Annotated in this window: 102 protein-coding genes, 9 tRNA genes, 4 pseudogenes and 1 riboswitch (1 of these 116 cut by a window edge); of the genes and pseudogenes, 32 read left to right on the forward strand and 83 right to left on the reverse strand. The window is 71.0% G+C overall.

The window, feature by feature from the left end:
- On the forward strand, positions 1–824 hold an 824-nt coding region (locus tag CLM62_RS06325), incomplete at its 5' end, for an NPCBM/NEW2 domain-containing protein (RefSeq protein WP_257003693.1).
- A gap of 12 nt (positions 825–836) precedes the next feature.
- Here the strand turns inward: CLM62_RS06325 and CLM62_RS06330 are convergent.
- Positions 837–4,178, reverse strand: coding sequence for a BTAD domain-containing putative transcriptional regulator (locus CLM62_RS06330; RefSeq protein ID WP_095748865.1), 3,342 nt, complete (start codon positions 4,176–4,178; stop codon positions 837–839).
- Positions 4,179–4,318: 140 nt separating this feature from the next.
- Positions 4,319–6,418: an asparagine synthase-related protein gene (locus CLM62_RS06335; RefSeq protein ID WP_095748866.1), complete on the reverse strand. Its 2,100-nt coding sequence runs from the start codon at positions 6,416–6,418 to the stop codon at positions 4,319–4,321.
- 749 nt (positions 6,419–7,167) lie between these two features.
- Between CLM62_RS06335 and CLM62_RS06340 the strand changes: the two genes are divergently transcribed.
- The 4 genes from CLM62_RS06340 to CLM62_RS06355 all read left to right on the forward strand — a co-directional run bounded on the left by CLM62_RS06340 (position 7,168) and on the right by CLM62_RS06355 (position 12,412).
- On the forward strand, positions 7,168–8,592 hold the full coding sequence (locus CLM62_RS06340) for an MFS transporter (RefSeq protein ID WP_095748867.1): 1,425 nt from the start codon (positions 7,168–7,170) through the stop codon (positions 8,590–8,592).
- A gap of 175 nt (positions 8,593–8,767) precedes the next feature.
- Entirely contained in the window at positions 8,768–9,979 is a 1,212-nt protein-coding gene (gene lhgO, locus CLM62_RS06345; RefSeq protein ID WP_095749029.1) for an L-2-hydroxyglutarate oxidase, read from the forward strand.
- A gap of 179 nt (positions 9,980–10,158) precedes the next feature.
- Positions 10,159–11,007 carry a tRNA (guanosine(46)-N7)-methyltransferase TrmB gene (trmB, locus tag CLM62_RS06350; RefSeq protein WP_095748868.1) on the forward strand — a complete coding sequence of 283 codons (849 nt, stop codon included), beginning with the start codon at positions 10,159–10,161 and terminating at the stop codon, positions 11,005–11,007.
- A 49-nt stretch (positions 11,008–11,056) separates the two neighbouring features.
- Entirely contained in the window at positions 11,057–12,412 is a 1,356-nt protein-coding gene (locus CLM62_RS06355) for a PrsW family intramembrane metalloprotease (RefSeq protein WP_095748869.1), read from the forward strand.
- A gap of 303 nt (positions 12,413–12,715) precedes the next feature.
- Here CLM62_RS06355 and CLM62_RS06360 read toward each other — a convergent pair whose 3' ends face one another.
- From CLM62_RS06360 to CLM62_RS06375, 4 genes are all read right to left on the reverse strand, one after another.
- Positions 12,716–13,660, reverse strand: coding sequence for an aldo/keto reductase (locus tag CLM62_RS06360; protein WP_095749030.1), 945 nt, complete (start codon positions 13,658–13,660; stop codon positions 12,716–12,718).
- Positions 13,661–13,740: 80 nt separating this feature from the next.
- On the reverse strand, positions 13,741–14,769 hold the full coding sequence (locus CLM62_RS06365) for a M23 family metallopeptidase (RefSeq protein WP_095748870.1): 1,029 nt from the start codon (positions 14,767–14,769) through the stop codon (positions 13,741–13,743).
- A gap of 12 nt (positions 14,770–14,781) precedes the next feature.
- Positions 14,782–14,939, reverse strand: a riboswitch (cyclic di-AMP (ydaO/yuaA leader).
- A gap of 305 nt (positions 14,940–15,244) precedes the next feature.
- Positions 15,245–15,318 (reverse strand) — tRNA-Met (locus tag CLM62_RS06370).
- 97 nt (positions 15,319–15,415) lie between these two features.
- Positions 15,416–16,543 (reverse strand): dihydrofolate reductase family protein, encoded by a 1,128-nt coding sequence (locus CLM62_RS06375; RefSeq protein ID WP_095748871.1) that lies wholly within the window; start codon positions 16,541–16,543, stop codon positions 15,416–15,418.
- Positions 16,544–16,624: 81 nt separating this feature from the next.
- Here CLM62_RS06375 and CLM62_RS06380 point away from each other — a divergent pair, with 81 nt between their 5' ends.
- Complete coding sequence (locus CLM62_RS06380) at positions 16,625–17,143, forward strand: MarR family winged helix-turn-helix transcriptional regulator (RefSeq protein ID WP_095748872.1); 519 nt, start codon at positions 16,625–16,627, stop codon at positions 17,141–17,143.
- 115 nt (positions 17,144–17,258) lie between these two features.
- Positions 17,259–17,900: a GTP cyclohydrolase II gene (gene ribA / locus CLM62_RS06385; RefSeq protein ID WP_095748873.1), complete on the forward strand. Its 642-nt coding sequence runs from the start codon at positions 17,259–17,261 to the stop codon at positions 17,898–17,900.
- Between the two features lie 16 nt (positions 17,901–17,916).
- Here ribA and CLM62_RS06390 read toward each other — a convergent pair whose 3' ends face one another.
- The gene (locus tag CLM62_RS06390; protein WP_373559115.1) at positions 17,917–18,165 is read right to left on the reverse strand and encodes a response regulator transcription factor; all 249 of its coding nucleotides are present in this window, start codon (positions 18,163–18,165) and stop codon (positions 17,917–17,919) included.
- A complete protein-coding gene (locus CLM62_RS06395; RefSeq protein ID WP_095748874.1) occupies positions 18,162–18,800 on the reverse strand; it encodes a sensor domain-containing protein in 639 nt (212 codons plus the stop codon). The genes CLM62_RS06390 and CLM62_RS06395 overlap by 4 nt, the downstream gene beginning before the upstream one ends.
- Before the next feature lie 183 nt (positions 18,801–18,983).
- On the opposite strand from CLM62_RS06395, the pseudogene CLM62_RS06400 reads away from it, so the two are divergent.
- A pseudogene (locus tag CLM62_RS06400) lies at positions 18,984–20,083 on the forward strand (sugar ABC transporter substrate-binding protein).
- A gap of 191 nt (positions 20,084–20,274) precedes the next feature.
- Here the strand turns inward: CLM62_RS06400 and CLM62_RS06405 are convergent.
- The 4 genes from CLM62_RS06405 to CLM62_RS06420 form a co-directional block, all read right to left on the reverse strand.
- Positions 20,275–20,538 carry a type II toxin-antitoxin system RelE/ParE family toxin gene (locus CLM62_RS06405; protein WP_095748875.1) on the reverse strand — a complete coding sequence of 88 codons (264 nt, stop codon included), beginning with the start codon at positions 20,536–20,538 and terminating at the stop codon, positions 20,275–20,277.
- Between the two features lie 7 nt (positions 20,539–20,545).
- Positions 20,546–20,812, reverse strand: a complete 267-nt coding sequence (locus tag CLM62_RS06410) for a type II toxin-antitoxin system Phd/YefM family antitoxin (protein WP_095748876.1) — start codon at positions 20,810–20,812, stop codon at positions 20,546–20,548.
- Between the two features lie 153 nt (positions 20,813–20,965).
- Entirely contained in the window at positions 20,966–21,673 is a 708-nt protein-coding gene (locus CLM62_RS06415) for a leucine-rich repeat domain-containing protein (RefSeq protein ID WP_373559116.1), read from the reverse strand.
- A gap of 139 nt (positions 21,674–21,812) precedes the next feature.
- Entirely contained in the window at positions 21,813–22,763 is a 951-nt protein-coding gene (locus tag CLM62_RS06420) for a LysR substrate-binding domain-containing protein (protein ID WP_179381970.1), read from the reverse strand.
- A 141-nt stretch (positions 22,764–22,904) separates the two neighbouring features.
- Here CLM62_RS06420 and CLM62_RS06425 point away from each other — a divergent pair, with 141 nt between their 5' ends.
- Both CLM62_RS06425 and CLM62_RS06430 read left to right on the forward strand, forming a co-directional pair.
- Positions 22,905–23,876 (forward strand): FAD-dependent oxidoreductase, encoded by a 972-nt coding sequence (locus tag CLM62_RS06425; protein WP_095748878.1) that lies wholly within the window; start codon positions 22,905–22,907, stop codon positions 23,874–23,876.
- Positions 23,876–24,871, forward strand: a complete 996-nt coding sequence (locus CLM62_RS06430; RefSeq protein WP_095748879.1) for a DUF2207 domain-containing protein — start codon at positions 23,876–23,878, stop codon at positions 24,869–24,871. Before CLM62_RS06425 ends, CLM62_RS06430 begins: the two co-directional genes overlap by 1 nt.
- A 140-nt stretch (positions 24,872–25,011) precedes the next feature.
- Here the strand turns inward: CLM62_RS06430 and CLM62_RS06435 are convergent, their stop codons facing one another.
- On the reverse strand, positions 25,012–27,978 hold the full coding sequence (locus CLM62_RS06435) for an AfsR/SARP family transcriptional regulator (protein ID WP_095748880.1): 2,967 nt from the start codon (positions 27,976–27,978) through the stop codon (positions 25,012–25,014).
- A gap of 800 nt (positions 27,979–28,778) precedes the next feature.
- The gene (locus tag CLM62_RS06445; RefSeq protein WP_143658951.1) at positions 28,779–29,258 is read right to left on the reverse strand and encodes a helix-turn-helix transcriptional regulator; all 480 of its coding nucleotides are present in this window, start codon (positions 29,256–29,258) and stop codon (positions 28,779–28,781) included.
- 161 nt (positions 29,259–29,419) lie between these two features.
- Here CLM62_RS06445 and CLM62_RS06450 point away from each other — a divergent pair.
- Positions 29,420–29,758 (forward strand): annotated as a pseudogene (locus CLM62_RS06450) (STAS domain-containing protein); the annotation flags it as partial.
- 273 nt (positions 29,759–30,031) lie between these two features.
- Here the strand turns inward: CLM62_RS06450 and tgmC are convergent.
- The 11 genes from tgmC to CLM62_RS51125 all read right to left on the reverse strand — a co-directional run bounded on the left by tgmC (position 30,032) and on the right by CLM62_RS51125 (position 36,447).
- Positions 30,032–31,054 carry an ATP-grasp peptide maturase system methyltransferase gene (tgmC, locus tag CLM62_RS06455; RefSeq protein ID WP_257003694.1) on the reverse strand — a complete coding sequence of 341 codons (1,023 nt, stop codon included), beginning with the start codon at positions 31,052–31,054 and terminating at the stop codon, positions 30,032–30,034.
- A 96-nt stretch (positions 31,055–31,150) separates the two neighbouring features.
- Positions 31,151–32,098, reverse strand: coding sequence for an ATP-grasp ribosomal peptide maturase (gene tgmB / locus CLM62_RS06460; protein WP_095748884.1), 948 nt, complete (start codon positions 32,096–32,098; stop codon positions 31,151–31,153).
- Positions 32,095–32,391: a putative ATP-grasp-modified RiPP gene (gene tgmA, locus CLM62_RS06465; RefSeq protein WP_095748885.1), complete on the reverse strand. Its 297-nt coding sequence runs from the start codon at positions 32,389–32,391 to the stop codon at positions 32,095–32,097. Before tgmA ends, tgmB begins: the two co-directional genes overlap by 4 nt.
- Positions 32,392–32,618: 227 nt before the next feature.
- Positions 32,619–32,861 carry a hypothetical protein gene (locus tag CLM62_RS06470; RefSeq protein ID WP_143658953.1) on the reverse strand — a complete coding sequence of 81 codons (243 nt, stop codon included), beginning with the start codon at positions 32,859–32,861 and terminating at the stop codon, positions 32,619–32,621.
- The gene (locus tag CLM62_RS06475; RefSeq protein ID WP_095748887.1) at positions 32,854–33,249 is read right to left on the reverse strand and encodes a DUF6302 family protein; all 396 of its coding nucleotides are present in this window, start codon (positions 33,247–33,249) and stop codon (positions 32,854–32,856) included. The genes CLM62_RS06470 and CLM62_RS06475 overlap by 8 nt, the downstream gene beginning before the upstream one ends.
- A 110-nt stretch (positions 33,250–33,359) precedes the next feature.
- Complete coding sequence (locus CLM62_RS06480) at positions 33,360–33,710, reverse strand: hypothetical protein (protein ID WP_095748888.1); 351 nt, start codon at positions 33,708–33,710, stop codon at positions 33,360–33,362.
- 208 nt (positions 33,711–33,918) lie between these two features.
- Positions 33,919–34,461: a hypothetical protein gene (locus tag CLM62_RS06485; protein WP_095748889.1), complete on the reverse strand. Its 543-nt coding sequence runs from the start codon at positions 34,459–34,461 to the stop codon at positions 33,919–33,921.
- On the reverse strand, positions 34,448–34,612 hold the full coding sequence (locus CLM62_RS49810) for a hypothetical protein (protein WP_179381971.1): 165 nt from the start codon (positions 34,610–34,612) through the stop codon (positions 34,448–34,450). Before CLM62_RS49810 ends, CLM62_RS06485 begins: the two co-directional genes overlap by 14 nt.
- Positions 34,594–34,962 (reverse strand): hypothetical protein, encoded by a 369-nt coding sequence (locus CLM62_RS06490; protein WP_095748890.1) that lies wholly within the window; start codon positions 34,960–34,962, stop codon positions 34,594–34,596. Before CLM62_RS06490 ends, CLM62_RS49810 begins: the two co-directional genes overlap by 19 nt.
- The gene (locus CLM62_RS06495; RefSeq protein WP_095748891.1) at positions 34,962–35,570 is read right to left on the reverse strand and encodes a hypothetical protein; all 609 of its coding nucleotides are present in this window, start codon (positions 35,568–35,570) and stop codon (positions 34,962–34,964) included. The genes CLM62_RS06490 and CLM62_RS06495 overlap by 1 nt, the downstream gene beginning before the upstream one ends.
- A 124-nt stretch (positions 35,571–35,694) precedes the next feature.
- Positions 35,695–36,447, reverse strand: coding sequence for a hypothetical protein (locus tag CLM62_RS51125; RefSeq protein ID WP_257003706.1), 753 nt, complete (start codon positions 36,445–36,447; stop codon positions 35,695–35,697).
- 178 nt (positions 36,448–36,625) lie between these two features.
- Here CLM62_RS51125 and CLM62_RS52640 point away from each other — a divergent pair, with 178 nt between their 5' ends.
- On the forward strand, positions 36,626–36,859 hold the full coding sequence (locus CLM62_RS52640; protein WP_306457891.1) for a hypothetical protein: 234 nt from the start codon (positions 36,626–36,628) through the stop codon (positions 36,857–36,859).
- Here CLM62_RS52640 and CLM62_RS52645 read toward each other — a convergent pair.
- The 3 genes and pseudogenes from CLM62_RS52645 to CLM62_RS06510 form a co-directional block, all read right to left on the reverse strand.
- Positions 36,803–36,937: pseudogene (locus CLM62_RS52645) on the reverse strand (helix-turn-helix transcriptional regulator); the annotation flags it as partial. The gene CLM62_RS52640 and the pseudogene CLM62_RS52645 sit on opposite strands and share 57 nt — an antisense overlap.
- Positions 36,938–37,144: 207 nt before the next feature.
- On the reverse strand, positions 37,145–37,468 hold the full coding sequence (gene cutA / locus CLM62_RS06505; RefSeq protein WP_179381972.1) for a divalent-cation tolerance protein CutA: 324 nt from the start codon (positions 37,466–37,468) through the stop codon (positions 37,145–37,147).
- Between the two features lie 62 nt (positions 37,469–37,530).
- Positions 37,531–37,779 carry a hypothetical protein gene (locus tag CLM62_RS06510; protein ID WP_095748892.1) on the reverse strand — a complete coding sequence of 83 codons (249 nt, stop codon included), beginning with the start codon at positions 37,777–37,779 and terminating at the stop codon, positions 37,531–37,533.
- A 377-nt stretch (positions 37,780–38,156) separates the two neighbouring features.
- On the opposite strand from CLM62_RS06510, the gene CLM62_RS06515 reads away from it, so the two are divergent.
- Positions 38,157–39,089 carry a hypothetical protein gene (locus CLM62_RS06515; protein ID WP_095748893.1) on the forward strand — a complete coding sequence of 311 codons (933 nt, stop codon included), beginning with the start codon at positions 38,157–38,159 and terminating at the stop codon, positions 39,087–39,089.
- 231 nt (positions 39,090–39,320) lie between these two features.
- Here the strand turns inward: CLM62_RS06515 and CLM62_RS06520 are convergent.
- The 6 genes from CLM62_RS06520 to CLM62_RS06545 form a co-directional block, all read right to left on the reverse strand.
- Positions 39,321–39,393 (reverse strand) — tRNA-Lys (locus CLM62_RS06520).
- Positions 39,394–39,535: 142 nt separating this feature from the next.
- Positions 39,536–41,107, reverse strand: a complete 1,572-nt coding sequence (locus tag CLM62_RS06525; protein ID WP_257003695.1) for an amino acid permease — start codon at positions 41,105–41,107, stop codon at positions 39,536–39,538.
- A gap of 48 nt (positions 41,108–41,155) precedes the next feature.
- Entirely contained in the window at positions 41,156–44,239 is a 3,084-nt protein-coding gene (locus CLM62_RS06530) for an FG-GAP-like repeat-containing protein (RefSeq protein WP_095748894.1), read from the reverse strand.
- Between the two features lie 209 nt (positions 44,240–44,448).
- Positions 44,449–46,635 carry a DEAD/DEAH box helicase gene (locus CLM62_RS06535; RefSeq protein ID WP_179381973.1) on the reverse strand — a complete coding sequence of 729 codons (2,187 nt, stop codon included), beginning with the start codon at positions 46,633–46,635 and terminating at the stop codon, positions 44,449–44,451.
- 220 nt (positions 46,636–46,855) lie between these two features.
- Entirely contained in the window at positions 46,856–47,383 is a 528-nt protein-coding gene (locus CLM62_RS06540; protein WP_095748896.1) for a hypothetical protein, read from the reverse strand.
- 88 nt (positions 47,384–47,471) lie between these two features.
- A complete protein-coding gene (locus CLM62_RS06545) occupies positions 47,472–47,822 on the reverse strand; it encodes a metallopeptidase family protein (RefSeq protein WP_179381974.1) in 351 nt (116 codons plus the stop codon).
- Positions 47,823–47,907: 85 nt separating this feature from the next.
- Here CLM62_RS06545 and CLM62_RS06550 point away from each other — a divergent pair, with 85 nt between their 5' ends.
- Both CLM62_RS06550 and CLM62_RS06555 read left to right on the forward strand, forming a co-directional pair.
- A complete protein-coding gene (locus CLM62_RS06550; RefSeq protein WP_179381975.1) occupies positions 47,908–49,572 on the forward strand; it encodes a metallophosphoesterase in 1,665 nt (554 codons plus the stop codon).
- Positions 49,573–49,652: 80 nt separating this feature from the next.
- Positions 49,653–49,725: transfer RNA gene (locus CLM62_RS06555), tRNA-Glu, on the forward strand.
- A gap of 4 nt (positions 49,726–49,729) precedes the next feature.
- On the opposite strand, the gene CLM62_RS06560 is transcribed toward CLM62_RS06555, so the two are convergent.
- The 17 genes and pseudogenes from CLM62_RS06560 to CLM62_RS06635 form a co-directional block, all read right to left on the reverse strand.
- Positions 49,730–51,247, reverse strand: coding sequence for an oligopeptide:H+ symporter (locus tag CLM62_RS06560; RefSeq protein WP_179381976.1), 1,518 nt, complete (start codon positions 51,245–51,247; stop codon positions 49,730–49,732).
- Positions 51,244–52,062, reverse strand: a complete 819-nt coding sequence (locus CLM62_RS06565; RefSeq protein ID WP_095748898.1) for an SAM-dependent methyltransferase — start codon at positions 52,060–52,062, stop codon at positions 51,244–51,246. Before CLM62_RS06565 ends, CLM62_RS06560 begins: the two co-directional genes overlap by 4 nt.
- A gap of 58 nt (positions 52,063–52,120) precedes the next feature.
- Complete coding sequence (locus CLM62_RS06570; protein ID WP_095748899.1) at positions 52,121–53,368, reverse strand: cytochrome P450; 1,248 nt, start codon at positions 53,366–53,368, stop codon at positions 52,121–52,123.
- 2 nt (positions 53,369–53,370) lie between these two features.
- Entirely contained in the window at positions 53,371–53,703 is a 333-nt protein-coding gene (locus CLM62_RS06575; protein ID WP_107483763.1) for an antibiotic biosynthesis monooxygenase family protein, read from the reverse strand.
- Positions 53,704–53,864: 161 nt separating this feature from the next.
- Positions 53,865–54,218, reverse strand: coding sequence for an antibiotic biosynthesis monooxygenase (locus CLM62_RS06580; protein WP_095748900.1), 354 nt, complete (start codon positions 54,216–54,218; stop codon positions 53,865–53,867).
- A 1-nt stretch (position 54,219) separates the two neighbouring features.
- Positions 54,220–54,969, reverse strand: a complete 750-nt coding sequence (locus CLM62_RS06585) for an SDR family NAD(P)-dependent oxidoreductase (RefSeq protein WP_095748901.1) — start codon at positions 54,967–54,969, stop codon at positions 54,220–54,222.
- A 29-nt stretch (positions 54,970–54,998) separates the two neighbouring features.
- Positions 54,999–55,766 carry an SDR family oxidoreductase gene (locus CLM62_RS06590; RefSeq protein ID WP_257003704.1) on the reverse strand — a complete coding sequence of 256 codons (768 nt, stop codon included), beginning with the start codon at positions 55,764–55,766 and terminating at the stop codon, positions 54,999–55,001.
- Positions 55,746–56,195: pseudogene (locus tag CLM62_RS51135) on the reverse strand (SRPBCC family protein); the annotation flags it as partial. The gene CLM62_RS06590 and the pseudogene CLM62_RS51135, both read right to left, overlap by 21 nt.
- Positions 56,195–56,458 (reverse strand): acyl carrier protein, encoded by a 264-nt coding sequence (locus CLM62_RS06595; protein ID WP_095748903.1) that lies wholly within the window; start codon positions 56,456–56,458, stop codon positions 56,195–56,197. The gene CLM62_RS06595 and the pseudogene CLM62_RS51135, both read right to left, overlap by 1 nt.
- 114 nt (positions 56,459–56,572) lie before the next feature.
- Positions 56,573–57,841 carry a ketosynthase chain-length factor gene (locus CLM62_RS06600; protein ID WP_095748904.1) on the reverse strand — a complete coding sequence of 423 codons (1,269 nt, stop codon included), beginning with the start codon at positions 57,839–57,841 and terminating at the stop codon, positions 56,573–56,575.
- Complete coding sequence (locus tag CLM62_RS06605; protein ID WP_095748905.1) at positions 57,838–59,148, reverse strand: beta-ketoacyl synthase; 1,311 nt, start codon at positions 59,146–59,148, stop codon at positions 57,838–57,840. The genes CLM62_RS06600 and CLM62_RS06605 overlap by 4 nt, the downstream gene beginning before the upstream one ends.
- Entirely contained in the window at positions 59,145–59,576 is a 432-nt protein-coding gene (locus tag CLM62_RS06610) for a cupin domain-containing protein (RefSeq protein WP_095748906.1), read from the reverse strand. The genes CLM62_RS06605 and CLM62_RS06610 overlap by 4 nt, the downstream gene beginning before the upstream one ends.
- A complete protein-coding gene (locus tag CLM62_RS06615; RefSeq protein ID WP_095748907.1) occupies positions 59,573–59,944 on the reverse strand; it encodes a TcmI family type II polyketide cyclase in 372 nt (123 codons plus the stop codon). Before CLM62_RS06615 ends, CLM62_RS06610 begins: the two co-directional genes overlap by 4 nt.
- A gap of 626 nt (positions 59,945–60,570) precedes the next feature.
- Positions 60,571–62,490 carry a BTAD domain-containing putative transcriptional regulator gene (locus tag CLM62_RS06620; RefSeq protein WP_143658956.1) on the reverse strand — a complete coding sequence of 640 codons (1,920 nt, stop codon included), beginning with the start codon at positions 62,488–62,490 and terminating at the stop codon, positions 60,571–60,573.
- A 378-nt stretch (positions 62,491–62,868) separates the two neighbouring features.
- Complete coding sequence (gene asnB, locus CLM62_RS06625) at positions 62,869–64,743, reverse strand: asparagine synthase (glutamine-hydrolyzing) (RefSeq protein WP_095748909.1); 1,875 nt, start codon at positions 64,741–64,743, stop codon at positions 62,869–62,871.
- The gene (locus tag CLM62_RS06630) at positions 64,740–65,273 is read right to left on the reverse strand and encodes a hypothetical protein (protein ID WP_095748910.1); all 534 of its coding nucleotides are present in this window, start codon (positions 65,271–65,273) and stop codon (positions 64,740–64,742) included. Before CLM62_RS06630 ends, asnB begins: the two co-directional genes overlap by 4 nt.
- Positions 65,270–65,719 carry a DUF1772 domain-containing protein gene (locus CLM62_RS06635; protein WP_095748911.1) on the reverse strand — a complete coding sequence of 150 codons (450 nt, stop codon included), beginning with the start codon at positions 65,717–65,719 and terminating at the stop codon, positions 65,270–65,272. Before CLM62_RS06635 ends, CLM62_RS06630 begins: the two co-directional genes overlap by 4 nt.
- A gap of 211 nt (positions 65,720–65,930) precedes the next feature.
- Here CLM62_RS06635 and CLM62_RS06640 point away from each other — a divergent pair, with 211 nt between their 5' ends.
- A complete protein-coding gene (locus CLM62_RS06640; RefSeq protein ID WP_095748912.1) occupies positions 65,931–67,514 on the forward strand; it encodes an FAD-dependent monooxygenase in 1,584 nt (527 codons plus the stop codon).
- 212 nt (positions 67,515–67,726) lie between these two features.
- Here the strand turns inward: CLM62_RS06640 and CLM62_RS06645 are convergent, their stop codons facing one another.
- From CLM62_RS06645 to CLM62_RS06675, 7 genes are all read right to left on the reverse strand, one after another.
- Positions 67,727–69,334: an FAD-dependent oxidoreductase gene (locus CLM62_RS06645; protein WP_095748913.1), complete on the reverse strand. Its 1,608-nt coding sequence runs from the start codon at positions 69,332–69,334 to the stop codon at positions 67,727–67,729.
- The gene (locus CLM62_RS06650) at positions 69,331–70,374 is read right to left on the reverse strand and encodes a methyltransferase (RefSeq protein ID WP_095748914.1); all 1,044 of its coding nucleotides are present in this window, start codon (positions 70,372–70,374) and stop codon (positions 69,331–69,333) included. Before CLM62_RS06650 ends, CLM62_RS06645 begins: the two co-directional genes overlap by 4 nt.
- Before the next feature lie 217 nt (positions 70,375–70,591).
- Positions 70,592–72,157, reverse strand: coding sequence for an MDR family MFS transporter (locus tag CLM62_RS06655; protein WP_095748915.1), 1,566 nt, complete (start codon positions 72,155–72,157; stop codon positions 70,592–70,594).
- Positions 72,158–72,383: 226 nt separating this feature from the next.
- Positions 72,384–73,361 (reverse strand): zinc-binding dehydrogenase, encoded by a 978-nt coding sequence (locus tag CLM62_RS06660; protein ID WP_095748916.1) that lies wholly within the window; start codon positions 73,359–73,361, stop codon positions 72,384–72,386.
- Between the two features lie 165 nt (positions 73,362–73,526).
- Complete coding sequence (locus CLM62_RS06665; protein WP_095748917.1) at positions 73,527–74,504, reverse strand: zinc-binding dehydrogenase; 978 nt, start codon at positions 74,502–74,504, stop codon at positions 73,527–73,529.
- A 64-nt stretch (positions 74,505–74,568) separates the two neighbouring features.
- On the reverse strand, positions 74,569–75,570 hold the full coding sequence (locus CLM62_RS06670; RefSeq protein WP_143658958.1) for a methyltransferase: 1,002 nt from the start codon (positions 75,568–75,570) through the stop codon (positions 74,569–74,571).
- Positions 75,571–75,664: 94 nt separating this feature from the next.
- Entirely contained in the window at positions 75,665–77,209 is a 1,545-nt protein-coding gene (locus CLM62_RS06675; protein ID WP_095748919.1) for an FAD-dependent monooxygenase, read from the reverse strand.
- Positions 77,210–77,335: 126 nt separating this feature from the next.
- Between CLM62_RS06675 and CLM62_RS06680 the strand changes: the two genes are divergently transcribed.
- Positions 77,336–77,824, forward strand: coding sequence for a MarR family winged helix-turn-helix transcriptional regulator (locus CLM62_RS06680; RefSeq protein ID WP_095748920.1), 489 nt, complete (start codon positions 77,336–77,338; stop codon positions 77,822–77,824).
- Positions 77,825–78,232: 408 nt separating this feature from the next.
- Here the strand turns inward: CLM62_RS06680 and CLM62_RS06685 are convergent, their stop codons facing one another.
- From CLM62_RS06685 to CLM62_RS06720, 10 genes are all read right to left on the reverse strand, one after another.
- Positions 78,233–79,864: an FAD-dependent oxidoreductase gene (locus CLM62_RS06685; protein WP_095748921.1), complete on the reverse strand. Its 1,632-nt coding sequence runs from the start codon at positions 79,862–79,864 to the stop codon at positions 78,233–78,235.
- 58 nt (positions 79,865–79,922) lie between these two features.
- Positions 79,923–80,762, reverse strand: a complete 840-nt coding sequence (locus CLM62_RS06690; protein WP_095748922.1) for an ester cyclase family protein — start codon at positions 80,760–80,762, stop codon at positions 79,923–79,925.
- Between the two features lie 80 nt (positions 80,763–80,842).
- Positions 80,843–81,808, reverse strand: coding sequence for a GNAT family N-acetyltransferase (locus CLM62_RS06695; protein WP_095748923.1), 966 nt, complete (start codon positions 81,806–81,808; stop codon positions 80,843–80,845).
- Between the two features lie 88 nt (positions 81,809–81,896).
- On the reverse strand, positions 81,897–82,091 hold the full coding sequence (locus CLM62_RS06700; protein WP_095748924.1) for a ferredoxin: 195 nt from the start codon (positions 82,089–82,091) through the stop codon (positions 81,897–81,899).
- 64 nt (positions 82,092–82,155) lie between these two features.
- Entirely contained in the window at positions 82,156–82,347 is a 192-nt protein-coding gene (locus tag CLM62_RS06705; protein WP_095748925.1) for a hypothetical protein, read from the reverse strand.
- A 116-nt stretch (positions 82,348–82,463) separates the two neighbouring features.
- Entirely contained in the window at positions 82,464–83,237 is a 774-nt protein-coding gene (locus CLM62_RS06710; RefSeq protein ID WP_095748926.1) for an SDR family NAD(P)-dependent oxidoreductase, read from the reverse strand.
- Positions 83,234–84,685: an FAD-dependent oxidoreductase gene (locus CLM62_RS06715; protein ID WP_179381978.1), complete on the reverse strand. Its 1,452-nt coding sequence runs from the start codon at positions 84,683–84,685 to the stop codon at positions 83,234–83,236. The genes CLM62_RS06710 and CLM62_RS06715 overlap by 4 nt, the downstream gene beginning before the upstream one ends.
- The gene (locus CLM62_RS49820) at positions 84,685–85,053 is read right to left on the reverse strand and encodes a hypothetical protein (protein WP_179381979.1); all 369 of its coding nucleotides are present in this window, start codon (positions 85,051–85,053) and stop codon (positions 84,685–84,687) included. The genes CLM62_RS06715 and CLM62_RS49820 overlap by 1 nt, the downstream gene beginning before the upstream one ends.
- Entirely contained in the window at positions 85,053–85,358 is a 306-nt protein-coding gene (locus tag CLM62_RS49825; protein WP_179381980.1) for a hypothetical protein, read from the reverse strand. The genes CLM62_RS49820 and CLM62_RS49825 overlap by 1 nt, the downstream gene beginning before the upstream one ends.
- Before the next feature lie 67 nt (positions 85,359–85,425).
- Positions 85,426–85,977, reverse strand: coding sequence for a class I SAM-dependent methyltransferase (locus CLM62_RS06720; RefSeq protein ID WP_095748928.1), 552 nt, complete (start codon positions 85,975–85,977; stop codon positions 85,426–85,428).
- Between the two features lie 316 nt (positions 85,978–86,293).
- On the opposite strand from CLM62_RS06720, the gene CLM62_RS06725 reads away from it, so the two are divergent.
- From CLM62_RS06725 to CLM62_RS51140, 5 genes are all read left to right on the forward strand, one after another.
- A tRNA-Asp gene (locus CLM62_RS06725) sits at positions 86,294–86,371 on the forward strand.
- Between the two features lie 21 nt (positions 86,372–86,392).
- Positions 86,393–86,466 (forward strand) — tRNA-Phe (locus CLM62_RS06730).
- Positions 86,467–86,648: 182 nt separating this feature from the next.
- Entirely contained in the window at positions 86,649–90,626 is a 3,978-nt protein-coding gene (gene hrpA / locus CLM62_RS06735; protein ID WP_095748929.1) for an ATP-dependent RNA helicase HrpA, read from the forward strand.
- Positions 90,627–90,720: 94 nt separating this feature from the next.
- A tRNA-Asp gene (locus CLM62_RS06740) sits at positions 90,721–90,795 on the forward strand.
- A gap of 297 nt (positions 90,796–91,092) precedes the next feature.
- Positions 91,093–91,296 (forward strand): DUF6274 family protein, encoded by a 204-nt coding sequence (locus CLM62_RS51140; RefSeq protein ID WP_095748930.1) that lies wholly within the window; start codon positions 91,093–91,095, stop codon positions 91,294–91,296.
- Between the two features lie 413 nt (positions 91,297–91,709).
- On the opposite strand, the gene bldC is transcribed toward CLM62_RS51140, so the two are convergent.
- Positions 91,710–91,916, reverse strand: coding sequence for a developmental transcriptional regulator BldC (gene bldC, locus CLM62_RS06750; protein ID WP_003949541.1), 207 nt, complete (start codon positions 91,914–91,916; stop codon positions 91,710–91,712).
- A 507-nt stretch (positions 91,917–92,423) separates the two neighbouring features.
- The gene (locus CLM62_RS06755; RefSeq protein WP_095748931.1) at positions 92,424–93,266 is read right to left on the reverse strand and encodes a hypothetical protein; all 843 of its coding nucleotides are present in this window, start codon (positions 93,264–93,266) and stop codon (positions 92,424–92,426) included.
- A 222-nt stretch (positions 93,267–93,488) separates the two neighbouring features.
- Here CLM62_RS06755 and CLM62_RS06760 point away from each other — a divergent pair, with 222 nt between their 5' ends.
- Together CLM62_RS06760 and CLM62_RS06765 are read left to right on the forward strand one after the other, a co-directional pair.
- Positions 93,489–94,586 carry a Glu/Leu/Phe/Val dehydrogenase dimerization domain-containing protein gene (locus CLM62_RS06760; protein ID WP_095748932.1) on the forward strand — a complete coding sequence of 366 codons (1,098 nt, stop codon included), beginning with the start codon at positions 93,489–93,491 and terminating at the stop codon, positions 94,584–94,586.
- Between the two features lie 285 nt (positions 94,587–94,871).
- Entirely contained in the window at positions 94,872–95,120 is a 249-nt protein-coding gene (locus tag CLM62_RS06765) for a DUF3073 domain-containing protein (RefSeq protein WP_095748933.1), read from the forward strand.
- A gap of 68 nt (positions 95,121–95,188) precedes the next feature.
- Here the strand turns inward: CLM62_RS06765 and purM are convergent, their stop codons facing one another.
- The 9 genes from purM to purS all read right to left on the reverse strand — a co-directional run bounded on the left by purM (position 95,189) and on the right by purS (position 104,178).
- A complete protein-coding gene (purM, locus tag CLM62_RS06770) occupies positions 95,189–96,268 on the reverse strand; it encodes a phosphoribosylformylglycinamidine cyclo-ligase (protein WP_095748934.1) in 1,080 nt (359 codons plus the stop codon).
- 44 nt (positions 96,269–96,312) lie between these two features.
- Positions 96,313–97,842, reverse strand: a complete 1,530-nt coding sequence (gene purF, locus CLM62_RS06775; protein WP_095748935.1) for an amidophosphoribosyltransferase — start codon at positions 97,840–97,842, stop codon at positions 96,313–96,315.
- A 72-nt stretch (positions 97,843–97,914) separates the two neighbouring features.
- Positions 97,915–98,376 (reverse strand): META domain-containing protein, encoded by a 462-nt coding sequence (locus CLM62_RS06780; protein WP_095748936.1) that lies wholly within the window; start codon positions 98,374–98,376, stop codon positions 97,915–97,917.
- Positions 98,377–98,458: 82 nt separating this feature from the next.
- Entirely contained in the window at positions 98,459–99,256 is a 798-nt protein-coding gene (locus CLM62_RS06785; protein ID WP_095748937.1) for a maleylpyruvate isomerase family mycothiol-dependent enzyme, read from the reverse strand.
- Between the two features lie 253 nt (positions 99,257–99,509).
- Positions 99,510–100,343, reverse strand: a complete 834-nt coding sequence (locus CLM62_RS06790; protein WP_095748938.1) for a M23 family metallopeptidase — start codon at positions 100,341–100,343, stop codon at positions 99,510–99,512.
- 26 nt (positions 100,344–100,369) lie between these two features.
- Entirely contained in the window at positions 100,370–100,870 is a 501-nt protein-coding gene (locus CLM62_RS06795; RefSeq protein WP_095748939.1) for a helix-turn-helix transcriptional regulator, read from the reverse strand.
- 112 nt (positions 100,871–100,982) lie between these two features.
- Complete coding sequence (purL, locus tag CLM62_RS06800; RefSeq protein ID WP_095748940.1) at positions 100,983–103,241, reverse strand: phosphoribosylformylglycinamidine synthase subunit PurL; 2,259 nt, start codon at positions 103,239–103,241, stop codon at positions 100,983–100,985.
- Positions 103,238–103,918 (reverse strand): phosphoribosylformylglycinamidine synthase subunit PurQ, encoded by a 681-nt coding sequence (purQ, locus tag CLM62_RS06805; RefSeq protein ID WP_095748941.1) that lies wholly within the window; start codon positions 103,916–103,918, stop codon positions 103,238–103,240. The genes purL and purQ overlap by 4 nt, the downstream gene beginning before the upstream one ends.
- The gene (gene purS, locus CLM62_RS06810) at positions 103,915–104,178 is read right to left on the reverse strand and encodes a phosphoribosylformylglycinamidine synthase subunit PurS (RefSeq protein ID WP_095748942.1); all 264 of its coding nucleotides are present in this window, start codon (positions 104,176–104,178) and stop codon (positions 103,915–103,917) included. Before purS ends, purQ begins: the two co-directional genes overlap by 4 nt.
- 351 nt (positions 104,179–104,529) lie before the next feature.
- Here purS and CLM62_RS06815 point away from each other — a divergent pair, with 351 nt between their 5' ends.
- The 8 genes from CLM62_RS06815 to CLM62_RS06850 all read left to right on the forward strand — a co-directional run bounded on the left by CLM62_RS06815 (position 104,530) and on the right by CLM62_RS06850 (position 109,088).
- On the forward strand, positions 104,530–104,847 hold the full coding sequence (locus CLM62_RS06815; protein ID WP_095748943.1) for an Lsr2 family protein: 318 nt from the start codon (positions 104,530–104,532) through the stop codon (positions 104,845–104,847).
- Between the two features lie 123 nt (positions 104,848–104,970).
- Positions 104,971–105,042: transfer RNA gene (locus CLM62_RS06820), tRNA-Gly, on the forward strand.
- A gap of 81 nt (positions 105,043–105,123) precedes the next feature.
- Positions 105,124–105,196: transfer RNA gene (locus CLM62_RS06825), tRNA-Gly, on the forward strand.
- 139 nt (positions 105,197–105,335) lie between these two features.
- Entirely contained in the window at positions 105,336–106,307 is a 972-nt protein-coding gene (locus CLM62_RS06830; RefSeq protein ID WP_095748944.1) for an ABC transporter ATP-binding protein, read from the forward strand.
- On the forward strand, positions 106,304–107,080 hold the full coding sequence (locus tag CLM62_RS06835) for an ABC transporter permease (protein WP_095748945.1): 777 nt from the start codon (positions 106,304–106,306) through the stop codon (positions 107,078–107,080). Before CLM62_RS06830 ends, CLM62_RS06835 begins: the two co-directional genes overlap by 4 nt.
- A gap of 29 nt (positions 107,081–107,109) precedes the next feature.
- Positions 107,110–108,381 carry a sensor histidine kinase gene (locus tag CLM62_RS06840; protein WP_095749037.1) on the forward strand — a complete coding sequence of 424 codons (1,272 nt, stop codon included), beginning with the start codon at positions 107,110–107,112 and terminating at the stop codon, positions 108,379–108,381.
- Positions 108,378–108,992, forward strand: a complete 615-nt coding sequence (locus tag CLM62_RS06845; RefSeq protein ID WP_095748946.1) for a response regulator transcription factor — start codon at positions 108,378–108,380, stop codon at positions 108,990–108,992. Before CLM62_RS06840 ends, CLM62_RS06845 begins: the two co-directional genes overlap by 4 nt.
- Positions 108,993–109,015: 23 nt before the next feature.
- Positions 109,016–109,088: transfer RNA gene (locus tag CLM62_RS06850), tRNA-Gly, on the forward strand.
- Between the two features lie 68 nt (positions 109,089–109,156).
- On the opposite strand, the gene CLM62_RS06855 is transcribed toward CLM62_RS06850, so the two are convergent.
- The 4 genes from CLM62_RS06855 to purD all read right to left on the reverse strand — a co-directional run.
- Positions 109,157–110,059 carry a phosphoribosylaminoimidazolesuccinocarboxamide synthase gene (locus tag CLM62_RS06855; protein WP_095748947.1) on the reverse strand — a complete coding sequence of 301 codons (903 nt, stop codon included), beginning with the start codon at positions 110,057–110,059 and terminating at the stop codon, positions 109,157–109,159.
- 138 nt (positions 110,060–110,197) lie between these two features.
- Complete coding sequence (locus tag CLM62_RS06860) at positions 110,198–111,700, reverse strand: N,N-dimethylformamidase beta subunit family domain-containing protein (RefSeq protein WP_095748948.1); 1,503 nt, start codon at positions 111,698–111,700, stop codon at positions 110,198–110,200.
- A 209-nt stretch (positions 111,701–111,909) separates the two neighbouring features.
- Positions 111,910–114,036, reverse strand: coding sequence for a hypothetical protein (locus CLM62_RS06865; protein WP_095748949.1), 2,127 nt, complete (start codon positions 114,034–114,036; stop codon positions 111,910–111,912).
- A 366-nt stretch (positions 114,037–114,402) separates the two neighbouring features.
- On the reverse strand, positions 114,403–114,643 hold the end of the coding sequence (gene purD / locus CLM62_RS06870) for a phosphoribosylamine--glycine ligase (RefSeq protein WP_095748950.1). The gene runs 1,010 nt beyond the window's last position; only the last 241 of its 1,251 coding nucleotides appear in the window; its start codon lies beyond the right edge, outside the window; the stop codon is at positions 114,403–114,405.

The raw sequence follows: 114,643 nt of genomic DNA on the forward strand, positions 1-114,643 counted from the left end.
CCGAAGGGCTGGGCGCGCCGGTGAAGGCGGGTATCGCGGCCGGTGTGGTCGTCGTGGGCGTCGCGGCGGCGGTGGTGTACGCGCTGTTGAACAACGACGATCCGGTCAAGAAGCAGAACGACGCCAATCCGCCCGTGCCCTCCACGATCGTCGAGAAGTCGCCGACGTCCGCGCCGCCGAAGCCTCCGAAGTCTCCGAAGAAGGAACCCGCGCCGAAGGCGCCCGTGATCGCACTCGCGCCCAACCCGACTCCCACACCGACCCCGACCCCGACTCCTACGCCCAGGCCCACCCCTACGCCGACACCCACACCGCCCCCGACTCTCGCGCCGAGGCCGACTCCGACCCCGACGCCCACCCCCACGCCGACTCCGCCGCCCCCGCCCGCTCCGGTCGTCTATCAGTGGAGCGAGCTGTCGTACGACATCACGGGCGACGGCACCGAGCCCGAGATGCGGATCGGCGAGAGCAGCTGGGTGTGGCAGCGGTACGGCGTGTCGGTCGCCGACAAGACGTACGCGCACGGCGTGACCGTGCACGGCCACTCCTCCGTCACCGTCGACCTCAACCGCACCTGCTCCGCCTACGACGCGCTGGTCGGCGTCGACGACATGACGGCCGGGCTCGGCAAGGTCTACTTCTCCGTCTACGCCGACGGGGTCCGGCTCTGGCGGTCGGCGAGGGTCAAGGGCGGCGACGCGGCGGTGCCGGTCCATGTCAGCCTCGCCGGGCGCACGACCGTACGGCTGGTGGTCGAGCCGCACAGTCACTTCGACAACCTGGCGCTCGCGGACTGGGCCGAGTCGAGGTTCACCTGCTCCTGAGGTCCCGGGGGCTTACGGCGCCTGCCGGGCGGGGTGGGCCTGCAGGGCCTCGCCGAGTTCGCGGAGCACGTCGGCCGGGGTGAGGGGCACGCCCTTGGTGTACTCCTCCTCGTACCGCGCGGTGTCCAGTTCGGCTCGGGCGGCGGCCTCGGCACGCTCGGCCTCGGCGCGCTCGGGCATGGGGCGCGGATGGCCGCCGCGCCAGTGCTCCGCGGCGGCGAGCAGGCGGGCCGCGCGCGCGTGGTCGCCGAGGTCGGACAACAGGGCCGCCGAGCTGTCCACGAGTGCTGCCGTGATCGATTCGGCGCACCGCCGCTCCACCGCCTCGCGGACGCTGTCGACCAGCTGCGGCAGGCCCTGCTCCGGGCCCGACTCGGCGACCGTCACCCAGGCCTCGACCGCTTTCAGCCCCACTATGAACTGCGGTGGCGGAGTGCCCCGCCAGGTCTCCGCGCGCACCGCCCCGCACAGCTCCCGCGCGCGGGCGGTGTCCTTCTCGTCCAGCGCGATCTGGGCCCGCATCAGCAGGACGAAGGCCCGGCTGTCCGCCACTCCGTGGCGGTCGGCGGCAGCGCTCGCCTCGTCCAGCCCGGCCACTGCGGCCCTGCGGTCGCCGGAGCGGTAGTCGATCTCGGCCAGCCGGGCGATGAGGAAGGGCGTCTCGGCGTACGCCCCCACCTCGTAGGCGAGCCGCAGTGCCTCCTGGAACTCGCCCTTGGCCTCCTCGAAGCGGCTGCGCGCCATGCCGGCCTCTCCGGCCGCGCTGCACACCTGGGCCCGGATCCAGCGGTCGCCGGCGCGCCTGCTGAGCGTCCTGAGCTCCGCGAGGTCCTCGTCCACGCCCTCGAGGCCGCCCGGTGAGTCGACGACCATGTGCGTACGGAACATCAGAATGACGGCGACCGCCCAGTCGTCGCCGTGGGCACGGCAGTTGGCGACGGCGGCGTCCATGACCGCCCGGATGTCCTCCGAGCCGTTGATGACGTAGCTGGTCAAGGGCCAGACGATGCCCGGCATTCGGGCCGCGTCCGGGCCGCCCCTCTCGAAGTGCTTCCGCACCAGGTTGAGGTACCGACGCAGCCGGTCGTCCATCCGCCCGGCCAGCGGCTCGTGCTCTGCCGTGAGGAAGAGGTGCAGGATCCGCAGGCGCATCCGCAGGGGGTGCAGCGGATGGTGTGCCTCCTCGTGCGGGGCGGCGAGGAAGGTGTCGACGGGTTCCGGGCCGCCGCCGGTGGCATCTCGGGCGGTCGCGTCCCTGGCGGCACCCAGGCGCAGGACCTGGTCGATCCACTCCGCGCCCTCGTGATGGTAGTTGCGCAGCCACCAGAACCAGCCCATGGCGAGGGCGAGGGAGCCGGCCTCCTCCTCGTCCGCGGCCGTGACCGCGCGGTGGAGGGCCGCGCGGATGTTGTCCAGCTCGGTCTCCAGGCGGGCGATCCACGGGAGTTGCCCGGCGGAGCGCAGCAGCGGCTCGGCCTCCTCGACCAGGGCGCGCACCCACGCGCGGTGTCGGCGCTCGGCGGCGGCGCGCAGCCCGGGGGACTCGGCGGCGCGCTCGGTGGCGTACTCGTGGATGGTCTCCAGCATGCGGTACCGCATGCCGTCGCCGCCGGGGCGGTCGTACGGCGTGGCGACGATTAGGGACTTGTCGACGAGCGCCCCGAGCAGGTCCGCGGCCGGGCCGGTGCACACGGCCTCCGCCGCCTCCAGCTGCCAGCCGCCCGCGAAGACGGACACCTCGCACAGGACCGTCCGCTCCTGGTCGTCGAGCAGTTCCCAGGACCAGTCGACGACCGCGCGCAGGGTCTGCTGGCGGGGCAGGACCGTGCGGCTTCCGGAGGTGAGGAGGCGGAAGCGGTCGTCGAGGCGGTCGGCGATCTGACGGGGGGTGAGCAGCCGCAGCCGGGCCGCCGCCAGCTCGATGGCGAGCGGCAGCCCGTCGAGACGGCGGCAGATCTCGGCGACGGCCTCCTTGTCGCCGAGTACGGCGGCCGCGTCGGGGCGGACGGCGGTCGCGCGCTCGGCGAAGAGGCGCCGCGCCTGGTCGGGGAGGAGGGGCTCGACCGGGCGCACCGACTCGCCGGGGACGCCCAGGGGTTCACGGCTGGTGGCGAGGATCGTGAGCCCCGGGCAGCGGGTGAGGAGGGTTTCGGCGAGGGCGGCCGCCGCGTCGATCACATGTTCGCAGTTGTCAAGGATCAGGAGTTGGCTGCGCGGGGCGCAGTACTCGATCAGCAGGGCGACGGGGTCGTCCTGCGGGGCCGTCAGCTCGCTGGTCATGAGCACGGTCTCGCGCAGACCGAGCGCGCTGACCACCGCGCCCGGCACCGCCTCCGGCTGGTCGAGCGGCGCCAGCTCGACCAGCCACGCCTGCGGGAGCCCGGCGGCGGCTTCCTCGGCGAGGCGGGTCTTTCCGGAGCCGCCCGGTCCGGTGAGGGTGACGAGGCGGGTCCTGTGCAATTCGGAACGGATGGCGTCGAGTTCGGGTTCCCGGCCGACGAAAGTCGTCAGGCGGGGGCGGATGTTGGTGGTGCGGTCGGGGGGTGGGGGTTGCGGATCCCGGGTGGGTGGGGTTCGCGGTTCCGGGGTCGGTGGGGTTCGCGGTTCCCGGGTCGGTGGGGTTCGCGGTTCCCGGGTCGGTGGGGTGAGCAGGTCGGTGTGCAGGGCGCGGAGTTCGGGGCCCGGGTCGGTGCCGAGGCCGTCGGCGAGGGCCCGGCGGGCGCTCTCGTACGCGGCGAGGGCGTCGGCGCGGCGGGCGGTGTCGCGCAGGGCGCGGATGAGCAGGGCGTGCAGTGGTTCGTCGTACGGGTGCGCCGCGGTCAGTTCCTTCAGCTCCGGTACGACGTCCTGGGCGCGGCCGAGTCGCAGGTCCGCCTCGATCCGGGCGCGGGTCGCCTCCAGGCGCAGTGCCTCCGGGCGCGCGGCGGCGGTGCGGTCGGGGAGGTCGGCGAGTGCGGGGCCGCGCCACAGCGCGAGGGCGTCGCGGAGGTCGCGGGCGGCGGTGGGGGCGTCGCCGTTCGCCAGGGCGGTGGTGCCCTGCCGTACCAGGCGCTCGAAGCGGAAGAGGTCGACGTCGTCCGGGGCGGCGGCCAGTCGGTAGCCGCCGGGCTCGGAGGTGACGGCGTCCTTGCCGACGGTACGGCGGAGGCGGCCGACCAGGGCCTGGAGGGCGGCCGGGGCGTCCTGGGGCGGGGCGTCGGCCCAGACCTCGTCGATCAGGGTCTCGGGGGCGGTGACGCGGGCGGGGCGCAGGGCGAGGGCGGTGAGGAGGGCGCGGAGGCGGGGGCCGCCCAGGGGTATGGCGGTGCCGTGGTCGTCCTGTGCCTGGGTGACGCCGAGGATTGTGTACCGCACCGGGCTATTGTCCCCGGGGTGTCTGTGCGGGGTTTCTGGAGCCGCGGATTCTTGTGCCCGGGGTTCGTTGGGCACCCTCCGTTGGTGCGGGCCCCGCGGGGGGCTCCGCCCCCAGGGCCCCGGCCTTTGCCCCAACGGCCTCAGGCGAACGCGTTCCCGCCCCCCGAGGCAAGCGCCCCCCTCTGCGGTGTGATCCCCGCCGGTACCGCCCGCTGGCGGGCCGGTGTCCCCGTCCAGCAGGTGCCTCGGCGGGCGAGGAGGCGGCCGAGCCACAGTTCCAGGGAGATCAGGTCCGCCAGGCCGTCCAGGGGCAGGGGTTCGCCCTCTGCCGCCGCGCGGAGGGCCTTGCGGACCACCCGGGCCTCCACCAGGCCCGCCTGCGCGAGCAGCGGTGTTCCGAAGAGGTCGATCAGGGAGTCCGCCGCCACCCGTAGGCCCGTGCGGGCGGCGGCTGCCGAGGACGCGTGGGAGGGGGCGCCCCAGCCGGGCGGGAGGTCGGCGACGCCGGCGCCCTCCAGGACCGTGCGGAGGATCGCGGCCCGGGCGCCCGGCTTGACCCGCAGCGCCTCCGGCAGGGCGCGGCAGGCGCGGACGACCTGGTTGTCGAGGAACGGCGTGTGCAGGCGCTGGAAGCGGATCTCGGCGGCCTGCTCCAGCACGCGCAGGTCCGCCGCCTGCCGGGCCAGTGCCGCCCGCGCGCGGAAGTCGCCGGGGCGTTGGCCGGGGCCGACCCCGGAGCGGTGAGTGGCGCCCTGCAGGCGAACCGATACTTCAGCCAACGCCTCACCCGTGAGCCAGCGCGCCGCCGGCCCCGGTCTGGCCCAGGTGAGCGCGGCGAGGGACGCCCCCACGGCACCTCCGGGCTCCTCGAAGCGGCGCTGCATGAGGCGGTCGGAGAGGACTTCGAGGCCGGCGCGGTACGGGGTGCGGGACAGGCGGCGGGCGGCGCTGTACACGCGCGCGGGCACCAGCACCGAACCGTCCACCTTCGCGAGGGCGGCTACCGGGCGTACGAGGTGGCGGCGTTTGCGGTCCATGAGCAGGTCCGCCAGGCGGGCCGGGTGGGCGTCCAGGACCTGGCGGGCGCCGTAGCCGGTGAAGTGGTCCGCGCTGCCGGAGGCGAGCCGCGCGCGGTGGCGGGCCGCCGTCACCAGGGACGGGCCGGGCTCGTCGGTCAGTGGGCCGTCCAGGTCGGCGTACGGAAGAGTCTCCTCGCCGCCGGCGACGACCACATGGTGCAGGCGGGGGTTGGCCGCGAGTGTTCCGGCCCGTTCCACCTCGGCCTCCCTTCCGCCGACCACCAGGTCGTTGAAGGTGACCGCCAGCAGTCGCTCCCCCGCGCCCGTGCCGTGTCCCAGGACCGTGCCCGGCATGCCCGGGAGGCCTGCGGCGAGCAGGGCCAGGGTGCCGGAGGCCGGACCGCCGGAGAGGTCGGCCCCGATGCCCGGGACCGGCATCCCGCGCGCGGCACGGCGTTCGGCGGGCCCCATGCCGGGGACCGGACCGGGGTCGATGTCGGCGCCGGGGACGTGCCGAGGTGCCGACAGTCGCGCGCGTACCGCGTCGACCAGCGCGTCGCGTACCGCGTCCACCGCGCTGTCCGGGTCGGCGGAGGGTGCCGCCACCGCCAGGGAGGCGACCGGCTCGTACCCGGCGATCTCGCGGGCCCCGGTGCGCAGGATCAGCGCGTGCCCCGGCGGGATGCGCCGTACGCCGTCGTAGGGGGTGGAGTCGTGCAGCGCGGCCGGCACGTCGGGGGCGGCGAGGAGCGCGGCGAGGTGCCCGAAGTCGAGGTTGGCCTCGATGAGGTCGGCGAGGGGGAGCGCGGCCGTCGCATAGGCCGTGCCCTGCGCCCAGGGGGTGTAGAACACCGGGCGGGCGCCCGCGAGATCGCCGCAGACGGTGATCCGGCGGCCCACCTGGACGACGGCCGTGTAACTTCCCGGCCATGCCGTCAGATGCCGAAGTGCGCCCCCGCGCGCGGCGAAGAGGCCCACCCGCAGTTGTTCGTCCGTCGCCCCGCAGGTGCCGAGGACTGCGATCCGGGTCTGGGCGTCGGCCTTCACCACCCGGACTTCGTCGGGGCGCCAGTCGCCGACCGCCCACAGGGGATCGGGATCGCCCCACAGCAGTTGGGAGCCCACCGGGTGCAGGGTCTCACCGTCGTGCCCGGTGGCCCCCGCGGAGCCGATCGCGGCGGCGCCCGCGGCGGTGCTGCTCCATCCCACCAACCACCGCATCGACGCCTCCACAGGCTGTGGACAACCAGTGCACCGTTCGAACCGGTCACCATGCTGCCATGAAGGACGCGCACAGGAGGGGCGGCGGAGCCGCTCGTGCTCCCCGAAGTGCGCCCCGGCGGATACTCCCCCACCGCACCGCACCGTGTCGAACACCCGGGCGAGGCAAGGAGATCGACGGCGGACGGGAGAGTGAGCGAGAGAGAACGCCAGAGCGACTGCGACGCGAATGCGCCCCCGATACGCTCCCCAAAAACACCGAACGCGCCCTCAAGTGCCGTGGTAGAAGGGCTGAAGCCCTTGACGGGGGAGGGTCGATTTTCGGCCAAATCGGCGCAGCCGGATCGGCCTTGAGCGCGCTCCGCACACGCTCCGTACATGCTCCGCCCACCGCCCGGCGGGCGCGCAGCCCGGGAGACGTCAGTTCGCCCCCCGGGCCGGTCCGCCGCCCGCGGGGATGGAGGCGGCGGCATCCCCCAGCCCACTGGATCCAGTACAGCGGGCCGACCCACGCATGAGCCATGGAACCGCTCCCCCGATGGCCGGAGAAGAGCGCACGGGCGGGCGCACGGCCACACAGCGGGAGCACGCCGCAACTCCCCGTGTCGGAGCCGCACTTCAGTACGGACCACAATCCCGCCAACCGGAACAATGCCCCTTAACGCTTGGGATGCGGCGAACTACGCTGGGTTTACGAATGCCGCATGGTTATGCCAGCGCGGCAGCCGTCTGTGTCGAGGGGTGGCGCAATGTCCAGGGAGCAACGCGGGCCGAACGAAAAGCTCGGCGCCGTTCTCGCCCTCGCGGGAATCAGCAACGCAGGACTCGCGCGACGCGTCAACGACCTTGGCGCTCAACGCGGGTTGACACTTCGCTACGACAAGACCTCGGTGGCCCGCTGGGTCTCCAAGGGCATGGTGCCGCAGGGTGCCGCGCCGCACCTCATCGCCGCCGCGATCGGCCAGAAGCTGGGCCGCCCCGTGCCGCTCCACGAGATCGGCCTGGCGGACGCGGATCCCGCACCCGAAGTGGGCCTCGCCTTCCCCAGAGACGTCGGACAGGCGGTGAAGTCGGCGACGGAGCTGTACCGCCTCGACCTCGCCGGACGCCGGGCAGGCTCCGGCGGCATCTGGCAGTCCCTGGCCGGTTCGTTCGCAGTGAGCGCATACGCAACGCCTGCCTCGCGGTGGCTGATAACCCCGGCCGACAGCTCGGTCGCGCGCGAGGTGAACCCCGCCGAGGGCTCCGGCGCACCGCTCAAAGTCGGCCACAGTGATGTGCAGAAGCTGCGGGAGGCCGCCGAGGACGCCAGGCGCTGGGACTCCAAGTACGGAGGCGGCGACTGGCGTTCGTCCATGGTCCCCGAGTGCCTGCGGGTGGAGGCGGCACCGCTGCTGCTCGGCTCCTACTCCGATGAGGTGGGCAGGGCGTTGTTCGGTGCCTCGGCCGAGCTGACCCGCCTCGCCGGGTGGATGGCCTTCGACACCGGCCAGCAGGAGGCCGCCCAGCGGTACTACATCCAGGCGCTGCGCCTCGCACGCGCGGCGGCCGACGTCCCCCTCGGCGGGTACGTCCTGGCCTCCATGTCCTTGCAGGCGACCTACCGCGGCTTCGGCGACGAGGGCGTCGACCTCGCCCAGGCCGCCCTGGAACGCAACCGGGGCCTCGCGACCGCCCGCACCATGAGCTTCTTCCGCCTGGTCGAGGCACGCGCACACGCGCGCGCGAATGACGCCCAGGCGGCCGGCGCGGCCCTGAAGGCGGCCGAGGGCTGGCTGGAGCGGGCCCGCGACGGCGACAACGACCCGTCCTGGCTCGGCTTCTACTCCTACGACCGTTTCGCCGCGGACGCCGCGGAGTGCTACCGCGATCTGAAGGCGCCGCGTCAGGTGCGCCGGTTCACGGAGCAGGCGCTGTCGAAGCCGACGGAGGAGTTCGTACGCTCGCACGGGCTGCGGCTCGTCGTGTCGGCCGTCGCCGAGCTGGAGTCCGGCAATCTCGATGCGGCATGCGAGCAGGGGGTGCGGGCGGTGGAGGTCGCGGGGCGTATCTCTTCCGCGCGTACCACCGAGTATGTGAAGGATCTGCTTCACCGGCTGGAGCCGTACGGGGATGAGCCGCGGGTGGTGGAGTTGCGGGAGCGGGCTCGGCCGTTGCTCATGACTCCTGCGTAAGCGCTCCGCTGGGGGCGCCGGGGCCCACTCGTCTGCCGGGTCCTGTGGATTCGGGGCTGCGGGTTGCATGTGGCTTGTCGCGCAGTTCCCCGCGCCCCTTTTCGGCATGCAGTCCTCCTGCGTTTGAAGGTGCTGTCAGTGGCGCAGTGCACTATCGAGGTGGGAGGTGGTGCAGGTGGTGCGGCAGATCGTCTACGACTGTGACGTGCTCGTCGTCGGCGGTGGGATCGTCGGGCTGTCGACCGCGTATGCGATCACCCGGGCCGCGCCTGGCACTCGTGTGATCGTGCTGGAGAAGGAGCCCGGGCCGGCCCGGCATCAGACGGGGCGCAACAGTGGGGTGATCCACAGCGGGATCTACTACCGGCCCGGGTCGCTCAAGGCGCGGTATGCCGTGAAGGGTGCCGCGGAGATGATCAAGTTCTGTGCGGAGTACGACATCCCGCACGCCGTCACCGGCAAGCTGATCGTCGCGACCGAGCGGGCGGAGCTGCCGCGGCTGCACGCGCTGGTGCAGCGCGGGCGGGAGAACGGGATTCCGGTACGGGAGCTGGGCGCGGCCCAGATCGCGGAGTACGAGCCGGAGGTGCGGGGGCTCGCGGCCATACACGTCGGGACGACCGGGGTGTGCGACTTCGTGGGGGTCGCCCGGCAGCTGGGCGAGGCTTCGGGGGCGGAGATCCGGTACGGGGCTCAGGTGGTGCGGATCGACCGGCGGGCTGGGGTCGGGGTCGCCGTGCTCACCGGGGGCGGGGAGGTCGTACGCGCGCGTGTGCTCGTGAACTGTGCCGGGCTGTACTGCGACGAGGTCGCTCGGATGACCGGGGACGAGCCGGGGATGCGGATCGTGCCGTTCCGGGGGGAGTACTACTCGCTGGCGCGGCCCGAGCTGGTGCGGGGGCTGGTGTATCCGGTGCCGGATCCGGCGTTTCCGTTCCTCGGGGTGCATCTCACGCGCGGGATCGACGGGGATGTGCACATCGGGCCCAACGCGGTGCCGGCGCTGGCGCGGGAGGGGTACGGGTGGGGGACCCTGCGGGTGCGGGAGCTGGGGGCGACGCTGGCGTGGCCGGGGGCGTGGCGGATCGCTCGGCGGCACTGGCGGTATGGGGCGGGGGAGCTGCGGCGGTCGGTGTCGAAGGGGGCGTTCGTCGGGGCGGTGCGGAGGTTGTTGCCCGAGGTCGAGGAGGGGGATCTGGTGCCGGCCGCGGCGGGGGTGCGGGCGCAGGCGGTGTTGCGGGACGGGACGTTGGTGGACGACTTCCTGATTCGGGAGGGGGAGCGGGCGGTGCATGTGCTGAACGCGCCTTCGCCCGCGGCGACGGCTTCGCTGCCGATCGGGCGGGAGGTGGCTCGGCGGGCGTTGGCTGTGCTGGGCACGCTGTGAGGGGGCCTGTGGTTTTCGCCCCCGCCGCCCCTACCCGTCCCCTCACCAGGGGCTCCGCCCCTTCGACCCCGCCAGAGGGCTCCGCACCCTGGACCCCCGCCTGTGCCCACCCACCACCCGACTCGGTACCTCGAGAGGTGACCCTCCTGGGGCTCCGCCCCCGTAAAATCGACCTCACTGTGTCTGACTACCTCCACACCCCCGAAAACCCTTCCGCCCGCCACGTCCGGGCCAAGGGCGAGCCCCGGTTCCCGGACGGCCCCCAGGCCGATCCCGCCGGGTCGCACTTCGAGCGGCGGATTCGGAGTTTTCAGCCGCGGCGGAGTCGGGTGACGGCCGGGCAGGCGGACGCGTTGCAGCGGTTGTGGCCCAAGTGGGGGCTCGATATCGACGGGCAGCGCGTCATCGACCTCGGTGAGCTGTTCGGGAACGGCAATCCCGTCGTGCTCGAGATCGGGTTCGGGATGGGGGAGGCCACGGCCCGGATGGCCGCCGCCGACCCGGACACCAACATCCTCGCCGTGGACGTACACACCCCCGGGCAGGGCAATCTGCTCAATCTCGCCGAACGGGACGGGCTGTCCAACATCCGGGTGGGGAACGGCGACGCGATCATCCTGCTGCGCGAGATGCTCACCCCCGACTCCCTCGACGGCCTGCGCGTGTACTTCCCCGACCCCTGGCCGAAGAAGCGGCACCACAAGCGGCGGCTGATCCAGCCGGAGTTCCTCACGCTCGCCGCGACCCGGCTCAGGCCGGGGGCGATCGTGCACTGCGCGACCGACTGGGAGCCGTACGCGGAGCGGATGCTCGAGGTGCTCACGGCGCACCCCGACTTCGAGAACACGCAGCCCAACGGCGGTTTCGCGCCACGTCCGGCCTTCCGGCCGCTGACCCGTTTCGAGGGGCAGGGACTGGACAAGGGACATGTCGTGAACGACCTGCTCTTCCGCCGCGTACAGCACGAGGACCAGCAAGAGAGCCGGCACGGGAGCCGGCTCGAAGACCAACCCCCCACCGGCGCCTAGCCGCCTCACGCTCCTGCGGCGGCGCCTCTGCCTCGTTAGGGTCAATGCCGTGGCCACCTGTCCCCCCTACCCGACGCACCCCAGTGATCCCGCCGGCGGCGCACTGCGGCACGCGCACTGGTGGCAGAAGAAGTGGGTGCGTTACGGCGCGCTGATCACCCTCCTCACGCTGTCCGGGCTCGTCATCCTCGCCCTCGTCCGGCAACAGACCGGCACGGAGGGTTTCCTGGTCGGGCTCGGGCTCGCGGTGCTACCGGTGCCGCTGCTCATAGCCGCCTTCCGGTGGCTCGACCGGGTGGAGCCCGGCCCCTGGCGGAATCTGCTGTTCGCCTTCGCCTGGGGGGCCTGTGCGGCGGCACTGATAGCGATCGTCGCCAACAGCTTCGCCACCAGATGGATAGCGACGGCGACCGCCGACCCCTCCAGCGCGGACACCCTCGGGGCGACCGTCATAGCGCCCGTCGTCGAGGAGTGCGCCAAGGCGGCCGCCGTCCTGCTCGTCTTCCTCTTCCGGCGCCGGGACTTCACCGGCATCGTCGACGGGGTGGTGATAGCCGGGGTCACCGCCACCGGCTTCGCGTTCACCGAGAACATCCTCTACCTCGGCACCGCCTTCGGCACCGACCAGCTCACCGGCGACAGCGGGATCGCCTCCGTCACCGCGGCGACCTTCTTCGTGCGGGTCATCATGTCGCCGTTCGCGCACCCGCTCTTCACCGTCCTCACCGGCATCGGCTTCGGCATCGCCGCGCTGTCGGGCGACCGCCAGCATGTGAGGCGGATCCTGCTCCCCCTGTCCGGGCTGCTGCTCGCGATGGCCATGCACGCGATCTGGAACGGCTCGTCGACGTTCGGCGAGTACGGGTTCTTCGCCGTCTACGCGTCCTTCATGGTACCCGCGTTCGGCCTGCTGACCTGGCTGGTCATCTGGACCCGGCAGCGGGAGCTGAAGACCGTACGGGAGGAGCTGCCCGCGTACACCGTGGCGGGCTGGCTGACCCCGGCCGAGCCGTACGCGCTCGGCTCGATGCGGGCCCGGCAGCTGGCCCGCGACTACGCCCGGCACCACGGCGGGCGGTCCGCGGCGCGGGCGGTGGCGCAGTACGAGGCGTACGCCACCTCGCTGGCCTTCCTACGGCGTCGGGGGCGCCGTGGCCGCGCGGGCGCCGACTTCGTCGTACGGGAACGGGAGTTGCTGCACGAGCTGTGGCGCCGCCGGGAGGTGGCGCGTCCCGCCCTGGACCACGCGGCACGGGCGACGGCCCCGCCGGTGGCGGTGGCCGCGCCGCCGTGGCCGGTGTACGGGGTGTACGGGTATCCGGCATCTCCGGCGTCTCCGGCGTCTCCGGCGTCTCCGGCGTCTCCGGTGGTGCCATATCCGGCCTACAACCCGTACCGGACGTGATCACCGAGGGGCGCGCCGGGCACGGCACGGCCGGGCCTCGCCGTCGCGACTGAGCGCCGTCGCGCGGCGGAATGCGGCGGAATGCGGCGGCCGACGGCAGAAAGTGACCGATGGACGGCGGGCGGGAAGTGGCCGACCGAAGCTCAGAGCCTGTGTCACATCCCCGGCCGGGCGCCCGCCGCCTGGCCCGGGTGTGACACAGGCTCTCAAGCCACCGAGAAGAATCCGCCGGCCCGAGATCAGGCCGAGGCTTCCGGCAAAGTCAGGCCGAGGCCTACGGCGAGTCAGGCCGCCTACGGCAGGTCAGGCCGACGCCTCCGTCAAGCGGCCGATCTCGGTCTCCGTCAGGTTCAGATCCGCCACCCCCACCAGCGCCGGCAGCTGTTCCACCGTCCGCGCGGAGGCGATCGGGGCCGCCACCGTCGGCTGGGCGGCCAGCCACGCCAGGGCCACCGTGGCGACCGGGGCGTCGTGGGTCTGGGCGATCTCGTCGAGAGCGGTGAGGACCTTCTGGCCGCGCTCGGTCTCCAGGTGCTTGGCGGCGCCCTCGGCCCGCGCGCTGTCGACCGTCGTACCGGGGCGGTACTTGCCGGTGAGGAAGCCGGAGGCGAGCGCGTAGTACGGGACGGCGGCCAGGCCGGAGCGCTCGGCGAGGTTCTGCAGGTCGCCCTCGTAGGTGTCGCGCGAGACCAGGTTGTAGTGGGGCTGGAGGGCCACGTACCGCGCCAGGCCCTCGCGGTCGGAGAAGGCGAGGGACTCCTCCAGCCGCTCGGCGGAGATGTTGGACGCGGCGATGTGCCGCACCTTGCCCGAGCGCACCAGCTCGTCGAGCGCGCCGATGATCTCCTCGACCGGCACGTCCGGCTGGTCGAAGTGGGTGTAGTAGAGGTCGATGTAGTCGGTGTCGAGGCGGCGCAGTGAGGCGTCGGCGGCGGCCTTGATGTTGGCGGCGGACAGGCCCCGGTACTCGGGGTGCTGGCTCACCTTGGTCGCGATCACCACGTCGGCGCGATTGCCGCGTGCCTTGACCCACTTGCCGATGACGGTCTCGGACTCGCCGCCCTCGTTGCCGTCGACCCACGCCGAGTACGAGTCGGCCGTATCGACGAAGTTGCCGCCCGCGGCCGTGTACGCGTCGAGCACGGCGAAGGAGGCCGCCTCGTCGGCGGTCCAGCCGAAGACGTTGCCGCCGAGGGAGAGCGGGAAGACCTCGAGGTCCGAGCTACCGAGCTTGCGAAGGGAAGTCATGATGTAGATCAACGGCGGCAGCGAAGCGCCTCATTCCGAGGCGCCCGCAAAAACCGCGTAAATCAGCGGGGTTCAGGGTCTCAGGGGTTGAGGCCCTTGCTCCGCAGCCAGGCCATCGGGTCGATCCCGTTGTCGGCCCCGTCCGAGTGGACCTCCAGGTGGAGATGCGCGCCGGTCACGTTGCCCGTGGCGCCCACGCGGCCGATGACATCGCCCGTGTTGACCTTCTGGCCGACGCTGACGCTGATCGACGACTGGTGGGCGTACCAGATCTCCGTGCCGTCATCGAGGGTGAGCACCGTCTTGTAGCCGTACGACCCCTCGTAGCCGGCCTGGGTGATCGTGCCGCTGTGCACGGCCTTGATCAGCGTGCCCGTGGGCGCGGCGAAGTCGAGGCCGGTGTGCTGGCCGGAGGACCAGTACGCGCCGGCCTGACCGAAGGTGGAGGTGATGGTGTACGAGGAGGTCGGCAGCGTGTACTGCCTGGCCAGCTCGGCGAGGCGCTCGGCCTCGGCCTTCTGCCTGGCCTCCTCCTCCGCTTTCTTCTTCGCGGCGGCGGCCTTGGCCTCGGCCTCCTTCTCCGCCTTGGCGGCAGCTTCGGCGGCCGCCTTCTCGGCGGCGGCCGCGGCGTCTGCGGCGGCCTTGCTCTCGACCTGCTCCTGCTGCTGCTCGGCCTGCGCCAGGATCCGGGAGCGCAGCGCCTCACCGGCCCCCGCGGCGCCCTGATCGGTGTCGTCGGAGGCCACACCGACGCTGCTGAGCGCGGTCGCGGAGCCCTCGGGGGCTTCCTCGTCCGAGATCAGGGAGCTCACGCCCGGGAGGTCGGGCATGGAGATGGACACCGGCGGCTTGCCGGTCTGCGCGCTGGCCATGCCGCCCGCGCCGACGGCGGCTATGACACCGACGCCGAGGACGGTGGAGCTGCGGGCGAGTCCGCCGCGCTGCTTGGCGACACGGTGCCGGCCGCGTACGGGTCGGATGGACTCCTCGGTGGGGTTCCACTCCGTCCAGGGGCCCTCGTCGGTGCGGTAGTCGCCGTAGCCGAAGACCTCGGTGTCGCGCTGGCTCGGCTCGAACGGGGCTTCTGGGGCAGGCCGGTTGGACGCCACGTGGGGCGTGCTCCTTTCCTTCCTTCTCGCCTACCGGGTTAGCTGACGGGTTCGGAGCAGGAAGGTCTCCTACGCGCGTATACCGGCCGTGACTTCACGGTGGCATCCACGCGATTCACCCCAAGGTGGTGGTTCCCCGGTTCCCTTGCGGGATTCGGCGCGTGCGCACGGAGCCGCCTCTTGTGACGGCTGGGACGACCGCGCTGCGTTATCGAACGTTAATAGACCCGGGGGCTCGATTCCAAGCTGTTCCGCTTGATCATTAACGTTTTCGCCTGGGACTTTACGGTCCATGACCGGCGAAAAACGGGCGAGTTGGCCGCACCTCATGTGTCACACAGGTATTGACGGTGTCTCAGTTGTTATGCGGAGGGCGGTCGCCCGGTCACCACCCGTGACAACGGTGATGGACGTGCGGCACGCACGAAAAAACCGAGGGCCGGAACCCTTTCGGATTCCGGCCCTCGGCCTTCAGTAGCGGGGACAGGATTTGAACCTGCGACCTCTGGGTTATGAGCCCAGCGAGCTACCGAGCTGCTCCACCCCGCGTCGGTAATCACCAGTGTACGCCATGCGAAGGACACGAGTCGCCACGGTGGTCACGGTTGTCATCGGGTGCACCGGGTGAGGGCCTCGCAGCGAGGCCTCACCCCAGCAAATGCCGATTGGGCCCCTTGGCCCGCCCCTCGTATTCCCCCAGCACGACCACCTCCGCACCCCCGGCCGCCAGCACCCCGCTCCCGTCGGCCCCCGCCACGAACGTGTCCGGCTCCCGCCAGGCCGTGACCACCCGCCGCACCCCCGCCTCCAGGATCAGCCGAGCACACGGAACCGGCCGGGACGCCCGTCGTGCGCACGGCTCCAGGCTGCTGTACACCGTCGCGGACGCCAGTCGAGGATCACCCGGCTCGACCTTCCCCAGCGCCGCCTCCTCGGCGTGCTCGACGGAGTCGGTCTCCCGGGAGTAGCCCCGCGCCAGCTCCGTACCGTCGGCCGCCACCACCACCGCCCCCACGCTGAACGCCGTCGCCGACGGCGGGCACCGCTCCGCCAGCTCGCACGCGAGCCGCAGCCAGTGGTGATCCGCGGCCGACGCGGCCACGCCCACCCCGGGTGCCGTGGGCTCGTACCGCATCAGCACGACGTCACCGACCGCCCGCGTCTCCACCAGCCGCAGACGCCCGCCCTGGTAGGGCCCGGGCCCGAACAGGCGCGGGGCCTTCGAATCGCCCACGAACAGCGGCGCCAGCACCAGCTGGAGTTCGTCCGCGAGCCCCTGCCTCAGCAGCTGGGTGTGGATCTGTCCGCCGCCCTCGACCATCAGGCGGCGGACCCCGCGGACGTCGTGCAGGTGCGTGAGGAGCTGCCGCCAGTCGAGTTCGGCGCCCAGGGGCGCGATGTCGGCGGCCAGGCCCAGTGCCCGGGCCCGCTCCGCGCCCTTGTCCGTCGTATAGACGATCTTCTCGCCGCCCGTGTGCCAGAACTTCGCCGTCGGATCCAGGTCCCCGGAGCCGCTGACCGTGACCTTGAGCGGGTACTCCGGCTTGCCCGCGGCCACCCGGGCCGCTCGCCGCTCCGGCGAGTTGACCAGCAGCCGCGGATTGTCGGCACGGATGGTCCCCGCGCCGACCAGGATCGCGTCGACGGACGCCCGGACCGCGTCGACCCGGTCGAAGTCGGCCGGGCCGGACAGCAGGAGGCGCTCGGGGCCGGTGTCGTCCAGGTAGCCGTCGAGGGAGACGGCGGCAGAGAGGAGGACGTACGGGTGGGGCATCGGCGCGGTCCCTCTCGGAGGAGAATCAGGCGTTTCAACAGGGCTGCTTGGTTCAAGTTTGAAACAATCTACACTGGCTGCATGACGACTCGCTGGCTCACCCCCAAGGAGCAGCGCGCCTGGCGCGCGTACATCGCCGCGACGCACCTCCTGGAGGACGCGCTCGACCGGCAGCTCCAGCAGGACGCCGGCATGCCCCACCTGTACTACTCCATCCTGGCCACCCTCTCCGAGACTCCGGAACGCCGCCTGCGTATGACCGATCTCGCCGAGCGGCTGAAGATCACGCGCAGCCGGCTGACGTACGGGGTGACACGGCTGGAGAAGGACGGCCTGGTGCGGCGGGAGAGCTGCCGCTGGGACAAGCGCGGCAGCCTCGCCATTCTCACCGACGAGGGCATGACGGTCCTGGAGCAGGCGGCGCCGGGACACGTCGAGACAGTTCGCACCTCCCTCTTCGACCACCTCACCGAGGAGCAGGTGGGCCAGCTGGAGGAGATCTGCACAGGTATCACCCGGGCCCTCCAGGGAGACGACGGGGAACGCCCCGCCCCCGACGAGGTCCCTTGGCGTCGCCGCTCGTCCCCGTCCTGCCAGTGACCCTCACCGCACACCCGTTGCTTCAAATTTAAAGCATGAGGTAGGGTCCGTAGCCGTAGATCTGCTTCAAATCTGAAGCAGATGTGACCACCGGACCCTACCCGGGAGAACCCGCATGCCCGACTTCCCCGCCGCCACCCCCCGCTCCCGCGTCCGGGTACCGCTGCGCTTCCACGACGGCTACGGCGTCGACGCCGAACTGGTCACCTTCCACGGCCTGGCCGACGGCCAGGAACACGTGGCCATGGTCCTCGGCGACCCCGCTCCCGGCACCACCCCGCTGGTCCGCCTCCACTCCGAGTGCCTGACCGGCGATGTCTTCGGCTCCGCCCGCTGCGACTGCGGCCCGCAGCTGCGCGAGGCGGTCGAGCGCATCGCCGACCGCGGCGGCGTCCTGCTCTACCTCCGCCAGGAGGGCCGCGGCATCGGCCTCTACAACAAGCTGGACGCGTACGCCCTTCAGGACCAGGGCCTCGACACCTACGCCGCCAACACCGCGCTGGGCCTGCCCGAGGACGCCCGCGACTACACGGCGGCGGCGCAGATGCTCCGGGCCCTGGGCATCTCCACCCTGGACCTGCTCTCCAACAACCCCGACAAGTCGGCCCAGTTGCGCGACCTCGGCATCGACGTCCGCGACCGCGTCCCCACGGGGGTCTTCACCACCGCACACAACGTCCGTTACCTGCGCGCGAAGGTCCTCCAGACCCAGCACACGCTGCCGTTGGGAGAACTGACGGGGCGTCACGCGGTCTGAGAGCTCAACGCCCGCGTCACTGAGGGGTCTGCGCCAAGTACGCCAGCACGGCCAGCACCCGGCGGTGCCCGCTGTCGCTCGGCGGCAGCCCCAGCTTCAGGAAGACGTTGCCGATGTGCTTGTGCACAGCGCGTTCCGTGACGACGAGCAGCTTGGCGATGGTGGCGTTGTCATGCCCCTCCGCCATCAGCTTCAGCACCTCGCGCTCGCGCGGGGTGAGCGAGTCGAGCGGGGTGTCGCGGCGACGGGTCAGCAGCTCGGTCACCACATCGACAGGGCCACCAGCCGCGCCTGCGCGCCGTCGTGCAGGTCCCGCTCGATCCGGCGCAGCTCGGCACCGTGCGCGGCGATCGCGTCGGCCCGGGTCTCCTTCAGTTCCTCCACCCGCGCGGCCAGCTGTGCCTTCGGCGACGGCACGAGCAGCGCGGTCGACCAGTGGGCCTCCAGGTCGGCGAGCCGGACGATCAACGGCAGTACGACGGCCCGCCGCCGCAGCAGCCCGCACCACACGCCGTCGACGACCAGCCCGACGGGCCACAGCGGCAGCGCGAGGAAGACGAGGGCGCCGTAGAAGTAGTAGGCGAGCATCCAGCGCAGGTCGGTGAGCGTGCCGGGATCCCGTACGGCGATCCGCAGCCGCTCGCGCAGCGTCCCGCCGATGGTCTGATACGCCTCGGGGATCCGCCGCCCCGTCCACCCGGCCGTCAGCCCGCGTTTGGCGCCGGCGATCCGCCGGATCAGCAGCACCGTCTCGGGCAGCACCCAGGCGCCGACCACCGCGACCGTGCCGATGGCGGTGATCAGCAGCACGGTGATGAAGATCCACACACCGAACGCCATCGCCGCGGCCACGACGAGGTGCACCGTGGCCCAGGCGGCGCGCTGAACGGTTTTCCACATGGCGCAAACGTATGCGAGCCGGGTGGGGGGCACAGGGGAGCAGATACCCGGGATGAGGGTGTAGCGGGCTACACCAGGGGCGTGTCCGGTGCTGCCGACGGCGTTCTGTCGGTGTCCTGTCGGCGTCCGGTGGCTGTGGAGCCACTCCCGTGGTGGACTCGTGGGTGGTAGGAGGCCGGGGAGATGCGTCCTTGTCTACGTGGTGTTGTCGGCGCCGTGACAGCTGTGTCACTGGCCGTCGGTCTTGCCGCCTGCGGGGGATCCGGCGATTCCGGCGAGTCGGGCGGCTCGGGCCGGAACCTGAAGATCGGCCTCTTGCTCCCGGGCTACGGGGGAACCACCCGCTGGGAGCAGTTCGACAAGCCCCTGATCGAGCAGAAGATCAAAGACCTGTGCGCCGACTGCACGGTGGAGTACGCCGACGCGAGGCTCAGCGCGGCCACCCAGGGGCAGCAAACGGAGGCGATGATCACCAAGGGTGTCGATGTCCTGATCCTCGCTTCCGTCCACGCCGAGGCGATCCGCTCGTCGATCAGAGACGCACACGCGGCGGACATCCCGGTCGTCGCCTACGACCACCTCGCGGAGGGCCCCATCTCGGCCTACGTCTCCTTCGACCCCACCACATCGGCGAACTCCAGGGCAGGGCACTTCTCGAGGCTCTGGGCGACAGGGCCGGCGACAGCCAGATCGTCATGATGAACGGCGATCCCATCAACCCGGACGCGAACGCGTTCAAGAAGGGCGCGCTCTCCGTCCTCGCGGGCAAGGTGAAGATCGGCAAGGCCCATGACACACCCGGGTGGGAGATCTCGACCGCCCACCAGAACATGAAGAACGCCATCGCCACCCTCGGCGCAGACAGGATCGACGGTGTCTACGCCGCCAACGACTGGCTCGCCTCCGGCGTCATCTCCGCCCTCAAATCCGCCCGCATCGACCCGTTGCCACCGGTCACCGGCCAGGACGCTCTGGTCTCGGCCATCCAGCGCATCGTCACCGGAGAGCAGTACATGACCGTCTACAAGTCCTACGCGGACCAAGCCGCCGCGGCCGCCGAGATGGCCCTCACCCTGGGCCGCGGCGAGAGCCTCGACGAGATCGCCAAGGACCGGGTCAGCAACGCCACCACCAAGGACATCCCGGCCGTCGTGCTCCCCGCGGTTGCCGTGACCCGGGACAACATCGAGGACACCGTCGTCAAGGACGGCATGTACACGATCGACCAGATCTGTACGGCGGAGATCGAGGCGGCTTGTGATGCGGCGGGGCTGGGGTCGTGAGGGCTGTGCGGCTGTAGGGCTGTAGGGCTGTTCATTCTCGGCTCGTACGTCGTTGCGGGTTACCGCGTACGAAGGGGCGCGGGGCGCGCGCATACGGTGAGGCGAGAACACCGGCGACGCAAGCAGAAGGTGTGGGACGGGATCGCTTCCTGGTTCCTCGACGCACCCCACTGAACCCCGGGCCGTCCGCGTCAGGTGTCGTAGACCGTGGAACGGTGTCCGACCTGGACGACCCACACCACCAATTCGCCGTTGTCGATCGTGTAGATGACGCGGTAGTCGCCGACGCGTAGTCGGCGCCTGTCCGGCTGGGACACGAGCGCGGTGGTGTGGAAGCCGAACGGGTCGGTCTCCAGCTCCGTCAGCCTGGCAAGGATGCGGAGCGCCGCGTCCCGGGGGATTTTGCGCAGCTCGGCCCGGGCCTCCGGCCGGAAGACGGTGCGGTACTCACTCACGCTGTGCTCATTCACTGCGCGCCAGCGTCTCCCTCATGACGTCCTCGATCGGGACACCGGCCGCCGGATTGGCCATACGCTCGTCGATGATCCGGTTGATCTCGCGCTCTTCCCACTCCTGGTACCTGCGCAGGACCTCGATCGACACGACGGCGGCCACTTGCCTGCCCCGTCGAGTGATGACCGTGGGGGTGTCGTCCCGGTCGGCCCGCTCGACGACCTCGGCCAGGTGGGCGCGTACGTCACGGATGGACTCTATGGGCATGTGGGTCATGCGCCCAAGGGTACCGAGTGTCCCATGTGTACACAACCGCGCGCCTGGGCGAGCCTGGTGTTTCCGTCGGGCCGAACGCCTGAAGGGGGCCGTGCGTTGCGTCGCGCGGCCCCTTCAGCGCGCACGGCAGGCCGCCGAGCAGCAGCTCTCGGTCTACAGGAGGACCACGCACCCTCGCCGCTCCAATTCGGTCAGCAGCGACGGTGAAGGCGCGCAGGCGTTCCAGCGCAGGTCCAGCTTCTCCAGCGCAGGCATGTCGACGACCCAGTCCGGCAGCCGGGCGAGGCGGTTGCTTCGCACGTCGAGCTGACGCAAGCGGGGAAGCCTGGCCAGCGACTCCGGCAGTTCGGTGAGGGCGTTCTCCCGCAGGTCCAGGTGACGCAGTTCGTGGAGCTCGGCCGTGGACGGCGGCAGGCCTTCGACCGCGTTTCCCCGCAGCCAGAGCTCGCGCAGGCTGTGGAGGTGGCCGATGCTGTCGGGCAGTGTGGTCAGCCGGTTGTGCTGTGCCCGGAGTTCGATCAGGCCGGTCATGCGGCCGATCGCCTCGGGCAGGGCGGTGAGCGTGTTCTCGCCGATGTTGAGGTAGCGCAGCCGCGTCAGGTTTCCCAGCGCGTCCGGGATCTCCGACAGCTTGTTGTCGTGCAGGTAGAGGCAGCCGCTGAGGTCGGCCAGGTCGCCCAGTTCGGCGGGCACGGAGGTGAGGTGGTTGTGACCGAGGTCCAGGGTGGCAAGCCGGTGCAGCCGTCCGATCTCTGGTGGGAGTTCCGTGAGCCCGTTGTCCGCGAGGATCAGCACCTGGAGCTCGGTGTGCTGCCAGACCGACTTGGGTACTTTTCCCAGCTGTTGACGCCACAGGTTCAGCGTGTGCGGCACGGCGTGATCCCTTTCTCGGTACGTCGACGGGTACGTCTTCGCGTCCTCCTCCCGTCCTCTTCCCGTCCTCTTCCCGTCCTCGATGTCGGAGAGCGGCACGATCCGCCCGCTCCCCTCGCCTTCCCGATCAGGGCCCAAGCGTCGTCCCCGACCCGACGCCCCGCACCGGGCCCGCGGAGCTCTCCGGCCCCGCCTGCCCGCCCACCGACTCGATGACATCCAGAAGCCGCTCCAGCAGGGGAGTGGCAGCAGAGCCCCGGTGGTAGGCCAGGGCGATGTCCACCGTGGGAACGGGCGCGGTCAGCCGCCGTAGACGCACCCCGGGTATCCGTAGCGCACGGGCCCGCCCCTCGGGCACCGGTGCGATTCCGGCGCCCGTGGCCACCGCGAGGAGAAGCTGCTCGTCGTCGGGTTCCTCGCGGACGATGCGCGGGCCTCCATGGGGCCACAGCTGCTGGGTGATCCGGTCGTGCATGCCCGGGCCGTTCTCGCGCGGCCACAGAATCACCGGTTCCGAGGCGATGCGATGGCGGGGGATCCTGCGTTCGCCGGCGAGCGGGTGGTCCCCGGGGACGGCCAGGAGGAGTTCTTCCCGGGCGACCAGGCGGCACTGTATGCCCGGGGTGTCCAGTGGAGGGCGGACGAAGGCCGCGTCCAGCCGGCCGGCGAGCAGTTCGGTGATGTTGTGTGCCGTCCACCCCGTCTGCGGGACGAGGTCGATGTCCGGGTTGCGTGCGCGGAACTCCGCGACGAGGGCGTCGACGACGCCGCCACGCGCGGAGCGTGTGTAGGCCAGGCGCAGTTGGCCCCGCCGTCCGTCGCGTACCGCACGGATCCGCTCCTGCGCCGCGGCCGCGTGGGCCAGCAGTTCGACGGCTTCACGCGCCACGACCGTACCCACGGCGGTCAGGGCGCAGCCACGACTGGTCCGGTCGATCAAACGGGCACCGACGTCCCGTTCCAGCGCCTTGATCTGCTGGCTCAGGGCGGGCTGGGCGATGTGCAGCCTGTGCGCGGCCCGGGTGAAGTTCAACTCCTCGGCCAGTACCGCGAAGTACCGCAGCCGTCGCAGGTCCATCCACCGACTATAAGCACTTCCATAAGCGCTTCTATAAGCACTTCTTATCGCATCGAGCAGGACTGGTCTTGGACGGCCCGTCAGCCCGCGCTGTGCACTGGGCGGTACGCAAACCCGCGAGGTCAGGAGGGTGGTGCCGACATGTTCGATGTGGCGGTCGTCGGTGGCGGGGTCATCGGGCTCACCAGCGCGCTGCGGTTGCAACAGGCGGGTGCCCGGGTCGTCTTGGTGACGGCCGAGCCACCGGGCTCGACCACGTCGTCGGTCGCGGCGGCCGTCTGGTACCCGACCCGGACGCCGGGCCAACCGCGGGTACTGGACTGGGCCACCCGAACATTCGACGAACTCGCCCGCCAAGCGGCCGACGGTGTGCCCGGGGTGGTGATGCGCCCGACAAGGATGCTGCAGCGGGCCGAACCTCCCGCCGTCCAGTGGTGGACGGCGGCCGTCCCCGACGTACGTCGGCTGGGGGCGGACGAGATACGGGCGCCCTACACCGCCGGTCTGGCGTTCACCGTGCCGTCCGTGGAGATGCCCCGCTACCTGCCATGGCTGCAGGAGCAGTTCACCGCAGCGGGCGGCACGCTCGTGCTGCGCCGGATCAACCGCCTGGACCAGGCGACCGTGTGGGCGCCGGTGGTGGTCAACGCCACCGGCCTGGGCGCTCGCGCGCTGTGCGGAGACTCGCGGCTGCGGCCGGTCAGGGGCCAGCTGCTCCTGGTCGGCAACCCCGGCCTGCACGTCTCCCTGCGGGACGAGGACGACACGGACGGCTACACCTACATCCACCCCCGCAGCACCGACGTCGTCCTGGGAGGCACCTTCGAGGACGACCGGTGGGACACCGTCCCCTGCCCGGACACCGCCCGGGCGATCCTGCGCCGCTGCACCGCCCTGCTGCCGGAACTCGCCGACGCCCCGGTCATCGGACACCGGGTGGGGCTACGGCCGCACCGAAGCGGCGGGGTCCGGCTGGAAGCCGACCCGCACGTCCCGGACGGGGCGACACGGCTGGTCCACAACTACGGGCACGGCGGCGCCGGCGTCACCTTGGCATGGGGATGCGCCGATGCCGCCACCGCACTCGCACTCGCGCTCGGCGGCGACCGCTGATGCGCCGCCGCCGACCCACCGACAGGAAAGCCGACACGGCCGCTACGACCTCGCCCCCGCGCACGGAGTCCACGGCGCAACTCCAGCGCACCCTGGACAGCCTCTACGACCAGGCCGGCCTGCTGGGACACGGCCTGCTCGCACTGGGCCGCGCGAACGCCCTCGAATCCGTCGCGCGGAGCATCGCTCACCAGATCCTTCACTTGGCCACGCGCGGCCTTGTCCGTCTGGTCGACGACCGCACGATCCAGTCGGCCACGGACCCCGCGTCGGAGAACCTCCGCCCGGACGAGCGGCTTCTCCTCCGACTGCTGTTCACCGACAGGGTCGACCGCATCCCCGTCCGGACAGCCTCGTTCGCCGCGGATTACAAGGGCGGGCATCAGGTCGCCACCTGGGCTCATCTGGTCGGCCCGGTCAGAAGGTCGGCCGACGAGGAGTTGCGACGAGCCGGATGGGCACGGACCCGGCCGGTCTCGGCCAGAGGCTGCCTGCGGGCCTTGGGCGTCCTGTGCTTCTTCCCAGGGCTCTCCGGAACGCTTGTGCTGGCCCAGACAACAGGCGGGGCGTCCCTGTCCCCGGCGGTCGCCATCGGCCTGTGCTACGGCGCCCTCGCGGGAGCCGGCGTGGCCTGGTTCGCGCCGTCCACCGACTGGTTCCTCACCGGGGAAGGCCGGCGAGTGCGTGACGCGGCCCGAACGTACGCCGGCCGACTGCGGGAGATCCTGGCCCGCGAGGACCCGTTGCCGCCGGACCAGGCCTCGCTCAGCTTCTACGAGCAGGCGCTGCCCTTCGCGATGCTGCACGGATTCGGCCCCGAGTGGGAAGACCGACTGCGCGAGCACTTCGCCCTCGACACCAACCGCCACTCCGTTCTTCTCGACGATCCGCCGGCCCACGGGCTCGCCGCCCTTGCCGGCGCGATCGTCGGCACCATCGCTCCCCTTCGGCCGCCGGGCGCGGACAGCGGAGGCGGCGGCGGAGGCGGTGGGTAAGACAGTCTCCGGTCTAAGGCGGTCTCCGGCTCTTAAGACAGTCTCCGGTCACAGGCATCGGCTCAGGGTCATCCCGTCGCATCCGTAGTAACCGGCCGCGCCGAGTCGTGAGGGACGTTTGTGCCCGTACGGCGATCCCGTCAGGCGGCGCTGTACGTCCGACGGGCATGGTCGCTGAGCAGCGAGCGGGCCGACTCGGCTTCCGGGGCGCCCAGGTCCTCGAAGACGTTCAGGGCCTCACGCCAGCAGACCTGCGCGCGCCCGAGCTGCCCGATACCGCTCAGCGCGTGGCCGAGAACGACGAGGACGTTGGCCCGACGCCACTCCCCGCCGATGCCCCCCAACAAGGTCAACGCCAGTTCCGCGTTTGCCGCGGCCTGCGCCGGCCGCTGCGCGGCGAGGTCGACCTCGGCCAGGCGGAACAGGGTCATGCCCTCCCACAGGCGTTGACGGCTGTCGCGGAACACCTCCAGAGCCTCGTGGAGGCGGACGCTCGCGGAATCCAGCTCTCCGCTCTGGGTGAGGGCCAAGGCGAGTGCGTAGCGGCCGTTGGCGCCGCGAAGGGAGCTGCCCAGGGCGTCGTAGATGTCGATGCCCTGTCGCGCCAGCGATACGGCGCTCGTCGTCCGTCCGATCGCGAGGTGGATCCGCGACAGGTTACAGAGGGCGCCGGCCTCTCCAGGGCGGTCGTCAAGGGCGCGGAAGTGCTCGATGGCCTGGGAGAGGTACGCCTCTCCGTCCCTGTGCCGCTTCTGGTAGAGCGCGATGACCCCCCTGCTGTTGAGCGCGTCGCCCATGATCCAGGAGTCACCGGTCGTTCTGCCGAGCCGCACCGCCTCGCACGCTTCTCGCTCCGCTTCCCGGAAACGCCCCATGAAGGAGTGCAGATGAGCGAGGGTCGCCCGCGCCCGTGCCTCGGTCCGCTCGTCGCCCTGTGCCACGGCAGCGTTCAACAAGGCCGTGACCACAGACTCGTAGTGCCGGAAGTCGCTGCCGGACTCGGCGAGATCGCGCACCGCGAGCAGGAGATCGGCCCCCTTGCGCAACTTGCCCACGACGACGGCCTGACGGGCCGCGGCAAGCAGGGCCCTTGCTTCGCCGAACAGCCAGTCCAGGGCCTCATGACGACGGGTGAAGAGCAACCCGCCGCCGGCGGTCGGGTCCAGGCAGTCGACCAGCCGGTCGCCGGGCCGCTCCATCGCGTACACCCCAGCCGCAGTGGCCAGATAAAAGTCCAGCAACCGGGAAAGCGCGGCCTCCCGCTCGCTCGGCGGCTGCTCATCCCGCTCCGCACAAGCTCGAGCGTAGAGGCGTACGAGGTCGTGGTAGCGGTAGCGGCCGGGCGCCGCCGATTCCAGTACCGAGGCGTCGACGAGGGACTCCAGGAGGTCCTCCGTCTCCTCCACCGGCAGGTCCAGCAGCGCCGCGGCCGCCGCCAGGGAGAGGTCCGGCCCGTCCGCCAGAGCCAGCAACCGGAACGCCCGCGCCTGCGTCGGCTCCAGCTGCCCGTACCCCAGCTCGAACGTCGCCTTCACTGCCAGGTCCCCGGCCTGCAGCTCGTCCAGCCGTCGCCGCTCGTCCGCCAGCTTCGCTGCCAGGACGGACACCGTCCACGTCCTTCGCGCCGCCAACCGGGACGCCGCGATCCGGATCGCCAGCGGCAGGAATCCGCACGCCGCCACCACGTCCAGCGCGGCCTCCCGCTCGGACCTGACACGCTCCTCGCCCACGATCTTCGTGAAGAACGTCAGCGCCTCGTCCGGCGACATCACGTCCAGGTCCACCAGGTGGGCCCCGGCCAGGTCCACCATCCGGACCCGCGACGTCACCAGGGCCGCACAGCCATCCGTTCCCGGCAGCAGGGGCCGTACCTGCGCCGCGTCCTTCGCGTTGTCCAGCAGGACCAGCACCCGCCGACCGTCCAGCGCGGACCGGTACAGCGCGGACCGTTCCTCCAGGGAGTCCGGGATGGCCGAGTCCGCCGTGCCCAGGGCTCGCAGGAAGGAGCCGAGTACCGCCTCCGGTTCGGCCGCCCTCGCGCCCGCACCCTGCAGATCGACGTACAACTGCCCGTCCGGGAAGGCGTCCCGTGCCCGGTGGGCGGCATGCACGGCCAGGGTCGTCTTGCCCACGCCGCCGATGCCCGCCAGGGCCGAAATCGCCATCACCCGGCCCTCCGCCGAGCCCATCACCTCGCTCAGCTCGGCCACGAACGAGGAGCGGCCCGTGAAGTCCGGTACCTTCGCCGGGAGTTGGGCGGGCCGTATCGGTGCCGTCGTCGGCTCGGCCTTCGGCGCGGACCCTTCCGCCAGGCCGGGGTCGGCCTGCAGAATCCGCTGCTGGAGCTCACGGAGGCCCGGGCGCGGATCCACCCCCAGCTCGTCGGCCAGCAGGCGCCGCGTGTCCGCGTACACCGCGAGTGCCTCCGCCCGCCGGCCACTGCGGTACAGCGCCAGCATCAGCAACTCACGCAGTCGCTCCCGCAGCGGATGCGCCGCCGTCAGAGCGGTGAGTTCCGAGACGGCCTCCGCGTACTGGCCCTGCTCCAGTTCCATGTCCAGGCGGGATTCGAGCAGTTGGAGTCGCCATTCCTCCAAACGCACCCGTTGTGCCTCGGCGTACGGGCCGGGCACCCCGGACAGCGGCTCACCGTCCCACAGGGCCAGCGCCTGGTTGAGCAGGTGGCGAGCCTGGTCCAGGTCCCCGGCGTTCTTCGCCTTCTCCGCCCCGGTCGCGCACTCCTGCGCCACCGCCAAGTCCAGGGCCCCGTACCCCAGGCCCCGGATCGCGTAACCGCCCGACTCGCTGACCAGCACCCCGGAGGTGAGGACCTTGCGCAGGCGGGAGGCGTACGTCCGGACGGCGGCCAGCCCCTGCGACGGGGGCTCTTCGCCCCACAGAGCGTCGATCAGCTCGGCCGCGGTCGCCGTACGGCCCTCGCGCAGCAGCAGGGCGGCCAACAGGCCACGTTGCTGGGGGGAACCGGTGTTCAGCGGCTCCTCGCCGCGCCAGGCGCGCACGGGCCCGAGCACGCTGAAGCGCAGTGCTGCCGGTTCGTCCGGCGACGTGGTGGGACGCTGCTCCGGTACTCGTGGTACGCCGTCCATCGCTGCCTCCCCTCCGTCAGCGTATCAACTCGTTTAGCAGACGTATATGGATCGTTTATGGGTGCCTGCGAGCATCGGTTAACCGCACTCTGTGACTTGCCCAGTCCGGGGCTGCGCTGAGCCGGGGTCGCCCGGGAGTGGCATCCCGGGCCCCCGGCCGCCCCGGTGGACGGCCGGAGACTTCAGTGGCCGTGTCTGCTCCCTTTCTTCAACTCTGGCTCACCTGACGCTCTTTGAGCTACCGTCATCCCAATGCCGCCGTGCCATGGGTGGACTGGGCTCCTGCCAAGGGCCCTTGAGGGTCTGTCTACTGACGCGCGCCGCAGAACCGGACTGGGCAAAAGTCATAGGGAGAACGAGCGCTGTCATGCAATCAATCAGTCCACCTGTGCTTCTGGCCGGAGTCGTAGTGACTCTGGCCTATTTTGTATTGGTCGGTTACCTCGTCAGGTCGTTGAGGTCCAATAAACGGCTGCCCGTGGTGATCGCAGCCCTGACAGGACTCGTGGGCGCACTTCCCGCGGTGCTCTACGCCCTGTACTCCGCCCTCAACGCCGTGGCATAGACACCCGCGCCGGATGTGGACCCGGCCCGGGGAAGCGATTGCTCGCCAAGCCGCTTCCCCGGGCACCCCGCCGTCGGCACCACAGGCTGGACGCTTACCGCCGACTCGGGGCGCAATGAAGCAGCGCCCGAGCCGACCGAAGCCGACCCCGACGCTGCGTAGCGGGTCAGAGGGGGATTTCCCCGGCGGTGATGGCCTGCGTCGCCGGTTGGCTGCGCCTTTGGACGCGCCCGGATCACCCGGGCTTTGACCCCTCGGGCGCAGGCCCGGCCACCTGCTCTGCCACCCGTCCGATCTTCGCCAGACGGGCCAGAGTGGGTCTCGACAGGACCTCGCCGATGTCATGCAACGCCACGATCAGTTCCTCGACTCCGTCCAGGGGCGCATCCTGCCCTCCATGCAGGAGGGCACCCCGGTACTCCTCGCTTGAGATGATCTTGCTGGGTAGCTGGACGTGTTCAGCCTCTGCCAGGAACAGGGCCGGGATCGAGGTGTCGAGCGCCAAGGCGAGGGCCGTCAGTTCGGCCGCCGTGAAGGCGCGGCGCCCGCGTTCGGCCTGGTGGACGGCCTGGCGGCTCCAGGGCCTCTCCAGGTACTGCCCCAGGGCCTCGCCCAGTTCCGTGAGCGACATCTGCCGCGCCTCCCGAAGGCGCGCGATCTGCTTTCCGATGGCCTCTTCAACCCGCATCCCTGCTCCCGTTTCGTCACCCAGCACGATGACAGTGAAAGTTCTCCATTGACAATGCCTTGCCGCCGGACTACTGTAATTACTGATATTTCGCTGTCATTGTTCATGGTGACACAGGCCGGCCTGTGCCGGGCACGGCTCGCACTGGCGAGCACGAGGGGTACATCGAAGGAATAAGGAAGATCGAAATGCATCATTTCCACCTGGAGCCAGTGATTGCGGGCAACGACTGCGCTGCCCTTCGGATCACAGGTGAGATCGACGTGTACACCGCCGCCAAGTTGCGCGAACAGATGATCGATCTCGTCGACAAGGGCGTCGTCCACATCATTGCGGACATGCGGGGCGTGGAGTTCCTGGATTCCACCGGCCTGGGCGCACTCGTGGGTGGCCTCAAGCGGCTACTCCAGCGCGAAGGATCACTCAAGCTTGTGATCAATGCCGACAGGATCATCAAGATCTTCCGGATCACCGGACTCACCAAGGTCTTCCCCATCTACACCTCGGTCCCGGAGGCGATCCTCGCCGATCCCCACTGGCGACAGACCGTCACAGGCGAGGCGCAGAGCATTGAGGATTGGTGCCGGAAGCACAGCCTGCTGTGAACCCATGACCGCCGCTGTGCCTATCAGCAGCCCCGGCACGCCGACGACCGAGAAGCAGGTCGAGCAGGCAACTCGGCGGAGTAGGCGAGGACGACTGATCCGTGCGGCCCGCTCGACCCACCCTCCGCGCACTCCGCGAGGACTTGAAGCTACCGCTTCCGTCAGCCCCCGGGCCCACTGTCATGTGAGCAGAAGTCACCAGCTGATGGTCTGCCCCTTCGGGGTGACGGTGACGGTGAACTCCGTGAGCGCCGGTGCACCGGCGACCCGCCAGCGGCCCATCTGCTCCTCCACGGCGTCCCAGAGGGGCTCTGTGTCGTCCTGGCGGACGATCCAGCGCTCGTCCTCCTCGTAGACGGCGGCCCATGACCCGGACTCGGCATCGATCAGCACATGCTCCACTCGCCCGTCCTGCTCCAGCGTCAGACGCTGAGCGCTCGGGACCGCGGCCTGGACCACGAAGCGGCTGGTCCAGTCGTCCAGTACATCCGCGCCGACGACGGCCTCCCGCTCCCTCCCGGCGCTCAGGTCAGGGAGGAGACCGAGCGGGGGCGCCATCTGCGGGCGCGCGAGCATGAAACTGACCGCGCCGCCGAGCAGGGGCCCGGATGCCGTGCCGTCCTCCTGGACCGTCAGGCACGCCAGTTCCGAGGACCCGAGCCAGCCGCCCACGGTCGCCAGGATCAGCCCTCCCGGCCGGGTCTGCTCAATCCAGGCCGCCGGGATCTTCCGTACGCCGCACGTGGCGATGACGCGGTCATACGGTGCTCCGCCTCTGTACCCGAGGAGACCGTCACCCGTGATGAGCGTCGGATACACCTGGAGCCGGCCGAGGGCGCTTTGCGCCCGCGCGGCGACATCCTTGTCGTACTCGACGGACGTCACATACTCCTCACCGAGTCGGGCGCAAAGGACCGCGGTGGAGTAGCCGGTACCGGTGCCGATCTCCAGCACCTTCGCGCCGGGCTCCACCTGAAGGTCCTCAAGCATCCGAAGGACGAGGGAGGGCAGGGTGCTGGAGCTGGTCGGCTCGCGCATGATCTCGCCGTGGATGTCCGCCGGCACGATGGTGCCCGCAATCTGTGTCACCAGCAACTCATCCGCGTAGCACCCGGTGAGCCAGTCCTCGTCACCTTCCAGGACCGGGGCCCACGCCGCGGACGCGGCGCCCGGCACCCGGCGGAAGAACCCGCCCCGCAGGAACTCGTGCCGGGGCACCGCCTGAGCGGCGCGCTTCCACGGCTTGGTACGCAGGCGAGCCCCCCGCGGTCATCCGGTCGATGAGCTGCCCGTGCAGCTTCTCTACGTGGTCGCTCACGTCGTCCTCTCCAGTAGGTCAGCCAGGGCCGCGCACATCGGCAGGCCGGTCTCGGGCTCCAGCCAGTACCACTGACCGGAGCTGTTGCATTCGAGGAACCACCATCGCCCGTCTTCACCAACGCAGAAGTCGAAAGCGCCGAAGACCAGGCCGAAGTGGTCCAGGTAGGTACGGAGTGCCGTCTCCATGCCGGGCGGCGGTTCCACGGGGGTGTAGCGCAAGCGGCTGTAATCGGTGCGCCAGTCCAGGAGGTCAGAGTCGATCCGGACGCAGAACACCCGCGCGCCGATGACGGTTACGCGCACGTCGGCAACCTTGGGGATGCGCGCCTGGAAGAGGTGCGCGGTGCCGGAGACGCTGTCGTCGATGTCCTCGGCGGCCACCTCGGCCACGCGGACGACGGACGGCACGCCATGGACCCGATACACCGGGTTGTACAACGGCTTGTAGATGACGGAGTCGTGTCCCTTGATGAACTCCCGGGCAGCGTCAGGGCTGGACGTGATCAGCGTCGGCGGCACGAGGAACCCGGCCTCCACCGCCGCGGCGAGCCCGGATGGTTTGAACTCGGCGTCGCCGATGCGGTGCGGGTGGTTGACGTAGAGGCAGCCGGGCAGTGAAGCCAGCACGCCTCCGAGCCCGTATCTGGCCTGTGTGACCGCGAACCGCGCATCCTGCTCGTCCAGGTGCGGGAAGGCGAATCCGGTAGGCCGGCAGTAGTAGAGCGAGCGGACGGCCGCCAGGTCGGCGGTACGGGACGGGGTGATGAGGCGACCGCGGACGCCTTCCTGGGTGATCTCGGCCTCCACCGACAGTGATGCGGGGAAGTCCCCCGAGTCGAGCCGCACGACCGGGACGCCCCGGTCGTGCAGCTCGCGGATCACCACGTCGGCGGTGGGGTCGTGCAGGCTGGTGACGACCAACACCGGACGCGGATCACTCACTGGTCGCTGTCGCTCCCCGTGTCGGTGTCCGTGGTGCTCTGGCCGCTCCCGTCCGGGCTGGTGCCGGTTGACGGGCTCGTGCCGGTGCTGGTGCCGTGGCCGGGCACCTCCATGACCTGGCCGCCGGCGTCGAAGAACACCCCGGTCTGGGTTGCCGGGTCCAGTTGGACGGTGGCGTACTCGGGGGCCGGCGTCGGGTACGGCTCCATGCGGGCGATCCCCCACGGGCGAAGCGTGATGGTGCCCTGCGGGACCGCCGGGCCCGTGGGCAGGCGGTCAGAGTGGACGTACATGTGTTGCTCCTTGGGTCGCAGTGAGACCCGCCACTGGACGGGTCATGGACCTTTCAGCGGCGCCGGGACCGCAAAGGGGACGTGGGTCCCGGCGCCGTTCCGCCCGCGCCGAATGCCGTTCGTACGGGCGGAGCTTGTGGCGGCCCGGCGCACCGCGGGCGTCGAGGTCGGGTGCGCCGGGCCGGGGACCGCCCCGGCCCGGGAGGAACATCGGGCCGGGGGCGGAGTCAGGAGGAGACGGCCTCCGCGACGACGGCCAGCATCAGGGCGCCCACGGCCACGAGGAGGAGGGTGACGTACGCGATCGCTCCCCACGCGAACCACGGGTGGCGCTCGCGCAGCAGCTTCCACGCCTCCCGTCCGGTACGACCGTCCGCCCGCACTCGCACCACGAAGGCGCCGACGCTGAGGGACGTGAATTCCACGGTCCTGGCTTCCTCGCCCGGCGCCTGCGTGGGCTTGCTAGACATTCTCGTTCTCCTCTTTCCACGCGCGCTCAACGGCGTCCAGGTCGAAGCCGTAGAACTCCAGCACCTTGTTCTGGTCCGTGGTCCGGGGGTGCGGATCGCCCCACGCGATGGAGTGGCAGACGTCAGGGTGGCGCGACCAGCGCACCCGGACCGAGGGGAAGCCGTCGCGGTCCTTCAACGCGTCACGGAGCTGCTCGAGGTGGTTCGTGTCATCCAAGAGGATGTAGCCGCCGCGGCGCTTTCCACCGACCGGCACCGCCAGATAGCGGCTCTCCTCGATCACGACCACGACACAGGCGTCCAGGAGCGCGGGGTCGTCCAGCCTCTCGCGGTACCAGCACATCTCCCACTCATCCAGCTCTCCGGGGCGTTCCAGCTTCGGGTCCACGGTTCCTCTCCTACGGGTGACAGGTTCGGCGACGGCGCGGCCCTGGGGGAGCGAGGCCCGGGCCCAATCCCCGGAGGCGCGCGGCGCCGTCTCCGCCGCCCCCGGGGTGTTCAGCGGAGGTCGCCCGTCCGGGCGGCCTCCTCCGCCTCGGCGTGCGCTACCGCAGCGAGGTACGGCTCCAGGAGCGCGCCGCCCGGCGTCACCCCGGCACTGAGCGGCTCGCGCGCCTCATGGTGGGAAGGGGGAACGAGCCAGCCGCGGGCAGCCGCCGTCTGCGGGTGGCACACGGTGGGCGGTGGGAGGAGGACCAGCGACCCCGGCCGGAGGAGGGTGGACCACGGCGCGGACCAACGCGGCGCCGAGCCGCGTTCGAGGATGAACTCCCCGCCGGACGGGCCAAGGATGACCGGCCCAACGGGTCTCCCGGCCTCGCGCATCCGCCGGACGGTGTCCTCTGCCACCGCCCCAGGGTCAAGAGGACGTCGAACCCGAGGCCGGCGGGGACCTCGGCGAGTTGGCCGCGGCCCCACGCCTTGAGGACCTGGACCAGGCGCCCGGTGGGAATGAGCACGTTGAGCGGCACCCGCCCAACGGCGGCGGCCGTCAGCTCTTCCGGTGGGACGGGGCGCGGCGCGGGGAGCCCCAGCGCGCCTGTGAAGGCCTCCACGGTCACCGGGTCACTCCCTGGCTGCGGGCCGCCTGGCCGGTGCGGATCAGTTCCTCCACCTCGTCCAGGTAACAGAGGTCTCCGGGGGAGTCCATCGGGAGGCACCAGTACGCGCGGGCGGCTGGCTCGGTGAGATGGACGGCTGGGACGCCGAGGAATTTGTCACGGCCGACGCATCCCACGCCCGGGAACTCCCGGTCATTCCAGCGCCACCCCGTGGACCCGGGCACCAGGGCGCAGTACAAGAGGGCGTGGAGGTCCATGAACACCGCGCCGCCGTCGAACCACCGGCGGAGGAAAGCGTCCACCTCCTTGAGCTCCTGCGTCTTGGCCGCGGCCCACACGAGACCGGCGGGAATCCTTACGGCGGCGAAGATGCTGCCGCAGGCCAGGAGCGCTATCTCCTGTTCCACCCACTGCGCACGGGCATGATCCCGGTCATCGGCGGCACCGAGGAGCCAGTGAGAGACGGCGAGTTGACGCTCCGGAAGCGTCGTCAGGTTCTTCCCCTCCGTGACCTCGGTGCCAGTCTCAGCGCCGGTCATTGCCCACCTCCTGCTGTGCCGTGAAGAACCGGCCGTATTTGACGAGTTGAGAGACGGCCTCACCGCTGCCGAGGCCGCCAGGCCGGGACATGGGGACGGCCCAGTACGAAAGCGTGCGGCCGGGATGCCCGATCAGATCCGGGCGCGGCACGCCGAGCTCCTCCCGGCGCCGATGCACTCGGCATCCGGGTCCTTCCACCACTCGATGACGGTCGGTTCCACCAGGACGTAAATGGATTGGCCGGAGTTGCAGCGGAAGGCCGGCGCCCCGTGCAGCGCCTCGGCGAGATATGCGTCCACCGTCGCCGGATCTTTGGTCATAGCCGCCGCCTCGACGAACGGGACGGGCACACGAATCGCGCAGAACGCTGCTCCGCACCGCAGGAGTGCTATGCCCCCGGTGGCCCATTCCTCCGAGGCCTTCGCCTCGTCCCAGGATGCGAACGTGAGCAGCCATTCCGCGACGGCCTCCTCCGCGGGGGCCATGAGACGACGGGGCATCAGCTTCTCGCCTCCTCCGGTTTGAGGGCCCTCTGTTGGCTGGCCTCCCGTACGCGGGCGAACTTGAAGCCCTCGGCGAGGATCGGGCCGACGTCCGAACCGTGGACCAGGTCCCGTGGCGTGGTCGTCCCCTCGTACCAGGGCGCGGTGTCCCAGCGGACGCCATGGCTCGGCGGGAGCGGGATCCAGCCGTCCCGGCCGGTGCGGACCTCGACCACATCGTCCGCCATGGTGTACCGGCCGGTCGCCGGCAGGACGAGCATGGCGTAGAGGTCAGGCTCCAGGAGCAGGCACGGCGGCGAGATGCGTTTGCGGTCTAGCTGCACCATGGCCGCCATGCCGATTGAGCGCGGCACGAGGACGGCGTCGAACTGGTGGGTGCGGGCGATGAGGCCGGCGCCGGGCGCCGTCTGGACGTCGCTCGGGACGGTGGCCGGGGTCAGCCGCCGCCATTGTGGGAACGGATGCGCTCCCGGCGCATCACAGTTGACGTTGCCGCAGGTACAGCCCTGCCTGGGCCGATAGCGGTATCCCACAGCGAGAGGCCACTCAAGCGCGAGATACGCGAGCGCCGCGGCGGCAGGATCGCGGGTGGTGATCGGCTCCATGCGCCGATACCCCCTGGGTGATCACTCAGGCACGAATAGTGACCTGTCCAGGGTTGCCCGCTGACACGGCGACGCCCCCTAGTTTTTCTAGGGGGCGTTCGCGGGACGGGAGTTGGCGCCGATTCTAGCTGACGAGCTCCATGTTCCGGATGAGCCCGGAGAGGGCGGCGGCCTGCGAAGGCACGCCAGTCCGGGCGAGGTCGGAGACCAGAGCCCGGGCCATCGGGTCCGCGTACACGTAGTACGGCGCGTGGCTGGCTGCCTCGCGCAGCTTCGTCACCGCGGATGCGCTGCGGCCCATGCGGTGCATCGCCCGCGCCGCGTCGATGGCGAAGTGAGTCTTTCGTTCCTTGCTGGGGACGTCGTCGACGTTCACCTCCGGCACACGCTGCAAGCCGGTGTCAGGCTGGTCGACCTCGACCCCGGTCTCCGCCGCGTGTACCGCGACCACGCCCCGCCCGAACACCGTTTGCTGCTCGACGTCGTACCACTGCGGCCCGAGCCGATCGGCGTCCTCCAGCGCGGCGTCAATGCGCGCCCACGCGTTGCTGGTCTGCTTACCCCGAGCGTGGGCGATCGCCGCCCGTAGGTGGAGCGCCCCACGCAGGGATACGGCCCGCTGGTCCACCGTACGGCCGGAGGCCAGCGGTTCGAGGTCCTGGAGGGCCGCCTCGGCGACGGCGACCGTCTCCCGCAAACTGGCTTGGTGCAGCAGCGCGCCGCAGCGGTCCCATGCCACGGCCGCCTTCGTCACGGGGTCGCCGAGTTGTGTTGCCGCGCCGGCCGCTACCTCCGCCGAGGACCAGGCGAGGTCCGGATAGCCGAGCTGGTTGAGGCACATGCGCGCCGTACGGGCGGCATCCGCGAGGAGCCGCAACGCTTCTTCGCGGTCCGGGCCTTCGGCGATCAGGAGCGGTGTTGAGGTCCTCGACGAGGGGCGGGAGGAGCTGCGCCACCTTCGGCAGGTTCGCGGCCTGGCGGGCGTTGTTCGCCTTGATGGACCGGCGCTTGAGCGTGGTCAGGTCGACCGGGACTCCGGTTGGGCTCATCCCCGGATGACCGGACAGGATGAGACCGGAACGGCGCAGGCCTGTGCGCAGCGCGGGGATATGCGCGTGGGCGAGCGAGCCGCCGTTGCGCTGGAGACGATAGGGCTGGCCGAGGAGCCAGACCACATCGACGTCACACCGGTCAGCGATGGCGGTAACGATGGAAAACCGGTCAAGGGGCTGACGGCCGTTTTCGACGTTCGCGACCCATGCTTCCGTGCGCTCCAGGAAATCGGCTAGCTCAACCTGGGTCATACCGGCCGCATTACGGGCAATCTTGACGCGCTTGCCGATGTGCTCGTCACTGGTAAGGGGCATACTGGTGCTCCGTTCTGACCTAGACACTCAGAACGCTACGCCGAACTGCGCCCCCGGCCGCTTCCTCAAGCCGGATGGGGGCGCAGCTCTGTACGGACCCGATCGGCCTCAGCACCCTCACATAGGGTGACCGCACGTCCTCCCGCCTTCGGCCTTAAAGCCTGGTGCGCCAGCGCGGTACGGACATGTGGCTGCGGTCCAGGCAGCCTAGGAATCGCCCACGGAGTCCTCAATCCACCGAAGGCACCGCGGCGCCCCGTGAGTGATCGGCACAGCGATCACTTCCGGGCTGTCCCACGGATGGTTCTCCATCAGATACCGCTCCAACTCCGGGTACCGGTCTGTAGTCGTCGTGAGCAGCAGCCGCCACTCCTCGCCTTCACCGAACTCCCCGAGGTGCCAGAACACGGACCCCACCGGGCCGATGATTTGGGAGCCTGCTGCCAGCCGTCCCTTGACCGCCCCCTTTGCGAGATCCACGGCATGCTCACGGGCCGGCGTCGCTGTCGAGACCTGCACGTAGTCATTCACACCGCGAGGCTAACCGTCAGCCGCTCCGGCGGGGATGGACTCCGGCTAGGGGCTGGTCGGCCTCAGGCGTTGTAGCCCTTCTGCCTCACGCCCGGCCCCCACTTCACCACGGCCTCCACGAAGCATGAGCGGCAGAGCGGGTTGGCCCCGCTTCCGTACCTCTTGCACTTGGCGTAGTACTTGCAGCACAGGCCCTCCTCGGAGGAGTCCCACACCGCTGACGGGTAGCGCAAGAGCCCGAACCCGAACGCGAACCCGAGGGCGACCGACAAGTCCAAGTCGAAGTAGACACGGCGGTCGGGAGGCCGCACATGGAGGAGTCCGCCTCAAGACTGAAACGATCCAATCCCGGCGGTGACGTCGGCGTGCGGAACGCGAGAGGGGCCCCGGAGGCCTCAGGGGCCCCTCTTGTGCGTCGCCTTCGGCGGTCGGGTCCAACGGCCTCCAGGCCCGGCCCACTTCCGTGCGCGTCCGTGCGGCGCATGCAAGAAGGGCAGCGGTAACACGCCCCGCTCACCGCCGGCACCGCACACGGGCGGCGCCGGCGGTGAGTTTCGTAATGCGGGCACCAAACATGGCGTATGCGACGACAAAATCCGGATCGCCCGGTACAACCCACCCCAGGCCTCATGGATCAGATCCCTTGAGTCAGTCAGACTCCTAGATCACTTCTCCCCCTGGGGAACGCATGCGCATTCGTGCCACTGTGGCCGCCGTCTCCGGCGCCCTGGCCCTTTCCGCCTTCGCCGTCCCGGCCGCGCAGGCCGACGGCTCCGCGTCCTACCGCACGGACGCCACCAAGATCCATGAAGCCGCCCTGGCCGACTCCGGCCGCACCACGTTCAGTGCCGCCGACACCACCGCCGACACCACCGGCGAGCCGTACGCCATGGACGTCACCTTCTCCAACCTCCAGATCGGCAAGGCGTACAAGGTCGGCACCACCAACCACGTCGCGTTCTCGGTCACGTACACCCTGACGCACGGCAGCGATGTCGACATCACCGCGTCCGACTTCCAGACCGGCCCGTACATCTACAAGGGGTCCTACGACGACCCGAGCAACACCCTCTTCGGCGACGACCCGGCCACCTGCACCGCCACCTCGTCGACGACCGCCACCTGCAAGGGCAACATCGACATCTACCCGGCCGAGGGCGAACTCGTGAACGCCGACGCGGGCTCGTGGAGCGCGGGCGCCCTGGCCATCGCGTGGAACGGCCAGGACCCGAGCAGCACCACCTACGACCCGTCCAAGGTCGGGTACGCCGACCAGGGCAGCCTCGGCACCACCCTGATCCAGCGCTACTCCAGGCTGACCGCAAATGCCGGCCCGGAGCCCGTGTACAAGGGCAGGACCATCACCACCACGGGCAAGCTCTCCCGCGCCAACTGGGAGGACAACCAGTACCACGGCTACACCAACCAGCCGGTCAAGCTCCAGTTCCGCAAGGCGGGCACCAGCACGTACACGACCGTCAAGACCGTGTACTCCGACTCGTACGGCAACGTGAAGGCCACCGCCACCGCGAGCTACGACGGCTACTGGCGCTTCAGCTTCGCCGGCACCTCGACGACCCCGGCGGTCAACGCCGTGGGTGACTACGTCGACGTGCGGTAGTCGGTACCGGCACCGGAGATCGGGAGGGGCGCCGTCGGTGAGACCGACGGCGCCCCTCCCCGCATGCTCAGTGGTGCTTTCCGTGGTCAAACCGGAGGCGGCCCGTAGTCGGATGGGAGATGCTGTGACCACATGCACTTCGGTGGAGCTTCGGTGGAGCTAACGATCTTGGAAACGGAGAAACCCCCGGCCAGACTGTGTCTGACCAGGGGTTTCCTTGGTTCCATCCGGTAGGCCGTGTGGGACTCGAACCCACAACCAATGGATTAAAAGTCCACTGCTCTGCCAATTGAGCTAACGGCCCTGGCGATGTTGCCACCCCGAGCATAGCCGGACGAGGCCGTGTCTCCGATCGGGTATCGGCGACACGGCCGCGCCGGGCAGTCAGAACCCACTGAGCACCCGCCAAACACACACTCAGAACCCACTCCGAACGCACGGGAGCGTCACGGATCAACCGGCTCCGGCGCCCCCGCCCGAGCCGCCTCCCTCGCCCGAGTCCGTTCATGATCCGGGTTCAGGAACCAGTGCCGAGCCGACGCCCCCCACCACGTCGCCGCGAACCCCAGTACGACCAGAACGGCGACCGGCGCGTAGTTGAACGTCTCCCACGTCACCGGCGACACCTGCGGAAGCATGAACAGCACCGTGATCACGCAGACCCACGCCACCGCCACCACCCCGATCGCCCGGGACCACCGCCCCAGATGCCACGGCCCTCGCTCGAAACCGTCCCCCTTCCGCAACCGCAGCAGCGTCGGGATGACGTACGCGATGTACAGACCGATCACGGCGATCGAGGTCACCGCCGCATAGGCGGTCACGTTGATCAGATACGGCAACCCCAGCACCAGTGCCCCCATCGCCGCCAGCCACACCGCCGCCACCGGCGTCCGGGTGCGCGGGCTCACCGTGTGCCAGATGTGGGAGAAGGGCAGCGCGCCGTCCCTCGAGAACGCGTAGATCATCCGGCTGTTGGCCGTCACCGACGCCATCCCGCAGAACAGCTGCGCCCCGATCACGACGAGCAACAGCAGCTTGCCGGCCGTCGCGCCCAGCGCGTCCAGCAGGATCTGGGCCGGCGGTGCCCCCGTCGGGGACGCGAGGGCACCGTCGTACGACTGGATCGCGAACGTGAAGCCCAGGAGCAGGACGAAGCCCGCTATCCATGACGTCCAGATGGAGCGGACGATGCCCTTCGGGCCCGCCGTCGACGCGTCGTGCGTCTCCTCCGTCATGTGGGCCGAGGCGTCGTAACCCGTGAAGGTGTACTGGGCCATCAGCAGGCCCAGCAGCACCACGTACATCCCGCTGCCCCAGCCCGTGTTGTTCACGAACTCACCGAAGACGAAGGACGCCGACTGGTGTTCATCCGGTACGAAGGTCAGCGCGCCCACGATCACCGCCACACCCAGCACGTGCCACCACACGCTCACGCTGTTGAGCAGGCCGACGATCCGTACGCCGAAGGTGTTCAGCAGGCCGTGCAGCACCAGGATGCCCGCGAACAGCAGCATCGTCCGGCCCGGCGTCACCTCGAAGTCGAACTGGAGATTGAGGTACGCGCCCAGGAAGGACGCCGCTCCGAAGTCGATGCCCGCCGTCACCGCCACCTGGCCGAGCACGTTGAACCAGCCCGTGAACCAGGCCCAGGCGGCGGCCGTACGCGAGGGCGCCAGGCGGTGTGCCCAGAAGTACAGGCCCGCCGACGTCGGGTACGCCGAGCAGATCTCGGCCATGGCCAGGCCCACGAAGAGGGTCATCAGGCCCACCGCGACCCAGCCCCAGGTGATCACCGCCGGGCCGCCCGTGTTCATGCCGAACAGGTAAAGCGTCAGGCAGCCCGACAGGACCGAGATGATCGTGAAGGAGACCGCGTAGTTGGAGAACGCCGACATGCGGCGGGCGAGAACCTGCGTATAACCGAGCTGGGCCAGCCGTTCCTCGTCCGAGAGCTCCGAGAGCTCCGAGGGTTTCGAGAGGTTCGTCTGCCCACTCGATGTCGCGTCATCTGTCATGCCCCCAGCGATTCCCTCGCCGAGGGCATGACACACGTCACAACTTGGCTAGAAAATGCCCTTGTAGCCCTGCCAGCCGGTGGCGATCTTCACGCGTCCACCGAACGACCCCTTGCCATCACCGCTGTTGCGGTACAGGTTGCCGCTGGTGTCCCGCGTCACGATGTCGGCCTTCCCGTCGCCGGTGATGTCCCCGACGCCGACGATCACGTTGTAGGAGCCGCCCCAGTTCGTGAACAGCTTGGTGCGGGCGGAGAAGGTGCCGTTGCCCCTGCCGTAGTAGCGGTAGAGGGTGTTGGCCTTGTCCTGGGCGAGGAGGTCGCCGATGCCGTCGCCGTTGAGGTCGCCGGCCCCGACGATCTTCTTGTAGGTCTTCCAGTTGTCGTAGAGCTTCACGCGGGCCGATAGTTTGCCGGTGCTGGTGCCCTTGTACAGGTAGACCGTGCCGGTGGACGTATTGCGGGCGATCAGGTCCGGACGGCCGTCGCCGCTCACGTCACCCGGCGAGGTCAGGACGTCGTACTGGGTCCAGCCGCTGCTGCCCAGCGTCGTGTACGACGTCGACGGCTTGACCGCGGCACCACACCCCGGCTTGTACAGCCGCAGGGCCCCACTGCTGTACCGCACCAGAACGTCGTTGCAGCGGTCCCCGCTCAGGTCGCCGTACGACACGAACCGCGCCGAGGTGGGCCAGCCGCTGCCGGTGACCTTCCCCGAGAACGTGCCCTTGCCCGTGCCCTGCTGGAAGGTCAGGCCGCCGGCGGAGTTGAGGGTGAGCAGGTCGCCGATGCCGTCGCCGCCGAGGTGGTCGTGACGGGCTGCGGCGCCGCCGCGCAGCGCCACCGTGCCGGTCACCTCCACCGGAGCGCCAACGCCGTCCGCCGGCGCGGCGGCCAGCGACCAGTCGTACGAGCCGTTCGGCAGGAACATGCCTTTGGAGTCGGTGCCGAACCAGCCGACGCTCAGCTCGCCGCGCGAGGCGCCGCCGTCCCGCGTGTCCACGACCTTGCCGGTCGCCTTGCTGCGCACGGTCAGCCGCCAGTTCGCCGACGGCTTCGACAGCAACAGGGTGGCCAGGGTGTCGGGCGTGGTGTCGATCTCGTGCGCCTTGACGGACGACGTCTTCGCGGCCGGCGCGAGCAGGCGCAACGGCTGCTGCGGCACTCCGGACGGTACGAGGTGCACGCGCTCCTGGTCATCCACGTAGGCCGCGTTCGCGCCCGACTCGTCGACCGTCCAGCGCACGTCCCGCTGCGAGACCCCGGTGTCGGACAGGTCCCCGATGAACCGGCTCGCGGGCGTCCCGTCGGCGACCGTGGTGAGCGTCAGCTTCCCGGCCTGTTTGTCGTGCGTGACGACGTATCCGTCACCGAGCTTGGCCTCGCCGCTCGGCACGGGCACTGACTTCTTCGCCGTACGGTCGTAGACGCCGGCCCTACCGTCGCAGGTCCAGTACAGATAGCGGCCGAGCGCCTGGAGCTCGGCGGGCGTGCAGCCGGCGTCGGTCGTCAGGGTCTCGGTGACCTTCTTCGACGTCAGGTTGTACGCGGTGACGGCTCCCGGTGTCGTGCCCGCCGTCCACAGGACGTCACCGGAGAGCCCGGCGGCGCCGGGGGTGCGGGTGACGGCCGGGGTTCCGTCGTCGCCGATCCGGTAGACGTACTGCTGAGTGGGCGCCGTGTAGAGCAGGTACGGGCCCGAGACGTCGGTGATCCGCCCGCCCTGCGGCAGCCCGGTGCGTTCCCACAGGCCGTTCGAGCCAGGCCCGTGGACCCTGATCCGGTCGGTGGTCTCGTCGTGGGAGAGCCAGGCGATACGGCCGTCGGCCGTGCCCTGGACCTGGGCACAGGCGACGTCAGTAGCGGCGCAGGGGTCCATTGCGACATCGGTGGTGAACGCGCTGCGCTCGCCGAAGACGGGGGTGCCGGACGGGGCGACCGTCCGTATCCAGTCGGCGCGCACCCAGCTGCGGTAGAGGTCCATGACGACAAGCCGCCCCTGCTCCAGGGACAGGCCCTGAATCGGCAACGGCGGTTTGGGCAGGGCCTTGACGAGCGTGACGACGGGCGGGCCGCCGTCCGCGCCCGGCGTGATGCGCTGGATGCCCCGTTCGCCGGTGCCGGTACCGATCTTCACGGCGGTACCGCCGGGCCCGGCCGCGGTCCCGTACGCCGAGGACTTCAGCAGGGTCACCGGCTCGCCGCCCGTGATGGGCTGCGCGGTCGTCGAGTAGATCCCGTTGACCAGCCAGTCGCCGACGACAGCCAGGTCGTGGGTGGCGTTCGCGCCGTCGCTGACACCCTTGAGCGCGATCTCGACGGGGGCTGCCGACAGGTCACGCCGGAACACCAGGACCGTGGCCTTGTCGGCGGCGGAGACGACGACATGACCGCCGCCGAGGTTCACCTTGCTGTACGCGACGGGGAGCGGTCCGCTCCAGCCGCGCACCTCACCGGTCGCACGGTCCACGGCGGCCAGACCCGGCTGCCCGTCCACGGAGGCACGGAAGTACAGCATCCCGGAGTCCGCACCGGCGGCCTGCCCGAGCATCAGACCGGTCGGGCCTCCCGTGACCGTGAGGTCCTCGGTCGTCCCGTCGGGCCCCGGCGTCAGCAGATGCATGACCCGGGTGGTCACGCCGTCCTCGCCGGTCACGTTCACGTAGGCGACCGTCAGATTGTCGTAGGACGTGAGGTAGCCGAGTCCGTCCGGGATGCGCAGGGTGCGGCTGGTGCCGTCCGTCGCGTCCCAGAAGTCGACACGGCCGTCGGCGTACTTGTACACCAGGACATCGGTGCCGGTCGTCAGCGCGGCGGTCCCCGCGGGCGCCGGGACGCTCACCGACTCGCCGTCCGCGTAACGCGTCCACAGCAGGCCACTGCTGCCCTCCAGGGAGTGGAACACACCCTGCGCCCCGGCGGCGTCGTGACCGTTGTGGGTCGACGACGTCCGGATCGTCGCCTGCAGGCCGTAGTCGCGCAGCGCCGCCGGCACCACCGTCTCCTGCGGCACCTCCGCCGCCGACGCCGACGGCAGCAGCGGGTTCAGTCCGGCCGCGAGCGCGGCGGAAGCCGCTACGGCGACGGCCGCGCGTCTCGCTCTCGAGCGACGTACGAAGACATGACGGGCCAAGGTGATCCTCCCCGGAAAAAAGGAGAGGGAGCGCACCGCATCAGATGCCTCCGGCCCCCCGGCCGTCGCATCCCCCTCATAAGTCGGCTGATCTTACAGTCTTTTCACAGCTCCGCGGAGAGCGTTTTCTGTCCACCCGCCCGGGGACGCGAAAACGCCGTGGCCCCCGGAATTCCGGGGGCCACGGCGCTCACTGCTCAAGGACGTACTCAGCCGTTGCGCTTCCAGCGCGGCTTGTCGTCACGGCGGCCGAAGGAGCCGGTGCCGGTACCGGTGCCGGTGCCCGTGCCGCGGTGGTCGTCACGGCGGCCGGAGGGGCGGTCGTGGCCGGCGGAGCGGAAGCCGGGGCGGTCGCCCTGGCGGTCGCGGTTGAACGGGCGGTCGCTGCCACGGTGGCCGCCACGCTCGTCACGACGCTCGAAGGGACGGGCCGGACGGTCGTCGCGGCGGAATCCGCCACCACGGTTGTCGTCCCGACGCTCGAAGGACCGGCCACCGCCACGGTTGTCGTCACGGCGCTCGAAGCCACCGCGGTCGTCACGGCGCTCGAAGCCACCGCGGTCGTCACGACGCTCGAACGAACGCCCGCCGCCACGGTTGTCGTCCCGACGGTCGTCCCGGCGGAATCCGCCACCACGGTTGTCGTCCCGACGCTCGAAGGAACGCCCGCCACCGCGGTTGTCGTCCCGGCGCTCGAAGGAACGGCCACCGCGGTCATTCCGGTCACCGCGGTCGTCGCGGCGGAATCCGCCACCACGGTTGTCGTCGCGACGCTCGAAGGAACGCCCGCCACCGCGGTTGTCGTCCCGGCGCTCGAAGGAACGGCCACCGCGGTCGTCACGACGGTCGTCCCGACGGAAGCCACGGTCGTTGTCGCGACGCTCGTACGAACGCCCGCCACGGTCGTCCCGGTCCGCCTTGTCGACGTCCTGCGCCGCCGGCTGCTCGGGGACGGAGATCTCCGCGGCCGCGACCGCGACCTGTGCCTCGGCCACCGCGGCCTCGGGGTCCTCGCCCCGCTCACGGGCGGCCCGGGCGACCAGCCGGTCGGCCTCCTCGCGCAGCTCGGCGGCGCGGCGCTGCGCCCGCTCCAGCTGCTTGGTGAGGTGGGCGACCTCGCGCTCGGCCTGCTGGGCCGCGTTGCCCGCGGACTCCGCCTGGACCTCGGTCATCGACCGGGCGCCGGTGATGTCGGCGACCTCGGGCTCGAAGGCCGTACCGGAGTTGATGATGTGACGGGAGGCGTCGACGCCCGCGTCCTCCATCAGCCGGAAGATCTGGCGGCGCTGGTGCGGCAGCGACAGGGAGACGACGGTGCCGGAGCGGCCCGCGCGAGCGGTGCGCCCGGAACGGTGCAGGTAGTCCTTGTGGTCACCGGCGGGGTCCACGTTCAGCACCAGGTCGATGCCGTCGACGTGGATACCGCGAGCGGCGACGTCGGTCGCGACGAGCGCGTTGACGTAGCCCTCCTTGAAGTCGGCCAGCGTCCGCGTCCGCGCGCCCTGCGTCATGCCGCCGTGCAGCGCGTCGGCCTTCACCCCGGCGTCGCGCAGCTGCTCGGCGATACGGTCGGCGCCCAGCTGCGTACGGACGAAGATGATCGTGCGGCCCTTGCGGGAGGCGATCGCGGCGGTGACCGGCGCCTTGTCCTTGGGCTTCACGATCAGGATGTGGTGCGACATGGTCGTGACGGCGCCCTGGGCGGCGTCGACCTCGTGCAGGACCGGGTCCTTGAGGTACCGGTCGACGAGGGTCTTGATCTCGTTCTCCATGGTCGCGGAGAACAGCATCCGCTGACCGCCCGGCGGGACCTGGTCCAGCAGCTCGGTGACCTCGGGCAGGAAGCCCAGGTCGGACATCTGGTCGGCCTCGTCGAGGACGGCGACCTCGACGTTCTCCAGGGAGCAGGCGCCGCGGTTGATGATGTCCCGCAGCCGGCCCGGGGTGGCGACGAGCACGTCGACGCCGCGCTCCAGGGCGTAGATCTGGTTGCCCATGGACGTACCGCCGCACACGACCTTCATCTTCAGGCCGAGCTGGTCGCCGTAGGGCTGCAGCGCGTCCGCGACCTGCATCGCGAGTTCGCGGGTGGGGGTGAGGATGACGGCGCGCGGCTTGTGCTTCTCGGTGCGGCCGCCGGCCAGGCGGGCCAGGGTCGGCAGACCGAAGGAGAGGGTCTTGCCGGAGCCGGTGCGGCCACGGCCGAGGATGTCCTTGCCGGCCAGGGCGTCCGGGATGGTCGCGGCCTGGATCGGGAAGGGGGTGGTCACGCCGTTCTGGGCCAGCTTGCGCACGACCCCTTCGGGGAGGCCGAGGTCCGCGAAGGTGACCTCGGGAACGTCCTCGGCGGCCTCGTTCTCGGGCACGACGACGTGATCAGTACTGGAAATGGACATGCGTATGCGAAACCTTCCGGAGTCTCGTCGGCACGCGCCCGTCAACTCCGTGATTCGCATTACGACCGCCTCTATGCGGTCCGCCACGGCAAGGGAGAGTACGCGCCACACGGCGCGCTCTGCGTTGGCGCCGGGCAAGATGGGATCAAACGATCTACCACCATACGCACCCCCCACCCCCGATGGCAAACCGAGCCTCATGGCCGCAGGTCAGCGGAGTTCACGCGGGTGATCCCGCCTCCGGCGCCGGCTCCCGTTGCTCCAATTGCGGGCCCGGGGGCTCGTGTGCCGACGAGGACGGCTCGGCGACCGTCGGTGTCGGCGTCGGGGACGCCGGCGGTTCGTTCGTCGGCGTCGGCGTCGGCTCGGCCGTGCGGGTGGGAGTGGGCGGCGCCTTGGTCGGCGACGGCGCCCCCGGCCTGTCCGGCTTCTGCGGCTTGCCGCCCCCGGCAGAGGCGGACGCGCTGGGCCGGGCCGACGGGGAGGCCGACGGCTTCGCCGACTCCCCCTTGCCCTTCTTGTGCTTGCCGTGCCCGCGCTTGCCGTCCCCGGCCGCCGCGTCGATCCCGGAGCCGCCGCCCGGCACCGCCGCCCCGCCGTCGGGCGCCTCGCCGCCCCGCTGACCGGCGGAGTGCGACGGCTTCGCGCTTCCCCCGGCGTCGTCGTCGCCCACGCTCATGCAGCCGGCGGCAGCGGCGACGGCCATGACCGTGGCGGCCAGACGGACGGGTACGTACAAGGGGCGCACGAGCAGCCACCTCCGGGGGATGGTGAAGGAGTCAACTTCTTCAACTCCCCCCGCCCACAAGAGGACACGCGCCCCGTTCCGCGGCCGCTCAGCCGTATCCGAGGGCGTGCAACCGCGCGTCGTCGATCCCGAAATGGTGGGCGATCTCATGCACCACGGTCACCTCCGTCTCCTCGACGACCTCCTCCCGCGACGCGCACATCCTCAGCGTCGGCCCCCGGTAGATCGTGATCCGGTCCGGCAGCACCCCGGCGTACCACTCGCCCCGATCGGTCAGCGGAGTCCCCTCGTACAGTCCGAGCAACTCGGGATCGTCCGTCGGGGGCTCGTCCTCGACGAACACCGCGACGTTGTCCATCAGCCGGGTCAACTCCGGCGGAATACGGTCCAACGCCTCGGCGACCAGTTCCTCGAACTCCTCGCGCGTCATCTCCAGCACAGGCCCATTGTCCGGTACGAATCAGCCGTACGAGAGTCATGAGCACGCCCGCATATCCGCACCCGGACTTGGGCATACGGGACCAATGGCCCGCGTCCCCGTCGCCGCTCGGAGCATCGTGAACCGCATCCGCAGGACCCCACGTGCCCTCGCGCGCCACTACCGCACGCGCCGCCCCCACCCGACCGTCGAACTCGTCCCCCAGCCGCACCCCTGGACCCGCGCCCTCGGTCTCGTCACCGTCGTCGTCGTGGGCGCCTGGCTGGGTCTGCTGATCGTCGGCAACGTGCGGACCCCGGTCGGCCCCATGAACACGACGATGACCCTGCGTCCGTCGCTCACCGGCGGCACGAAGATCAACGTCTCGCCGCTCGGCGCGCTGCAACTGGACAGCCACGTCGCCCCCGTCCGCCTGGACGTCAACGTCGACCAGCTCGACCCGGTCCGCGCCCAGGCCCTGGTCGACCACCCCGAACGCCTCTCCGGCCTCCAGGACGAGGTCAGCCAGGACGTCGGACACGGCACCCTCGACCTGGCGCTGCGCTCCTGCGTGGCCGTCGTGTCGGGCGCCACGGCCCTCGGCCTCGCGGTCTACCGCCGCCCCCGCCAGGCCCTCGCGGCCGGCGGCCTGGCGCTCACCCTCCTGGCCGCCTCAGGAGGAACCGCGTTCGCGACCTGGAACCCCGAATCGGTCCTGGAGCCGAAGTTCTCCGGCCTGCTCTCCTCCGCGCCGTCCCTCGTCGGCAACGCGCGCAGCATCGTCACCGAATTCGACGTCTACCAGAAGGAGTTGGCGCGCCTGGTGACGAACGTGACGAAGCTGTACGACGCCACCTCCACGCTCCCCGCCTACGCGCCCGACCCGACCACCATCCGCGTCCTGCACGTCTCCGACATCCACCTCAACCCGGCGAGCTGGAAGATCATCGCCTCGCTGGTGGACCAGTACAAGGTGAACGTGATCGTCGACTCCGGCGACACCATGGACCACGGCTCGGCGGCGGAGAACGGCTTCCTGGACCCGATCGAGGACCTCGGCGCCCCGTACGTCTGGGTCCGCGGCAACCACGACTCCATGACGACCCAGCGCTACCTGGAAGGCCTGAAGAACGTCCACGTCCTGGACGACGGCCGGGCCCGGACGGTCGCGGGCCTGCGCTTCGCGGGCATCGGCGACCCCCAGTTCACCCCCGACCGCACGAACAAGCCCGGAGCCGAGCAGTCCCAGGAGCTGGCCGGCGCCCGCCTGGCCTCCGCCCTGCACGACCAGCGCACGTCCGGCACCTCCGTCGACATCGCCGTCGCCCACGAACCGTCGGCGGCCCGCGAGGTGGACGGCGAGGTCCCCCTGGTGCTGGCCGGCCACCTCCACCACAACGAGATGGAGATCCTGAAGTACGGCACCCGCCTGCGCATCGAGGGCTCGACGGGCGGCAGCGGCCTGCGCGCGATCGAGGGCAAGTACCCCGACCCCATCGAGGCGTCGATCCTCTACATGGACCGCGACACCCGCCGCCTCCAGGCCTGGGACGAGATCAAACTGGGCGGCCTGGGCCTGACGACGGCGGAGGTCAGCCGCCACCTCCCGGAGGAGAACCAGCCCGGAGCCACCCCCTCGCCCTCACCCAGCTCCCCCACCCCGTCTCCGACTGCGCCGTCGCCCACCACCCCGTCGCCCACCACCCCGTCGCCCACCACCCCGTCTCCGACCGCCCCATCTCCGACTGCCCCATCTCCGACTGCCCCGTAAACCGTTTTGGCGATACCTCCTGCCATCCCATATGCTTCTCACGTCCCCGACGCGCCGCGAGGCGCCCAGGCGGGCCGATAGCCCTCATCGTCTAGCGGCCTAGGACGCCGCCCTTTCAAGGCGGTAGCACGGGTTCGAATCCCGTTGGGGGCACAGCTCATTCATGTGTTGCGCCGAGCAGTCGGCGCAACCGCGGGGTACCGAGCGCGACCGCCGTACCCACCGCGAGGACGGAAGCTCCCAGCAGCAGGAAGTACGTCGCCAGGGGCAGCACCGCGGTCAGCCGGAACAACTGGCCTCCCACCACCACGCCCACGGCGCCGAACAGCCCGTTCACCGCGAGCAGACGGCTGGTGCTGCCGGGGGGCGCGACCGTGGCGGCCAGCGCCAGACCGGCCGGAGCGAGCGCGATCTCGCCACAGGAGTAGAGCAGGTAGACCAGCAGCAGCCAGTACGGGCCCACCGGGCCGTGCTCGGCGAGCCGGGCCGCGACGGCCATCAGCACGAAGCTCAGCCCCGCTGTGATCAGCGCCCCCGCGAACTTGACGGGCACGTCGGCCCGCGGCCCGGCGCGCAGCCACAGGCGGGCGAAGAGCGGGGCGACCAGCAGGACGAACAGCGGGTGCACGGACTGGAACCAGCTGGCGGGGACCTCGAATCCGAGCAGGTCCCGGTCGGTGTGACGCTCGGCGAAGAGGCTGAGCACCGAGCCGCTCTGCGCGAAGATCATCCAGAACGCGGCCGAGGACGCCATCAACGCGGTGAATCCCGCGAGCCGACGCCGGTGCGCCTCCCCCGGCGCGCCGGCCCGGCACAGTGAGCGCAGGTACCAGAACGGCAGGGTGACCGTGGTCAGGCCGAGGACGGCGAGCACCGCGGGCAGTGGCAGCAGTCCGAGGGACGCCGGGGCCACCAGCAGCGCGGCCACCGCTCCCGTGGCCCACGCCGCGCGTCTGAGCATCGCGGCGGCCTCGGAGTGCGGCACCGGGCGGGACGGACGCGCGCCCACGTCCCCGTACCTGCGCCGGCCTAGGGCGAACTGGACAAGCCCCGCCGTCATACCGAAGGCGGCCGCGGCGAAGCCCAGGTGCCAGGCGACGCGCTCGGCCAGCAGCCCGGTGACGACGGGGGCGACGAGCGCGCTGACCTGGATGCACATGTAGAAGAGCGAGAAGGCCGCCTCGCGGCGGCCCGCGCCGTCCCCGCTGACCCCCGCGACCATGGCCGCCATGGCCGGCTTGACCAGGCCGGTGCCCGCGACGACCAGCAGCAGCCCGGCGTAGAGCGTGCCCGGCACCGGCACCGCGAGGACCGCGTGACCGCAGGTGATGAGCGCACCGCCGAGCAGTACCGCCCGGCGCGCGCCCAGCACCCGGTCGGCGAGCCAGCCGCCGGGCAGCCCGGCCATGAAGCTGAGTGACATGTACGCCGCGAAGACCGCGGTGGCCGTCGGCGGGGCCATGCCCAGGCCGCCGCGGGCCTCGGAGGCGGTCAGGTAGAGGACCAGGATCGCCGCCATGCCGAAGAAGCTGAACCGCTCCCACAGGTCGACCGCGAGCAGGGTGCCGAAGCCGGGCCTGCGGCCGGCCGCCGCCCCTGCCGGTGCGGCGGGGGCGGCGGAGGCGGCAGTCGGCGAGGACTCCGGCGTGGTGAGGGAGGAGTCCACCGGGGTCACCGAGCCGGTTTGAACGCCACTCCGGCCAGCATCGCGAGTTCCGCGTCCGGGGTCTCGGCCGGTTCGGGACGCCACAGCGGGGCACGGACCACGCCGGGGTCCACCAGCTCGAAGTCCTCGAACAGCGCGGCGAGTTCCCGGTTGTCGCGCCAGATCACCTGGCTCACCGCGCCCCGGTACTGCTCGGCGGCCTCCGGTGCGGCCCGCGGCACCTCCTCCGCGCCGGCGTGCGAGATCACCAGAGCGCTGCCCGGCGCGAGCCCCTCGGTGTACTGCCGGACCAGGGCGAGCGGGTCGTCGCCGTCCGGCACGAAGTGCAGTACGGCGGCGAGGATCAGCGCGACCGGCTGCCCGAAGTCGATCAGCCGGCGGGTGTCCTCCGCGTCCAGGATCTCCCGGGCCTTGTACAGGTCGCCCTGAAAGACGGCCGCTCTGGGTTCGTCGGCCAGCAGCGCCCGGCCGTGCGCGACGGCCACCGGATCGATGTCGACGTAGACGACCTTGCTGTCCGGGTGCGCGGCGAGGGCCACGTCGTGCACGTTGCCCTCCGCCGGGATCCCGGAGCCGATGTCCAGGAACTGCCGTATGCCGAGCGCCGACAGTTCCCGTACCGCGCGGCGCAGGAAGGCGCGGTTGGCCCTGAGGGTGGCGGGGAGGTCCGGGTTGCCCGCCGCGACCTTGCGGGCGAGTTCCCGGTCCGCCGGGAAGTTGTGGGTGCCGCCGATCCAGTAGTCGTACACCCGGGCGATGCTCGGGGTGTCGATGTCGACCTCCGGCGGTGCCCAGGCGGGGCGTTCGGTGCCGTGACGTTCCACGGGTGGCTCCTCCAGTCGATGCGGTTCCATGCGGTTCAATGCGGCGGGGGCTGGTCTGTTACGCCGTGGACACCGGGAGTTCCTCCAGGCCGCGCATCATCAGGCTGCTGCGCCAGCGCAGTTCGCCCTCGTCCACGGCGAGCCGCAGCCCGGGGAAGCGTGCGAAGAGCCTGCTGATGACGATCTGCCCTTCGAGCCGGGCGAGCGGGGCGCCCAGACAGTGGTGGATGCCGTGGCCGAAGGCGACGGAGGCGCTGTGGGCGCGGGTGATGTCCAGCCGGTCCGGGTCGGGGTAGCGGGCCGGGTCGCGGCCGGCGGCACCGAGCGAGATGGTCACGAACTCGCCCTCGGGGATGACCACGGAACCGACCTCGACGGGCTCGGTGGTGAAGCGCCAGGTGGCGTTGGTGACCGGACCGTCGTAGCGGAGGAACTCCTCGACGGCCGCGGGCCACAGCGCGTCGTCCGCCGTGAGCTGCTCGCGCACCTCGGGGTGGGTGAGCAGGGCGAGCGTGCCGTTGCCGATGAGGTTGACCGTGGTCTCGTGGCCGGCCACCAGCAGCAGGAACGCCATGGCGATCAGCTCGTCGGACGACAACTGGTCGCCCGCGTCCTGGGCGTGGACGAGGTCAGTGAGCATGTCGTCGGCCGGTTCGGCGCGCTTGGCCTCGATCAGCGCCTTCAGGTAGGCGATCATCGACGCGCTGGCCTCGCGCACCTCGTCGGTGCCCGCACCGGAGACGAGCAGGTTGGACCAGCGGCGGAAGGCGGCCCGGTCGTCCGGGGGCACGCCGAGCAGCCAGCAGATGACCGTGAACGGCACCGGGAAGGCCAGGGCCTCCATGAGGTCCGGCCTGTCGTGGCCGGCCATGGCGTCCAGGAGTTCGTCGGTGAGTCCGGTGACGCGGGGCCGCAGGGACTCCACGCGGCGTGCGGTGAAGGCCCGGCCGACGAGGCGGCGCAGCCGGGTGTGGTCCGGCGGGTCGCTGTCGAGCATGTGCACGCTGAGCACGTGCGGGAACTGGCTGCGCTCCCCCGACTCCGCGAGGAACGCGCGCTGTTTTTCCGGGTCGGCGAAGTTGCGCGGGATGAGGTCCTTGCCGACCCGCATGTCCTTGCTCAGCCGGGGATCGGCGAGCAGCGCCCTGGCGTGCTCGTAGCCGGTGACCAGCCAGGTGCGCAGTCCGTTCGGCGTCATCACGGGCACGGCGGGCGCGGTCTCCCGCAGCCGGGCCAGCGCCTCGTGCGGGTCCTGGTGGAAGGTGGACGTGAACAGGTCGGCCGGCGGGGCGTCGGTGCTTGCCATTCTCAGGCTCCTTCCATGACGTCGGCCGCACGGGTGACGGCCCGGTCTCTCCCGTAGTGGGCGAGCTCCCGGTAGATCTCGAAGGGGCGGTCCCGGCCGGTGTCGCGCAACGGCCGCAGCGGGGCGGTCTGTTCCTTGTGGGCGGGGCCGCTCTCCCAGGCGGTGAACGCCTCCCAGTCCGACCAGCGGCTCACCACGACATAGGCGCGCCGGTCACCGAGGGCGTGCAGCAGCTTGTTGCCGAGCAGCCCGGCCGTGCCCGCCATCCGGCGGCTGGCCTCGTGGTACGCCTCCAGCACCCGGTACGGGTCGTCGCACAGGTGGTAGAGCACCACCTCGACCGCTCCGGAAGTCGCTTCGGAGACCGGTCCGGATACCGCTTCGGAGGCCGCTTCGGAAACCGGTCCGGATACCGCTTCGGAGGTCGCTTCGGAAACCGGTCCGGATACCGCTTCGGAGGTCGCTTCGGAAACCGGTCCGGATACCGCTTCGGAGGTCACGAGGTGCCGCCGGCGGCGCGTGCAGCGTCAGATGCGCCGGGGAGGGCGGCGACGACGTGCATGGTCGTCATGGAGCCGCCGCTGCGGTACGGGTGAAGCTTCTGCCGGTGCTCCAGATGCCGGTCGCTGGTCTCGAACTCGCGGAACAGCGGTTCGTTCACCCAGTCGCTGACGATGTAGTAGATGCCGCTCTCCTCGGCGCTGCGGGACAGCCACTGACCGAGGTTGGCGGGGTGCGTGGTGACGGAGTCGCCGACCTGCAGCCACACCTTCTCGAACTCGTTCTCCATGTCCGGCTTGATCTGCATCCGCAGCATGACCCGGAACACCTGCTCGGGCGCCTCGGCCATGTCAGATGCCCCCGTCCACGTTGAGGGTCTCGCCGGTGATGTAGGCGGAGGCGTCGCTGAGCAGGAACAGCACCGGACCGGCCAGCTCCTCGACGGTGCCGAGGCGGGCGAGCGCGGTCTTGCGGGAGTAGGTGGCCCGCAGTCCGTCGGCGCGGTCCGCGGGCATGGTGGCGAAGGCCTCGGTCTCGATCACCCCGGGCGCGACGACGTTGACGCGGATGCCCTGCGGGCCGAGTTCCTTGGCGAGCGAGCGGGTCAGCCCGATCATGGCGGCCTTGGCCGCGGTGTAGTGGGCGCGCAGCGGTATGCCCGCCGCGGCGCCGCGCGAGCCGATGTTGACCACCGAGGAGCCGGCGCCGAGCAGCGGCAGCGCCTGCTGGATGACGCGGTAGGCGGCCGTGAGGTTGGTGTCGAGGATCCGCGACCACTCGTCGGCGGGCAGTTCCGCGAACGGGATGTGGCTGATCACGCCCGCGTTGTTGACGATGCCGTCGAGCCGCCCGAAGCGGTCCTTGGCCTCGCCGACGAGCCGGTCGACCTCGGCGGTGTCGCCGACGTCCGCGCGCAGCACGTGGTGGTCGCCGGCGGTCTCCTTCAGCGCGGCGGTCAGGCTGTCGACGGCCTCGCTCTCCTGCCGGTAGCAGGTGAGGACGTCGGCCCCGGCCCGGGCCGCGGCGAGGACGATGCCCCGCCCGATGCCCCGGGTGCCGCCGGTGACGAGCAGTTTCCTGCCGTGCAGTGCGAGTTCCACTGGGAATACCTCCATGGCTGGGCCGCGGCTCACACGCAGCCGTCGACGTGGATGTTCTGGCCGGTGACGTAGGTGGCGTGGTCGCTGACGAGGAACAGCACGGCCCGGGCGATGTCGTCGACGGTGCCGAGTCGGCCGAGCGCGGTGAAGGAGGCGAAGGTGGCGCGCTGCCGGTCGGCCTCCTCGGCGGGCAGTTCGTCGAGCGCCTCGGTGGCGATACGGCCGGGTGAGACGGTGTTGACCCGGATGCCCCGCGGGCCGAGTTCACGGGCCAGCGAGCGGGTCATGCCGACCAGGGCGGACTTCACGGCGGTGTAGTGGACGCCGCCGGCCATGCCGATGAAGGCGACCGTGGAGCCGATGTTGACGATCGAGGAGCCGGTGCCGAGCAGGGGCAGGGTGCGCCGGGTGACCAGGTGGGTGGCGTTCAGGTTGCCCTGGACGGTGGCGGCCCACTCGTCGGATCCCAGTTCGGCGTACGGCTGGGGCCGGAACGTACCGGCGTTGTTGACGACGGCGTCCAGCCCGCCGAGGCTCGCCTCGCACTCGGCGGCCAGCCGGTCCACGTCGCTCTCGTCGGCGGCGTCGGCCCGCAGCACCTGGTGCTTGCCCGGGGTGCCGGCGAGTTCCTCCTCGAGGGTGGCGACGGCCTCGCCGGGGGTGCGGTAGCAGGTGACGACGTCCGCGCCGGCGCGGGCCGCGGCGAGCACGATGCCCCGCCCGATGCCGCGGCTGCCGCCGGTCACCAGCAGGCGCTTGCCCTCCAGTTGCCGGCCGGCCCGGGCCGCGGTCTCCACCTTGGCCTTGATCAGCCTCATCTGGACCGCGGTGTTGCCGTTGAGCCGGGCGGTCATCCCGGCGTCGTCGATCGGGGCCTCGGGCTTCATCTCGAAGTCCTGGATCCAGCGCATCCGTACGCCGCCGGGCACCTCCTCGTACTCCCAGCGGATGTTCATGTACGCGAAGGGGCCGGTCTCGACCCGGCGGGCGACGACGGTGCGGGTGGCCGGGTCGGGGGTGCGCTCGGACACCCAGCTCCAGACCTTGCCGTTCTCGTCGGGGTGCAGGGCGAGCCGGAAGGTGACGGTGTCGCCGTCCTGGCCGAGGATCTCGGCGGAGGCGTACTCGCTGAACAGCCGCGGCCAGGAGGCCACGTCGTTGGTCATCGTCCACACCAGGTCCATCGGTGCCTCGACGACGATCGCGTTGTCGGTGTGTCCGGCCATCAGACGTGGGCCTCCGTGAGCCGGGCGTGGACGTAGGCGAGGGCCTCGCGCGGGGTCTGGGTGTGCGCCAGGTCGCCGTCGGGGATCTGGATGCCGTACTCGCGCTCGATGCGGTTGACGAGCTCCAGCAGGGCGAGGGAGTCGTATCCGAGGTCGGAGAACGCGGTGTCGGCGAACTGCTCGCCGTCCAGGTCGGTCTGTTCGTCGACTCCGGCGCTCGCGCGCAGGATCCGCCGGAGGTCGTCGAGGGTGAACTCCGCCATGGGGAGCCGCCTTTCGTACGTCGTGGTTCGTCGGGCGTGGTTCGTCGGGGGGGATCGTCGGGCGTGGTTCGTCGGGCGTGGATCGTCCGGTGTGGATCGTCCGGTGTGGGCCGGTCACTTCTTGAGGGCGTCGCGGTCCCCGGCGCCGACCAGCAGCGCGGAGGTGAACCCGCCGTGCCCGCGGGCCAGCACCAGGGCGGTGCGCGGATCGGTCTGCCGCGGACGGTCGAGAACGAGGTCGATCTCGCAGCCGGGGGCCGGCCGGCCGAGTCCCGCGGTGTGCGGTACCACGCCGGCGCTCAGGGCGAGCAGCGCGGTCGCCACGTCCAGCGCGGCACCGCCCGCGTACAGCCGTCCGGTGAGCGTCTTCGGCGCGGTCACCGGCACCCCGCCGGGCCCGAAGACCTCGGTGATCGCCCGGGCCTCGGCGAGGTCCTCGGCGGGGACGCCGGAGGCGTCGGCGAAGACCATGTCGACCGCGTCCGGGGTGAGCCCGGCGTCGGCGAGCGCGCGCCGGACGACGGACACCAGCACGGAGTGCCGCCCGGCGGTGCCGTCCGCCGTGGGGTCGAAGCCGGCCGCGTAGCCGAGGAGTTCGCCGTACGACGGGACTGAGCGGGCCCGTGCGGCCTCGGCGTTCTCCACCACGAGGATGGCGCCGCCCTCGCCCGGGACGAAGCCGGAGGCGGCCGCGTCGAAGGGCAGATAGGCGCGGGCCGGGTCGTCCTCCGTGGACAGGTGGCCGGTGGACAGCTGCGCCACCAGGCCGTACGGGCACAGGGAGGCGTCGGTGCCGCCGCTGAGGACGAGCCGGGAACCGGTGTCCAGCAGCCGGCGGGACTGGCCGAGGGCGTCCAGGCCGCCGGCCTGCTCGCCGCAGATGACCCCGCACGGGCCGCGCATGCCGTGCCGGATGGAGACCTGGCCGGTGGTGGCCGCGTAGAACCAGGCGATCGACTGGTAGGCGCCGACCCAGGAGGAGCCCTGCCGGTAGAGGTTCTCCATCTCGTGCTGGCCGAACTCGGTGCCGCCCGATGAGCTGGCCGTCACCACCGCCATCTCGTACTCCGGCAGGGTCGCCGGATCGGCGGCCGCGTCCGCGAGGGCGTCCTCGGCGGCGGCCAGGGCGAAGTGCGTGAACCGGTCGGTCTGCGGAACCAGCCGCCCCGGTACCTGTTCGCCGGCCTGGAAGCCGGGGACCTCGCCGGCGACCCGGACGGGGTAACCGGTCGGGTCGAACCGGGTGATCCGACCGAGGCCGCTCTTGCCCGCGAGCACCGACTCCCAGTGCCGGGCCGCGCCGATCCCGGTCGGGGCGACCACGCCGATCCCGGTGACCACGGACCGGCCGCGGCGGCCGGGGCGTATGCCGGAGGCGCTCATGCCGCCTCCCCTCGTCGTGCCGGAGGCCGCGTGCCGCGCGCGGCCGTGGGCCGGCCCAGCACCATCGCCGTCTGGAAGCCGCCGAAGCCGCTGCCCACGCTGAGCACCCGGTCCATGCGGTGCTCCCGGGCCGTCACCGGTACGTAGTCGAGGTCGCACTCGGGGTCGGGGGTGGACAGGTTGGCGGTCGGCGGGACGACCTGGTGGCGCAGGGCGAGGGCGCAGGCGGCGATCTCCAGTGAGCCGATGGCACCGAGGGAGTGCCCGATCATCGACTTGATGGAGCTGACGGGCACTTCGTGGGCGCGCTGCCCGAGGCTGCGCTTGAACGCGGCCGTCTCGTGCCGGTCGTTCTGCTTGGTGCCCGAGCCGTGGGCGTTGATGTAGTCGATGGCGTCGGGGCCGAGCCGGGCCCGGTCCAGGGCGACCCGGATGGCCTCCGCCATCTCCCGGCCGTCGGGCTTGAGTCCGGTCATGTGGAAGGCGTTGCTGCGCCCGGCGAAGCCGAGGATCTCGGCGTACACGGTGGCGCCGCGGCGCCGGGCGGACTCCAGCTCCTCGATCACCATGACGGCGGAGCCCTCACCCAGGACGAATCCGTCGCGCCGTCCGTCGAAGGGCCGGGAGGCGTGTTCGGGGTCCTCGTTGTTGGCGGTGGTGGCCTTGATGGCGTCGAAGCAGGCGGAGGTGATCGGCGACAGCGGGGCGTCGGTGGCGCCGGCGAGCACCACGTCGGCGGTGCCCTCCTCGATGAGCTGGACGCCGTGCCCGATGGCGTCCAGGCCCGAGGTGCAGCCGGTGGAGATCAGCGCCACCGGCCCTTCGGCGCCGGCCTGCCGGGCCACCTCGACGGCGAGGGTGCTGGGCACCATGTGGCCGTAGAGGTGGGGCACGCCGTAGCTGTGGTCGACCAGCCAGTGGCGTCCGCCGTCGGAGAGGACCGCGTACTCCTCCTCCAGGCCGGTGGTGCAGCCGACGGCGCTGCCGATGCTGACGGCGACCCGTTCGGGGTCGGCGCCGGGCAGTTCGATGCCGCTGTCGGCGACGGCCTCGCGGGCGGCGACGACGGCGAACTGGCCGGCCCGGTCCATCCGGCGGACCTCCTGCGGGGTGAGGCCGGCGGCGAGCGGGTCGAAGTCGCACTCGGCGGCGACCTGGGAGCGGAACCCGGCCGGGTCGAACAGGCTGATGCGGCGGGTGGCGGTACGGCCGGCGGTGAGCAGGTCCCAGTAGGCGTCCCGCCCGTTCCCGCCGGGAGCGACGGCGCCCACTCCGGTGATCACCGCGCGCCGGGGCCGCGGCGTCATCGGGCGCCCCCTACGTCGGGGTTGCCCGCGGCCGCGTCGAGCGGTTGCTCGGTGTCGACGTGGCCCAGTTCGGGGCGCGGGGCGAGCGGGGAGAGGTGGAAGACCGCCTCGGCCGGCACGGACCCGGTGTTCACCAGGCGGTGGCGCACCCCGATGGGCACCAGCAGCGAGTCGCCGGGGCCGAGTTCGACCGGGGCGCCGCCGTCCAGGGTCATCTCCAGCCGGCCCTGGACGATGTGCAGGAATTCCTCGGAGTACGGGTGGAGGTGCTCGGTCACGTGATGACCAGGGGCCAGCCGCAGCACTCCGCCGAAGCCCGAGGTGCAGCCCACGGTCTTGGGGCTGAGGGTGACACGGATGTCGCCGCCGCGCTTGGTGTTGGCGGCGACCTCGTCCGCGGAGACCCTGGTGGTGGCGGGGGCGCTCATCGGTCACCGCCGAGGTTCGCGGACCGCGGGGCGGTGACCTGCGGGCCCTGCTGGGGCGTCCAGGAGTAGAACGGGACGGCCATCGCGTCCTTGGGCTCGCGCCAGTCGGGGTCGTAGGGCGAGATGAACCGGCCGAGCCGGGTGTTGATCTCCTCGTAGAGCGGGTGGCTGCGCGCCTTGTACAGGTTCGGCGCGATGTCCTGGTCGGCCTCCACCAGGTGGAAGTACAGGTTGTGGAACGCGAAGAGCGTCCGCCTCGACACCCCCACCAGGTGCGGCAGTTCGGTGCTGTCCGAATCGGCGAAGACCTGCGCGACGCCCTCGGCGTCGGCGAGGTCCATCCTCGCCACGATCAGCGTGCGGTGCACGATGTCCTCCCGGCTAGTCGGTTCTGCGTTCACCCTGGTCGGCAGGGGTCGAGACACTCTCGAAGCCGCCTGGAAATCCGCTGACGGCACCGGTGCGGGGGGCGGACAGAGTGCGAGGGCCCGCCGCGCGGGGGCGCGGCGGACCATGGGGAGGGAAGGGCGCGGGCCGAGGGGAACGGGCGGGCCCAAGCTGGCTACGACGCCTATACGGCAGGCGACACCTGGTGGCCGCCGCGCGGCAGGTCACACGGGAACCCAGGACGCCGGGCCGCACGGAGTGATGCCGGCACCGGCCACCGGAGCCGGCTCAATCCGACGACCCGCCACACGAGAGTCCTCGCAATCCGCACGAGAAGGCAGGACACGAGGCCGACAGGAGCCGTGCGGGGCCCAGGCACGCCACCGCGCGATCGCCGCACCAGACACACCCCAACGGCCCACCGCACAGGAAACACGGCGGGCTGCACAGGAAGACGGGCCCCGGCGACAGGAGCGATTCGGGACGCAGGCGCACCGCGCCGCCCACCACCGCACCGGACACACCCCACGGCCCGCCGCGCAGGAGACGCGGCGGGCCGTAAGGAGAGGTGAACTCGGTCTGCGTTGTGTGCCGCCGGGCGGCCTGGTCAGTGGTGGACCCCGGCCTTCATCAGGGTGACGCGGGCGCCGGAGCGGCTGACGACGCCCGCCGTGGCCGTCCGGCCGTTCGGTACGTCGCCGGCGGGTGCGCTCCGGAGCAGGAGGATCAGGGCCTGCCGGGTGAGCCGGGGCACGGAGTACAGGGGCTCGGCGCCCGGTGTCAGGTGTTCCTTCACCAGGTGGACGTCGACGAGGTATTCGAGGAGCGTCTCGGCGTCCCCGGCGCCCGGGCGCAGCCGTGCGATCACCTCGTCGAGACTCCAGCGGGGGCGCTCGCGTTGCAGCAGCAGGTGCAGCAGTTCCTGGGAGGGGCCAGGAAGATGCCGGTGGCTGGCGGCCACCGTGGTCATCAACGACTGGGTTCCGGCGGGGAGTTCGAGCAGCATCCGATGGTTGCCGCGCAGCCGCAGCGCCAGCCGGGCCGCGGACCAGCCCGGCCGGGCGGTGAGCCGGCCGGCCACAGCCCGGACCGCCAGGGGCAGCCCCTCGCACAGGCCCATGAGCTCGTGCACGGCCGCCGGGTCCTCCTGCCGGGACCTTTCCCCGGCGACCCGGTCGTACAGCTGGAGGGACTCCTCGGCCGACAGGGCGGGGAGCACGATCTTGCGTCCGGTGGACAGGCTGTGCGCCCGGTAGCGGTTGGTGGCGATCACCGCGCAGCCGGAACCACCCGGCAGCACGGCACGGATCTGGGAGGCGGTGAGCACGTCGTCCACCACGACGAGCACCCTGCGGTCGGCGGTCCAGGTGCGGAAGAGCCGGCTGAGCTCGTCGAGCCCGCTGGGCTGTTTCTCGCGCTGGATGCCGCAGGCGCCGAGACAGGCCGACAGCACGTCGGCGAGCTGCTGGGACCCTTCGCCCACGGCGGACAGGTCGATGAAGAGCTGTCCGTCGGGGAAGCGCGGGCGCAGCCGGTGTGCGGCGCGGACGGCGAAGGCGCTCTTGCCGACGCCGGGCGGGCCGTGCACCTCCACCACCCGCATGCCGGTGCTGGCCCGGTCCGAGCCGAGGAAGGTCTCGAGCTGGTCCAGTTCCCGGCCCCGCCCGATGAAGTCACCGATGTCGGCGGGGAGCTGGGCCGGTCCGGGCACGAGCCGGCGCCCGGTGGTCGCGGACTCGGTCTTGGTCGCGGCCGGTCCCCTCAGGTGGCCGCGGTCCGCGAGCACCTCCTGGTGGAGCCGCTGGAGCTGGGCCGAGGGTTCCAGCCCGAGTTCCTCGACGAGATGGCCGCGCAGGGTGCGGAAGGTGTTGAGGGCGTCCGGCCGGCGGCCACAGCGGTGCAGGGCCCGCATGAGCTGTCCGGCGAACGCCTCGTGGGTGGGGTGGGCGCGGAAGGCCTCGGCGAGTTCGTCCAGCACGGCCTGGTGACGGCCGAGTTCGAGCTCCAAGGAGAAACGTTGCTCCTGAACACTCTTGCGACGCTCCTCAAGCTGGGTCGACCAGGCCGACAGCCGGCGTCCGGTGATGACGTCGACCAGGGCTCCGCCGTGCCACAGGGACAGGGCCTCCTTCAGCGTGCGGGCGGCCTCCTCCCCGCCGCCGGCCCGGTGCTGTGCCATGCCCTGCTCGGCGAGCTGCTCGAAGCGGTAGGCGTCCACCGACTGCTTGTCGTCCAGCCTCAGTTCGTACCCGCCCACCCTGGTCAGGAGTGCGGGGCAGCCGCGCGGCGGGCGGGAGCCGAAGGACGCGCCGTGCTGTCCGGTGGCGAGCAGCAGTCTGCGGCGCAGTTGATAAATGTAGGTTTGCAAGGTGGTCAGCGCGCTGAGCGGCGGGCGATCCTCCCACAGCTCCTCGCACAGCTGGTCCACGCTGACCAGCGAGTTGGCATTGAGCACCAGCAGGGCAAGCACCTGACGCAGTTTGGGTGCCGACGGTGTGACGTCGTCCCCGTCCCTGCGTACTCGCATGGAGCCCAGCAGACCGATCTCTATCACTGCATTCCCCCTGAGTGCGCCGCCTTTGTGGGGTGGCGGCCATCGATGGGCCTGGTTTTTCAGCAAGCCTGTCGGTATTCACCTTTCTGCGTCGCTCATTTCCCAGCGAAACATCCACCCCGTCTCTGGGCAGTAAAGATTGCCTTCCCTTTACCCAGGAAATCGGGAAAACGCTTCCATCCGAGAATGGAGCGGAATTCAACAAAACCCGCCGCAGACCGGAAGGCAGAATTCCGCTCACGAATACCGCATTGTCATTGTATACCTGGGTGCATCATATTGCTTCACACACAAGGATGACAAGATGCACATTTCTTGGCTCGTGGCAACCCGGCCCTGTCCCCAGCCCTGTCAGAGGCGCAGCTCGACCCGGTAGTCCGCCAGCCAGGTGTTCAGCTGGAGCACCATCTCCATGCTCGCCCGCTCCACCCACGCGAAGGCGCCGCTGGGCGCCGCCGCCGCACCCAACGCCACCCGGGTGGCCTCGGTGTCCAGCAGCGGGGCCACCGGGGCCGCCCGGTCCTCGGCCACCTCACCGAAGCGGTACCGCACGAACTCCCCGTACGCGGCCTCCTGGACGGTCGGGTAGGCGCTCTTGGGCCGGTTGAGCACCCGCTCCGGCAGCAGATCGGCGACGGCGGCCCGCAGCAGGCTCTTCTCCTGACCGTTCACCCGCTTCAGCTCGGCCGGCACGTTGAACACGTACTCCACCAGCGCCCGGTCGCAGAACGGCGGCCGCAGCTGCACCCCGTGCGCCATGCTCATCCGGTCGGCCCGGTCCAGATGGGTCGGGGCCCACCGGGTCAGCGCCAGATAGGTGACCTCGCGCGCCCTGCGCTCGGCGGGCCCCTCCCCAGCCAGCCGCGGGACCTCGGTGAGCGCGTCGCGGTAGTGCTGGTCGGCGTACTCCATGAAGTCCAGCTCCTTGCGGAGCGTACGGTCCACCAGCGAGCAGCCGAGGCCGCCCGCGGCGGCGTCGTGCCCCCGCTCGAAGGAGACCCACGGGAAGGTCGTGGAGTTGCTGTGCCCCGCGTCGTACGCCCAGAAGTAGCCGTTGAACACCTCGTCGGCGGTCTCCCCGGAGAGCACGGCCGTGATGCCGGCGCCGCGCAGGGCCTCGAAGAACAGCAGCAGCGAGACGTCCATGTCGCCGAGCGGGGAGGGGGTGTCCTGGCTGCGCAGCGCGGCGGCGTGCGTCCGCGGGTCGGCGAGCGCCGCCGTTTCCAGCAGGATCTCGGTGTGCTCGGTGCCGATGTGCTCCGCCGCGAGGGCCGCGTAGGGGGCGTCGGGGGTGGCGCGCATCGTCGGATGCGGCTCGAAGTTCTCCGCGTAGCCGGAGAAGTTGACCGAGAACGAGCGGAGCCGGCCGTTGCCCGACGCCAGGGTCTCGCGGGCCGCGAGCGCGGTCAGCGCGCTGGAGTCGATCCCTCCGGAGAGCATCGCGCCGACCGGCACGTCCGCGCGCAGATGGGAGGCCACCGCCTCGGACAGCAGCCTGCGCACGGTGGCGACGGTGGTCTCCAGGGTGTCGGTGTGCGGCCGCGCGGGCAGCGACCAGTACCGCCGGTGCCCGGTGCCCGGGGCGCGCACGGTCATCGCGTGTCCGGGCAGCACCTCGCGCGTCCCCCGGAACACCCCGGTGCCCGGCTTGCGGCTGTGCGCGAACAGTTCGCGGAGCCCGTCGGCGTCGACCACCGGCGCCACCGCCGGATGGGCCAGCAGGGCCTTGGGCTCGGAGCCGAAGATCACCCCGGACGGGGTCAGGAAGTAGCACAGCGGCTTCACCCCCAACCGGTCGCGGACCAGCAGCAGTTCCTGCCGCCGTACGTCCCACACGGCCAGGGCGAACAGCCCCTCCAGCCGCTCCGGGAACGCGGCACCCCACTCCAGATAGGCGTGCAGCGCCACCTCCGCGTCGCCGTGCCCGGTGAACCGGTGCCCCTTGGCGGCCAGTTCACGGCGCAGCTCCGCGTGGTTGGTGACGGCCCCGTCCAAGGTCAGTACGGCCACCGGCCGCCCGGCCTCGGACTCCACGACGGCCGGCTGCCCCCCGTGCTCCGGGTCGAGCAGCGCCAGCCGCCGGTGGGCCAGCGCGGCGTGCCCCTCGATCCACTCGCCCGAACCGTCGGGGCCGCGGTGCGCCAGCGCCACCGCCATGGCCCGTACGGTCGGGGCCTCGAAGGTCAGGTCCCGCTCGAAGTCCACCCAGCCGGCGATTCCGCTCATCGTGGTGTCCTCTCGTTCGCTGCGTGTGAAGTTCCTGAAGTGGAGCCGCCGGTGGGGGCCGAAAGGTGGACGACGTCCACCAGGGAGAGCCCGTGGCGGGCGACGGCCTCCCGGAACTCGCCGAGTCCCGGCGTCCCTTCGCCGCGTACCGCGATGCCCAGCCGGCGCGGTGCCGCCTCCCCGTACCTGCGGTACAGCTCCAGATAGCCGCGGGCGGTGCGCTCCGTGTCGGCGACCAGCGCGAAGCGCACCGGCCGCCGCTGCCCGCGCCAGGTCAGCGCGCCCTCGGCGCCGCCCGCGAAGTTGTGCCGCCAGCCGCTGCCGGTCGCGACCACCAGCGCGCCGCCGAGGGTGTGCACCCCGGCGGGCACGGTGTACGGCCGCCCGCTGCGCCGCCCCGTGAAGTGCAGCAGCGCGAGCCGCTCGGCCATCGGCCCGGGGGCAGGACGGGACAGCAGCTCCCGCATCCGGGCGTCGGCCACCGCGCGGTCCTCCCCGTCCGGCAGATCGCGTACGACGGCGGCGCTCACGACAGCACCACCCCGGCGGCCGTCAGCGCACAGCCCGCGATCGCGAAGCAGGTGCGCACCAGATGCCAGCCGCGCCAAGCCGGACGGGGGTCCCGCCAGCCGGGGCCCAGGTCTTCGGGCCGGGTCCGCTTGACCGTCCGGTTGATCGGCACGTTCCGGGTCTGCGAGACCACCGCCACCCCCGCCATGCAGACGGCGGCCGCCGCGAACAGCACCCGGGGGCCGCCCGACGCCCGGACCGCGAGCCCCACGTCGACGGCCGTGGAGCCGGTGACGATGAACGGCATGATCCGGTCGTAGCGCTTGCCGAGCAGGATGTGCGTGGACACGTACCGTTCCGGCGTCATCGCGATCAGCGCGGGCATCACGCTCACCGCGACCGCGAAGAGCACCCCCGCCACCAGGCCGGTGCCCGTCAGCACCAGCACACTCAAAGCCTCCACCACCGCTTCCGCCCTCCTTCGAGCCTTGCGCCGCACTTCGGGCCTGGAACGGCTCGAACCTGTCAGCCGCACCTCGGACGGCACTCGAATCCCCCTGGGAGCGCGGCGCTCCGCACGCGCTCCGTTCGCCCGCGGTACGAGCCCGGTTCGAGGACCCGGGTGTTGCATCGGCCCGCCGAAACCCGAACGCATTCCCACACCAACAGGAGCCGGCATGGCGGACGAGACGACCGAAGTACTCATCGTGGGCGGCAGCATGGTGGGCCTCGCCCAGGCCCTGTTCCTCGCCCGGCAGGGCATCCGGCCGCTGCTGGTGGAACGGCACGCGGAGATCTCGGCGCACCCCCGGGCCCAGGCCGCCAGCCCCCGCACCATGGAGCTGCTGCGGGCGCTCGGCCTGGAGGACGCGGTACGGGCCCGGGAGAACCCGCACGCCCAGTACGGCGACATCCTCCAGGCGGAGTCCCTCACCGGAGCCGAACTCGGGCGCTTCGACGGGCCGTTCCGCCATGACCCGAACGACGTGGGCACCACCGGCTGGACCCTGATCGGGCAGGACCGTCTCGAGCCGGTGCTGCGGGAGCGGGCCGAGGAGCTCGGCGCGGACATCCGGTTCGCCACCGAGATGACGGAGTTCACCCAGGACGCGGACGGCGTCACGGCCGTCCTGCGTGACCTGGGAGACGGCTCCGAGCAGTCCGTGCGGGCCCGTTACCTGGTCGCGGCCGACGGCTCCCGGGCACCCGTCCGCACCGCCCTCGGCATCGGCCACCATGGGCAGGGGGTGTTCGGCCGGCAGATGAACATCATCTTCCACGCCGACCTCGACCGGTACGTCGCCGGGCGCACCTTCTTCCTCTGCTTCGTCAGCAACCCGCGGGTCAAGGGCGTACTCGGCAAGCTCGGCGGCGCGGACTCCGACCGCTGGGTCCTCGCCCCCAGTCTGCCGCCGGGGGCCGACCACCGGGCGTACGGGACCGAGGACTGCGTGGAGCTGGTGCGGGCCGCCGTGGGGGTGCCCGACCTGCCGGTCGAGGTGGAGTCCGCGACCAGTTGGGAGATCGCCGCGTGGGTGGCGGACCGGTTCCGCTCCGGCCGGGTACTGCTGGCCGGCGACTGCGCGCACGTCATGCCGCCCACCGGAGGGTTCGGCGGCAACATGGGCATCCAGGACGCGCACAACCTGGCGTGGAAGCTGGCGCTGGTGCTGCGCGGCTCGGCGGGGCCCGACCTGCTGGACAGCTACGAGCAGGAGCGGGCGCCGGTCGCCGAGTTCACCGTCGACCAGGGCGTCATCCGCTACCTCCAGCGCAGCGGCCTCGACGAGGCGGCCGCCGCGCGGCACCGGCCCGAGACCACGGTGCTGTTCGGCCACGTCTACCGCTCGGACGCCGTCCTGCGCGAGACCGGCGACGACGACGGCGCCGTGGTCGAGGACCCGACGGCCCCCAGCGGCCGACCCGGCACCCGTGCCCCGCACCTGCCCCTGGTCCGACAGGGCAAGGAGGTGCCGCTGCACGATCTCCTCGACGGCGGCTTCTGGCTGCTGACCGGCCCCGGCGGCGGCTCCTGGCAGACGGCCGCCGAGTCGCGGGGCGTCGCCTTCCACCGCGTCGGCACGGAGGAATCCCCGGAGGTCGTCGAGCGCTTCCTCACCCGTTACGGCATCGAGGACACCGGCGCCGTCCTGCTCCGCCCGGACGGCTTCATCGCGTGGCGCGGCACCGGCCCGACGGCCGACCCCGCCAAGTCACTGACGGCGGTACTCGACACGGTGCTGCGCCGCACCGCGGTCTAGGACCTGGCCCCGCACACGACACGGCCGCGGTGCTCCCCTGCGGGAGCACCGCGGCCGTCCGGGTCCCGCACGGCCGGGCGTTGGCAGCTGTCCGGCGGCTCACAGCACGACAGCGGGGTCCTGCGCGCCGCTGCGAGAGGGCGCGCAGGACCCCGCTCACCTGTACCGATGAGGTGCCGCCGAGGTCCTACGGCTCACTGCGCCGGACAGGCCTACGCACGGTCCAGGATCGTCCGCAGGGCGGCGATCGCGGCGCCGTCGACGGGGCCCGAGCGGCCCGCCGTGGTGCGCCAGGCGACGAAGCCGTCGGGGCGGACCAGGACCGCGCCGCCGGCCAGCAGGCCGTAGCGGCGGCGGAAGGAGCCTTCCGCGTCCCACAGCCGGGTGCCGCGGCCGATCCGGACCACCTTCAGGGCGGCGCCCAGCCGCGTGGCCTCCTGTTCCACCGCCCCGGTCCAGCGGCCCGCCATCTCGTCGACGAGCAGGGTGAACCCGTCACCGTACAGGTCGATGACGGACACGGGGCCCTCGAGGCCGTCGAGTTCGAGGTGCGGTGCCCGCGCTCCGGGCCGGGCGCCGGGGTGCTCGGGGTCCTCGACGATCGCGTCGGGGGCGCCCTCCTCCGCGGCGAAGGCGCCGGAGCGGTAGCAGTAACCGAAGGTCATGGTCGTCTCGTCCAGCAGCTCGGCGGCGACCTCCTGGTACTGCTTGCCCTCACGCACCGCGAACCGCAGCATCGCCTGGCGGACGGTCTCCTCGGCCACCGGGCGCCGCTCGGCGTCGTAGCTCTCCAGCAGCCCGGGACCGGCCGTGCCGGACAGCACCAGGGCCAGCTTCCAGGCCAGGTTGTACGCGTCCTGGATACCGGTGCTGGCACCGAACGCCCCAGTGGGCGGCATCACATGGGCGGCGTCACCGGCGACGAACACCCGACGGGTGGCGAAGGTGTCCGCCACGCGCGCGGAGATGTCCCACGCGGGCATGTCCACCGACTCGATCTTCAGCGGCAGGTCGGGAACCCCGACCGCGGCCCGCACCAGGGCGGTGCAGCGCTCCTCGGTGAAGTCCTCGGCGCGCTGGCCCTGTTCGGGGGAGAAAGAGACGTTGATGACCCAGCGGCGGTCGTTGTCGATGGGGATGATCGTGCCGCGCACCTCGGGGTTGTTGACGTACGCCGCGATGATCCGGCGCCCGCGCAGCACCTCGGTCAGGTCGGCCTCGAAGAAGAAGCTGACGAGGTTGGTGATGGTGCCCCGGCCGTGCGCCCCGATGCCCAGCATCTCGCGCAGCGGGCTGCGGCTGCCGTCCGCCGCGATCACGTACTGGGCGCGGATCTCAGAACTCCCGCCGCCGGACAGGTCGGTGGTGCGGACCAGCACCCCCTCCGCCGTCTCCTCCAGAGCGTCGACCCGGGTCGAGAAGCGGACGTCGGCGCCGGCCTCCACCGCCCGCTCCCGCAGGATCGGTTCCAGTTGGTTCTGGTCGATCAGCGTCCACTGAGTGGGGCTGATCCGGCCGATGTCCTCGGGGGAGGCGTTGGGCATCCGCACGCGTTCCTTGCCCGCGAGGCTCTCCACGTGCACCAGATCGGTGTTGCCGGAGATGGGGGAACGCCCGGCCCGTACCCGCTCCTCCATGCCGACCGCGCGGTACAGCTCCATCGTGCGCGGGTTGATGGCGCGGGCCTTGGGGTGGGTGGAGGTGTCCGGGTGGCGTTCCACCAGGGTGGCGCGGACACCGTGGTGGGCGAGGAAGACGGCCGCGGACAGTCCGGTCAGCCCGCCCCCGACGATGAGGACGGGGGTCTGGTCCTGCTTCATGCTGCCTCCTTGTGGGCGGTGACCAGGGTGTGCGTGCCGAGCAGGGGTTCCGCGATGCCGTCGGTGAAGCCCGCCTCGCGCAGCCAGGCCCGGCAGTCCGCCACCCGGTACTCGGAGCCGTCGGGGCTGACCAGGCGCATGTGCAGGCTGCTGAGCAGCCGCTCCGGGTCGCTGCGGTCGTCGTCGATCATGCGGTCGTAGACGAGGACCGTGCCGCCGGGCCGCACCGCCTCGAAGACCCGGCCGAGCAGCTCGCGCCGCCGCCCGGTGTGGAAGCCGTGCAGGATGTGGCCGAGGACGACGACATCGGCCGACGGGATCGGGTCGGTGAAGAAGTCACCGCCGGCGAAGGCGACCCGGTCGTCCAGGCCGAGGCCGCCGATGTGCTCGGTGAACAGCGGCCGCGTCCGCTCCAGGTCGAAGCAGGTGGCTTCCAGATGCGGATGCGCCTGAACGAGCACGGCCGCGAGATTGCCGCGCGCACCGCCGAGGTCGACGAACGAGGAGTGCCGGCCCCAGTCGACGCACCGGGCGAGCTCCGTGCCCATCCGGTCGCTGTACGCGTCGAGCCCGGCGAGGAACCGCTTCATCTTGGCGGGGTCCTTGTGCCGGTCGCCGACGAACCCGCCCTTGTCCGGGTCGAGGTGCTGGGGCTCGCCGGAGCGCAGCGCCTCGGTGAGCCGGCCCCAGGTCCCGTACAGCGTCTCGTTGGTGAGTTCGACGAAGCCGCCGAGGTACGAGGAGGAGTCCGGCACCAGATACGTCTGCGCCAGCGGGGAGTTGCGGTAGCGGCCCTCCGTGCGCTCCAGCAGTCCGAGACCGACCAGGGCGTCCAGGAAGTCCGGGGCCATCCGGTGGTGCATGCCGGTGCGCCGGGCCAGCTCGGCCGAGTCGGCGGGGCGGTCGTCGGCGAGCGCACCGAACACTCCGACGGTCACGGCGCTGTGCAGCACCTTGGCGGCGCAGTCGGCGATGGTCAGCTTGATCAGCGGTCCGGGATCGACCGCCGGGGCCGTCTGCGGGTCTTCGGTCGTTGTCACACGAGCCTCCTGGTCTGCCTCTGCCTGTTCTTCGGCCTGCGTCCTGCGTCGTACGGCTGTGCAGTGCCGACGATGTCCGCGAGCCGTCGATTCGGGCTCGAAGGGCGCTGAAGGGCGGCGGAGGCGCGGAGGTGGCGGTCCGGGAGGCGGAGACGGACGTACGAAAGCCGCCCTCCCCGTGCGGGGAAGGGCGGCTCGCGGACGAGAAGGGGCGTGGTCAGCTCTCCTCGGCGGCGGCTTCGTGCCCCTGGTTGTCCTCGCCGCGCAGCGGAAGGTTCTTCATCGTCAGGGCGGCCAGCAGCCCCAGGACGAGGACCGGTACGGCGGTGAGGAACACGGGGGTGAGCGCGGCGGCGTACGACTGCTCCACGGCGTTGCGCACGGGCTCGGTGAGCCGGTCCAGCGTCTCGGTCGAGGACAGCGCGTCGGGGTCGATGCCGCGCAGCGCGTTCGCGGGCGTCCGGTCGGCGATCTCCTCGGTGAGCCGGTTGTAGAAGATCGAGGCGAACAGCGAGATGCCCACGGTGGTGCCGAGCTGCCGGGCGAAGGCAACGGTGGCGTGGACGGCGCCGATGTCGTCGCGGGGCGCGGTGTTCTGCGCCGCCATCGTGAGGACCTGCATGTTCAGGCCCGCCGCGATGCCGAAGACCAGCATGTAGGCGATGACCACCGCCCGGGACGTCCCGGTGTCCATGGTGGCCAGCAGCAGCGCCCCGCCGATGCCGATGACCATGCTGAGCACGGGGTACCACTTGTAGCGGCCGGTCCGGGTGATCGCTGCGCCGCTGACGACGGAGGCGGCGACCAGTCCGAACATCATGGGCAGCAGCACCACACCGGACATGGTCGGGCTGGCGCCGGTCACCACCTGGATGTAGATCGCCAGGAAGTTGACCGAGCCGAGGAAGACGATGCCCGCCGCGATGCTCACCAGCACGCTGACGCTGAAGGTGGAGTCGCGGAAGAGGTGAAGCGGGATGACGGGTTCGGTGGTCCGGCGCTCGGCGCCGACGAACAGCACGGCGAGCAGCACCGCTCCCGCGCCGAGACCGAGGATCCGCCAGTCCAGCCAGTCGTACTTCACTCCGCCCCAGCTGGCGGCCAGGGTGAGCGCGACGATCGCGGCGCTGAGGAGGGCGAAGCCGGTGTAGTCGACGCGCGCGGGCCGGTCGGTCCGGGGCAGGTGCAGACAGGTGGAGACCAGCACCAGGATCACGACGCCCACGGGCAGGTTGATCAGGAAGACCCAGTGCCAGCTCAGCAGGTCGGTGAGCGCACCGCCGACGGCGGGACCGGAGAGCGCGGCGAGGGCGAAGACGATGCCGAAGAGGTTGAAGTACTTGGCGGCTTCGCGCGGGTTGAACAGCTCCCCGATGATGGCGAGTACGGAGACGAAGAGGCCGCCGGCGCCGATGCCCTGCAGGGTGCGGAACAGGATGAGCTGTTCCATGGACTGGGCCGCGCCGCTCAGCGCGGAGCCGACGAGGAACACCGCGACGGCGATCAGGAAGATCTTCTTCCGGCCGAACAGGTCGCCGAGTTTGCCGTAGACGGGCGTGGTGACGCTGGCGGCGATGATGTACGAGGTCGTCACCCAGGCGAACACGTCGAGACCGCCGAGGTCCCCGACGATGCGGGGCAGTGCGGTGGCCACGACCTGCGAGTCCAGCATGGCCAGGAAGACGGCCAGCAGGCAGGCGGTGATGACGGGTCGGATCCGGGTCTGGGCTGCGGGAGCGGCGGCGGTGAGCGGGCCGCCTGCCCCCGTGGTCCGGGAGGGCACGGGAATTCGCCTTTCGGGCTGGAGTGGGTGCCATCCCCGTCCCGCCGGCCACGGTGCGGCCGGCGTCGTCTGCGGTGTGGGGTCCGTCAGGGGATTGCTGTGGAGTACGCCGTACGGCACGAGTGCCTCTCGTGCCGTACGGCGGGTGGCCGGTCACGAGCGGGGGATGATCGTGACCGCCCACGTCGGTCAGGCTCTCAGGAGGCGGCCGGTCGCGGGTCCCGTGTCAGGGGACGAGCACGACCTTGCCGAGCTGGGCTCGTGCCTCCATCAGTTCGTGCGCCTTGACGGCGTCCTCGAGCCGGAGCCGCTCGTGCACGATCGGGCGCACCTTGCCGGCGGCGATCATGTCGAGCAGGTCGCGCTGACCGGCCGCGATGGCCTCGGGCCGGTTGTAGAGCATGGCGTACAGGGCGAATCCGGCCACCGTCTTCATCCGGCTGAGCATCAGCGGGTGGATGGGCTGGATGTCGCCGCTGGCCGAGCCGTAGAAGACCAGGCGGCCGAACTGGGCGGTGAGGGCGACGCTCTTGGTGAGGATGTCCCCGCCGACGGTCTCCAGGACGACGTCGACGCCGCGGCCGTCGGTCGCGGCCTTGACCTGCTCGTCCCAGTCGTCGTCGGTGTAGTTGACGGTGACGTCCGCACCGAGCTCGCGGACGAAGTCCAGCTTGGCCTGCGTGCTGGCGGTGGCGATCACCTTGCCGGCGCCCATCGCCTTGGCGATCTGCACGGCGAGGTGGCCGACTCCTCCGGAGGCGGCGTCGATCAGGATCGACTCGCCGGGCCGGAGCTGGCCGGACTCCTTGATGGCGTGGTACGCGGTCTGGGCCGGGCTGGGCAGCAGGGTCGCCTCGGCGGCGTCCATGGTGTCCGGGATGGCGATGGCCCAGGCGGCGTCGGCGGTCACGTAGTCGGCGTAGGCACTGTGGTCGACGTCGACGACGACGCGGTCGCCGACGCGGAGGTTGGTGACGCCCTCGCCGAGTTCCTCGACGATGCCGGCGACGTCGCCGCCGGGGGCGCCGGGCAGATGGGCGTGGCCGCCGATCGGGATGCCCTGGCGGCGCTGGACCTCGGCGAACGTGACGCCGACGGCCTCGGAGCGGATCAGCACTTCGCCCGGTCCGGGCTGCGGCTTCTCCGCCTCTTCGACACGCAGCACCGAGGGGGCCCCGTGCTCGTAGTGGCGGACGATTCGCATGGTGTTCTCCCAACTAGGAGGTGTGTTCGAGCCGCGGTGATCGATGCGGCTCCGCCCAGGGATCCGGGTTACGGGTTGCGCAGGACATGCTGTCGACGACAATTACATGCTCTAATGCATGTGTTTGTCAACCTGCATATCGATGAAGTGGTGCAGGTTGCCAGATCAGGGCACGAGCACCACGCGGCCGAGCTGGGAGCGGGACTCCATCAGCTCGTGCGCGGCGGCGGCGTCCTTCAGCGGCACCTCGGCGTGCACGACGGGACGGACCTTGCCGGAGGTCACCATGTCCAGCAGCTCCCGCACGCCCCGCGCCATGGCGTCCGGCCGGTTGCCCATCACGCCCCACATGCTGAAGCCCATGACGATGCGGTTGTCGAAGATGTCCGCGACCTCGATGGCCGGCAGCTCGCCGCCCGCCGCGCCGTACACCACCGTCCGCCCGAACTGGGCGGTGAGGTTCACGGACTTGGTGAGGACGTCTCCGCCCACGGTCTCGAGAGCCACGTCCACGCCCCGGCCGTCGGTCGCGGCCCGGACCTTCTCCTCCCAGCCGTCCACGCCGTAGTCGACGGTGACGTCCGCGCCGAGCGAGGCGGCGAAGGCCAGCTTCGCCTCGCCGCGGGCCGCCGCGATGATCTGGCCGGCGCCGAGCGCCTTGGCCATCTGGACCAGCAGATGGCCGATGCCGCCCGCCGCGGCGGTGATCAGCACGGACTCGCCGGGCTGGAGCTTCGCCGCCGTGGCGATCACGTGGTAGGCGGTCTGGCCGGGGATGGGCAGCGAGGTGGCCTGACCGGCGTCGATGCCCTCGGGGACGGCGAACAGCCAGCCGGCGTTCGTGACGACGTACTCGGCGTACCCGTCGGCGGCGACACCGGTGACCACCCGGTCACCGACGCTCACCTGGTCGACGCCTTCGCCGACCTGCTCCACGGTGCCCGCGACGTCGCCGCCGGGCGAGCCGGGGAGGGTGACGGGGCCGGCGACCGGGATGCCCTGCCGGCGCTGGCACTCGGCGAAGTTGACGCCGACGGCCTCGGTGCGGATCAGCACCTCGCCGGGACCGGGGACCGGCTTCTCCGTCTCTTCTACCTGCAGCACCGAAGGGGCGCCGAACTCGTGGTGACGGACGATACGCATGGTTGTGCTCCTCAATGTGTCACTTATGAAGTGGTGCGTGTGCGGTGAGTACGGCGACTCGCGGTCAGGCCGTTTCGAACTCGGCGAGCGAGCGCACCGGGCCGAGGGCGACCACCCGGCGCAGCGAGAGACTGGCGTTGGCCGCCAGCTCGCGCAGCTGCTCGGTGGTGCGCATCCGCCCGCCCAGATAGACGAGCATCCGCAGGTCCAGATCGGTCTGGTCGGTCTGCAGGTCGAGCAGGCCTTCGAGGACCATGACCCGGCCGCCCGGGGAGACGGCCTCGGCGCAGCGCCGCAGGATGTCCTCCGCCCGCTCGTCGGGCCAGTTCAGCAGGACGTTGGCCAGCAGGTAGACATCGCCGCCGGCGGGCAGCGGATCGAAGAAGCTGCCGACGACGGCGCGGCAGCGCTCCTGGAGTCCGGCGGCCGCGAAGTCCCGCTCGGCGGCCGCCGCGGGCGCTTCCAGGTCGAGGAGCGTCCCCGTCGCCCCCGGGATGTGGCCGACCACGGCCGAGAGCAGGTCGCCGCTGCCGCCGCCCACGTCGACCACATGCCGTACGGACTGCCAGTCGCCCTGCGCCAGCAGCTCGGGGACGACCCACCGCATGCTCGCCGCCATCCGCCGGGCGAACGCCTGGGCGAGCGCGCCGTCCGACTCGACGTCCTCCCAGAACTCCTTGCCGTACAGCCCGGAGTAGACGGGAGTGCCGGAGCGCACCGCGTCGAGCAGACGGAACACGGCGACCTCGCCCCGGCCGGTCGGACCATCCAGCCGGAGCCAGTCACGGCCCGAGCCGGGGACGTCGTCGCGCAGCAGGGCACCGAGCTCCGTCGGTTCGTAACCGCCCTCGGGGAGCGGGCGGTAGATCCCGGCGTTCACCAGGTGGCCGAGGAGACGGTCCAGCGCGACGGGGTCCACGTCCGCCTCATGGGCCAATGTGTCGATGGTGGCCGCTCCGGCCGCCATGTGGTCCGAGAGTCCGAGCGTGGCGGCCACTCTGATCGCCATCGGGGTGATCAGATCGCTCTTCTTCAGTAATTCCTGTGACCAGGGGGGACTGCTCACTTCGTCCTCTCACTGCGGTAGATGGGGCTGTGGGGGATACGCAGGGGCGAGCGGACGCGTACGGGGCGGGCGCGTACGCGGCACGCGGCCGTCGTCAGACGGTGCCGAACCAGGTGGTGACGGCGGTGTCCAGCGACTTCCGCAGGTCCGCTTCCGGCATGTCCCGGTCCGCCGCCCAGGCGACGTAGCCGTCCGGGCGGACCAGCAGGCCGGCCAGCTCCGGTTCCTGGGCGCACTCCGCCCGGACGTGCTGGAGCCGTCCGGCCCAGGAGACGCCCGCGGCCCACTTCTCGTACACCTGGCCGATCTGCCGGCCGTCGGTCAGGTCGAGCAGCAGACCGGTGCCGCGCTTCAGGTACTTGGGGAGGGGCTTCGTGCCCTCCTCGGTGTTCAGTTCCAGGTCGCGGGCGAAGTCGCCGAGCAGCCGGTGCTCGGGGCCGTCGATCGCGTAGCGGACGGTGACGCCGCTGAGCATCTCGGCGAGGTACCGGTTCACCTGCTCCTTGCGCATGAGGTCGGTGAAGAGCTCGCGCAGCGGGGTGACGTACGGGTCCGGGTTCATCAGCGCGATCTGCGCACGGGTGTTGGCCAGCACCTTGCGGGCCGGTGCCTGGCGCTCGCGGTCGTAGCTGTCGAGCAGGCCCTCGGGAGCCCAGCCGTGCACGCTCGCGGCGAGCTTCCAGCCGAGGTTGAAGGCGTCCTGAAGGCCGAGGTTGACGCCCTGGCCACCGACGGGGAAGTGGGTGTGGGCGGCGTCGCCCGCGATCAGCAGCCTGCCCTCGCGGTAGCGGTCGGCCTGGCAGGCGGAGTCGGTGAAGACGGAGAGCCAGCGAGGCGAGTGCGCGCCGAGGTCGCTGCCCCAGATCTCGCGCAGGCTCGCGGTCAGTTCGTCCAGGGTGAGTTCCGCGCCCGGTTCCCGCTCGGCCTGGAAGTCGAACGTGGACACCCGGTGGTAGGTGTCGTCCAGCGGCACGCAGAACAGCAGGCCGCGTTCGGTGCGCTCCATGCCCATGGGGGCGTTCTCCCGGTCGGCGAGTATCACGTCGCCGAGGCGGGCGGTGACCCGGCCGCCGGTGCCGGGGAAGTCGATGCCGGCCTCCCCGCGGACCAGGCTGCGCCCGCCGTCGCAGCCGACGGCGTACCGGGCGCGCAGGGTGTAGGCGCCCTCGGGGCCGGTCACCTCGGCCTCGACGCCGTCGGCGTCCTGGCGTACGGCGGTGACCTCGTGCCCCCGTCGGATCTCGGTGCCGAACTCGGCGGCGCGCTCTTCCAGCAGCCGCTCGGTCCTGGTCTGCTCGCAGAGCAGGGCGTAGCCGTGCGCGCTGTCGAGGGTGGAGAAGTCGACCCACTCGTCGAGTCCGGCGAAGTGGCCGTTGTTCCAGGACCGGGCGCCCTCGCGGAACCGTTTGAGCAGGCCGCGCCGGTCGAGCGACTCGAGGGAGCGGGCGTGCAGGCCGAAGGCCTTGGAGTGCGGGGTGCGCTCGGGCAGCCGCTCGAGCACCACGGCCCGGACGCGGGAGATACGCAGTTCCGCGGCGAGCAGCATGCCGACGGGGCCGCCGCCGACGATGAGCACATCGAAGTCGAAGTCGAGGTCGTAGTCGATCTCGAAGTCGCGATCGGACGTCTCGGTGGACATGAGGAGTCCCCTTTCTCTTTTCTCGGGATCTATATGTTCGTCAACAGGTATATGCTTTAAGTCATGCAGTCGATTGAGAGCATACAGATGCTCGTCTGCCGTAATCAACTCGCTTAGAATGCGGACATGGAGACTTCGACTCAGCCCCCGCCGCGGGCAGCGGATCTGCTCGACGCCGTCGGCCCCGCCTTCTCGCGACTGCGGCGCGCTCAGGCGCTGAACGTCGAGAAGCAGGTGTCCCGCAAGGACATCACCAGAACCCTGGTCCTCAACATCGTCCAGGACGGCCCCGACGAGGAGGGCCAGGAGATCACCGTCGGCGTGGTGGGCGAACGCCTGGCCGTCGACCCCTCCGTGGCCAGCCGGATGGTCTCCGACTGCATCTCCGCCGGTTATCTGATCCGCGCGGCTTCACAGCGCGACGGCCGCCGTACGATCCTCCAGCTCACCCCGGAGGGCCACGAGACCCTCGCCCGCTTCCGCAGCCACCAGCGGGCGGCGTTCGAGCGCATCACCCAGGACTGGCCGGAGGAGGAGCGGCTGGAGTTCGCCCGACTGCTCATCAAGTACGTGGACTCGGTGGGCGAACTGCAACAGGACCCGGACTCGGCCTGACGGTGGGCTGTTTCCGCGGGAACAGGGCCCGCCCGACGGGCCGGCGGTTCCCGCAGCACCGGCCCGGAACCACCTGCCGCACGTCGCCCCCACGGAACAGCCCAGTGGCGGCCTGCCCCCACGGCATCCCGCGCGGGAACAGACCCGCTGACCGGCCGACACCCCGCGGGAACAGACCTGCCCGACCGACCGCCACCCCACGGAACAGCCCACGAACCCCCCGCGCTCCCCACCCGGATCCAGGGACAACGCCCCTGGCGGGGTCGAAGGGGCAGAGCCCCTGGGGATGGGACGGGTAGGGGCGGCGGGGGCGCAAACCACCCGCCCGGCCGACATCCCCGCACCCGCAGGCCCCCCGCCGCCCAGTCCCGCGGCGCATGCCGCCACGGGACCGGCCCACCCGCCTTCTCATTCCCGTCCGAGGACCTTCCGCAGTACCCCCGTCAGTGCCGCGGTCTCCTCGCCCTCGGGATCCGCGCCCGCCGACCGCCAGGCCACGAAACCGTCCGGCCGCACCAGCACGGCACCGTCGGGTCGCAGACCGCCGTAGCTCTCGGCCCAGCGGCCGTCCGGGTCCGCCAATGTGCCCGCCCCACCGCCCCCGCCCGACACCACCCGGCGCGCGGTGAGCTTCAGCCCCAGCTCGGCGGAGACCGCGACGGCGGCCGATATCCACTCCCCGCCCCGCTCCCCGACCAGCAGCACGAAGTCGCGCCCGAACAGGTCGAGCGTGGAGAGAGGTTCGCCGCCGCGCGCGAGCACCACGTGCGGCGCGCGGGTCCCCGGTGCGCCGCGCAGCGCCCGCGGATCGGAGGCGACCGGAAGGGCCGCGGCCCCGGGATCCTCGACGACCGCGGCGGAACGGTACGCCTGGCCCGTCGTCACCGTCACCGCGTCCGCCGCGGCGGCCTGCTGCTCCGGAGTCGCGCTGCCGGAACGCACCGCGAGCTGCAGGGACCCCTGCTCGGCCGTGTAGACCGCCACGGGCCGCCGCTCGGCGTCGTACGTCTCCACCAGCCCGGCCCCCGCGACACCGTCGACCACCAGCGCGAGCTTCCAGGCGAGGTTGTGGGCGTCGGCGATCCCGGTGTTGGCTCCGTAACCACCGGTCGGCGGAACGACATGGGCCGCGTCCCCGGCGAGCAGCACCCGCCCGTGGACGAAGCCCTCGGCGACCTGCTCCGCCATGTCCCAGGGGAAGCGGGAGCGGATCGTCACCGCGACCCCGGGCGCCCCGATGGCGGCACCCACCAGCTCGGCGCAGCGGGCGTCGGTGAAGTCCTCGAGGCTCTCGCCGTCCTCGGGGCGGTACCCCACGATCAGCGTGCCCCCGGTCAGCGTGTCGTCGTGTACGAGGATCCCCGTGACCTGGGGGTTCTTCACATGGACGACGCTGTAGCGGCGCTCCCCCAGCACCGGCCGCAGATCCGCTGCGAACGCGATGCTCACATGGCGGGACAGGATCCCGCGCCCCTGCCGGGGAACCTTCAGCGCCTCCCGCACCCTGCTGCGCGGCCCGTCACAGGCCACCAGGTAGGAGCTGCGGAAGGTGCTGGTGCCACCGGCGCCGTCGCCCAGGACCGCCGTGACCCCGTCCGGGTCCTCCGCGAGGGACAGCAGCTCCGTACCGAACCTGAGGTCGGCGCCGAGTTCCACGGCGCGGTCCCGCAGCAGCGGCTCCAGCCGGTCCTGAGGAAGCAGGAGCAGCCGGGACGGGGTGAGGTCCGCCAGTTCGTCGTCGCCCTCCAGCTCCTCCTTGCTGAACAGCACGTCACCCGCCAGGGAGGTCACCCCGGCCCGGGTGCGGTGCGTCGCGAAACCCGCGGCCTCCCGCACGGCGGCATCCTCGACCCCGGCCTGACGCAGCAGTTCCCCGGTCCGGGGGTAGTAGCCGACGGCCCTGGGGTGGATGGAGGTGCCGGGATGCCGCTCCACCAGGGTGCAGCGGACCCCGTGGTGGGCCAGGAACACGGCGGCGGACAGACCGACCAAGCTGCCGCCGACGATCAGTACGGGTGCGCTGTCGGAATGGGAAGTCATCGCGGAGTCCCTCTCTCGGTTCTCGACTCTCGGCTCTCGGTACGGACGTCGGACCTGCTCACGGGGTCGGCAGCCCTGCCCGGCCGAGCGCCAGGTAGTCGACGACCTCCCAGTGCTCCGCCACCTTCCCCTGCTCGATCCGGAACTGGTCGCAGGTACGCATCTCGAGGGGCAGACCGGAGGGGCCGCCGCCGCTCCAGGCCCCGGTGAGCGTCCCGGTCCAGGTCACGAAGACCATCACCCGGTCGTCGGCGGCGACGATGTGGTCCACGGTGGTGACCAGGTCGGGGAAGGCCGCGATGTTGTCCGCGAAGAACGCCTTGAAGGCGTCGAGCCCGTCCGGCACGGCGTCGGTGCGCATGTTGTGGTGCCGGTAGTCCTGGTGGTAGTACCGCTCGGCGAGGTCCAGCCGGTGTTCGCTGAAGACGTCGCGGTAGGCGCCGAGCACCAGCTCCGCGTTGGCCCGCTCGGTGTCGCTGTGCGGTCCGTGCAACCCGGGAGCGGCCGGCTGACCGCTCTGTTCCGGCCCGCTGTCCACGCCGTGCGCGGCGAGCACGTCCCGGTCGACCACGTTCCAGTGCTCGGCGACCCTGCCGCCCCGCAGGCGGTACAGCTCGGCGGTGTGCAGCCTGAACTCGGCTCCCGCACGGGTGCGCCCCGTCCACGTGGCGAACAGCATCACCCGGTCGTTGTCGGCCACCAGGTGGTCGATCTCCGCACTCAGCCCCGGGAACTCACCGTCCGGCGTCTTCCAGTCCATCGGGTCGTGCTCGGTGAAGTCGGCGTGGAAGAAACGGCCGGCCTCCTCGAAGCGGTGCTCGCGGTAGAGCGTGCCGTACAGCTCGCGGACCAGCTCGGCGTTGCGCGTGCGCTGCCCGGCGGGGCTCACAGTGGTCATGGGTTCCTCTCGGATCGGCTCGGGTCGGCTCGGGTCGGCTCGGGTCGGCTCGGATCGGTGGGGGGCGGCCCGCCGGGCGTTCAGGCAGCCTTGAGCGCGTACGTCGACCAGTGGGAGTCGGCCTCGAAGCCGAGCTTCCTGTTGAGCGCGACGACGGCGGTGTTGGCGGTGTCGTTGAAGACCTGGACCAGAGCGAGGCGGCCGTTCTCCCGGGCCGCCCTCAGCAGCAGTTCGGCCTTCAGCCAGGTGGCCAGGCCCCGACGCCGGTGCTGCGGAAGCACCAGCGTCTCGCCGGCGTCCGCCATCGGGCTGTCCCGCACGAACAGGGTGCTGTAGGCGACGATCTCGCTGCCGTGCTCGGGCAGGGCCGCCACCACGTAGGGGCGGTGTCCGGCCCGTTCCGCCTCGGCCTCCCGCGCCCGTACGTCGGCGGCCGACGGACGGCGTACCCGGGCCTGGCCGTTGACCCGCTCCTCCAGACCGCTCCAGGCCCGCGCGTAGGACTCGACGAGGTCGTCGGGGCAGGGCCCGTTCCACGACACGAGCCGGTACCCCGGCACCGGCCGGGCGACCGCGGCCTCCAGCACGGCACGGGCGGGTCCGGCCGGCCGCAGCCGGTTGCGCACGCTCTCGCCGATGAGGTCCGCACCGAGCTCCGCCGCGAAGCGCTCACCGGCCGCCGCCCTCGGAGCGTCGGCCAGCAACAGCTCCCGCCCCCGCTCCCGCAGGGCCGCCAGCCCCGCGACCGCCAGCGCCCGCCCCGCGCCACGGCGCCGGAAGGCGGGAAACACCCACAGCGAACCGTGCCCGGGGCCGGCCGGATCACCAAGGTCGAGGCCGAGCTTCAGCACTCCGGCCGGGGTGTCGCCGTCGTATGCGACGAGGACCAGCCGCTCCGTACCATGGCGGCGCTGAAACAGCCGCGCGAGCAGCGCCTCCGTCACCGGTGGATCGGCGGGCAGTTCCAGACTCATGGTCTCCCGGAAGCCGGGGAGCAGGGCGGCGATGGTCGCCGGGGCGTCGCCGTCGAGGCTGCGAATCTTCATGGCCCACACTGTGTGCCCCCGCTCTCGAAGCGCCGTCGAGGAGAACTCGACAGCGCACGAGCGCGGGGGCGGGGCGGGCCGGTTGGGCTCACTCGTCGTGCAGGGTGATGGCCTGCACCGGGCAGGCCCGGGCCGCCTCCTCCACCCCGGGGTCACCGATCTGTTCGGCCCCGCCCGGCAGCAGCTGCCCCACGCCGTCCTCGTCCTGGGTGAACACCTCGGGAGCCGTCATGGCGCACATGGCGGCACCGATGCACCGGTCCGTCGCGACCCTGATGCCCATACCTGATCCCCCACTCACCATTCGACGGGAAGTTCGGCGACGCCCTGCGGCACGTACGGGGCGTTCAAGGGCAGTTGGTCGGAGCGGAGCGGAACCCGCAGGCCCGGGATGCGCCGGAAGAGGGCAGCGTGACCTTGGTGAGGGGACCGCGCTCGCACAACTCCTCGTAGCCGACGGGCATCTGGTAGGGGCAGGCCCGGGTCATCGGACAGGCCGGCGCCTCGGTCCCTGCGGCCGGCCTGGCGGTCTGCGTCATGGTGTGCCTCCTGGGTCGGTTCCCGGCACAGGCCATTGAGCCCCGCCGCGATCGAGGGCCCTTGGAAGATCCCTGGAGGCGACGGGGCTCGGTGCGGCGTAACGGCGGGGCCGCGTTCAGGCTCCGCCCGTCACCCGCAGCGTCTCGCCATTGGTGTTGCCGTTGGCGGCCGAGCCGAGGAAGACGACGGCTCGGGCCACGTCCTCCGGCTCGGACATCCGGCCCGACGGCAGGCTCTTGCCCTTCTCCTCCAGGAATCCGGGCGGCACATGCGCCCGCACCGTCTCGGTGCTGGTCTGCCCCGGCACCACCATGTTGACCAGGATCCCGTCGGGCCCCAGCTCCCAGGCCAGGCTCCGCATCAGCCCGAACAGCGCGGACTTGCCCGCGCCGTACGCTCCCGCGCCCGCCTTCCCCGCGTCCGCCAGGCCCGCGCCGAGCAGCACGACCCGGCCCCACGGGCGGCCGCGCATCCACGGCAGCGCCGCCTGCAGTGTGTGGAACACGGCCTCGACGGAGTTCCGCAGCACCTCCTGCCACTGCTTCGCCGGCACGTCCTCGAAGCGCGGCACCGGCCGGCCGGGGCGCGGAATCGCCTCGCTCCAGACCACCGCGTTGGCCACCAGCACGTCGATGCCGCCCCACTCCTCGGCGACCCGGCCCACAGCGTCCCGTATGCACTGCTCGTCGGCCAGGTCGTAGCGCACCACCAGCGAGGTGCCGCCCGCCTCGGTCACCAGCCGTGCCGTCTCCCGGGCACCGTCCTCGTTCGAGTGGTACGTGATCGCGACCCTGGCCCTCTCCTCGCCGTACGCCACGGCCGTCGCCCGGCCGATGCCCGAGGAGGCGCCGGTGACCAGCACCACCTTGTTCCGCAGATCCGTCCTCATGACTCCACCTCGGTGGTCGGGGCGCTGTGGCCGATGCTCTGGGCGTGCCGGAAGAAGTCCTCCGGGTCGTAGGCCCGCTTCACCTCGCGCAGCCGGGCTCGGTTCTCGCCGAAGTACTCCGTCTCCCAGTGCTCGCTCACCCGGGAACTGGGAAAGTTGATGTACGAGCCGCAGGCGAGCGGTGCGAGAGCCACCGCCGCCCGGTCGGCCAGGGCGGTCAGCCGCGCCGGGGCCGCCGGGTCCGTGGCCGCGTCACGGCAGGCGAACTGATAGCCGATCAGGAACCGTGCGTCCCGGTGGGCGTAGGCGGTCGCGGTCCGCGGCACCCGGTTCGCCGCGCCGCCCAGCGCGATGCACAGCAGGTAGCGCTCCTGGCCCACCGCGTCCAGCGCGGGATCCCAGGCGTCGAGCAGCGCCGCCGACTCGGCCCGGGTCGCCGCCCGGCCGGTGAGCCGGTAGCTCTGCCGGGTGTACGGATGCCGGTGCCCCTCGGCTTCGGGGCCGGTACCGGTGCGATGGCACTGGGCCACGGTCTTCGAGCCGCACAGCGCCTCGTGCATCACCTCGGCGTACCCGCCCCGCGGGCCGACGGTCCTGCTCAGCGGTTTGCTCCCGGCCCGCTCCGCCAGCTCGTCCAGGGCGGCCCGCACCTCCTCGGCCGTTCCCAGGTGCACACCCCAGACCCGGACCACGGGGCGCCCGCCGGGCCCGAACATGCCCGGCAGCACCACCAGCGAGGTGCCGAGCTCGTCGGGACCCTCGACGGCCCACTCCTGCCAGGCCGTCAGCACCTCCACCGCGTCCTCGTACGCCCAGAGCGTCTCGAAGCCGGTCATCTCCGCCGCGTCGACCGGGCTCACCTCGAACTCCGTGACGACCCCGAAGGTGCCCCCTCCGCCGCCGCGCAGCGCCCAGTGAAGATCGGGTTCCTCGGTGGCCGAGCAGCGCACGGTCCGGCCGTCCGCGAGCACCACGCGCGCCGCGGTGACCCGGTCGCTGCCCAGCCCGAACTTCCTCGTCTGCCAGCCGATTCCGCCGCCGGTCAGAAACCCGCCCGCGCTGACCGTGGGAAACGTGCCGGTGACGATCTGCCGGTGCCGGGACCGCAGGGCGTCCAGCGCGTCCAGTGACAGGGCGCCCGCCCCGAGACGCACCACGGACCCCTCGGCCACGGCGTGGTCCATCCGGGACAGGTCGACGACCAGCCCCTCGCCGGTCGACCAGCCGTTGAAGCTGTGGCCGCCGCCCCGGATGTGCAGGCGCAGCCCCTGCTCCCGGGCGTGGCGCACGCAGAGCGCGATGTCCCGCTCGGAGGCGCAGTACGCGACGGCGTGCGGCTCGATCGTGTCGTACTCGGTGTTCTGCAACTGTCTGGCCAGGGCGAAGCCCGTGTCGTCCGGCAGGACCAGTTCGCCGCCGATCCGGTCCCGCAGCGCCGCCGCCCGCATCAGTCGTCGATGCCGAACTTGCCGGCGGTCACCTTGGAGCCCGCGTGGCCGCGCAACTTGGTGCCCTGCGGGTCGAAGAACTCGGCGCCGCCGGTGCCCTGCCACTCGGTGTCCGAGACGAACTCGCCCGACACCCGGACATGGGCCTCGCCGACATGCTTGCCCTCGGGGTCGGCGGCCAGGATATGGAAGCCGTACTCGAAGGTGTCGGGGCCGGTGGAACGCCAGGTGCCGAGGCCGATGTTCTTCGTGTTCAGCTGGGTGGAGACGACCGTGCCGTCCGCCGAGAAGGACACGAGTCCGGGGACGGCCTTTCCGTCGTCGTCCAGCTGCGTGGTCCAGGTGCCGACCAGACGTGCGTCGCTCATCACAGTTCTCCTCGGGAGGTGGGATGTTGCGGCCAGGCTTCCGGCCTGCCCTGGAGACGCGCTCGAGACGTCCTGTAGGTGGGCGGCTCGACCTCCGAAGGGCGATGGACGGGCCCCGACTCCGGATGCCAGAGGGCGGCCACATGCATGGAGCCGAGCGCGACCAGGGCCCTGTACGACGGGCGCAGGCCGTAACGCACCAGCCCCCGCCACAGGGCGCCGAGGACGGTGCCGCCGTCCTGGACGACGATCTTGTCGGGGTGCCCCTCGGGCAGGAACTCGGGATTGAACGGACGAAGCGACACGATGCTCCTTGGCTTCCTTGGGTTCCTTGGGTTCGCTGGTATGAGAGGCCTGCGTCCTCGGGGCGGGTCAGGCCGCGCAGACGGCCATCTCCAGGCCGCCGTCGATGGGAAGGGGCAGCGAGACATAGCCGCTGCCGGGAACCCGGACGTGGGTCAGGAACTCCGCGCCCCGCGCCGGAACGTCACGGACGCCGTACGCCACCACCACAGCTCCCGGCAGCATCCTGGGCTCCACCAGCCTCAGCAGCGTCAGGAAGGACTCCGGCGGACCACCGAGCAGCAGCAGGTCGACCGGCCCGGGGACGGTCGGCAGCAACCGTTCCGGACTGCCCACCCGCACCTGCGCGTACCGCCCGAGCCCGGCCTTCTCGACCGCCGCGGCGGCCACCTCGGCGCGTACGGTGTCCGGCTCGCAGCACATGACCCGGCCACGCCCGTTCTCCCTCAGGGCCGCGGCGATCCGGACCGTGGACGACTCGTCCGGACAGCCGGCCTGGAGCACGTTGAGCGGTCCGGCCGCCAGCACCAGCTGCCGGAGCAGGGTGGCGGTGGCGGCTTCACGGTGAGGCACGGCGAAGGATTCGGTGGAAGGTTCGGCGGAACATACGGCATCGGGCATGCGGAACTCCCCGTCACGAGTTTCGAGACATTCCAGATCTCCCGGCCGAGCGTTACAGACCCCACCGCGACGAGCGACGGCCCTGGACGACTCCCCGAGCGAGCCTCCAGCCGCCCTCCAGCCCTAGTACTCCAGCAGGGCCCTGTCGTCGCACCCTGCTCGTTTTCAGGGCACCGCGCATCCTCTGATACGCTGCTCCAGCGACGTCACCCCAGCTGACGAGCCCCTCCGCACTCACCAGTGAGAGCGGCGGAAACTCGGTGGGGACACGCGAAACCTTGTGCGACACTGGGTTCACCGGTTCGCACAACAGCAAGGTCCTGTGGAGCAGTTTGGAGTGCTCGCCACCCTGTCAAGGTGGAGGCCGCGGGTTCAAATCCCGTCAGGACCGCCAAGGCTTCTCACGAAGCCTTGTGGCTGGGTAGCTCAGTTGGTACGAGCGTCCGCCTGAAAAGCGGAAGGTCGCCGGTTCGACCCCGGCCCCAGCCACAGCCGCCCCACCAGGGCAATCGGCCCCGTCGAAGATCTTCGACGGGGCCGATTTCATGCCGCGGGGCGTCCGCGGCGCAGGAGCCCCGGCTCCCACCCCGGAGCCGAGGGCCCCGGACGTGAGGCGCCGGAGACAAAAGCGTTCGCCACGAATTTCGCCGGGATGAGATCCTGGACCGCGTATGTCTACGCACCCCACCCCCGGCGCCCCCGCTCCGGGCACCCCCGCCCTCGCTGACCTCGCCCCCCGCCTGACCGAGCTGTCCCTGCGCGATGCGCACCGGCTCGGGCGCAGGCTCGAAGGCGCGCGCAAGATCCGTAAGCCCGAGGCACGTGCCGCCGTGCTCGCCGAGATCGAGGCGGAGGTCGCGAAGGCCGAGGTGCGGATGGGCGAGCGGCGTGCCCGGGTGCCCGCCGTCAGCTACCCCGAGCAGCTGCCCGTCAGCCAGAAGAAGGACGACATCGCGGCGGCCATCCGTGATCACCAGGTCGTCATCGTCGCAGGTGAGACCGGGTCCGGGAAGACGACCCAGATCCCCAAGATCTGTCTCGAGCTGGGCCGCGGGGTCCGCGGCATGATCGGGCACACCCAGCCCCGTCGTATCGCCGCCCGTACCGTCGCCGAGCGCGTCGCCGAGGAGCTCGACACCCCCCTCGGCGAATCCGTCGGCTGGAAGGTGCGGTTCACCGATCAGGTGAATCCGGACGCCACCTTCATCAAGCTGATGACCGACGGCATCCTGCTCGCCGAGATCCAGACCGACCGCGAGCTGCGCGCCTACGACACGATCATCATCGACGAGGCCCACGAGCGGTCCCTGAACATCGACTTCCTGCTCGGCTACCTCGCCCAGCTGTTGCCCAAGCGGCCGGACCTCAAGGTCGTCATCACCTCCGCGACCATCGACCCCGAGCGTTTCTCCCGGCATTTCGGCGACGCGCCGATCGTCGAGGTCAGCGGGCGTACGTATCCCGTGGAGGTGCGCTATCGGCCTCTCCTGGAGGAGGACGGCGACGACTCCGACCGGGACCAGATCACCGCCATCTGCGATGCCGTCGAGGAGCTCCAGGGCGAGGGCAAGGGCGACATCCTCGTCTTTCTCTCCGGGGAGCGGGAGATCCGGGACACGGCGGATGCGCTGGAGAAGAAGAGGTATCGGTTCACTGAGGTGCTTCCGCTGTACGCCCGGCTGTCCCATGCCGAGCAGCACCGCGTCTTCCAGCCGCACACCGGCCGCAGGATCGTTCTGGCCACCAACGTCGCCGAGACCTCGCTCACCGTCCCGGGGATCAAGTACGTCATCGACCCCGGCTTCGCCCGGATCAGCCGGTACAGCCACCGCACGAAGGTGCAGCGGCTGCCCATCGAGCCGATCTCCCAGGCCAGCGCCAACCAGCGCAAGGGCCGCTGCGGACGGACCAGCGACGGTGTCTGCATCCGGCTGTACAGCGAGGACGACTTCAACGCCCGGCCGGAGTTCACCGACGCGGAGATCCTCCGTACGAACCTCGCCTCCGTCATCCTGCAGATGACCGCCGCCGGCCTCGGCGACATCGAGAAGTTCCCGTTCATCGACCCGCCGGACCACCGCAACATCCGCGACGGTGTCCAGCTCCTCCAGGAGCTCGGCGCGCTGGACCCGGCGCAGAAGGACGTACGCAAGCGACTCACGGACACCGGCCGCAAGCTGGCGCAGCTTCCCGTCGACCCCCGTCTGGCCCGTATGGTCCTGGAGGCCGACAAGAACGGCTGTGTCCGTGAGGTCATGGTCATAGCGGCCGCGCTGTCCATCCAGGACCCGCGCGAACGCCCCGCCGACAAGCAGACCCAGGCCGACCAGCAGCACGCCCGCTTCAAGGACGAGTCGAGCGACTTCCTCGCCTACCTCAACCTCTGGCGCTACATCCGCGAGCAGCAGAAGGAACGCGGCTCGTCGTCCTTCCGGCGCATGTGCAAGCAGGAGTACCTCAACTTCCTGCGCATCCGCGAATGGCAGGACATCTACACGCAGCTCAGGACCGTCGCCAAGCAGATGGGCATCCACCTCAACGAGGAGGACGCCGCCGACCAGAGCGTCCACGTCTCCCTCCTCGCCGGTCTGCTCTCGCACATCGGCATGAAGGACGTCAAGGACGGCAACAAGAACGAGTATCTGGGCGCGCGGAACGCCAAGTTCGCGATCTTCCCGGGCTCCGCCCTCTTCAAGAAGCAGCCGCGCTTCGTGATGTCCGCCGAGTTGGTGGAGACCTCCCGCCTCTGGGCCCGCGTCAACGCCAAGATCGAGCCCGAGTGGGTCGAACCGCTCGCCGAGCACCTGATCAAGCGGACATACAGCGAACCGCACTGGGAGAAGGACCAGGCGGCGGTGATGGCGTACGAGAAGGTGACGCTGTACGGCGTCCCGATCATCGCCCAGCGCAAGGTCAACTACGGCCGGATCGACCCGGAGACCTCCCGCGAGCTTTTCATTCGCAACGCCCTGGTCGAGGGCGACTGGCGCACGCACCACAAGTTCTTCGCCGACAACCGCAGACTCCTCAGCGAGGTCGAGGAGTTGGAGCACCGCGCCCGGCGCCGGGACATCGTGGTCGACGACGACACGCTCTTCGACTTCTACGACCAGCGGGTCCCCGAACACGTCGTCTCCGGCGCCCACTTCGACTCCTGGTGGAAGCACAAACGGCACGAGCAGCCCGACTTCCTCGACTTCGAGCGGGAGATGCTCATCCGCGAGTCGGCGGAGGCCGTCACCAAGGACGACTATCCCGACACCTGGCGGCAGGGCCCGCTGAAGTTCCGTGTCACCTACCAGTTCGAGCCGGGCGCGGACGCCGACGGTGTGACCGTCCACATCCCGCTCCAGGTTCTCAACCAGGTCACGGACGAGGGCTTCGACTGGCAGATCCCGGGCCTGAGGGAAGAGGTCGTCACCGAGCTCATCCGCTCCCTCCCCAAGCCGATCCGCCGCCACTACGTGCCCGCGCCGAACTTCGCGAAACGGTTCCTGGACACGGCGGTGCCGTTGCAGGAGCCGCTGACCACGACCATGGCCCGCGAGCTCAAGCGCATGGTCGGAGTCCCCTTCACCGCCGACGACTTCGACTGGTCGAAGGTCCCCGACCACCTGCGCATCACCTTCCGGATCGTCGACGAGCGGCGCCGCAAGCTGGCCGAGGACAAGGATCTGGAGGCGCTGAAGCTCAGGCTGAAGCCGAAGGCGCGGCAGGCCCTGTCGCAGGCGGCGGCCGCGACGGCCGAACGCCAGGGCGGTGAGTCCCTGGAGCGCGAGGGCCTGACCGACTGGACGATCGGCGCCCTGACCCGTGTCTTCGAGACCCGCCGCGCCGGCCAGCCGGTCAAGGCGTACCCGGCACTGGTCGACGACGGACCGACGACAAACACCGTCTCCGTACGCCTCTTCGACACGGAGGCCGAACAGCAGCAGGCGATGTGGAAGGGCACGCGGCGGCTCATCCTGCGCAACATCCCGGTCAATCCGGCGAAGTTCGCGTCCGACAAGCTGACGAACCCCCAGAAGCTGGCCCTGTCCGCGAATCCGCACGGCTCCGTCCAGGCCCTGTTCGACGACTGCGCGATGGCCGCGGCGGACAAGCTGATCGGGGACTTCGGAGGGCCGGCGTGGGACGAGGAGTCCTACCGGAAGCTGTACGACAAGGTCCGCGCCGAGATCGTCGACACGACGGTCCGTGCGGTGGGGCAGGTGCAGCAGGTGCTGGCGGCCTGGCAGGCCTGTGAGCGCCGCCTGAAGGCCGTACGGAGCCCCGCGCTGCTGCCGAACCTCCAGGACGTACGGGGGCAGCTGGACGCCCTCGTGAAGCCGGGCTTCGTGACGGAGGCGGGCCTACGGCGTCTCCCCGACCTGATGCGCTACCTGGTCGCCGCGGACCGGCGCCTCCAGCAGATGCCGACGAACGTCCAGCGGGACACCACGCGCATGGGCAAGGTCCACGAGATGCAGGACGAGTACGCGTGGCTCCTGGAGCAGATGCCGCGGGGCCGCCCGATCCCGTCCTCGGTCCTGGACATCCGCTGGATGATCGAGGAGCTCCGGGTCAGCTATTTCGCCCACGCGCTCGGTACGGCGTACCCGGTCTCCGACAAGCGGATCGTGAAGGCGATCGACGCGGCGGTGCCGTAACGGCGCCTGTACGGTGGGTGAGTTCGACCGGGGACTCACCCTCCTGTACAGTCTCTTCTCGCAGCACAGCGCAACACCAAGTGCCGCGAAACCTGGTCCTGTGGAGCAGTTTGGAGTGCTCGCCACCCTGTCAAGGTGGAGGCCGCGGGTTCAAATCCCGTCAGGACCGCAGTGAACGAAAGAGGGCCGCATCCCGCACCGGGACGCGGCCCTCTTTCGTGCCCGCACACACGCCCAGACCGCTCGCCACCCTGTCAAGGTGGAGGCCGCGCCCGCGGCGCAGCCGCAATCGGGTACAGCAAATCCCGTCAGGACCGCAGTAGAGAAAGACAGAGAGAGCCCGGGGCTTCGGACCCGGGCTCTCTGCATGTCCGGCGGAGCCACTCGCCATCTTGACGCCGTCACATTCGCTCGGTACCCAGAAACCAGGGCCCCGCTTCCCGCGTGGCCCCCCTGGAGGTGGCGTATGGCGGCATCGGCTAGGCACGAAACGCGGGCGTTGCTTCGCGCGCATCTGTCGGCCGCTACCTCGTACCGCCATCTGACGCGCCACTGCCCCATCTGCCACCGTCTGCTGCGGCTGGCGATGGACTCCGCTGCACGGCCCGCACAGCTCCCGGAACAGAGCGTCGAGGACGAGGCGCCCACCCGCGCGCCCTCCGGCACATGACGATCTCCATTAGCGCACGCGTGGCAGGGGCAACAAGGACTCTGGCATGTGACGGGTGTCACCGCATGAGTTTCTGAAATCGCGGTACTTACACCTCGCCTACAACTGGTCAATTTAATATGTGCAATTGCACCACTGCGCCGAGCGTGCCCACAGGAGATCCGACACGCCTCCCCAGACTCCGACAAGGCCGCTCACAGAGCCGCCCGGCCGACCACGTTCCGCGCACAAAAAAGATCGCGCTGGACCCGGCGGAGTCCAGCGCGATCGACGACGCACCCTTGGCACTTGCTTGGGAAGCCCCGAAGAGCTTGGGCGTGGGGCCTGTTGGGGCAGGACCCGCGTCGCTTGGAGCTAGGGCTTCGGACGTCTCGGCCGGTGGGGGCCTGCCGATATGCCCGAATATTCGGTTGTCAGGCCTCGCTGCGCTGTTGCGGGATGCCCGCGAGCAGAGCGCGGACCTCCGCCTCGCGATAGCGACGGTGCCCGCCGAGCGTGCGGATCGAAGTGAGCTTGCCGGCCTTCGCCCACCGCGTGACCGTCTTGGGGTCGACGCGGAACATCGTGGCGACCTCAGCCGGGGTCAGCAGCGGCTCGGCATCAGGGGTGCGAGCGGTCATGAGCGGCCTCCTCGGGAGAACCGAACCTTCTCGGTTCTTTCCTCTAAATTCTGCACCTTGACCCGCGTTGCCCGAAATGGCGGACGCGAGTCGAGTCGGTTATAGGACGAACGGCTTGTCCTCGGCACTACAACTACACCATCTGTCCAGCCGCGTCGGCCAAACCGATGGAATTGCCCCTCCAGGTGTTCATCAGCGACGGAAGCCGATGGACCATGCCATAGCGGACAGTCACGTCACTGTGACGATCAGTCACAGGACGATCAGGAGTCACCAGACCCCCCAAAGCGTGCAATGCGAGCGGAATCCTCCCCGGACTCCTTGTCCTATTTTGGCATGAGGAGGGGCAAGGGACGCAAGAGCCGCGTACGTGCGGTCCGTCACGCTTGCCGATACTTGACCCACACTTGAGGTGAACGCCCGGATCGGGACCTACGTCCCATGTTGACGAAACCTCAGGAACCTCAGAGCGAGGACGAAACCCCAAAACGGGCGTCACGTCAAACGTCAGTTCGCCGACCGCCGGTCCCGCACCGACCGCCACCGCTCCACGAGCCGCGCGTACGCCTCGCCCGCCGCGACGTCGTCACCGCGCCGCAGCGCGTCGATGCCCTCGGCCACATCGGCCGCCGAGTGATCGTCCTCCAGCTCGCCGGCCGGCAGCGTGTGCACCAGCCCGCCGTAGTCCAGCTCCACCAGCGAGCGCGGATGGAACTCCTCCAGCCAGCGCCCGACGTCCACCAGGCCGTCGATCAGCGGCCCCTCGTCGATGGCCTCCTTCAGGGCCCTCAGGCCCCGCGCCACCCGCCGCCGGGCCTGCACCATCGGCGTGCGGTAGCGCAACATCGGAGGGACGTCGCCGGAGCCCTTGTCGAACCGCCGCTCCTCGTCCGCGACCAGCACGAACCAGTTGAGCGGCACCTGCCAGGTCGCCGTACGGATCCACGGCCGGGCGTCCGGGTTGCGGGCCAGCCAGCGCTCGTAGTCCTGGGCGGCCTGCCGCCGTACGACCGGGGGCAGCACCGCGTCCAGGACGGGCGCCGGGAGCTCCTCGGCCAGCTCGCCGAGGGCCTGCCAGCCGCGCAGCCGGGTGCGCCACGGACAGACGCACAGCACCCCGTCGACCTCGAGCACGAAGGCGTCGCCGCTCTCGTGCACCGGCACCGGGATGGGCGGGGTGGGCAGCAGATCGGCCAGCGAGCGGCGCAGTTCGTCCTGGTACGACGGGCGGTCGGGGCGGCGGGCGTAGCGCGCCCAGTGGCTGCGCTCCGGCTCCGGGAAGGCGGCCAGCGGCTCGTACACGCGCAGATACGTCGCGTACGGAACGATCACCGAGGACACCTTGGGCACGCCTGCTCCCTCCCCCGCCGTCTGCCGGGAAAACCTGCGAAACCCGCACACGGGCGAGCGGGAAAACCATGCAAATCGTCGCACGGCCTTACTCCGGGTGGAGGTGATCCCCCGCGCCGCACGAGCTGCGGGCCCGCACAGGTCTAATCTCATGCTCACAGGCCCCGCCACCCATACGGGAGCTCGTGTCCAACCGCCGCTACTTACCAGGGAGTCACCACCGTGACCGACGTAACCGGCGCGTCCGCTGATGTCCTGCACACCCTGTTCCACTCGGATCAGGGGGGTCATGAGCAGGTCGTGCTCTGCCAGGACCGCGCGAGCGGTCTGAAGGCCGTCATCGCCATCCATTCCACCGCCCTGGGCCCCGCCCTCGGCGGCACCCGCTTCCACCCGTACGCGAGCGAGCAGGAGGCCCTCGCCGACGCGCTGAACCTCGCGCGCGGGATGTCGTACAAGAACGCCATGGCCGGCCTCGACCACGGCGGCGGCAAGGCCGTGATCATCGGCGACCCCGACCGGCACAAGAGCGAGGAGCTGCTCCTCGCCTACGGCCGGTTCGTCGCCTCGCTCGGTGGCCGGTACGTCACCGCGTGCGACGTCGGCACGTACGTCGCCGACATGGACGTCGTCGCGCGCGAGTGCCGCTGGACGACGGGCCGGTCGCCTCAGAACGGGGGCGCCGGGGACTCGTCCGTCCTCACCGCCTTCGGCGTCTACCAGGGCATGCGGGCCTGTGCCCAGCACCTGTGGGGCGACCCGTCGCTGCGCGATCGCAGGGTCGGCGTCGCGGGCGTCGGCAAGGTCGGTCACCTCCTGGTGGAGCACCTGCTGGACGAGGGTGCCGACGTCGTGATCACGGACGTGCGCGAGGAGGCCGTACGGCGGACCCTCGACCGTTACCCGGCGGGCGTGAGGGCCGTCGCGGACACTGACGCGCTGATCCGGGTGGACGGGCTCGAGATCTACGCCCCGTGCGCGCTGGGCGGGGCCCTCGACGACGACACCGTGCCGGTGCTGACCGCCAGGATCGTGTGCGGCGCGGCCAACAACCAGCTCGCCCACCCGGGCGTCGAGAAGGACCTCGCCGACCGCGGGATCCTCTACGCGCCGGACTACGTGGTGAACGCCGGCGGCGTCATCCAGGTCGCCGACGAGTTGCGCGGCTTCGACTTCGAGCGGTGCAAGGCGAAGGCGGCGAAGATCTTCGACACCACGCTGGCCATATTCGCACGTGCGAAAGCGGATGGGATCCCTCCGGCGGCCGCGGCCGACCGGATCGCCGAGCAGCGGATGGCGGAGGCCCGCAGGAGGCTGTGAGGCGGGTTCGGCCGGTACCCGTCGGTGGACGGTTGGAGAGAACTCTCACTTCTACCGGCGGGTCGACCGCCAATAAGTGGTTAAAATCGCGGTTGACCAGCGAGGACGGGGCGCCTCGAAGGTCCTGTGCACACGCGCGTGCTGCGGGCGACGTACCGTATGGGCGCGGGCTCAGGTACCGTGGAAGCCCTACGGACCGGTCTCTCCACGGAGAGCCCGTTCCGGATCATGAACGCGTGTCAAGACTCTGGGGCCGTCGAGCCCCGTCGTTGAGGGGGTCGAGCCATGGGGCGCGGCCGGGCCAAGGCCAAGCAGACGAAGGTCGCCCGCCAGCTGAAGTACAACAGCGGTGGGACTGACCTCTCACGCCTGGCTGAGGAGCTGGGCGCATCGACGTCGAATCAATCGCCGAACGGCGATCGTTTCGAGGACGATGAGCAGGACGACGACGACCTGTACTCGCGGTACGCCGACCTCTACGAGGACGACGACGACGAGGACGAGGATTCCTCACAGCAACGTCGCGGCGCTTGACCTTGTACTGAGCACTCACCCGGTCGGTGACTTCGGTCACCGACCGGGTTCTGTGCTGCCTGCAAGGATCAGGCGTAGTCACCGACCAGGGCGGCACCCGTGGGGTGCTCGCCCCTGTCCGTGATCTCGCCGGCGACCCACGCGTCGACGCCGCGGTCGGCCAGTGTGGCCAGGGCCACGTCCGTCGAATCCTGCGGCACGATCGCGATCATGCCGATGCCCATGTTCAGGGTCTTCTCCAGCTCCAGGCGTTCGACCTGACCCGTCCTGCCGACGAGGTCGAAGACCGGGGCCGGGGTCCAGGTGGAGCGGTCGACGGTCGCGTGCAGCTCGTCGGGGATGACGCGGGCCAGGTTGGCCGCGAGGCCTCCGCCGGTGACGTGCGAGAAGGCGTGCACGTCGGTGGTACGGATCAGGGCGAGGCAGTCCAGGGAGTAGATCTTGGTCGGCTCCAGGAGTTCCTCACCCAGCGTGCGGCCGAGCTCCTCGATCCGCGCGTCCAGGGCGAGCCCCGCCTGGTCCAGCAGGACGTGCCGGACGAGCGAGTACCCGTTCGAGTGAAGACCGGAGGCCGCCATGGCGATCACCGCGTCACCCTTACGGATGCGATCCGCGCCGAGCAGCCGGTCGGCCTCGACCACTCCGGTGCCGGCGCCGGCGACGTCGAAGTCGTCCGGGCCCAGCAGGCCGGGGTGCTCAGCCGTCTCGCCGCCGACCAGGGCGCAGCCGGCCAGGACGCAGCCTTCGGCGATGCCCTTGACGATGGCGGCGACGCGCTCGGGGTGGACCTTGCCGACGCAGATGTAGTCGGTCATGAACAGCGGCTCGGCGCCGCACACCACGATGTCGTCCATGACCATGGCGACCAGGTCGTGGCCGATGGTGTCGTAGACGCCGAGCCGGCGGGCGATGTCGACCTTGGTGCCGACGCCGTCGGTGGCGGAGGCGAGCAGCGGGCGCTCGAAGCGCTTGAGGGCCGAGGCGTCGAAGAGGCCGGCGAAGCCGCCGAGGCCGCCGAGGACCTCGGGGCGCTGCGTCTTCTTCACCCACTCCTTCATCAGCTCTACGGCGCGGTCGCCCGCTTCGATGTCGACACCTGCTGTTTTGTAAGACGCAGTCGCGTAGCTGGCACCAGTTGTCTCAGACATGGCTAATGAGAACCTTCGTGTCGTACAGCAGGTAGTGCGGGCTTCTACGGGCGGCGGATCGCGTCGGCCGCGGCCGTGGCGGCCGGGCCCGCGGCCAGCTCCGTCTCCAGGAGCTGCTTGCCGAGCAGCTCGGGGTCGGGGAGCTCCATCGGGTACTCGCCGTCGAAGCAGGCGCGGCAGAGGTTCGGCTTGGCGATGGTGGTCGCCTCGATCATGCCGTCGATGGAGATGTACGCCAGGGAGTCGGCGCCCAGGGAGGTGCCGATCTCGTCGATGGTCATGCCGTTGGCGATGAGCTCGGCGCGGGTGGCGAAGTCGATGCCGAAGAAGCAGGGCCACTTCACGGGCGGAGAGGAGATCCGGATGTGGACTTCCGCCGCCCCGGCCTCGCGGAGCATCCGCACCAGGGCCCGCTGGGTGTTGCCGCGCACGATCGAGTCGTCGACGACGACCAGGCGCTTGCCCTTGATGACTTCCTTGAGCGGGTTCAGCTTCAGACGGATGCCGAGCTGGCGGATCGTCTGGGAGGGCTGGATGAACGTACGGCCGACGTACGCGTTCTTCACCAGGCCCGCGCCGAAGGGGATGCCGGACGCCTCCGCGTAGCCGATGGCGGCGGGGGTGCCGGATTCCGGGGTCGCTATGACCAGGTCGGCCTCGGCGGGAGCCTCCTTGGCGAGGCGGCGGCCCATCTCGACGCGGGAGAGGTAGACGTTGCGGCCGGCGATGTCGGTGTCCGGGCGGGCCAGGTACACGTACTCGAAGACGCAGCCCTTGGGCTTCGCTTCCGCGAATCGAGACGTACGCAGACCGTTCTCGTCGATGGCGACGAACTCGCCCGGCTCGATCTCGCGGACGTAAGCGGCACCGCAGATGTCGAGGGCGGCGGACTCGGAGGCGACGACCCAGCCGCGCTCCAGGCGGCCCAGGACCAGCGGGCGGATGCCCTGCGGGTCGCGGGCGGCGTACAGGGTGTGCTCGTCCATGAAGACGAGGCTGAAGGCGCCGCGCACCTGGGGCAGGACCTGACCGGCCGCCTCCTCGATGGTCAGCGGCTTGCCGTCGTCGTCGACCTGGGCCGCGAGAAGCGCGGTGAGCAGGTCGGTGTCGTTGGTGGCCGCCACGCGCGGGGTGCGGCCGCCCTCCTGCTTGGGCAGGTCGGCGACCATCTCGGCGAGCTGGGCCGTGTTGACGAGGTTGCCGTTGTGGCCGAGCGCGATGGAGCCGTGCGCGGTGGCACGGAACGTCGGCTGGGCGTTCTCCCACACGGAGGCGCCGGTGGTCGAGTAGCGGGCGTGTCCGACCGCGATGTGACCCTGGAGCGAACCGAGCGAGGCCTCGTCGAAGACCTGGGAGACCAGGCCCATGTCCTTGAAGACGAGGATCTTGGAGCCGTTGCTCACCGCGATTCCCGCGGATTCCTGGCCCCGATGCTGGAGGGCGTAGAGCCCGAAGTAAGTGAGCTTGGCGACCTCTTCGCCCGGAGCCCAGACACCGAAGACGCCACACGCGTCCTGGGGGCCTTTCTCACCGGGGAGCAGATCATGACTGAGTCGACCGTCACCACGTGGCACGCCACCGAGTGTAGGCGAGATCGACCACTGGTCCGAATTGGGTAATGCTCCAGGATGATTCGCGCTAGTGGATCACTTGGCGGCGACGGCCCGCACGCTCGTTCCGTTCGTGCTGGTCAGCGTGAGATTGTCGGCGTCCACCTGGTAACTGATCTTGCCGTTGAAGAGGCTCAGCAGGGCCCGTTCGGTCTGCATGAGTGAGGTGTCGCACATCATTCGGGTGGTGGCGGGGCGGCCGACGGTGATATGTCCGTCGCGGACCGTGGCGCTGGCGTTGACGTGATTGCAGCCGAGCCGGCCCGCGACCTTGCCCGTCTTCTCGTCGAACTCGAGGTACGGCTTTCCCTGGGCGCGGTGGGTCGCGCCGTCGGCGGTGAAGCTGTCCACGCTCCAGTCGACGCCGGTGACGGGGCGCTGGACGCCGACCGAGCCGCTGCCGGGGTCACTGCCCGCCTTCTCGCTTCCGCAGGCCGCCACGAGCGGAACGATCGCGGCGGCGGCCGTCAGGATCATGCGCTGCTTTTGCCTGTACATGTCGTTTGGACGGGACGGGTGGGGTGATCGGTTCCCGTTACGACTCGCCGGTTCTCGTTACGACTTCTCGCTACGCCACTCGTTACGACATGAGCGGCAGCAGTCCGCCGAGATCCGCCCGCTCCCCGCTCGCACTCACCTCGGCCGCCTCGACGGCGTCCTTCCAGGTCACCCGCCCGGTGGCGAGCCGGATCCAGGTCAGCGGGTCGGTCTCGACGACGTTGGGCGGGGTGCCACGGGTGTGCCGGGGCCCCTCCACACACTGCACGACGGCGTACGGCGGGACCCGCACCTCCGTGGAGCCGCCGGGGGCCTTGGCGGCGAGGGCGTCGGCGAGAAGGCGGGTGCAGGCGGCGAGGGCCTGACGGTCGTAGGGGATGTCCAGGCCGGGGACGGCGGCGTTCAGGTCGTCGGTGTGGACGACGAGTTCGACGGTGCGGGTGACCAGGTAGTCGGCGAGCGTCATGGCGCCGGTGCGGGCGGCCAGGACGCGGGTGTCGGGTGCGGTGGCGAGGGCTGTGGCCAGACGCTCCTCGGTGAGGGCGCAGAGGGCGTCGAGGTCGGGGTTCTCGGTGGCCAAGGCGCGCGTGCCGTCGTCGATGTCGGCGGCGCGTACGGCGGTCGCGAACGGCCAGTCCAGCAGCGTGAGCTCGGCCTTCACCGGCTCCTCCCGGTCGAGATTGCGGCTGACGGTCTCCACGGCCATGGTCAGATGCGCGGCCAACTCCCGTACGGTCCAGCCCTCCAGGCGGGTGGGGAGGGCGAGTTGCTCGGGGGTCAGGGTGCGTACGGCGTCCCGTACGTGCCCGAACTGGGTGAGCACCGCGGTGCGGATCTTGGCGGGGTCGTAGGTGCGGGCGCGCTTCTTGGCCGGGGGCATGGGGGCAGCCTAGGGCCTGTCCGGCGGATCAGGTCGCAGGAAAGCAGCGGTGCCAATAAGCGCAGGTGAGCGGGGTCTGGTGCGTGCAGCTGCAAGGCGGAGGAGGGAGTCGACGCGGAGCGATGGGGGTGCCCCCGCGCGAGGTTGTTCGAGCGTGGGGGAGAGTGACGACAACGCGGCAGATGGGCGCCCGCCGCGGAGCGGCTGGTGTCACTGCGACCCCGCGTCTGCGGCGTGATCCGCCGGACAGGCCCTAGGCGGGCTGTGATGTCGTCGCGGGGGCCTCGAACACCTCGCGGTTGCGGGGCACGCCGATGCCGCGCCAGGTGAAGGGGATGCCTCGGGCGGTGTCCGGGTCGGGGCCGTCCATCAGCTGGAAGTGGAGGTGGGGCTCGGTGGAGTTGCCGGAGTTGCCGCAGCGGGCGAGGGGCTGTCCGGCGGTCACTCGGTCGCCCTCGCGGATGGTGAGGGAGCCGTGCTGGAGGTGGGCGTAGAGCGCGTAGGTGCCGTTGCCGAGGTCGAGGACGACGTGGTTGCCGACGATCCGCTCGGCTCCGGACAGGTCGCGCACGGACGCCTCCAGGATCATCAGGTACAGCAGCGCGAGCAGCGACGTACGGCTCAGATGGTCGCGCTGCCGGTCGGTGGCCCGTACGACGGTGCCGTCGGCCACCGCGAGGAGCGGGGCGCCGAAGGCCGGGAAGGCGCTGTTGCGGCGGGCGAGCGGCCACAGCCAGCGGAAGCCCGGGCGGGTGCCCGGCTCGGGCTCGGCGACGATGTCGATGGCGTAGGTCTGGCCGTAGGCGTGCGTGCCATGGCTCGGAGTGCGGTCGGCCGGGCTGTTCTGCGCCGACCAGCGGCCGGTGACGGGCGGGGCGACCTCGACGGGTTCCCGGGCCACGCGGGGACTGTCCGGGGCGCCGCCCCACCTGTGGGCCACGGTGACGATCCCGTACGACAGGACGATCGGCAGGAAGTTCCACCACCACGGATAACCGAGGTCCAGCGAGAAGTGGGCGATCACCAGGCCCACGAAGGTCAGCTGCAGAACGCGGTAGGCGATCTTGGCGAGTTTGCGTCCGGACATCGTTCCCCCTTGTTCGTGTCTGTGTGTCAGGGCAGACCCACGGCCAAAGCCACCAACAGCGGCACCACCCGCCCCGCAGGCACCTCGTAACGGCCCCGTCCGGTCGTGTGCAGCCAGCCTCCGCCGGTCAGCTGGCGCAGGTGGTGGTAGATCTGGCCGGTCGTACCCACCTCATCCAGCTCGGCGAGTTCGGCCGCCGTGCGCCGGCCGCCGAGGATCTCCCGGAGCAGCCGCAGCCGCACCGGGTGGCCGAGCGCCGCGAACGACTCGGCGGCCCGCGTCCAGTCGTCGTTCAGCAGCTGCTCGGTCAGGGCGGTTTGCTGCCAGTCGTAGCGCTCCCCGGCCGGCAGCCGTACCGCGCCCGTGAACAGCACGCCTCCGCCCGCCACGCCCAGCCCGGCCAGCTGCTCCTTCAGCCCGTGCAGGGCCCAGAAGTCGCTCTCGTCCAGCTGCGGCGCGGTGCGCTGCGCGCTCTCCAGCGCCGCCAGCCTGCGCTCCAGGTCGGCGACGCGTTGTTCCAGTTCCACTCCGGCGATATTACGGAACTACGTAATTACGTGCAAGAGAAGAACGACGACACGACGAAGCCCCTGCCCGGCGGACCGGACAGGGGCTTCAAACGCTTCGAGCAGACCGACCTCAGGCGAGCAGCGCCGGGATCGTCCCCTCGTGCGCGGTGCGCAGCTCCTCCAGGGAGAGCTCGAACTCTCCCTGAACCTCGACCGTGTCACCGTCCACGACACCGATACGCGTCGCCGGCAGACCCCGCGCCCCGCACATGTCGTTGAAGCGGAGCTCCTCCGAGCGCGGTACGGCGACGACCGCGCGGCCCGCCGACTCCGAGAAGAGGAACGTGAAGGCGTCGAGCCCGTCCGGTACGACCAGACGCGCGCCCTTGCCGCCGAGCAGGGCGGATTCCACGACCGCCTGGATCAGACCGCCGTCGGACAGGTCGTGCGCGGAGTCGATCATGCCGTCGCGGGAGGCGGAGATCAGGATCTCGGCGAGCAGGCGCTCGCGCTCCAGGTCGACCTTCGGGGGCAGGCCGCCCAGGTGGTCGTGGATCACCTGCGACCAGGCCGAGCCGCCGAACTCCTCGCGCGTGTCACCGAGGAGGTAGAGCAGCTGGCCCTCCTCCTGGAAGGCAACCGGCGTGCGGCGGGCGACGTCGTCGATGACGCCGAGGACCGCCACGACCGGGGTCGGGTGGATGGCCACCTCGCCCGTCTGGTTGTACAGCGAGACGTTCCCGCCCGTGACCGGCGTGCCCAGCTGCTGGCAGGCGTCGGCGAGTCCGCGGATGGCCTCCGCGAACTGCCACATCACCGCCGGGTCCTCGGGCGAGCCGAAGTTCAGGCAGTCGGAGACGGCGAGCGGCTTGGCGCCGGTAGTCGCCACGTTCCGGTAGGCCTCGGCGAGCGCCAGCTGGGCGCCCGCGTACGGGTCCAGCTTCGCGTACCGGCCGTTGCCGTCGGTCGCGATGGCCACGCCGAGCCCGCTCGCCTCGTCGATGCGGATCATCCCGGAGTCCTCGGGCTGGGCGAGGACCGTGTTGCCCTGCACGAAGTGGTCGTACTGGGAGGTGATCCAGGACTTGGAAGCCTGGTTGGGGGAGCCGACCAGCTCCAGGACCTGGTCCTTCAGCTCGTCCGAGGTCGCGGGCCGCGGCAGCTTGTTCGCGTCGTCCGCCTGGAGCTCGTCCTGCCAGGACGGGCGGGCGTACGGGCGCTCGTAAGTCGGACCCTCGTGCGCGACCGTGCGCGGGTCGACGTCGACGATCTTGCCGCCGTGCCAGTAGATCTCCAGACGGTCGCCGTCGGTCACCTCACCGATGACGGTGGCGATGACGTCCCACTTGTCACAGATCTCCAGGAAGCGGTCGACCTTCTCCGGCTCGACGACCGCACACATCCTCTCCTGCGACTCGCTCATGAGGATTTCCTCGGGCGAGAGCGTGGAGTCGCGCAGCGGTACGTCGTCCAGCGTCACGCGCATGCCGCCGGAGCCGTTGGAGGCAAGCTCGCTGGTCGCGCAGGACAGGCCCGCCGCGCCCAGGTCCTGGATGCCGACGACCAGCTTCTCCTTGAAGGCCTCAAGGGTGCACTCGATGAGGAGCTTCTCCTGGAAGGGGTCGCCGACCTGGACGGCGGGGCGCTTGGAGGGCTTGGCGTCGTCGAAGGTCTCGGAGGCCAGGATCGACGCGCCGCCGATGCCGTCGCCGCCCGTGCGAGCCCCGTACAGGATGACCTTGTTGCCCGCGCCGGACGCCTTCGCGAGGTGGATGTCCTCGTGCCGCATCACGCCGATGGCACCGGCGTTGACCAGCGGGTTCCCCTGATAGCAGGCGTCGAAGACGACCTCGCCGCCGATGTTCGGCAGGCCCAGGCAGTTGCCGTAGCCGCCGATGCCGGCGACGACACCGGGGAGCACGCGCTTGGTGTCCGGGTGGTCGGCCGCGCCGAAGCGCAGGGGGTCGACGACGGCGACCGGCCTGGCGCCCATCGCGATGATGTCGCGCACGATGCCGCCGACGCCCGTGGCCGCGCCCTGGTAGGGCTCGACGTACGAGGGGTGGTTGTGCGACTCGACCTTGAAGGTGACGGCGTAACCCTGGCCGACGTCGACGACGCCCGCGTTCTCACCGATGCCCACGAGCAGGGCGTCGGACTGCGGGGCCTTCTCGCCGAACTGGCGCAGGTGCACCTTCGACGACTTGTACGAGCAGTGCTCGGACCACATGACGGAGTACATGGCGAGCTCGGCACCGGTGGGCCGGCGGCCGAGGATCTCGACCACGCGCTCGTACTCGTCCTTCTTCAGGCCGAGTTCGGCCCAGGGCAGCTCGACGTCGGGGGTCGCGGCCGCGTGCTCGACCGTGTCCAGAGGCGTCCGGCTCATGCGTTGACCAGCTTCTTGAGGATCGAGGTGAAGAAGGGGAGGCCGTCGGTGCGGCCGGTGCCGATGAGCGGCTCCACGGCGTGCTCCGGGTGCGGCATCAGGCCTACGACGTTGCCGGCCTCGTTGGTGATGCCCGCGATGTCGCGAAGGCTGCCGTTGGGGTTGAAGTCCAGGTAGCGGAAGGCGACCCGCCCCTCGGCCTCCAGCTTGTCCAGCGTGTACTCGTCGGCGACGTACCGGCCGTCCATGTTCTTCAGCGGGATGCTGATCTCCTGGCCGGCCGTGTAGTCGGTGGTCCAGGCCGTCTCCGCGTTCTCCACCCGCAGCTTCTGGTCGCGGCAGATGAAGTGGAGGTGGTCGTTGCCGAGCATCCCGCCCGGGAGGAGGTGGGCCTCGGTGAGGATCTGGAAGCCGTTGCAGATGCCGAGGACCGGCAGTCCGGCCTTCGCCTGCTCGAGGATGGGCTCCATCACCGGCGAGAAGCGCGCGATGGCACCGGCGCGCAGATAGTCGCCGTAGGAGAAACCTCCGCACAGCACCACGGCGTCGACCTGGTGGAGGTTCTTGTCCTTGTGCCACAGGGCGACCGGCTCGGCACCCGCGAGGCGGATCGCGCGCTGGGTGTCCCGGTCGTCCAGGCTGCCCGGGAAAGTGACGACGCCAATACGAGCGGTCACTGCACGGCCTCCGCGACTTCCTCGACCCGGACGGTGAAGTTCTCGATCACGGTGTTGGCGAGGAAGGATTCCGCGAGATCATGGATGCGGGCGAGCGTGGCGTCGTCGACCGGCCCGTCAACTTCCAGTTCGAATCGCTTTCCCTGACGTACGTCCGAGATGCCGTCGAAACCCAGCCGCGGCAGTGCGCGCTGCACCGCCTGGCCCTGGGGGTCGAGGATCTCCGGCTTGAGCATGACGTCGACTACGACGCGTGCCACTGGCACTCCCGGTGTTGTGGTGCTGAGCAGGTTCCTGCAGGTGTCTTCAGACTACCCGCACAGAATTTCTACGCGGGTAGAGTTGTAGGAATCTACGTGACCGCTGTCACGATCCGGTATCGGACGGGTGCCTTCACGAAAAGTTCAGGGAAAGATCCTGGATCAGGCCCGGCATCCCTATTGCGCTCGGACACGCTGACAGATTTAGTCGAGCTTCACATTGCAATGCCGGGCACTGTACAAATGAATTGTCAATAGCCGATACTTTGCCCATAAACAGGCGGACAGTCGACATCTCCCAGGCGTCCTGGCACGTCATCGCAGAGGTGTCGCACGAAGGGACCGATATTCGTGGCGCAGAAGGTCGTGGTCACTCTCTTTGACGACATCGACGGCTCGGAAGCGGCGGAAACGATCGCCTTCGGACTCGACGGCAAGTCGTACGAGATCGACCTGAACACAACCAATGCCAAGAAACTGCGTAAGGCCCTCGAGCCGTACGTGGAGGCCGGCCGCAAGCGGTCGAGGTCCGGCAAGGCCTACCGACAGACGGAGGTCGCCCCCGACCCGGCGGCCGTGCGGGCCTGGGCCCAGGCCAACAAGATGGATGTGCCGGCGCGCGGGCGGATCCCGAAGAAGGTCTACGAGGCGTTCGCCGCGGCGCAGTAACCGTGGACGACGGCTGCTCACCCGCCCCTCGGGCCAACCGACTTGCGCTGCACCCCTCCTGGTCAGCTAGAGTCTGGAGCACGCCGAGGGGCGGGGCCGGAAAAGCCCAGTCCACGGAGGCTTGCGGGTGTAGTTCAGTAGTAGAACATCCCCCTTCCAGGGGGAAGGCGCAGTGTGCAATTCCTGTCACCCGCTCTGCATCGCCGGTCCCGACCACTCTTGTGGATCAGGTAGGCTGGTGCTCGCGCCGATCGGTGAGAGCCGGTCGGAGGCAATGCGGACGTAGCTCAGTTGGTAGAGCGCAACCTTGCCAAGGTTGAGGTCGCGAGTTCGAGCCTCGTCGTCCGCTCTCTTTTCGAAGGCCCCAGTCTTATGGCTGGGGCCTTTGTCGTGTGTCGTGTGTCCTGACATGAGCGTCTGACATTTGTCATGCGGAGTGATGACAGCTCGCACTGCTGCCGGGCCCGGGACACCGGGACGCTGAAGGCATGGACACGAACGAACACGAACACGTGATTGAGGTCACTGACCTGCGGCGTGTGTACGGGGGCGGGTTCGAGGCGGTGCGCGGGATCAGCTTCCGCGTGGACCGCGGCGAGGTCTTCGCGCTGCTGGGCACCAACGGGGCGGGCAAGACGTCGACGGTCGAGCTGCTGGAGGGGCTGGCGCCGCCGGCCGGGGGCCGGGTGCGGGTGCTGGGGCATGACCCCTACGCCGAGCGGGCCGTCGTACGGCCTCGGACCGGGGTGATGTTGCAGGAGGGCGGCTTTCCGTCCGAGCTGACCGTCGCGGAGACCGCGCGGATGTGGGCGGGGTGCGTGAGCGGGGCGCGTCCGCCGCGGGAGGCTCTGTCGCTGGTCGGTCTCGAGGGGAAGGCCGGCGTACGGGTGAAGCAGTTGTCCGGGGGTGAGCGGCGGCGCCTGGACCTGGCGCTCGCGCTGCTCGGCAGGCCCGAGGTGCTGTTCCTGGACGAGCCGACGACCGGTCTGGACGCCGAAGGGCGCCGCGAGACCTGGGAGTTGGTGCGCTCGCTGCGCGACGGCGGGACGACCGTGCTGCTGACCACGCACTACCTGGAAGAGGCCGAGGACCTCGCCGACCGCCTCGCGATCCTCCACGAAGGCCGCATCGCGGCCGCCGGAACCCCGGCCGAGGTGACCACCGCGCAACCGTCCCGGATCTCCTTCGAGCTGCCCCACGGCTACTTCATGGGAGACCTGCCGCCGCTCGATGAGCTGGGCGTGTGCGGGCACGAGGTCGAGGGGAGCGTCGTACGGCTGCGGACGCGGGAGTTGCAACGCGCGGCCACCGGGCTGCTGGCGTGGGCCGAGCGGGCCGGGGTGGAGCTGCGGCGGCTGGATGTGCGGTCGGCCTCGCTGGAGGAGGCGTTTCTGGGGATCGCGCGGGAGGCGGCCGGCTCTGTCGAGGCTGCTGAGACTATTGAGGAGCATGTGGCATGAGCGAGGCTGTGAGCACTCCGGCGGGGCGCGTCGCGGCGCTCGCGCGGGCCGAGCTGACGCTGTTCGGGCGCAGCAAGGGCATGATCGTGTCGGCGATGTTCCTGCCGCTGGTGCTGCCCTTCAGCGCACGGGCTTTCGTCGAGGACATGGACCTGAAGGACTCCGGTTTCAGTGTCGGGCTGGTGCTGCTGTCCGGGGCCATCGGGTTCTCGCTGCTCTTCGCGGTGTACCTGGCGCTCATCGGCGTCCTCGTCGGGCGGCGCGAGGAACTCGTCCTCAAGCGGCTGCGCACCGGGGAACTGCGGGACACGGAGATCCTGGCCGGAGCGGCGCTGCCCGCCACCGCCACGAGTGTCCTGCAGTCCCTGCTCCTGGCGGCCGGCTGCACGGCCCTGCTGGACGTGCCGGCGCCGAAGGCGCCCCATCTCGCCGTTCTGGGGCTGCTGTTGGGGCTGGTGATCTGCGCGACCCTGGCCGCCGTCACCGCGAGCTTCACCCGGACCGTGGAGAGCGCCCAGGTCACCGGTATGCCGCTGATGTTGGTCACGATGGTCGGCTCCGGAATCGCCGTACCGCTGGAACTGCTGCCCGACCGGCTGGCCTCGGTGTGCGAACTGCTGCCGCTCAGCCCGGTGATCACGCTGATCCGCGGCGGCTGGACCGGAGACCTTTCCGCGTACGAGGCGGTGGGGCCCGTGATGACGGCGCTGGCCTGGGCCGCCCTGGGCGTGTTTGCTGTACGGCGGTGGTTCCGGTGGGAGCCGCGGCACTGACGCAGGTCGTACTGGGGGAGAGCGGGGAGATGCGCGGGCCGGGCAAGTGGTGGCGGGGGAAGAGCACGCCGGCGAAGGTGGAGACGTACACGCGGTCGTCGTTCCACTTCTTCGCGGTGATCGAGGTCGCGACGATCGGGCTCCAGGGCTTCGGCCGGGTCGAACCGTGGCTGGCGAGCTGGCTGTTGCTGATGGCGGGCACACACTCCGCGGCCTGCGCGGTGACCGCGTCGCGGGCGCTGGACTGGACGCGCGGTCGCCGTGCACAACCCGTCCGGTTGCTGTGGACGCTCGGTGTCCTCACCGCCGCGATCGCCGTCGCGGCCCTCGGGATCGCGGAGCACGGTCCGGACGGCGAGGGCGTCGACAGCCTGGCGGGCGGAACCTTCGGAGTCGTGCTGATCTTCGGCGCCGGGACCCTCGCGCTCGGCGTCCGCAACCGGCGGCGTGTGTACGCGATCGTCGGCGGCTTCGCGGCGGGCGCCGGATCCGTGGCGCTACCGCTGGGCGTCCCCGCTCCGGAGGCGCTGCTCACGGCGTGGGCGGTGCTGTGCGGCGCCGGCGTCCTCGCCTTCACGGCCGCCTTCTCGGTCTGGCTCCTCAACGCCGTCTACGAACTCGACGCGGCCCGCGAGACCCGCGCCCGGCTCGCCGTCGCCGAGGAACGGCTGCGGTTCGGGCGGGACCTGCACGACGTGATGGGGCGCAACCTCGCCGTGATCGCCTTGAAGAGCGAGCTGGCCGTGCAGTTGGCGCGACGCGGCCGGGCCGAGGCCGTGGAGCAGATGATCGAGGTGCAGCGGATCGCGCATGAGTCGCAGCGCGAGGTCCGGGATGTCGTACGGGGTTATCGGGAGGTCGACCTGGAGGTCGAACTCGTCGGCGCCCAGGGGGTGTTGACGGCCGCGGGCATCCGGTGCGAGCTGACCGGCGAGCCGGCCGGGCTGCCGGGCGAGGTGCAGTCGGCGCTCGGCTGGGTGGTGCGGGAGGCGACGACCAATGTGCTGCGCCACGGGGATGCCGGTCGGTGTGCGGTGAGCCTGCGGGTGATGGAGGGGCGCGTGGTGCTGACGGTGGAGAACGACGGGGTCGGTATCTCGTCCGGTGCGGGCTCCGGTGCGGGCTCTGGTGCGGGTTCCGGTACGAACTCCGGTACGGACGGTTCGGGGCTGGCCGGGCTGCGGGAGCGGCTCGCCGCCGTGGACGGGACGCTGGAGGCGGGGCCGGTCGGCGGAGGGCTGTTCCGGCTGGTCGCGGAGGTGCCGTTGAGCCCGGCCGAGATGCGCGAGGTCATGGCATGACCTCTCCGGTACGGCTGCTGCTCGCCGACGACGAGCATCTGATCCGGGGTGCGCTGGCCGCGCTGCTCTCCCTGGAGGACGACCTGGTGATCGTCGCCGAGGCGGCGACGGGACCCGAGGCGCTGGCGATGGCCCGTGCCCACGTCCCCGATGTCGCCGTACTCGATCTCCAGATGCCCGGCGCGGACGGTGTGAAGGTCGCCACATCCCTGCGCGCCGAGCTGCCGGGCTGCCAGGTGCTGATCGTGACCGGTCATGGGCGGCCCGGGCATCTGAAGCGGGCCCTGGAGGCGGGTGTGCGCGGATTCGTCCCCAAGACGGTCAGCGCCCAGCGGCTCGCGGAGATCATCCGCACGGTGCATGCCGGAAACCGTTACATCGACCCCGAGTTGGCCGCCGACGCCATCTCCGCCGGGGACTCGCCGCTGACCGCGCGGGAGGCGGAGGTGCTGGAGCTCGCCGCCGACGGGGCGCCCGTCGCGGAGATCGCCGAGCGGGCCGCGCTGTCGCAGGGGACCGTACGGAACTATCTGTCGTCGGCCGTGACCAAGCTGGGGGCGGAGAACCGGCACTCGGCCGTACGGCTCGCGCGCGAGCGAGGTTGGGTATAGTTGCTCTCGCGCCACGGTGCAACGCGGACGTAGCTCAGTTGGTAGAGCGCAACCTTGCCAAGGTTGAGGTCGCGAGTTCGAGCCTCGTCGTCCGCTCGGTTTTTATCGCTTCTTCGAAGGCCCCGGTCCAGTGGACCGGGGCCTTTTCGTGCCGCTGGCGGCCGCTAACTCCAGGTGGTGCCGGTGAGGCGTTCGTACGCCTCCACGTACTTCGCGCGGGTCGCCTCCACCACCCGCTCCGGCAGCGGCGGCGGGGGCTGCTCGCTCGCCCGGTCCCAGCCGGACTCCGGCGAGGTCAGCCAGTCGCGGACGAACTGCTTGTCGTACGACGGCTGCGCGCGGCCCGGCTGCCACTGGTCGGCCGGCCAGAAGCGGGAGGAGTCAGGGGTGAGGACCTCGTCGGCGATGACGAGGGTGTCGTTGTTCTCCAGACCGAACTCGAACTTCGTGTCCGCGAGGATGATTCCCCGGTCGCGGGCGATGTCCCGGCCGCGGGAGTAGACCGCGAGGGTCGCCTGGCGCAACTGGGCGGCGGTGTCGGCGCCGACCTGGCGGGCGACCTCCTCGTAGGAGACGTTCTCGTCGTGCTCGCCGACCTCGGCCTTGGTGGCCGGGGTGAAGATCGGGGCGGGGAGTTCCGAGCCGTCGACGAGGCCTTCGGGGAGGGCGAGGCCGCAGACGGTACGGGTCTCTTTGTACTCGACCAGGCCCGAGCCGGTGAGGTAGCCGCGGGCCACGCACTCGACCGGGACCATCTGGAGCGACTTGCAGACCAGGGCGCGGCCTGCCCAGTCGGCGGGTGCGCCGGCGGGCAGCTCGGTGCCCAGGACGTGGTTGGGCACCAGGTCGGCGAGCTGGTCGAACCACCACAGGGAGAGCTGGGTGAGGATGCGGCCCTTGTCGGGGATCTCGGTCGGCAGCACCCAGTCGAAGGCGGAGATGCGGTCGCTGGCGACCATCACGAGGTCGCCCGCCTCGTTCTGGTACAGCTCGCGCACCTTGCCGGTGTGGAGGTGCACCAGGCCCGGAACCTGGATCGGCTCGGGCTTTTCTACGAATCCGGACACGGTTCCTCCCCGTGGTTGAAGAAAAAGGGGCGCCCGTAGGGCCCGAATAGGGTGGTGGTGGGCGACGGGTGGGCCCAAGTGGAATCGATTCTCCCGTATGACGGGGATCAGCTTGGTCCGGGGTGTGTGGAGCTGGACTCAGTCACGTTTGCAGATGCGGTCCAGGAGGTTCGCGGTGGCGCGCTGGATGCGGGGGTCCACGTGGCCCGGGCGGTCCAGTGCGGGGGACCACGCGAACGTTCCGGACGCGAAGACCAGGGCGCCTGAGGGGGCGCGGTAGAGCGAGGTCTCCTGGTGGCGGACGGCTCCCTCGCGGTCGGTGTAGGGGGAGTGCGCGAGCAGGATGCGGTTCTCGTGCTCGGGGAGCGGGGCGCGCGGGAAGTAGCGGTCTGCCTCGCCCGCGACCAGGCCGGCGATCTCGTCGCCCTCGTGCGCGCCGGTCGCCTCCCAGAGCCAGTGGTCGGCGTTGCGGACGACTAAGGGGTGGGGTTCGGGGACGTGGCCCGCGTACTGGATGCCGATCAGTTGCTGCTCGGGGCGGTCGATCTCACGCCAGAGCACGGGTTTGCCCGGGCCCCTGCGTTTGCGGCAGGTGAGCAGGCGGTCGGGGACGCCGGAGGGGGACGGGCCCAGCTCCACCTGCCAGTACAGAGTGTTGGCGGCGAGGAAGACCAGGGACGTGCCGTGGTCGCGGGCGCGTTCCACGGTGTGGCGCATGTTCGTCGACCAGTACTCGTCGTGGCCGGGGAAGACCAGGCCGCGGTAGCGGGTGGGGTCGATGTGACCGGCGTGCAGGTCGCGAGCGTCGGCGTAGGCGAGGTCGTAGCCGTAGCGCTCGGCCCAGCGGATGAAGTCGTACGCGTGGCCGACGTGCAGGGGGAGGCCGGCGCCCGCGTACGGGCGGTCGAAGGAGACCGTCGTCGCGGCGTCGGACTCGCCGAGCAGGCGGCCGTCGGCGTCCCAGGCGTGGTAGAAGCTGGCGCCGGTGCGGCCGTCCTCGGGGTAGAGGTTGTAGGCCTGCCAGGTGATGTCGGGCAGGAGGAGGAGCAGGTCCGCGGGGTGGTCGTCGCGGACGGTGAAGGGGATGTGGGAGCGGTAGCCGTCTGCGGTGGTGAGGACGGCGACGTACGCCCCGATGCTCCAGTAGCTCGGGATCTGCAGGCGCCAGGACAGCCACCAGTGGTGGCAGGAGACCGTGCGGTCGGCGGTGAGCGGCGGGGGTTGCACGATGCCGGACAGGCGAGGGCTGGAGGTGATCTTGGCGGCGCCGTCACCGCTGTAATGGCCGATGCGGTAGACGTCGACGCCGAATTCCTGGGGCGGGTCCACGGTGATGTGGAAGTCGACGGCCTCGCCGGGGGCGACCGCGCCGGTGGAGGTGAAGCCCTTGATCTGACGGTGGACGTCGTCGGCGGAGCGGGGGCCTTCGCCGGAGCGGGGGGCGGGGACGCGAGGGTTCCTCACCGTGGGCCGCTGTGCCGGGTCGACGTACCAGTCGACGTACCAGGGGACGATCTGGCCGGTGTCGTCGAAGTGCGTCGGGTTGCCGCGGAGCCAGGGGACGGGGCCCTGGCCGAAGGGGTCCGTCACGGCGTGTGCGAGTGCCCCCGACTCCCAGCGGCGGATCTGCTCCGACCCCATGGTCGCTCCCCTCCCTGCCCCCGTGTGATGTGCGTGTCTGGCGTGTGTTGTGCGGGCCGTGTGACTGTCGTATGTCGCAAGCCCTTGCCATGTGTGTGTTCGGTCCCAGCACATCACATTACGCACGCAGGCTGTCACTATTCGTTGCGAATTTGCCGGAAGTGGAAGTCGGTGCTCCGTTCTGGGCCTGCGCGGCGCTGGGCTGGGCGTCAGACGAGGCGTACCGGCTTCTCGGGGCGTATGCCCGACTCGATCAGCCAGGTCCGCAAGGGGGCGGGGTCGCCGTCCTCGACCAGGCTGAGGACGCGGGGGGTCAGGTCGGCCGCCCGTTCGCCGTTGACCATGAGGGACGGGCCGTCGAGCCAGTCCAGGCCCGGGGTCGCACCGGCGGTGTCCATCGCCGCGCAGCACACCATCGCGGTGACATGGTCGGCGAGCAGTTCGCGGCCGGTACGAGGAGGTTGCAGGGGGAAGAGGGGGAGCGTGCCGTCGTCCCAGAGGGCGGTGTCGGGGCTGCCCTGGCCGGGGGCGGGCGAGCCGGCCGGGGGTGTGTTCCCGGGTGCCGTGGCCTCCTCGCGGGCGAGTTCGGCGGTGAGGCGGGCGGCCAGGGTGGCGGTGCGTTCGTTGGGGGCGGGGGGGTCGTCGGTCGGGGGGTGGGGGGCTTTGTCGGTGGGGGGATCGGGGCGGGGGTCGGGGCCGGTGTCGGGGCGGTGGTCTGCGTGGAGGGCGGGGCGGCGGTCTGCGTGGGGGTCGGGGCTGGCGTCGGCGTGGTGATGGGCGTGGTCGCCGGTGTGGCCGAGGCGTTCGGGGGTTTGGGGGGCGTCTGTGTGGTCATCGGGGCGTTCACCGGACAGGGCCTCATCGCCGTGACCCTCGACGCACACGCCGGAGGGAAGGTCGTCGCTGTGGACCTCGGGGCGTTCACCGGACAGGGCCTCATCGCCGTGACCGTCGACGCACACGCCGGACGGGCCCTCATCGCGTCCGTCGGTCTCGTGCGGCAGGGAGTTGCCCGTGGCCGGGTCCGACGCGGTGTCCCTGCGGGGCGGGGGCGTCGGGTTGGTCAGGTGGTCCATGACTCGGGCCAGGGTCGGGCCGTCGGGGTCCGGTGATGTGGGGTCCGGGGCGCGGCGTACGCCCAGGGCGTCCAGGACGCGGTGGAGGCGGGCCGCGTCGGTGCGCCATTTGCGGTCGACGACCTCGTCCGGGTACTCCTGCCAGTCCACCGGGGACCAGTCCGGGCCGGGCTCGGCCGGGCCGCCGTGGAACAGCCGGGCGGCGAGCAGCGAGGCCGCCTCGTCCACCGTGCCGGGCTCTTCGAGCAGGTCGCAGGCGGGACGCTCGCCGAGGCGGGAGGCGAAGCCCTCCGCGAGCCGGTCGCGGCGGGACAGCTCGGTCAGGGCCGCGACGACGCCGGCGTCCAGCCGGGAGGGCCAGCGGCCCATGCGCCAGGCGGGCAGCGCGACACGGGTCAGCAGCCGGTCCCAGCCGGCGTACGCGAGACCCACCTGTTCCTGGGCGACGATCCTGAGCCCGTAATCCACAGCCTGTGCACGCTCGGCGGCTGCGGCGGCGACCCCTCGCTCCATCTCGGCGGCATGGCCGCGGCAGCTGCGCAGCAGCAGGCGGGCGACCCAGCCGACGCCCGCGAGCACAGCACGGGTCGCGGGGTTGCGGCCGGGGGCCGAGGTCACGGCCACCGCCGCGTCCAGGCCCCGTACGAAACGGCGGGCCGCCGCTATGTCGGGGTGCGCCGAAGGTCCCGTACCGGCGATGACCGGGGCGAGGACCGCGCGCAGTTCGCCGACGCGCATCCACCACAGGAACGGGGAGCCGATGACGAGGACGGGCGCGGCCGCCGTACGCCTGTGGGGGCCGCGGACGCCCGCTATCTCATCGTCGTCCTCGCGTGGGGGCGGGCCGTGGGCCGGGTGGGTGCGGTCCTCCAGCCAGCTGTCGCAGTCCGGAGTGAGCGCTATGGCGGAAGGGGCGGGGACGTCGAGGCGGTCGGCGAGGTCGCGGACCATCCGGTACAGGTCGGGGGCCGACTCCTCGCTGATCGGGACCGTCGGGCTGACGGCGGGGCGGGCGCGGGCCACGACCAGGGCGATGCCGCCGGCCGCGAGCAGGGCGAGAAGGGCGAGCACGCTCATGGTCCAGCGGGCGGTGTCCCAGCCCGGGCCCGGGAGGTGGCCGGTGGAGCCGCCGGCGAGCAGCACGACGGCGGCGGCAGCGGGCAGCAGCGCGACGGCCAGGGCCCGGCTGCGGGTACGCAGCACGGCGAGTGCACGGTGGCGCGCGGCCTGTGCGCCCGCCTCCACACCCATACCGCTCATGGTCCGACCTCACCCCCTCCCTGCCGTCCTGTCCGTCCGGCTTCCCCGGTCGGCTCTGCTGGCGTTGCTCACTCCCCCACTGTGGCACCGACCACTGACATCGCAATGTCGGTGGGCCAAGTGCCGGACCGCGTACCGGACCGCTTGCGCCGCACCCTAGTTGGGGCCCGGGGCCCCGTCAGCCGGATAGGGCAGCGGTCACTCGATGGAATGGCTTTGGGGAAAGGTGGATGACGTAAGCAAGGATCAGGCCCCGAATCCTGAGACGGAAACGGGGCCTGCGGGGTTTATCGACGCCGGGAGTTTCCTCCCGTCGTCCACCAGGATCCTCAGCCGAACGGGACGGCGAACGGATGGCGACCGGAACTACGCCTGCGCCGCCTGCGCCGCGATATCCGTACGGTGCTGGGAACCGTCGAGGCGGATGCGGCCGACGGCCCGGTACGCGCGGTCGCGGGCCTCGGCGAGGTCCTTGCCGGTCGCCGTGACGGACAGGACGCGGCCACCCGCGCTGACGACGGCGTCGCCCTCGCGCTTGGTGCCGGCGTGCAGGACGTACGCGTGCGGGGTGTCCTGGGTGGCCACCTCGTCGAGGCCCGTGATCGGG

Source organism: Streptomyces sp. SA15 (assembly GCF_002291145.1).
Lineage (GTDB): Bacteria > Actinomycetota > Actinomycetes > Streptomycetales > Streptomycetaceae > Streptomyces.

Coding starts and splice junctions, on each gene's coding strand:
- CLM62_RS06335 (WP_095748866.1), bottom strand. CDS start 6,418: ATGCGGTGGTTGGTGGGATGGAGCAGCACCGCCGCGGGCGCCGCCGCG.
- CLM62_RS06340 (WP_095748867.1), top strand. CDS start 7,168: ATGTCCAGGGAGCAACGCGGGCCGAACGAAAAGCTCGGCGCCGTTCTC.
- CLM62_RS06360 (WP_095749030.1), bottom strand. CDS start 13,660: ATGACTTCCCTTCGCAAGCTCGGTAGCTCGGACCTCGAGGTCTTCCCG.
- CLM62_RS06375 (WP_095748871.1), bottom strand. CDS start 16,543: ATGCCCCACCCGTACGTCCTCCTCTCTGCCGCCGTCTCCCTCGACGGC.
- CLM62_RS06380 (WP_095748872.1), top strand. CDS start 16,625: ATGACGACTCGCTGGCTCACCCCCAAGGAGCAGCGCGCCTGGCGCGCG.
- ribA (WP_095748873.1), top strand. CDS start 17,259: ATGCCCGACTTCCCCGCCGCCACCCCCCGCTCCCGCGTCCGGGTACCG.
- CLM62_RS06395 (WP_095748874.1), bottom strand. CDS start 18,800: ATGTGGAAAACCGTTCAGCGCGCCGCCTGGGCCACGGTGCACCTCGTC.
- CLM62_RS06410 (WP_095748876.1), bottom strand. CDS start 20,812: ATGACCCACATGCCCATAGAGTCCATCCGTGACGTACGCGCCCACCTG.
- CLM62_RS06420 (WP_179381970.1), bottom strand. CDS start 22,763: ATGGACCTGCGACGGCTGCGGTACTTCGCGGTACTGGCCGAGGAGTTG.
- CLM62_RS06425 (WP_095748878.1), top strand. CDS start 22,905: ATGTTCGATGTGGCGGTCGTCGGTGGCGGGGTCATCGGGCTCACCAGC.
- CLM62_RS06430 (WP_095748879.1), top strand. CDS start 23,876: ATGCGCCGCCGCCGACCCACCGACAGGAAAGCCGACACGGCCGCTACG.
- CLM62_RS06435 (WP_095748880.1), bottom strand. CDS start 27,978: ATGGACGGCGTACCACGAGTACCGGAGCAGCGTCCCACCACGTCGCCG.
- tgmA (WP_095748885.1), bottom strand. CDS start 32,391: ATGTACGTCCACTCTGACCGCCTGCCCACGGGCCCGGCGGTCCCGCAG.
- CLM62_RS06470 (WP_143658953.1), bottom strand. CDS start 32,861: ATGTCTAGCAAGCCCACGCAGGCGCCGGGCGAGGAAGCCAGGACCGTG.
- CLM62_RS06485 (WP_095748889.1), bottom strand. CDS start 34,461: ATGACCGGCGCTGAGACTGGCACCGAGGTCACGGAGGGGAAGAACCTG.
- CLM62_RS06490 (WP_095748890.1), bottom strand. CDS start 34,962: ATGCCCCGTCGTCTCATGGCCCCCGCGGAGGAGGCCGTCGCGGAATGG.
- CLM62_RS06495 (WP_095748891.1), bottom strand. CDS start 35,570: ATGGAGCCGATCACCACCCGCGATCCTGCCGCCGCGGCGCTCGCGTAT.
- CLM62_RS52640 (WP_306457891.1), top strand. CDS start 36,626: ATGACCGGACAGGATGAGACCGGAACGGCGCAGGCCTGTGCGCAGCGC.
- CLM62_RS06515 (WP_095748893.1), top strand. CDS start 38,157: ATGCGCATTCGTGCCACTGTGGCCGCCGTCTCCGGCGCCCTGGCCCTT.
- CLM62_RS06525 (WP_257003695.1), bottom strand. CDS start 41,107: ATGACAGATGACGCGACATCGAGTGGGCAGACGAACCTCTCGAAACCC.
- CLM62_RS06535 (WP_179381973.1), bottom strand. CDS start 46,635: ATGTCCATTTCCAGTACTGATCACGTCGTCGTGCCCGAGAACGAGGCC.
- CLM62_RS06550 (WP_179381975.1), top strand. CDS start 47,908: ATGGCCCGCGTCCCCGTCGCCGCTCGGAGCATCGTGAACCGCATCCGC.
- CLM62_RS06570 (WP_095748899.1), bottom strand. CDS start 53,368: ATGGCAAGCACCGACGCCCCGCCGGCCGACCTGTTCACGTCCACCTTC.
- CLM62_RS06580 (WP_095748900.1), bottom strand. CDS start 54,218: ATGGCCGAGGCGCCCGAGCAGGTGTTCCGGGTCATGCTGCGGATGCAG.
- CLM62_RS06595 (WP_095748903.1), bottom strand. CDS start 56,458: ATGGCGGAGTTCACCCTCGACGACCTCCGGCGGATCCTGCGCGCGAGC.
- CLM62_RS06600 (WP_095748904.1), bottom strand. CDS start 57,841: ATGAGCGCCTCCGGCATACGCCCCGGCCGCCGCGGCCGGTCCGTGGTC.
- CLM62_RS06605 (WP_095748905.1), bottom strand. CDS start 59,148: ATGACGCCGCGGCCCCGGCGCGCGGTGATCACCGGAGTGGGCGCCGTC.
- CLM62_RS06610 (WP_095748906.1), bottom strand. CDS start 59,576: ATGAGCGCCCCCGCCACCACCAGGGTCTCCGCGGACGAGGTCGCCGCC.
- CLM62_RS06620 (WP_143658956.1), bottom strand. CDS start 62,490: ATGCGAGTACGCAGGGACGGGGACGACGTCACACCGTCGGCACCCAAA.
- asnB (WP_095748909.1), bottom strand. CDS start 64,743: ATGAGCGGAATCGCCGGCTGGGTGGACTTCGAGCGGGACCTGACCTTC.
- CLM62_RS06640 (WP_095748912.1), top strand. CDS start 65,931: ATGGCGGACGAGACGACCGAAGTACTCATCGTGGGCGGCAGCATGGTG.
- CLM62_RS06645 (WP_095748913.1), bottom strand. CDS start 69,334: ATGAAGCAGGACCAGACCCCCGTCCTCATCGTCGGGGGCGGGCTGACC.
- CLM62_RS06660 (WP_095748916.1), bottom strand. CDS start 73,361: ATGCGAATCGTCCGCCACTACGAGCACGGGGCCCCCTCGGTGCTGCGT.
- CLM62_RS06665 (WP_095748917.1), bottom strand. CDS start 74,504: ATGCGTATCGTCCGTCACCACGAGTTCGGCGCCCCTTCGGTGCTGCAG.
- CLM62_RS06675 (WP_095748919.1), bottom strand. CDS start 77,209: ATGTCCACCGAGACGTCCGATCGCGACTTCGAGATCGACTACGACCTC.
- CLM62_RS06680 (WP_095748920.1), top strand. CDS start 77,336: ATGGAGACTTCGACTCAGCCCCCGCCGCGGGCAGCGGATCTGCTCGAC.
- CLM62_RS06685 (WP_095748921.1), bottom strand. CDS start 79,864: ATGACTTCCCATTCCGACAGCGCACCCGTACTGATCGTCGGCGGCAGC.
- CLM62_RS06690 (WP_095748922.1), bottom strand. CDS start 80,762: ATGACCACTGTGAGCCCCGCCGGGCAGCGCACGCGCAACGCCGAGCTG.
- CLM62_RS06695 (WP_095748923.1), bottom strand. CDS start 81,808: ATGAAGATTCGCAGCCTCGACGGCGACGCCCCGGCGACCATCGCCGCC.
- CLM62_RS06700 (WP_095748924.1), bottom strand. CDS start 82,091: ATGGGCATCAGGGTCGCGACGGACCGGTGCATCGGTGCCGCCATGTGC.
- CLM62_RS06705 (WP_095748925.1), bottom strand. CDS start 82,347: ATGACGCAGACCGCCAGGCCGGCCGCAGGGACCGAGGCGCCGGCCTGT.
- CLM62_RS06710 (WP_095748926.1), bottom strand. CDS start 83,237: ATGAGGACGGATCTGCGGAACAAGGTGGTGCTGGTCACCGGCGCCTCC.
- CLM62_RS06715 (WP_179381978.1), bottom strand. CDS start 84,685: ATGCGGGCGGCGGCGCTGCGGGACCGGATCGGCGGCGAACTGGTCCTG.
- CLM62_RS49820 (WP_179381979.1), bottom strand. CDS start 85,053: ATGAGCGACGCACGTCTGGTCGGCACCTGGACCACGCAGCTGGACGAC.
- CLM62_RS06720 (WP_095748928.1), bottom strand. CDS start 85,977: ATGCCCGATGCCGTATGTTCCGCCGAACCTTCCACCGAATCCTTCGCC.
- hrpA (WP_095748929.1), top strand. CDS start 86,649: ATGTCTACGCACCCCACCCCCGGCGCCCCCGCTCCGGGCACCCCCGCC.
- CLM62_RS51140 (WP_095748930.1), top strand. CDS start 91,093: ATGGCGGCATCGGCTAGGCACGAAACGCGGGCGTTGCTTCGCGCGCAT.
- bldC (WP_003949541.1), bottom strand. CDS start 91,916: ATGACCGCTCGCACCCCTGATGCCGAGCCGCTGCTGACCCCGGCTGAG.
- CLM62_RS06765 (WP_095748933.1), top strand. CDS start 94,872: ATGGGGCGCGGCCGGGCCAAGGCCAAGCAGACGAAGGTCGCCCGCCAG.
- purM (WP_095748934.1), bottom strand. CDS start 96,268: ATGTCTGAGACAACTGGTGCCAGCTACGCGACTGCGTCTTACAAAACA.
- CLM62_RS06780 (WP_095748936.1), bottom strand. CDS start 98,376: ATGTACAGGCAAAAGCAGCGCATGATCCTGACGGCCGCCGCCGCGATC.
- CLM62_RS06785 (WP_095748937.1), bottom strand. CDS start 99,256: ATGCCCCCGGCCAAGAAGCGCGCCCGCACCTACGACCCCGCCAAGATC.
- CLM62_RS06790 (WP_095748938.1), bottom strand. CDS start 100,343: ATGTCCGGACGCAAACTCGCCAAGATCGCCTACCGCGTTCTGCAGCTG.
- purL (WP_095748940.1), bottom strand. CDS start 103,241: ATGAGCCGGACGCCTCTGGACACGGTCGAGCACGCGGCCGCGACCCCC.
- CLM62_RS06830 (WP_095748944.1), top strand. CDS start 105,336: ATGGACACGAACGAACACGAACACGTGATTGAGGTCACTGACCTGCGG.
- CLM62_RS06835 (WP_095748945.1), top strand. CDS start 106,304: ATGAGCGAGGCTGTGAGCACTCCGGCGGGGCGCGTCGCGGCGCTCGCG.
- CLM62_RS06840 (WP_095749037.1), top strand. CDS start 107,110: ATGCGCGGGCCGGGCAAGTGGTGGCGGGGGAAGAGCACGCCGGCGAAG.
- CLM62_RS06845 (WP_095748946.1), top strand. CDS start 108,378: ATGACCTCTCCGGTACGGCTGCTGCTCGCCGACGACGAGCATCTGATC.
- CLM62_RS06860 (WP_095748948.1), bottom strand. CDS start 111,700: ATGGGGTCGGAGCAGATCCGCCGCTGGGAGTCGGGGGCACTCGCACAC.
- CLM62_RS06865 (WP_095748949.1), bottom strand. CDS start 114,036: ATGAGCGGTATGGGTGTGGAGGCGGGCGCACAGGCCGCGCGCCACCGT.